A 107,675-nucleotide genomic window follows, 5' to 3' on the forward strand; every position below is an offset into this window, starting at 1 on the left:
CAGGGTCTGACGCAGACCCCTCTGTTCGGCGTGGCCCTGACCCTGGCTGCACACCAGCTGGCCATGCAGGTTTTCATCCGTGGCAAACGGCATCCCCTGCTCAATCCGGTCCTGATGGCCATGGCGCTGGTCATCGCAACCCTGGTGCTGACAGATACCCGTTTCGAAGACTATTTCCGTGGTGCCGGCTTCATCCAGTGGCTGCTGGGGCCTGCCACCGTCGCCATGGCGGTTCCGTTGTACCTGTGCCTGCCCACCTTGCGACGCATGGCGTGGCCGGTGCTGGCCGGGTTGATGGCCGGTGTGCTGACCGCCACCGTAACCGCCTGGGCGATTGCCGCATCGCTGGGAGCCGGTCCGCTGACCCTGCTCTCGCTCGGCCCCAAGACCGTCAGCACGCCAATCGCCATGGGCATCAGTGAAGCCGTTGGCGGCCTGCCGTCCCTTTCTGCCGCCATCGTGATCGTGACCGGCATCGTTGGTGCCATGCTGGGGCCGACGCTGTTGCGGCGGCTGGGTATTCAGGATCCTGGCCTGCAAGGTCTGGCGCTGGGCGTGGCAGCCCACGGCATCGGGGCTGCGCGGGCTTTCCAGATGTCACCCGAAACCGGCGCATTTGCCGGCCTCGGCATGGCTCTGGCCGGTTTGCCCACTGCCGTTTTCGTGCCGGTGTTCATGACGGCTGTCGGTCTGCATTGAACGCTGTGGCACTGCGGAATGTCATGCTGACGGTCAGGCCCTGGCCGGGGGGCGAGATAAACCGCAGGCTGCCACCACACAGTTCGACCATGCGGCGCACGATCGACAGGCCGATGCCGGAGCCGGAACTCTTCTGTCCGGCCGGGCGGAAAAAACGTTCCCCGAGTCTTGGCAAAACCTCCGGTGCAACGCCCGGCCCATTGTCGATGACCTGAAGGGTCGGGCCGTTCAGTTCGATGCGGATGACCACCTCGCTGCCACCGTAACGGCGGGCATTTTCGATCAGGTTGCCGACGGCCTGTTCCAGCCAGCTGGCCCGGGCCAGCACGGCAACAGGCTGCTGCTCGATGATTTCGATTCCCGGCCAGTTGTCGCGCAGTGTCCGGGCCATGACGGCCAGATCGACCGTTTCCAGCGCGGCATGCTCGGCGTGGTCAAGCCGGGCCAGCTCCAGCAGCTGTGCAACCAGCCGGGTGGCGTTCAGGCCGGCACGGCGTACATTGCCGAGTGCCCGGGTCCGTACGTCTTCGCGCGGGGTGCGCTCGGCCAGATCCAGTGCGGCCAGCATGCCGGCCAGAGGTGTCCGCAATTCATGGGCGGCATCACCGATAAACCGGCGCTCGCGCTCTATGCGGCCGGCGATTTCGGTCTGCCGCCGGTTGAGTGCGCGTTGCAGGGGCATGGCTTCGGTCGGTACCGGAGTGACGAATGCCGAGAGGTCATCGTTGTTGCGTCCCTCGACTTCACGGGCAAACGCCGACAGGGGGCGCAAGCCGCGCCAGACACCCCAGAGTGTCCAGGGCAGCAACAATCCCAGGGCGATCAGGAGCGGCATGACCAGTTTCTTGAGCACTTCGCGCGCCATGTCCAGCTGGATTGATTCGGGCATGGCCAGCACGATGGTCCGGTCGTGCTCGGTCAGTACATGCGCCAGCCACGGTTTGCCGCGATAACGGATGGTGTCGTCATCGCCGATCAGCGGCAGCGGATGGTCCGAGCTGGAGGCAAGCAACCGGCCTTTGTTGTCGTAAATGCTGAACACCGTTCCCAGCGTATGCTCGTCTTCGTACTTGCGCAGTTCCTGCAAGGTCCGGTCGTCAGCTTCGGTGTGGATCAGGATCAGGGCCGAGCGCTCCAGCTCGCCCTCCATCAGGTCTTTCATTTCGTGCTGGATGCGCAGGACCACCATGGTGACGACCACCAGCGCCACGATCATCACGCCCAGCGCCAGCCGCAGCGACAGCCGCAGCATCAGCGAGGATTTGACTGCCTGCCAGCGGCGGCCTTTCATGCTGCCAGCCTCCAGCCCAGCCCGCGTTCGTTCAGGATGCTGTCCTTGCCCAGCTTGTGGCGCAGTTTGGACAGGTGGACGGCAAGAGGATTACTGCTGTGTTCCGGCACGTCGTCGTAGACCAGTTGCAGCAGCCGGGATTTGGACAGCGGGATTTGCGGATGGGTCATCAGTGCGTGAAGCAGGCGCAGTTCGACTGCGGTCAGGTCCAGAGGCTCACCCTGCCGCCAGGCCTGGGTGACATCCACGGCCAGTTCCACGTCGCGCCAGCGCAGGCGGCGTTCGCCGGCTGGCTGGGCACGCCGCAAGAGGGCGCGCACGCGGGCGAGAAGCTCGTCGACGTCAAACGGCTTGACGACATAGTCGTCGGCGCCGAGGTTGAGCCCGCGGATGCGCTGCTCAAGTGCATCGCGGGCGGTCAGCACCAGTACCGGAACATCCTTGCCCTGCTCGCGCAGGCGCTCCAGCACGATTTCACCGTCCAGCCCCGGCAGGCCGAGGTCAAGCAGGACCATGTCCGGCAGGGAGGGCTGATTCAGCTTGTTCATGGCCTCGGCGCCGTCATTGATCCAGCGGCAGTGATAGCCGGCATCGGTCAGCAGCTCGCTGAGGGTTTCTCCCAGAATCGGGTCGTCTTCGACGACCCAGACAGACAGCGGGGATGGCATGCGAATTCACTCCGGCAACAGGGATCAATACCATGCCAGTAAACCCGGCCAGAGTGAAAACTGCCTGAATGCAACTCAAGCAACCTGCATATTGCAGCCAGATTGCATCATCTGTTGTCCGGCCAGCCCGATCACGGTGCCGACCAGCACGATGGCCGGGCTGGCCAGCTGTTCGCGACTGGCTGCTTGCGGGAGTTCATCCAGCGTGGTGAGCAGTTGCCGTTCGGCCGGTGTGCTGGCGGACTGCACGATGGCGGCAGGTGTGGAGGGGGACAGGCCGCCCGCCAGCAGTCCGGCACGGATCCGGTCCAGCCGTTTCATGCCCATGTAGATCGCCAGCGTCAGTCCGCTGCGGGCCAGTGCGCTCCAGTCCGGCTCGTCGCCATCGTGTCCGTGGGCCGTGACAAAGGCCACGCCCCGGCAATGGTCACGATGGGTCAGCGGCACCCCCAGTGACGTGGCGGCGGCCATGCCGCTGGTCAGCCCGTTGACGATGCCGGTTTCGATGCCTTGTTCATGCAGGTAGGCCTGCTCTTCTCCGCCGCGTCCGAACAGCATGACGTCGCCACCTTTCACCCGCGCCACCTGGAATCCCTGGCGGGCGTAGCGGGCCATCAGCCGGTTGATGAAGTGCTGTGGCGTCGAGCGGCAACCGCCACGTTTGCCGACATGCACGATCCGGGCATCAGCCCGTGCCAGTGTCAGTATGTCCTTGCCTGCCAGATCGTCCACTAGCCATACATCAGCGCTTTGCAGTATCCGGGCGGCCTTGAGTGTCAGCAGTTCCATGTCGCCCGGGCCGCAGCCAATCAGCCAGACTTTGCCTGTATGCATGTTTTTCTCCCTCGTCGTGCCTTCAGCTTGCGGCAAAGCCGGGCATGGTGGAAATGCCGGCTGTGCATATGCAAATGCATTCGGGTATCAGCAGGCAGACAAAAAAATGCTGGCCAGTCGATCATGGTGATCGTCTGCCAGCACCCAGAACCGTGCCGGAAAGCCGGATGCCCCTGTCCGTGCATCCGGTCGCCGGCAGTCAGTCCTGTGGAGACCTGCGCACGGGTTAAGCATCTTGCATGCCAGCTCTCCGGCTCCATTACAATGGTGCTTTTCCCTCCATGACTGCCTGCCACCATGACCCGCATTGTTTTTCTTGACCGTGCCAGCCTGCCCGTTCCGCTTCCGCTGCTGGATGTTCCGCATGAATGGACCGACTACGGCCAGACCGCTACCGGTGAGCGGCTGGAGCGGGCACGGGATGCAGACGTGCTGGTGGTTAACAAGGTGATGCTGGACGCTGCCCTGCTGGAGCAGTTGCCCCGGCTCCGGCTGGTGGCCGTGTCAGCCACCGGGGTCAACAATGTCGATCTGGCGGCCTGCCGGGCACGTGGCATTCCGGTCTGCAACGTGCGCAATTACGGTGCCGATACGGTGGCCGAACATGCCTTCATGCTGATGATGGTGTTGCGCCGGCAGCTGGCGGCTTACCAGCGGGCCGTGCGCGCGGGGGAATGGCAACGTTCGGAACGGTTTTGCCTGTTCGGAGCGCCGATCGGTGACCTGAAAGGTGCCAGGCTGGTGATTGCCGGTGCAGGAGACATCGGACAGGCGCTGGCTCACAAGGCCCGGGCGTTCGGCATGGATGTGCGTTTCATGGAGCGTCGTGAGGCAGGCTGCGTGCGGCCGGGCTACGTATCGTTTGACGAAGCGCTGGAAACGTCGGACGTTCTGTCTTTGCATCTGCCGCTCAATGACGCCACCCGCAACATGCTGGGGCGGGCGGAGTTGCTGCGGATGAAGCCGGGCGCCGTACTGGTCAATACGGCCCGTGGCGGGCTGGTTGACGAGGCTGCACTGGCAGAGGTGCTGAGTGCCGGGCATCTGGGCGGCGCCGGATTTGACGTGCTGACGCAAGAACCCCCGCGCGACGGTAATCCTCTGCTGGAGCTGGCACTCGACAATCTGCTGCTGACGCCACATGTGGCATGGGCCAGCGAGGGGGCGATGCAGACCATGGCGCGCATGCTGGTGGACAACATTGCCGCCTGGATGCAGGGGCAGCCGCAGAACGTGGTCAACTGAGCCGCCGCTGCAACCGGCATGCCGGAAGCGGGCGATGGTGCTTGTTCCGGATGAGGTCAGCCAGTCTGCCCGGCCAGCAGAAAAGGTATGGTTTTTTTGACCTTGCCGACCAGGCTCCTGATCATGTTGCCATGCGGGATATGTCATTGACGATCCTGCATTTCCGGATTCATCATAAGAACCGTTTTCAATTTGCCAGAGTCCGTCATCACGCCGCTTTTTCCCGTCCACTACCTGCCACGGACCGCCTGCTAGGGTATGCCCTTTGTGCTGACCTGCCTGGGGAGTTCTCCCCACCTTGCCTGGCTCGCCGCTCGATTGAACCGGCGGGCCGCAGGCATGGAGGGTTGCACACAGGTCTGCCTGTGTGACCGTGAAGGCTGGGAGCTGCTGCTCCGGCAGGGCCTTCCGTGCGGAAGCGTGGTGCTGGATGCCTCGACAGACTGGTTCATGACCCTGCCGGACCGGCATGAAAGCTGCCGGCAGGCGCAATGCCGGTATGCGGAAATTGCCGGTCCCTGGCATCCTTTTGGCGAGCAGGCCGGATTTGCCCTTGCATGGGGCGCTGCGACCGAGCACACGGGCACCATCCGGCCGTGTCTGGACCGGCTGGCGTTCTTTGCCGGTGCCGCCGTCCACGTCGGGCCGCCTGGGGCGGGCAGCTTTTGTCGGCATGTCCAGCAGGGTATCGAGCATGTCTGGCTCGTTCATGCTCAAGCGGCGTGTGATCCCGCTTCAGGACCGTTCATCCAGCGCTGGCGCGACAGTCTGTTGAACCAGCGCACGCATTTGCAGCCGTTGCTGGACATTGCCTGCCTGTGGCTGGATCAACCGTATGCCTGGCCGGACTGCCATGCCACCCGGCTTGCCCGCTGGCTGGCAGAAGGCCTGCCCTTGTTGACACAACTGGATGAGCAGCTGGCCGCACAGCTGGCTGGCCTGCCTGTCACTACATTGGTGCATGCCGCACCGCATCCGGCCAGATGACGGTGAGTGGCAGCCGTGGCAGCCGCCGGGACGGATCCTGGCGGTAAAAGAGCCGGAGCTGCCCGAATACTGCCGGCATGTGTTCCTGGATCCAGTGAGGGGCTTCAAAGAAGTATTCACTCAGCACGGCAAAAAACTCGGCCGGTGATTCGCTGGCATACGGATCCAGCCAACCGGCAGTTCCGTGCTCCACTTCGGTGCAAAAAGTGTCATAGGCCCGTCCGAATGCTTCGGCCCATGCCGCCTGCTTCATTCCGCTGTGCAAGGCCGGACAGCCGTTGGCCGCCCCGGTCTGCATGTCGAGCTTGTGGGCACACTCGTGAATGACCACGTTCCAGCCATCCAGCAGCGGTGACTGGGCGCTGTCCGGCCACGACAGCAGCAGTGGCCCGTCGCCCCGCGCCTGTCCGATCAGGACCTTTTCGTCTTCGTGTACCAGTCCGAACTCGTCCCCCCACGCTTCGCGGGTAATGAAGGCATCGGGATACACGATTACGCCTTTCCAGTCGTGGTAGCTGTCGATGTCCAGAGCCAGGATCGGCAAGGCTGCCTGGGCGGCGATGACCAGCGCCATGTCTGCGCTGACCTCAAGGTCATCCGGTGCCCCGAATTCCTTGTCCGCAAAAAACCAGGCTGCCCGTTGGTAAAGCGCTTGCCATTCAGGGCGGGTCAGACCGGCCAGTATCGGCATGGGCTCTACCAGCCGGGCCCAGTCATCCCGGGGCAGCGGCTCTCCTGCCACCAGTTTGTCGATCTTGCGTCTGCGCCAGAAATCGAACACGGCAATCCTCCTCTTGTCTCTGATTGTGGGCACCGGGGCCGGCAATCTTCAAGCAGCAAGATGAAAAAACCGCCTTGCAACAGGCGGTTTTTTCGCGGGGAGGCCGGTGGGTCAGAAGTGGAAGAACACCAGCGTCACCAGTACGAAAAGCGGCAGCAGGATCAGCCCGGACCACAGCATGTAGCCAAAGAAACTCGGCATTTTCACGCCCTGCCCTTCGGCAATGGCCTTGACCATGAAGTTGGGCGCATTACCGATGTAGGTGTTGGCTCCCATGAACACTGCACCGGCTGAAATGGCGAGGAGGGTGGAGGCCATTTCGCCCATCAGGTGTACCGGATCGCCGTGGGCGAGGTTGAAGAACACCAGATAGGTCGGCGCATTGTCGAGGAAGCTCGACAGGATGCCGGTCATCCAGAAGTACATGCCGTCGATGGGCTGGCCATCAGGAGTCGACACCAGCTGTACCAGCGGCGCCATGGCGCCACCGACACCGGCCCTCAGGATGGCGATGGCCGGAGCCATGGCGATGAAGATGCCGGCAAACAGCTTGGCCACTTCCAGGATCGGGAACCAGTTGAACTCGTTGAGTTCACGCAGTTTTTTGGGTGTGAACTGCAATGAGGCCAGTGCCACGCCGATCATGATCAGGTCGCGCACGATGTTTTGCAGCTGCCACTTGGCACCCAGTATTTCGAACTGGATTCCTGGTTTCCACAGGCCGGACATCAGCACGGCCGCCACTATCACGCCCAGCAGGATGAAGTTGAACGACCCGAAAATCCGAAACGGCGTGTCTGGCGTCGGATCGGCCGGCTCGATGTTTTCCTTGCGGTAGAAATAGCTGTCGATGAAGTAGAACAGCACCAGCAGCAGAACCGAGGCCATGATCACCGGTAGCACCATGTGCTCCAGGGTCCAGAAGAAATCCACACCTTTCAGGAAGCCCAGAAACAGCGGCGGGTCACCGATAGGGGTCAGACCACCACCGATGTTGGCTACGAGGAAAATGAAGAACACCACCACATGCACGTTGTGCTTGCGGTTGTCGTTGGCGCGCAGCAGCGGGCGGATCAGCAGCATGGCGGCACCGGTCGTGCCCATCAGGCTGGCGCATACCGTGCCGAGGGCCAGAATGCCGGTATTCAGTTTGGGCGACCCGTGCAGGTTGCCACTGATCAGGATGCCTCCCGAAACGGTGTAGAGCGAGAACAGCAGCACGATGAACGGAATGTATTCGTCCACCAGTGCATGCACCACTACACCGGCTGCGGTACCGGTACCGTAAATCAGTGCCGCAGGCACGAGGAAGCACGCAGCCCAGAAGGCGCTGATCTTGCCGAAATGGTGGTGCCAGAAATGGGGGGCCAGCAGCGGGAACAAGGCGATCGAAAGCAGAATGCCGGCAAAGGGCAAGGCCCAGGCAAGCGAAAGTTCGGCGCCGGGCAGGTCGGCGGCCTGAGCCAGCATCGGCATCAGGCCGAGCGGAAGTGCAGCCAACAGCGAGCGTCGGATCATCGGGACAGTCCTTTCGGAAGTAGGCAAACCGGCCGTTCTCCCGGTTTGATGACGAATGGCTCAGGCATTGCGCCACGGGGTTGACACGGCCGTGTTTTAGCTTTTGGTTATATTCTGGAGGTTCATCATTCTGTCACATCTTCCCGTCCGGTCAAGTCACGCGCCCTGCCCGACCGGCTTTGGGCAAGCCGGCAAGCTGCCAGACGGCAGGCAGATTGCAACAGATGAATTTCCTTGTTTGTGCTCAACAGCTTAGTTGTTTTTCCCCGCTTTCCCTACTTGCTCCTCTCCGGAAAACAGCCCGTATTTTTTTGTTCATGAATTGTCTTGAACAATAAATTGGCACTACAATTTGGGAAAACAAAGCTCGTTCAACACAACATCTTGTGCTCTTGCGTGCCGGACATCACTGTCCGGCCAGGGTCTCCAGGGAGAAACACCGTATGACGACGACCGTCACTGCCTCTTGTCTCTGCATACGCCGTACCGGCGACGTGGTTCCGTTCAACGCCGACAAAATCGCCCTTGCCATGCGCAAGGCCTTCATCGCCGTACAAGGAGAATCCGCCGGACAGTCGAGCCGTTTGCGTGATGAAGTCGCCCGGCTGACACAGGACGTCGTCAATGCCCTGACCGGCCGCCGCCCGGAAGGCAGCGCCATTGCCATCGAGGATATCCAGGACCAGGTCGAACTCGCACTGATGCGTTCGGGTGAGCACGAAGTTGCCCGCGCCTATGTGCTGTACCGCGAGGCGCGTGCAGCCGAGCGGCGTGCCCGTCACGCAGCGCTGGGCATCGACCAGCTGCCGGCCCTGCACGTTACCCGTCCGGACGGCAGCCGGGCTCCGCTGGACATCGAGCGTCTGGGGAGGCAGCTCGAAGCCGCTTGCCACGGGCTGGAGGCCGATACCCGGCCGGCAGCCTTGCTGGCAGATACCCTGAAGAACCTCTACGACGGCGTGACCGAAGCCGAAGTGGAACGGGCACTGATCCTGTCGGCCCGGCAATGGATCGAACGGGATCCGGCTTACGACAAGGTGACTGCCCGCCTGTTGCTCGATACCATCCGCCGCGAAGTGGCAGGCGGTGTGGCTGCCACTTATGCCGAAGTGTTCCAGCAGGGCATCCAGCGTGGCATGCAGGCAGATCTGCTGGACCCGCGACTGGCTGATTTTGACCTGCCGCGGCTGGCGGCTGCGCTGGATGGCGAGCGCGACCGGCAGTTTGGCTATCTGGGCCTGCAAACCCTGTACGACCGCTATTTCCTGCATGTCGATGGCCGGCGCATCGAAATGCCGCAGACCTTCTTCATGCGCGTCGCCATGGGGCTGGCCCTGAACGAGGCCGATCCGACCACCCAGGCCATGGAATTCTATGACCTGCTGTCCCGCTTTGATTTCATGAGCTCGACGCCGACGCTCTTCAACGCCGGCACCCGCCACAGCCAGCTGTCGAGCTGCTACCTGACCACCATCGCGGACAGCCTTGACGGCATTTTCGATGCCATCAAGGAAAACGCGCAGCTGTCCAAGTTTGCCGGAGGTCTGGGCAACGACTGGACGCCGGTGCGGGCACTGGGCAGCCACATCAAGGGCACCAACGGCCAGTCGCAGGGGGTGGTGCCTTTCCTGAAGGTGGCCAACGATACGGCCGTAGCGGTCAACCAGGGCGGCAAGCGCAAAGGGGCCGTGTGCGCCTATCTGGAAACCTGGCATCTCGACATCGAGGAGTTCCTGGAGCTGCGCAAGAATACCGGCGACGATCGCCGCCGCACCCACGACATGAACACGGCCAACTGGATTCCCGACCTCTTCATGCAGCGGGTGATGGAAAACGCCGAGTGGACCCTGTTCAGCCCGGCCGACGTACCGGACCTGCACGACCTGACCGGCCGCGCATTTGCCCGTCGCTATGCCGAATACGAAGCCATGGCCCGCGCCGGCACCCTGCGCAATGCCAAGACCCTCCGCGCGGTGGACCTGTGGCGCAAGATGCTGACCATGCTGTTTGAAACCGGGCATCCGTGGCTGACGTGGAAAGATGCCTGCAACCTGCGCTCGCCGCAGCAGCATGTCGGCCGCGTGCACAGCTCCAACCTGTGCACCGAAATCACGCTCAACACCAGCGATGACGAAATTGCCGTCTGCAACCTGGGCTCGGTCAACCTTGCCAATCACCTCAAGGAGGGTGCATTGGACCAGGAAAAGCTGGCCCGGACCGTGCGCGTGGCCATGCGCATGCTAGACAACGTGATTGACCTGAATTTCTATCCGGTGGAAAAGGCCCGCACGGCCAACCTGCGCCACCGGCCGGTGGGGCTGGGTGTCATGGGCTTCCAAGATTGCCTGCACCTGCTGCGCCTGCCTTACGGTTCGCAGGCGGCCGTCGGGTTTGCCGACGAATCCATGGAGCTGATCGCTTACCACGCCTATCTGGCTTCGACCGAACTGGCCGAGATGCGCGGATGCTATCCCAGCTTTGAGGGCAGCCTGTGGAGCCAGGGCATCCTGCCGCAGGATTCGGTCGAGCTGCTGGCCGCGGAGCGTCAAGGCTACCTTGAAGTTGACCGCTCAAGCCGGCTGGACTGGACGCCGGTACGCGAGCGCATCGCCCGCTTCGGCATGCGCAATTCCAACTGCCTTGCCATCGCCCCGACCGCGACCATTGCCAACATCATCGGTGTTTCGGCCTCGATCGAGCCGACTTACAAGAACCTGTTCGTCAAGTCCAACCTGTCCGGCGAGTTCACCGTGGTCAACGAATTCCTGGTGCAGGATCTCAAGCGGCTGGGGTTGTGGGATGCGGTGATGCTGGCCGACCTCAAGTATTTTGATGGTGACCTGGCGCCCATCGAGCGGATTCCGCAGGACATCAAAACGCTGTATGCCACGGCATTTGACGTTGACCCGGGCTGGCTGGTCGAGGCGGCCAGTCGCCGGCAGAAATGGATTGACCAGGCGCAGAGCCTCAACCTCTACATGGCCGGCGCTTCGGGCAAGAAGCTCGACACCCTTTACAAGCTCGCATGGGTACGTGGTCTGAAAACCACCTATTACCTGCGCACGCTGGCTGCCACCAGTGCCGAAAAATCCACCGGTCGCGGCGGGGAGCTGAATGCCGTGCCAATAGAAGGCGGCATGGTTGCCGAGCCGAAATTCTGCTCGATCGACAATCCGGACTGCGAAGCCTGCCAGTAGTGCAGAAAAACTGACCGGGATGGTCGCGCCGGGCGGGCCGGGCGAATAGGATGAAAGTCTGACTGATGATTTCGGGAGAGACCGATCATGCGACGCCTTGTCATCCTGTTCTCTGCCTTGCTCCTGCTGGCCGGATGTGCCACGCCAGCCAAAGAGCTGAAAGGATCCCTGACGCCTCCTGCGGGCATGGGCTACGCCATCGTGGCCCTGGCTGGCTGGGCATTCGATCCGGACAGCGCCACGCTCGAAGCCGACTACGCCGGCGAAAACGGCCAGCCCGGCGGAAGGATTTACGCCAGCCTGCTGACCGACAGCCTGTTCGGGCCGGAGGGCAGTTCACCGCGCAACGGCAAGCTGGCCCTGCTGACCCTGCCGCCCGGACAGTACCGTTTCGTGCAGGCGTTCGGGTACTACAAGCAGGACATGGGGTTCTGGAGTGGCCAGAAAATCACCCGCTTCCCCATGAATGCCCCCTTTGTCGTCCGGGCGGGCGAAGCTGTGTATCTGGGAGAAATCTGGCTTGATTTGTCATACCGGCCGGAACTCCAGATCCGCGACACGTTGCAGTACAACCTTGGCCAGATCCAGCGGGTCTGGCACGTGAATGACACTTCGGCACTCCGTGTCGAAATTTTGCACAACCAATAGCCCTGACCTGCACCTGATCATGGTGGATGTCCGGGCCGGAAAGGACGTCCACCATGCTGGATTTTGAAGATTCTCCCGTTGCTGTCTCCCCTGCCGGATCCGGGACTGGCGGCCGTGTCAACGCGGTCGACAAGCGCATCATCAACGGGGACACCGATGTCAACCAGCTGGTACCGTTCAAGTATCACTGGGCATGGGACAAATATCTCGCTACCTGCGCCAATCACTGGATGCCGCAGGAGGTCAACATGCAGCGGGACATCGAACTGTGGAAGCGTCCCAATGGACTGACGGATGACGAACGACGGATCGTTATCCGTAACCTGGGGTTTTTCACAACCGCCGACAGCCTGGCTGCCAACAACATTGTACTGGGCACCTATCGGCACATTACGGCACCGGAATGCCGCCAGTTCCTGCTGCGGCAGGCATTTGAAGAAGCCATCCATACGCATGCCTACCAGTACATTGTGGAATCACTTGGTCTGGATGAAGGTGAAGTATTCAATGCCTATCACGAAATTGCCTCGATCCGGGCCAAGGATGAATTCCTGATCCCGTTTATCGATACCCTGTGTGATCCTGCTTTCAAGACCGGTACACCTGAATCTGATCAGCTGTTGCTGAAAAGCCTGATCGTTTTTGCCTGCATCATGGAGGGGTTGTTTTTCTACGTGGGATTTGTGCAGATACTGGCATTGGGACGACAGAACAAGATGACTGGGGCGGCTGAACAATATCAGTACATCCTGCGTGATGAATCCATGCATTGCAATTTCGGCATTGACCTGATCAACAGTATCAAGCAGGAAAATCCGCATTTATGGACCGTGGAATTTCAGGAGGAACTGTACGGATTGTTCAGGAAAGCCATCGATCTTGAATATGCCTATGCTGAAGACACCATGCCACGAGGAGTGCTGGGGCTTAATGCGGCCATGTTCAAAGAATATCTTGATTTCATTGCCAATCGTCGGATGCAGCAGATCGGTCTTGAGCCACTGTTTACGCATGTCGATAATCCATTTCCATGGATGAGTGAAATGATTGACTTAAAGAAGGAAAAGAATTTTTTTGAAACAAGAGTGACGGAATATCAAAGCGGCGGAGCTCTTGACTGGGATTAAGTCCTAATCTCTTTGAGATGACAAACTCTATTGTTTGATAGATTTTTGTTAATTTTTCATGAGTAACACCTTGTCAAAGCAAGGTGTTTTATTTTTGATGAATTCGATAGTGACACTGCGAAAATGTAGTATCGGGCTGAATGCGTCGTATTTGATCCAATCATGGGTTGGGCTGGGCATCATTTCGATTTGAGATTCATGCTGCGACATGACGTCTCTTGTGATCCCGGTCTGTTTATTCAACGCAAAAGAGCCTAGTCATGCGACTAGGCTCTTGATTTCTGGTGCCGGTAATAGGCAACGACCCATTGGGTTGTATAGATGGTAAAAACACATAAATCGGTTTAAATTCAAAATGTTGCCATTTAATTTTCACGTTGGCATGTAGTTATTTTGTGAGATTTGGCGTAAATTTCGTATATCGATTACGCCAAAAATTACGCCAGATGGCCACTTTCAGGAAACGCGGAGACACATGGCGCGCAGAGGTATCAAAGCTGGGCGTCAGAAGGTCCGGAAGCTTTGATACAAAGTCAGAGGCAGTGGCTTGGGCCACGCAGGTTGAAGCAGATATTTTGAGTGGAAGGCTGCAAGCGGTTAAGCAGTCAAAGACCCTGACTGCTGCGATGACTCGCTACCGGGATGAGGTTTCCCCACTTAAAGGGGGAGCCAGATGGGAGCGTATCAGGCTGAACAAATTCATCAGCGAGCTGAGCTTTGTCGGTGACAAGGTAGACAAAATACAGTCCGACCAGATATCTGCTTGGCGCGACTCCAGGCTGAAAGAGGTTTCGCCAGGAACAGTAAACCGTGAGATGAATTTGCTGTCGGCAGTATTCGAAGAGTGCCGTCGTGAATGGAAGTGGTGCTCATCGAATCCAGTTCAAGGAGTACGCAGACCTCCTGAGCCGCCTCCGCGCGAGCAGAGAATCAGTGACAACATGGCGGATGCCTTGATCAGATCCATGGGGTATACCCGATGGGCTCTTCCGCAAAATAAAATCCAGCGGGTTGCAATGGCGTTTTTGTTTGCAATGGAAACAGGGATGCGGGCCGGTGAAATTGTTGGCCTGACTGCCGACAGGGTCTTTTTACCACGTCGGTATCTTCGGCTGGAAGAAACCAAAAATGGTGATGCCCGCAATGTCCCATTGTCGTCAACTGCTATCAGGATTCTGGAGATATTGTTGGGATTGCCCAGGGAGCGTGAAGAAGATCCTGTTTTCGGGGTCACGGGATCGCTCCTTGATGCCATGTTCAGGAAGTATCGTGACAAAGCCGCTGTGAACTATCCAGAGTTGGCTGGAATACGTTTTCACGATACCCGTCATGAAGCTGTGTCCAGACTGGCCAGAAAACTGGATGTACTTGATCTCGCCCGTATGATCGGGCACCGCGATATTCGCAGTCTGATGATCTACTACAACGAGCATGCATCAGAAATTGCAACACGCCTTGAATAGGCGTGTCTGCTTGCTACGATGTGGGCGCTCTCCTACGCCCAGTCTTCCTGCTTGCTGGAATTTGGCCGCGATTCTTTCTTGCCCAGTCAATTACCTCTTCCGCAAACCAGCGTTTTTGCCCCTCTCTGGCGCCAGTGGCCCGTATCGGAGTCGGAAATCCAGGCTGAACAACGACGAGCTGCCTGATTGTGACTGGAGACAGACTCAGCCATTCTGCGATTGAATCGACAGTCCATATTTCCGGAGCAGCCCCCTTTTCAAGCCGGCCAACCAGATCTTCTAGGCGCTGTAAAAGCGCGCTTTCATGGTTGATCGATTGTTCTGCATGAGCTGTTTGAGTCATGCCGCAATCCTTTCCTGTTCGCCTGCAACCGTCTTTGCCGTGCCGCCATCCACCCAGACCGCCTGCATCGTGTCAGGCAGGCTGGCCGGCGCCTGTTTCAGGGTGCCGCTGACAATCACCGTTTCGAGGGCAGCAATCCCGCCGTCGTAGGTCAGTTCGTCCAGCAGGGTGATCAGCTCGCTGCGTCCGCCAAGGTCCAGCACGTCGAACCGGTCAACCAGCAGGATGCGCAGCCCGGACAGCTCGGCGATGACGATGGCCAGCAGCACGTCCGCACGCCAGCGTTCTGATTCTGAAAGCAACGCATGGGCCCGGCCGCCGGCAGTGATTTCCATCCCGGCCCCCACCTGCACGACCGGCCAGCCGGCAATGTCGCTGCGGCTCTTCAGCAGCCGGTTGACCGGCTCCAGCGCCCGGGACAGCAGCTCGGCCTGGATGCCGCCGGGGGCCAGTGCATCGGCAATCAGCAACCAGCCCTGCACATCGGCATGGTGCCGGGCGGCATCGGCAGTCTTGCGGCCGGCTTCGGCTGCCGTGCGCTGGCTGTTGCGCAGGCTGGCCAGCTCATCAGCCAGTTGCCTGCGGCGACCGGTCAGCTCGGTCACCCGGGCCTGTTGGCAGTCCAGATCCTCGCTGGTGATCTCCTGGCCGGCACCTTCGTCCAGGGCTGCCAGCTGTGCTGCCGCTGCTTCGGCTGCGGCCAGGTCGCGCCGGTCGTTGGCAACGGCCCGGGCCATCAGGTCGTGTGACTGCCGGTATTCCGGCAGCCGGGCAGCTGCATCACCTGCATCACCTGCAGCGGATCCCGGCGGCCCGTATTCCCGCTCATAGGCATCCATTGCATTCAGTGCTTCCTGATAGGCCGGGCGATCAATCCCGAGCGGCTGCGCTTCGTCGATCAGGCCATTCAGTGCGCGGGCCAGGTCATGGATGGTTCCGTTGCGATGGGTGCCTGCCCCCGCTGTTGCACCGGCAATCCTGGCGGCCCAGTCGGCCAGCTCGGCTTCATCAGCAGCCAGCTTGACCCGGATCCGCTCGAGGCGGCCGGCGCGTTCTTCCAGCGTTGCGCGCTGGCCGATGCTGTCCTGACGGGCCTTGCGTTCTGCCTGCATGGCGCCCAGACGTTGCTGGGCCGCAGCAATTTCTCCATCGACGACATCCAGCTCCTGCTCGATGGCCAGCAGCCCGGTTTCTTCCACCAGCGGCACGGACGAAGGCGCCCACAATTCCGCCTTCTTCTCGCCGTAGGCTTCGCCCGTGACGGCACGCCAGGCACCCTTGGCTTCGGTCGCCCGGGTCCGGGCGGCTTTCTCGGCGGTGTCAAAGTCACTGCGCAAGAGAGGCAAGACTGCCATGACCCGGGCCGGATCCGCACCGCGGCTGATGAGTCGTTGCTGTACTTCCTCTGCCGAGGCCGAACATCCGGTCAGGGCAAAGAGCAGTTCCCGGCGGGCATCCTGCCCGGCCTGCGCAAACAGGGGCGCATCAAGGACATAGGGCAGCGCGGCACGGGCCTTGTCAGGATCCTCGACGATCTGGCCATGCCGGTTCACCTTGCCGTCCGGCAATGCCACGGTGGCAAAGCGCCCGTCGGCAAATTCGACCCGTACCATGCCGGCCTTGTGGCCATCGGTGACCAGCTGGCCGCAGTCTTTCTTTCTGGCCACCCGTACCGGGTCGCCGGACATGGCCATGCGGACGGCCTCGAGCAGGCTGGACTTCCCTGCCCCGTTCCGGCCGGCAATCAGGGTGACGGGGGTCGTCAGGGCCAGCCGGGCACTGTGCAGCCCCTGGAAATTCTGAACTTCGATCCGGGTGAGTTTCATGCCGACGCTCCTTTTCTATTCACAAGCTCCATAGCCTTCTCAACGACAGGAAGTGCAGGCACACCTCCGATCGTTACTTCGCACGAATCCGGTTGAAGGCCTTGATCCTCCGCCCACCTTGCAGCCATATCGATCGCTTCTTGCTCCGTCTGAAAAGAACTACCTTCCCATTTGCCATCTCGCAAAAGCGGTGCACCGTTCCAGCACGCGAAATAGTGTTGAGAACCATCTCTTCTCCTGAGCGGACCAAGCGCACTTGCACCGGAGGTTTGCAGTGCATCGATAAATTTCATGCTGCCTCCTGCACCAGCTGGATGACGGCAGCCCGGCTGTTGGCCGGCAGTTTTGAAACGGTCAGTGCGGCTTCCAGTTCACGGATGCGGGCGTTCGCGGCATCAAGCTGCTCCGCATCGAACCGGGCCGACTCGGCCTCGGCGGCAAGCGCGATGTTCTGGCGGCCCAGCTCCATGAGGTTTTCCTTGAGCTGGCGTACCTCATACAGGCTGCGTTCGTACAGGGTCCGGTTATGCTCGGCCGTTTCAGAGGTTCTGCAATTAAGCTTTTCCAGATAGCTGACCCGGCTTTCCAGATAGCTAACCCGGCCGCGCCGCTCGCTGTTCACACGCTGCAGGCGTTCGACGTAACCGCGGGATACCGGATCCTCGACGGCGATGATGATGATCAGTTTGTTCATGGGGTCATCCTTCAGCCGGGACCACGGTTTCGTGGCCCCGGGCATGCTGTTGTCAGGCGGCCTGCTGGTCGTCGTTGCTCACATCCAGGTCTGCAAGCGAGCCACCCTTGTCGAGCCACTCCTGCACCCATGCCGGTTTGCGGCCACGCCCCGACCAGGTCATGTCCTGATTCTGCGGATGGCGGAACCGGACAGTGATCTCGCGGCTTGCGGTGGCGGCTTCCCGCCCGGCCCGCTCCTCTTCCTGCTGTTCATGCCAGGCTTTCCAGCCCTTGACCCACTGGATGCACAGCTCGCCGGTCTGTACCGGGCAGGCGCTTTCCGGCTCGCCGGCCTCTGCCGCACGCCAGCCGTTTTCCCATGCCTGATCACGTTCGAGGTCTGTGACCGTGGCTTCGTCCGGAGCGGGCAAGGCGGGTGGCATCTGCCCGGTGGCCGGTTCGGCATCAATCACGTTGCCGCCCGCGGCCGGCCCATCCATGCCGCCGCCGTCGTTGTCGTGGTACTCGTGACCAAGGTCCATGGCACGCTGGTCCGGCTCTCCGGCCACTTCGTCCATGCCGGCCAGGTTCTCGCCAGCGTCAGCAACGACGATCAGGCATGCCTTGCCTTCACTGTCGAACAGGTCATGACGGCCGGCAGCAGCGCTGTTGATCTTGAACACGGCCTTGATACCGTCCTTGCGCACGACCTGATCCAGCTCGCCGACCACCGTGGTGCGGCCTTCGCTGGCCAGGATGTGTACGGCCATGCGCACGTTGGTATCCACACGCTTGCGGAGGCGGTCAATGATTTCGTTTTGCCGGTGCTGGTTCAGCTTTGGCCACACGTCGGGCATCAGGCGAACCTCCTGCACCAGTGCCTGCAACAGGTCTTTTCCGATGGTGTCGGCAGTCATCTGGCGAAAATCGAGAGGGGCATTCATGGTGTTGGTCCTTTCAGGTCAGACGGCTGCCCGCTCTGCGTCGGCGGCCATTTTGCGGAGCTGGTCCGCGGTGAAGGTGATGCTGCTGGCGCTCAGACGGCGGTCAAGGAACAGCGTGACGGTACCGTCGGCCTTGGCGTGAAAGCCGTGCAGGTTGACCGGCGAGAAGGCCCGTCGGCGCGGCGCCTTGATCTGGGCGGGTTTGGCCCGGGTTTGCCCGTTGGTCTTGGCCGTGAGTACCGTTGTGCCCATGGCGGCGTACACCGGTGGCCGGCCGGTACCGCGGCAGAGGCGTTCAACTTCTCCGGCATTGAGGTGCTGGGACAGCAGGTGCAGGGTATCGTCCGTGTCGATCTGCATCCGGGCGGCAATGTCGCTGGCCGTCAGTTCGCCGCTGGCGCGCAGCAGCGCAGGGATGTCGTGGTAGCTGGTCATGTTCTTCTCGGATCAGTGGGTTTCAGCGATGCGTTCAAGGTGGTGTCGCTGCAGCGGGCTCAGGTACATCCCCATGCCGTAGTGACTGAACCGGTCCGTCAGGTCATCGACGAACGTACGGTCCCAGTCAGCTTTGGCATTGGTATCTGCGTCGGTCAGCAATTGCCGGAACCTGGGCTCGGAAAACACCTGGTCGACCCGCTTGTTGGTCATGCACATTCCGGTTACTCCAGATCCAGTCCAGCGGCCGGCCGCCGGCGAGTGGTCCGCTTGTTCTCGATGGCCTGGTCGACAATCGCCCGGTCGGTTTCGCTGAGTCCGCGGGCAATGTCCTGGGCAACGGCCAGATCGCCATCCTTGAGGGCAGCCAGCGCGTCCTGCAGGCCCAGCTCATCAGGGCTGTGATCTGCCTCGTCCTTGCCAATCACCTCGCCTGTCCGGGGATCGACATCGACCGGTGCGGCCGAGGCCGGTGCCTCCTGTGCGGCTTGCTGCTCGATACTGGCCTCGGTGCGGTGCAGGTCATCCATGCTCACCGAGTAGGTGCCGGAGGCGTCCGGGGTGGCGTCGTAGATGTCGCCGGCTTCGTCGGCAGTCTGCAGGCCCATCGACAGTTCCGGGGCAAAAGCGCGGGTCCACCAGCCGCCGGCCCGGTACATCAGCATCTGCTGAGGGATCGACTGCCATTTGCTCCCGTTCTTGCCGTACCAGCCCTCTTTCTTGGCGATACCTATGGTCACGTCCGAGCCCACCAGCTTTTCGCCGGTAGCTTTCTCGATCGCCCAGGCACGGCAGCCCCATTCGTCGGTGTTGCGCTCGCCGAAGAACTCGAAACGTAGCGCGCTGAACCGGCCGCAGGTGTTGACGGTGGCAATCAGGAACTGCGCCGACCAAGTCGGGCGGCCATGCACGATGACGAGGTTCTGCATCACCATCAGCGGGTCGGCACCGACGCGCTGGGCCATGTTCAGGGCGATCACGCAGTTGGGCAGGTTGCCTTGGTATTCCTTGGGAACCAGCGTCGAGCTGGCCAGCAGCTTGGCAGCGCGCTGGGCAAGCTCGAAGCCTTGCAGGTTGGTAAGGCCGACGCTGACCTGTGGCATCTGCATTTCAGCCGGGGGTGGCTGCCGAAGCGCTTGGATACTGGCGACTTGATTCATTTCGATGGTTCTCCTGATTAGCCTTTGAACTTGCAGGTCGCGTGGGCCGGGCAATACCTGGCCGAGCAGAGGACGGATTTCGGATTGCCGTAGAAGGATCCGGAATGGATCAGCCGGCTGGCGTGCTGGAGCAGTCCGGGCCGCTCTTCATCACCGAGCAGCGCATCCCGGGCGCCGTGGATTTCCCCGGTGCCGACACGCTGGGCACTGGCCGTCTTGCCGGTCTGCAGGCCGATGATCTGGGCCGGCGCGGTCAGGGGCTGGCCGACGGCAAACTCGGCGATCAGCTCGTACACGCCCATCTGCGGCCCGTGGCCCTGGGTCACGGCGGCGCCATCACTGCCCACTGCCCTGCCCCCGGTCTTGAGGTCGGCAATGCCGAGCTGGCCATCCGGTAGCCGGCGGATACGGTCGGTGGTGCCGGTCAGCGCAATGCCCAGGTCCGTGATTTCCAGTCTCTCGCATGAGACTTCGACGCCCGTGTAGTCCTGGTGCGGGGCAATGTCGGCGCAGTACCGGGCATGCAGCGCCAGCCCGATCTTCTCGGCCGAGCGCGGATCGGTGTCGCCCCAGTCGACCTCCCCGTTGCCCTCGGTGTCATCCTTGCCGTGCAAGGCATCGACCAGGGCGCCGGCCGCTTCGTCGGCGGTCAGCGGATTGCCATCCAGCCGGGATTGGTCAAACAGGGCGGTACCGGCATGTACCGCGGTACCGAGCCGGGCGGCACCGGATGACGGCAGGCGCATACCGAGCAGGTGTTTGGCCGCCCATCGGGCCGGGCAATCGAACAGTTCAGCCAGCGAGCTGGCGCGGATCGTGATGATGGTGTTCATGACGGCTGCCCCTGGCGCCGGGACATAACGGCATTGGCGATGGCTTCACCCGTGCTGATCTCGTGCAGCTGTACGGGGGCACTCATGCCCAGCTGCTCTTTCAGGACCTGCCGGTACCGGCATGCTTCATCCAGCTCGTAGGACAGTTGCTCGAACAGGACACGGGAATCTCGGTCGATCTGCCGGCAGTAGGCCTCGGCTGCGTCGCGGATGGCCCGCTTTTCGCGCTCCGCGTCGGTTGCGACACGGAATTTCTGGACACCAAGGCGCACGACCCGGCGCTGGGCCAAGGCGTAACGCAGGCGGGTAATGGCGGTTTTCAGGCTCTTCATAGCGACCTCTCAACAGGGTTATCTGTCATCAATCTACAAATATGTTTGTTGAGTGTCAACAGATAATTTTGTTAGCCAACAGAGAGGTTGCCGATCACACCAAGCGATTCAGGAATCACGCATTGATGGCGTATGGCTTTTATGTTCAAGTAATGGAGATACGCTTTTGCAGATCTTGAAGAAGGGCTACGCATGACGGCTGCGTTCAAGGACCGAGTGCTCGCACACGTTGAGCACATTAAAAAGATGGGCAGCCTGTGCTCGACCGAGGAAACCACGAAGCAAGCATTGATCCTGCCGTTACTGGATATTCTCGGCTTCAGCGCCTTTGACCCGACTAAAGTCAAAGCTGAATATCAAGCTGACTTTCCTGGTGTAAAAGCAGGGGAGCGCGTCGACTATGCGCTGTTCTGCCATGGTGTACCGGTGATGTTTGTCGAGGCCAAGGTCCACGGAGAAAAGCTGGTCAACCATTGCCCGCAGTTGTCTCGCTATTTCAATGCCACGCCGGAGGTTGCCGTATCGGCCATTACAAATGGCAAGGAATGGCGCTTCTTCACGGATCTCGACAACAAGAACATCATGGATGCTGAGCCGTTCTTGACGATCGACCTGACGACTGTCACCGATGCTGATATTCAGCAGCTGCATCGCTTCCGACATGACCAGTTTCAGCCGGAGGCCTTGCGTACCTTGGCTGAGGAAAGTATTTACCTAGCGGCCTTTATCAAGGTAATCAGTGACAGCCTTCGCGATGTAGACACTGACTTTGTCCGCTATGTTGCAAATCGTTCAAGCATCCAGCGCCAACTCAACCAGCGCTTCTTGGAGACAATCACACCATTGGTTCGTCAAGCGGTTGAACGCTCGGTCAGTGCAATGGTGGTATCGGGGTTGTCGGCAAGTGCCAAACCGCAAGAATCGCCGGATGATGGACGTATCGAAGCTGAAAAGCCGATTGATCCTACTGCGCCTATTGTTGATCCAGATAACAGCCGTATCGTGACTACGCATACCGAGCGCCAAGTTTTCGCCAATGCCAAGCTTGTACTTGGTGATGATGCGGATCTACATGCCCGTGATACGGAGAGCTACTTCAGCGTCCTGTACCAAGGAAAAACCAACCGCTGGTTACTGCGCTATTTTGATAACAAACAGCGCCCAAGCATTCAGCTACCTTTCGCATTATCCGAGCAGTCGCGCAATGAAGTTTCCCGCGCAGGGTTGGAAATAGGCGCAGGTGAACAGATAATTATTGATCGCCCAGAAAATCTGCTTCGGTTGCCAGGTCTGCTATTTGACGCCTACAGTTATTGCTCAAATGACGAAAATTTCCGCAGAAAACAGTAGGAAGCAATCCTCGCCGCAAACCCACCATTTGGTGGGGTTTTTTATTGATTTTCCGCGTTAAAAAATGCAAAACCCGCCGAGTGGCGGGCTGTGATCGCTAAATGGCATACGTGATTGCTGGCGGTTACTCCGATACCCATTTTCCAACTACTACACCGCATAGACTCGCATTGCCATTGATAGGTAACAGTTTTGGACCTGGCCAGTCAGGATTGAGCGGCTTGAGAAATTTGTGTTCACCTTCAACAACAAGTTGTTTGAAGGTTGCCTCATTATCGTCTTCCAGACGGACTACCACGTTTCGCCCATGTTCGGCCGGTGCATCTGGGTCGACAAAGATGATGTCTCCATCCTGATACTTCGGCTCCATCGACACTCCGCGTACACGCAGTGCAAAGGCATGCGGTCCGACATGCCGCATACAGGGTAGCCAGTCTTCTGCGTCCCCCGGTGCCAGACTATCAATCACTTCGCTCCAGTTTCCAGCCTGAACCCAAGAAATCAACGGAACAAGACAACGAATGCCAGGGGCCGGTTCTATGTTGACAGGCATGGATGTGCATGCCTCACCAGGCTTATGTCGTGCCTGATCTGCAATAGGCTCCCCTATACCCGCTTCAAGCCACTCGGGAGAAACACCCAGTGCCAACGCAATTTTGGCGTTGTAGCGACTCCCTCCTGCTGCGTTCTTTGGATTGCGCAGGTACTGGATCGACTGCTGCTTGATACCCACCAGCCTGGCCAGTTCATTCTGACCAATAGCGGCGCGGTCCATCGCCCAAGCAAGGCGTTCTGCGTACGTTTCCATGAGAATGAGGTTACAAAAATCTTTGTTGTTGTGCTGACAAATTTGTTTGTTATAAACTACAGGCAAATCTGTTGAAAATAAGGACGCTACCATGTCAGCACCAGCACTCGACAAAGCCATTGAGCATGCGGGATCGCAGGCGCTTCTAGCAGCGAAAATCAGTTCGCCAGGGAAGCTCGTTAAGCAGCAGCACATTTCATATTGGAAAAAGTCCGAAAAGGTGCCGGCTGAGTACGTTTTGTCCATCGAACGTGAAACGGGGGTCTCCCGTCACGAACTACGGCCAGACCTCTACCCAAAAGAGCATCAATACTCGCCCCATGACTCAAGCCTAACTACCGAATGTGAAGTCGTCCCCATGAGAAAGGCAGGCTAGTCATGGGAGCCTACGCACACGTCACGGCTGCGGCCCAGATGCTGGCCAAGCGGTTCCACAACGGCATCGCCGGGCTGGCCACGGTCATGGGCAAGAACCCGACCACGCTTGCCAACAAGCTGAACCCGAATTACGACAGCAACCAACTGACGCTGGAAGAAGCCGCCGAGATCACCGACCGGACGCAGGATCCCGCCATTGCGGATGCTTTGGCGGCCCTGTGCAACCGGACGACCGTTGCCCTGCCCTCTGGCGACATCAGCATGAAGGATCTTGCCCGCGAATTTTGTCGCCTGACGGCCGAATGCGGGCACGTTGGCCACAAGATCGACGAGGCCGAGCACCCCGACAGCGAATGGGGCGAGCAGATCAGCCCGGGAGAGAGGAAACAGATCGCCATCGAGTTACGGCACCTGCTTTCTGCAACCGTCGGGATGCTGCGCCGGGTGGAGGGGTGATCATGGAAATCCGCGAGATTCGTCACTTTCACCTGTTCTGCGGTCTGGGCGGCGGGGTAAAAGGATTTCACTCGCAAGGGGCTTCAAAGCTCCTTCGTAGTAGCACATGCCTCACCATGAGCGGGGGACTGTGCCATGCGTGACTACGCAAAAATAGCGCCCACTTTCTGGACCGGTCGTACCGGTCGCTCGTTACGGGGCAATCCAGAAGCCCAGGTTGTCGCCATGTACCTGATGACGACACCCCACGCCAACATGATCGGCGTATTTCATTGCCCGCTGATCTACATCGCACATGAAACCGGACTACCCCTGGAAGGGGCTTCAAAGGGGCTTCAAAGCCTGATTGATGCAGGATTTTGCACCTATGAAGCCGATATGGAGCTGGTTTGGGTACACGAAATGGCCCGATTCCAGATCGGCGACTCACTAAAGCCTAACGACAACCGTGTAGCCGGTGTGCGCAACGAATATGAGCGCATCCCTGAAAGCCTTGTCCGGCAAGGGTTTTACAGACGATACCAGTCGGTTTACCACTTGCCTGAAGAGCATTTTGACGCAAGCCCCTTTGAAGCCCCTTCAAAGTCCCTTGGAAGCCAAGAGCAGGAACAGGAGCAGGAACAAGAACAGGAGCAGGAGGAAAGCAGCGGCAAAGGAACTCCACCAGTTCAGCGCGCAAACGGGGCTTCGCCGCCGCCTGCCAACCGGGCTGATCCAAACAAGGCCCGGGCCAACGAAATCACCGCGATGCTGCGCAAGCGGGGTGCTGCGCTGCAGGCCCAGGATCCGAGGGTGCTGGCATGGGCTGCCGAGGGAGTCAGCGATGCGCAGTTGCTGACTGCGCTGGATCTCGCCCAGCGCCGGCGGGCTGACCAGCAAAGCGCCCAGCCGGTCAACGCCGGATTTCTCGACACGCTGCTGCGTGAGCCTGCCCCACGGGTAGCAAGCGGAGGTAACGGGCGCAGATCTTTCGACCCGTCGGCATACATCAACCAGAGGATTCACGATGAACCCGAAGCCATCATCATCGACGGTGAATGCCAGCGTCTGGCTTACACCGCGCCCGGCCCTCGAAAACAAATCGATGATCACCCGCCTGTACAACCGCCTGGACGGCATGTACCCGAACCTCTGGCAGGCAAATTTCCCCAGCGAAGAGGCCACGGAGGCTTGGAAAGACACGTGGGTTGAGGCGTTCTGTGAAGAGGGAATCACTCCGCAGGAAATCGCCACGGCCCTGACCGTATGTCGCCGTCGGCACGAGAGGCCGCCCAGCCTGACGCAGTTCCTGAAAGCCTGTCGCCCGCAAGCCAACAGCGATCCCGAGCCGGCGTTCTACGACGCCGCCGACCAGATGGTCCGGCGCCATGCAGGCCAGCAGGAAACCTGGCCGAGCCCCCGGCATTTCTGGGCAGCCCAGCGCGTCGGGGGCGACATGCTGCATCTGGGCTGGCGTGAGCTGGCCGGACGCTGGCGTGCCGCTTGGGAACAGGCTGCAGCGGATGCGGACAGGCCGATCCCGGTTGCCGCACCACGGGAACAGTCCCTCCCCGCCCCGGGCAAGACTACCCGCTCCGAAGCCGAGGTATCGCGGATGCTCTCCGAAGCCCGGAAACAAGCCCGGAAGCAGTCGCAGGATGGCCAGCAGTATCCGGACGGTCTCGACCTGAGCTGGACCGAGCCAATCAACAAGGCGCCGGCCAGCTACCCGTGCATCTCGCTCCAGTACGCCCATGCGGTGCGCACCCGGTACGGCCTGTCCGTCAGCGACGCCCTGCTCTCACGGCTCGGCATGTCTCGTGGCAGCGCCAGCAACTAAAGGAAATGTTCATGAATCAGGAAATCCAGTTCGGTACCCAACGTCACGCCAAGCGAGGCATGCAAGCACTTGGCCGTCTGAAAACCGGCCAGATGAACAAGACCGAAGAGGCATATGCCAAGCATCTTGAGCAACGGCGCCATGCTGGTGAGGTGGCGTGGTTCAAGTTCGAAGGGCTGAAATTCAGGCTTGCCGACAATACGTTCTACACCCCTGACTTCGCGGTCATGCTGGCCAGCGGCGTGATGGAAGCACACGAGGTCAAAGGCTTCTGGCAGGACGATGCCCGCGCCAAGATCAAGATCGCCGCCGACATGTATCCGTTCCGTTTCATCGCGGTCAAAGTCCGGGCAAAAAAGGACGGTGGCGGGTGGCACGCGGAAATTTTCGAGTGAGGAAAATGGGAGGTGACCATGATTGAACCTGCAGCCGCCCTCGCCTACTGGGCCAAGTGGGCTGTCGATCCCGGCAACCGGAGCCAGTCGTGTGTGTCGATCGAGCACCGCTGCATGGATGATCCGGCCCGCTACGTGTTCGAAGAAGATGCAGAAAAGCGGTTCCGGTTCCGCTACGACCAGAGGACAGGCGAGCTGGTGGAAAAGCTGGTGACCACCATGCCGGCCGCAGAGCGCCAGGCACTGCAGGCCCGGCACGTTTACTTCCCTGCCCTGACGGATGAGGCCGTGGCCCGGCGCCTCGGCATGTCGGCCCGGGCCTTCGACACCGTGCTACTGGCCGCCACGCTCAGGTTCGGCCGGCTCTGGCGGGAAAGCCATCGGGTGGCAGCATGAAGCGACCACGTGGCAACGGGCTCTCGTCACGCATCTGCGACGTACTGGCCGATGCTCCGAGGCCGATGTTTTTGGGCGAGATTGAAGCTGCGCTGGAATTTCATCATCAGCCAGCAGAGATCATGTCCGTTTTGGTTAAGCTACGACGCTCTGGCAAAGTGGCCGCCAGTTTGCGCGAACGAGAGGGATCGGGTCGACGTATTGCTCGCGCGTACGGGCTGAAGGAAACATCCCTTGGGTTGTAGGGTGATTTCGGCATATATGCGAATGCTGGCCATAACCCCCAATAACCACGGGGATCAGGTATATTGACGCTGTGGTGGTCGAGTTGCGTCCACGATTCAGGCAAGGCCCGCACGCATGACGATGCGGGCCTTTTCGTTTACAGTCCATGCCATACCCAATGTCATTGGAGCGTATAAATGAAGCCTATCGTGTACGACATCGTGATCCGCCAAGAAGTAGAAGCTCGGGACGAAGCGGAAGCGCTCTCTACCCTCTTGAGTGATCTCCGATATGGTGACCGGTCATGTGCCAGCTTTGAGCCCGTGCGGGATGACAACCGCTATGGTCCCAAGGACCTCGAGTCTCGGAACAATGGAGGCCACCTTGTCCTCAATGCCGAGGGGAAACACACACTCCTTACGCTGATTCTGGACTATGCGGCGGCATACAAGGCCGGCAATGAAGCCACGACTGTTGAACTGTATTCTGAAATTACATCAACGCTCAACTACCTCAAAAATCGGGCACGCTTTGATGACGATGTCCGGAAAAAGCAATCCAGCGATTAGGCACAGCACATTCCAAGCACCAAGCCCCGCCATGAAGCGGGGCTTTTTTCATGGCTTCCACATGAGATTAGCGGCATGCTTATACGTTGGGGCGTTCATTGACTGATTGAAAATCTCGTACATCATCACAATCTTCATAATTCCACGACAAAAGGAGTCATGATATGAACGACGATAACTTTAAAGTTGGTGATGTTGTCCGGTTGAAGAGTGGCGGACCGCGCATGACCATCCAGAGACAGGATCGCGAGGGATGGCTATGCGTGTGGTTCACTTCTTACGAAGCTGATAAAGCCTCTTATCACTCTTTCCCGACTGAAGCCCTTGCTCTGGTCAAGGAATAGTGACTAAGAGCTGCTAACAAAACCGCATGACTCATCGGTAAGTTACTGATCTATCAAGTTCGCAACTATCCGAAACATAGGTTTTGTTAGCCGGCCTAAAGCATGAGCAATCCCCGCCGTTAATCGGCGGGTTTTTCATTTGGAGCAGCCAAACGCGTGGGATACCGCCATGGCCAAACTGACAAAACTGACACCTGAAAAAGAAGCACGGTTTCTGGAGGTGCTGGCCGATACTGCAAACGTCAGTGCCGCGGCCAAGGCGATCAGGATGGCCCGTCCCTACCTGTACGAGCTGAAGGCTAAAGACAAGCGCTTCGCCGCGGCTTGGGATAAGGCGGTGACGTATGGCACGGCCGCTCTGGAAGATGAGGCTGTACGCCGTGCCTGCGTCGGCACACTCAGGCCGGTGTTCTACAAGGGCGTGAAGGTCGGCTCGATCCGCGAGTACAGCGACACCCTGCTGATCTTCCTGCTGAAGGCACGGGATCCTGACAAGTACGCCGAGCGCGTGAAGAAAGAACTCACCGGCCCAGGGGGCGGGCCCGTGCAGCACACGGCCGTCTCGCTGGAGGAATACCGTGCTGCCCGAAACAAGATCCTCGACGACTACTGACGCGGCGAGACAGCTGGCCATCCAGGTTGAGGCACAAGAGGATCTCTACTTTTTTGCGCGCTACATGTTCAAGCGGCGCAAGGGATTCAAGTGGCTGCACAACTGGCACCATCGGGCCGTATGCGATGCCCTGATGCGGGTGTACCGCGGCGAGTGCAAGCGGCTGATCATCAATATCCCGCCACGCTATTCCAAAACCGAACTGGCAGTGGTGAACTTCATTGCCTGGGCGATGGGCAAGGCTCCCGACAGCGAGTTCATCCACGTCAGCTATGCTACGCCACTGGCACGGAACAACAGCGTCAATGCCCGATCGCTGATGCAGCACGAGGCTTACGGTGAAGTGTTCCCCGCGGTGACGCTCGACTCTGATGCCGGCGCACACTGGACTACAACCGCCGGTGGCGTGATGTATGCCACGGGCGCAGGCGGCACGATCACCGGTTTCGGTGCCGGAAAAATCCGCGAGGGCTTCGGCGGCGCGATCATCGTAGACGACCCGCACAAGCCTGACGAAGTGCGCTCGGACACGATCCGGCGCGGTGTGATCGATTGGTTCCAGAACACACTCGAATCACGCTGCAATAGCCCGGAGACACCGATCATCGTGATCATGCAACGTCTGCATGAGCAGGATCTGTCCGGATGGTTAATTGATGGTGGCAACGGAGAGGACTGGGAAGTTGTCAGCCTGTCCGCAATTACCGAATCAGGAGAGGCGCTGTGGCCTGAAAAGCATAGCCTTGATGATCTTGCGCGCCTGAGCCAGACCAACAGTTACGTATTCTCTGGTCAGTATCTCCAAAAGCCGACGCCCCCAGGTGGGGCAATCATCAAGGGTGAATGGTTCCCGAGGTACAGGGTCATTCCCCCGCTACGTTGGCGGGCTGCTTACGTGGACACGGCCCAGAAGGCTGGCCAGCACAACGACTACACCGTATTCACCCATGCCGGCATGGGCATCGACGGCAGGATCTACATCCTTGATGTCCGTCGACAGAAAGTGGATGCAGTCGGCCTGGAAAAGCTGGCCAGAGACCTCTACGCCAGCTGGCGGATTAGCAACACGGTGACACAGGTACCGTTCCGGTATTTCGCCATTGAGGACAAGTCGTCTGGCACAGGGCTGATCCAGCAGCTCAAAGAGCGTCACCGCATACCGGTCAAGCCGGTCAAACGCTTGGCAGGTCAGGACAAGTACTCGCGAGTAATGGACGTACAAGGTCACCTTGAAAGCGGATTCGTCTGCTTGCCCGAGGAGGCGCCATGGGTAGCCGATTTCATTGCCGAATGTGAGGCATTCACCGCTACTGATGCGCATGCCCACGACGACCAGGTCGATACCCTCGCCGACTGCGTCAGCGACATGCTGGCCGGCGGCGTTTCCATGCTGGACATCCTATGAGCAAACAAGCAAAAAACCGCCGGCCACAACATGGCCGAGGCAAAGGTATGGTCGCGACTGACGGTCTGCAGAGCATGGCTATGCGACTGGGCGGCCGACAGCGCGAGATGAGTTATGCCCGCGTCAACCTGCTGACGGACCAGCGCAACCAGCTGGATGCACTGTGGTTCGAAGACTGGTGCGCACGGAAGATCTGCGACAAGAAATCACGGGACATGACGCGCCGGTGGCGCACGGTCAAGTCAAACGATACTCCGGCCGCAGAGCTCGAGCGTTTCGAGCGGCTGGAGCGGCGTCTGAACGTGCGCGAGGTCATACGGCAGGCACACCAGTGGGCAAGCCTGTATGGCACTGGCGCCATCATCCTGGTGGGAGACGGCCAGGACCCGACGGTCGAGTTCGGCGAGGATGAAAGGCTGGTACGACTGGTTGCTCTTGACCGGCATTCGATCTCGGCCAGTACCGAGCGAGAGCAGAACGTGTTGTCTCCCGTTTTCGGGGAGCCGGTGACCTACACGATCAAAGGCATGCAGGAAATACACCGTAGCCGGGTCATTCTGGTTCGTGCTGTAGAGCGACCGCCTTCTGACGCAGAACGTCTGTGGGGCATCTCTGATCTGGAGGGCGTCATCGAGGCAGTCAAGCGGTTCGACATGCTGAGCCTGAATGTCGGTGACCTGGTAACCGAGTCCAAGGTGGATGTGTTCAAGATCCAGGGCTTCGCCAACAAGATCGCGGCTGGCTTCGAGAACGAAATCATCCAGTTGATCTCGTCAATCCAGGCGATCAAGTCGACCACCAACAGTGTCGTTGTCGATGGAGAAATCGAATACGAGCAGAAAGAACTGACCTTTACAGGCCTGAAGGACCTGCTGGTCGAGTTTCGCAATACCGTTGCCGGTGCGGCTGACATGCCCCTGACCGTGCTGTTCGGCCAGTCGGCGGCAGGGTTTGCCAGCGGTCAGGAGGACATCACGAACTACCACGAGTCAATCCATGGCCTGCAGGAGTCCCGCCTGCGTCATGTGTTCGACCGGCTGGATCCGATCCTGGCCCGCATGTTGTGGGGCAAGACCCCCGATGACTGGTGGTTCGAATTCCCGCCATTGACCGAGCTGACGGCAGAGCAGCGTGCCAACGTGCTGAATATCACCGCAACCGCCTGCGGCACCCTGCTTGACCGGGGCGTGCTGCGTGAAGACCAGATCCTGTCCGAGCTCAAGCAGTCCGAGCTTTTTGACAATGTCACAGAGCAGGACGTGACCGCAGCCAGGAGCCTTGCCGGTTCGCACGAGGAGGATCCATATGGATTTGCGCCAATTACTGGCATCGCAAGGCCGACAGACCCGACGAAACCGGCAGTTACGCCCGGCAACGCCCAGCAAGCGAACAGAGGTGTGGTACCGGCAGCAGCTGCTTGAACTTGTGGCGGTCATGCGCACGATCGTTGAAGAGGAAATCGGTGGAGTCCAGCTCCTGGTCCAGGACAAGGACGGTGACCCGCCGACCGGCCTGTTCGCCAGGGCTTTCAATTCGGCAATGGATCGCGCCATTGAGCGGATTGCCCGACTGGTTCCCAGATCCATGCTGGAGCGGATGGCTGCAGGCATGGTGCGGCGGGCCAACCAGCAGAACCACCGCCAGACCGCACAGGCCGTCAATGCCGCCATCGGCATCGACGTTGGTCAGATGATCGAGCGCTCACCATCCGTGGCTGCGCAGGTCGAAGCCGCCACGATCCATAACGTGAACCTGATCACCAGCATTCAGAGCCAGTATCTGGATCAGGTCCGCACCACAGTCATGCAGGCCGTGACCAGTGGCCAGCGACATGAATCGATCATTGCGTCGGTTCGCGAAACAGGCCGGGTTTCGGAAAGCCGGGCCCGGCTGATTGCCCGTGACCAGACCAACAAGCTGAACGGAGCGCTCACGAAAGCGCGCCAGACATCGCTTGGAGTGCGCCGCTATCGCTGGAGCGGTGCGAACGATGAGCGGGAGCGCGAAACGCACCGGGAGAACAACGGAAAAATTTTCAGCTGGGACGATCCGCCGCCCACTGGCCATCCCGGGGAGGACATCAACTGCAGGTGTGTCGCCATCCCGATTATCGAACTTGACTAGCCCGGCCCGTGCCGGGCTTTCTCATTCATGAAACTGACCGCATACGATTTTCAGCCCTCATCGACCTCAAAACGCCGACGGACTCCGCAGGGTTACCTGGTCGTGCCGGCCTTGTTCGCGCGCACCGGAATCCAGGAGTACGACGGATCCGAGGTCGGCGAGACACCGGGGCAGACATACCTGGTCGATCGCCCGGCTGAAGAGGTCTTTGCTCCGGAGTCGGTTGCCTCTTTCGAGGGCATGCCGATTGCCATTGGCCACCCGGATGACGGCATTACTGCCGATACATGGCGCCAACTGGCCGTTGGCATGGTGCGCGACGTCCACCGCGAAGGGGATTTCCTCGCAGGGGAAATCTGGATCTGTGATGCCGATGCGATTCGTCAGGTCGAGGTCTACGGCATCGAGGAACTCAGCGGAGGGTACTCATGCGAGCTGGTACCGGGCCATGGCGAGGTAGATTTCATCCAGACCCAAATCAGAGGCAACCACGTCGCGCTCGTTCCGAGAGGGCGCTGCGGTGGGCAATGCAGGCTCGGAGACCAAGACAACAGGAGCAACAAGACCATGAAGAAGACTCTTCTGGATTCCTTGCTGGTCGCACTCGGTATCGAAAAGCCGACCGAACAGCAAAAGGCAGCAGCCAAACTGGCACTCGCCACCCGTGACGAGGATCCGGAAACCCCGACAGACGAAGGGGATCCGAACAAGCCGGCTGATGAGGATACCCCGCAAAACCCGGTCCCTCCTGCCCCGCCTCAGAACAAGCCGGATGTACCGGCCGATGAATGTGATCCGGCCAAACCGACCGACGAAGATCCGGCCCAGCAGATCGCGGCCCTTCAGCAGGCTCTGGCTGCCGCGAACGCCAGGATTGCAGAGCTGACCCAGGCAGCCACTGATACAGCCGAGGCTCAGACCGTCGCTGCCGATGCGGCACGTGTGGTGCCCGGCATCCAGGTGACGGCGAAGGATAGCGCCCGCTCGATCCGAGAGAAGGTGATCCTGCACAAAGGTATCGAGAGCAAGGATGGACTGAAGCGCATGAGCGACTGCGAAGTCAAGGCGCTCTACCAACTGGCCAAGTACCAGGACGGTACCGGGCTTGGCCGTGCCTTGCTGGGAGACAACGAGAAAGCACCGGCAGGTGTCGATTACAACCAGCTCTACGGGAGCAAGCAATGACCTACAAGTCGCAAAACCTGACTGCCTTTGCTGGCCAGATCAGTAAGGCAGGCGAGTCACTGGCTCGTGCAACTGGCGAACAGAACGTTGGCACCACCCCTGTGGCGGCCGGGCGCTTTGTGGCCCTGGCTGCCGGTGGCATCAAGGAGCTGGCTGCAGTTACTGATGTTGTGGCCGGTGTGGTCGTGCGATCACCAGTCCAGTCCGAATACCAGCCTGACGAATACCTGAGCGTGGGCAGGGTTGGTCACGGGGACGGCATCTGGGTTGTGCTGGAAGGCTCGGCCGAGCGTGGGGACAAGGTTTTCATCCGCGCTGTTGCCGAAGACAGCAAGCCAGCTGGATCCGTTCTGGCAGCCGAGGTCAGTGAAAAAACCGTTCCCTCGGACTTCCATATCCTCAATGTTACCGCCGGCCTGGCCGAAATCGGCCGCCTGTAAAGGACACCCCATGCAATTCACCCTCAAAGACGGTCTCAACATCCTGATCCCGGCACTGGCACAGTTCCGCGAGCAGATGGTGACCGAGAAATACCCGGAGATCGTGTTCCCGCAGTTCGTGACGATCGACAGTTCTGGCGGTCGCGGCCTGATGGAAAAAATGCACTTCAGTGTCGAATCGGCCAGTGATCTGGACGATGGCCTTGTCGGTGACAAGACCACTTCGATCGATACCGTCGAGGTCGACTTCACACCGGGATCGGCAGCGGTCGTGTCGTGGGCTAAGGGTGTCACCTACACCCTGCGCGAACTGGAGATCTGTGCGCGCCTGAAGATCGACGTGAATACCGAAAAAATGCGGGTCTTGCGCCAGAACGCTGACCAGACCCTGCAAAAGGTGGCCTTCCTCGGCCACGCCCGTGACACGCGAATCAAGGGCCTGCTGAATTCCGACAAGGTCGAAGCTGTTGGCATCAAGGGCGGCAAACCTTTCGCGGAAGGCGCCGCAGACGAAAACGCAGCGGCACTGATCGACATGTTCACCCGTGTGCTGACCAGTACCGACCTGATTGCAGCGCCGGATACGCTGGCCATCCCGATGCTCGACTACGTGACCCTTGGCAGCCAGCCGCGTGGTGAAGGACGCGATACCACGGTACTGAAGTACGTGACCGATGCGTTGGCCGGCATTGCCGGTAAACCGGTCAACCTGAAGCCGATCCCCCTGAAGCTGGCGGACAAGGCCGGTAACGGTGGCAAAAAGCGTGCACTTGCCTACATCAACGATGCACAGCACGTCGTGATGGACATTCCCTCTCCTCCGGAAGTGCTGGATGTCCAGCCGAAGGGCCTGCTTGCCTGGCAGACCGGCATCCGCATGGATTTCGGCGGTGTCACGTTCCTCGAGCCGCAGAGCGCCAAGTACATCGACTACTGACCGGGGACCACCATGGCAGAGCCAACCGTTGACGATCTGGTCGCCAGATACCCTGAATTCAGCAAGGCCGACCCTAACCAGGTCGGCCTTCTGATTTCCGAGGCAGCGCTTGAAGTGGATGCCGGCACCTGGGGCAAATTCCACGGTGCCGGCATCATGGCCCTGGCGGCGCACCTGCTGGCCTTGGCCAGGCAGACCTCCAAGGGTGCCGCAGCCGCATCCGGGCAAGTGACCGGCAAGAAGGCGGGCGACATCCAGTTGAACTACGCGGCCGCGCCGGTCGCTGGCATGGCTGATGCCCTGCTGGCAACGACCGTCTACGGCCAGCGCTACCTGCAGCTGCGCAGTCTTGTGGCCTTCGGGATCCGGGTGGTAACGCCATGACGATGCCTGATCTCGGCAGCCTGCTGCGGCTGCAGCAGATCATTGCCGAAGCTACTGCGAAGTCTGTCGTGGTTGGCGTGCCAGCGAACAAGAATGGCAGAGAAGAAGGCGTACTGGGCAATGCAGACGTCGCGATCATCCATGAGATGGGTGTACCAGAACGCGGCATCCCGGAACGGTCATTCCTGCGCAAAACGATGCTCGAGAAGCACCAGAACCATCAGGAACTGGCAGCCAAGGTCATGCGCAAGGTCCTAGCCGGAGACATGGTGGTCGAGCATGCACTCGAGCTGATCGGCATCGCTGCCGCGGGCGATGTGCAGGAAACCATCGAACGCGGAGATTTTGCTCCACTGTCGCCAGCCACGATCCACCGAAAGGGCAGCAGCAAGGCGCTGATCGACAAAGGTGAGCTACGCCAGTCCATCACCAGCGAGGTTCGTGATGCTTGATGTGTCTGAAATCTTCGATGACCCGGATCTGGCACAGGAGGTCGACTTCGAGACCCGCGGCGGCTCATTCGATGCCAGCGGTCAGTGGGTCGACGAATACACCCCGGTCACGATGATGGCTGTCGTCCATGCCACCAAGCCTGATGACCTGACATTGCTGCCCGAAGGCGAGCGGCATTTGCCGGCCAGGAAGGTCATGACCACCCGCCCGCTCACCGTGGGCGATTTCCTGCTGTATCAGGGCGCGCGATGGCGCGTGTCTGCCTCTTCCGACTGGTCTGAATATGGGTTCCACAACGCTATCGCAACTCGACACAACGGGCTTGCGGCACCTGCTCAGGAGGCTTTTGTCGTTACCTGACGGCTCCGTTCGAGCAGCCGACCAGGCAGCCCCTGCAGACCGGCACGGTCCGTTCATGACTGTTCGTGTCGTGACCACCGTCGAGATCGGACAGGCCCGGCGGACGTTCGACGGCGAGCGCGAGATCGAAACGGTCTCGCAGACCTGCCTGAGCACGGTCAGCGTCCAGGCATTCGGTACGAACGCCTATGCGCTGATGCAAAAGCTGCGCGCCCTGCTGGAGTCGAGTGCTGGCATGTCAGGCCTCAAGGCACTGCACTGCACGGTGCTGTCCATGACCCCTGTCCGCAACCTGACCGGAATCATCGGTATCGGCATCGAGGAACGCGCCAACGTCGATCTGACCATCAACCACGACCACATCGTCGAAATCGATCTGCGCCGTATAGACGAGGCGCCAGTCATCACATATCCGGAGCAATGACCCATGTCTCTCCCTCTCAACCTGATCGTGAACGTCCAGCTGAATACCCAGCCGGTATCGTCAGCGCGTCGGGATTTTGGCACTCTGGCCCTGTTCACTCCCGAGCAGGGCAATGTATTCAGTGACGCAGCCACACTGTATGTAGATTGTGCCAGCCAAGGCGATGTCGAGACAGCCTTTGGCACCAATTCGGAAACAGCCCGTGCCAGTCGACCGTTCTTTGCCCAGACTCCACGGCCGAAATCCATGATGGTGGCCCGCTGGGTACGAGCTGAACGCATCATCCCGGCGGTGAAGTCGGCACTGTCCGGATCGCCGCTGAGCAATACACTGGCTGAACTGAAGGCTGTCACGGATGGTCGGTTGTCGCTGGCCATCGGCGCCAGCCGGTTCGATGTGACCGGTCTCGACCTCTCTTCCGTGGTTGACCTGCAGGGCGTGGCCTCTGTCATCGATGCGAAGATCACGGCAAAGAACGTATCGTGCCGGTATGACGCCGTAGGCAACCGGTTCATCGTCGAAGCCGATGTGGCCGGTGCTGACGATGCAACCCGGATCAGTTACGCAACCGACAGCACCGGTGCCGGTACCTACCTCGGTGGCATGTTGAAGCTGGAGGCCGGCCAGGCCGACATTACCGCCGGCGCGAATGCGGTGACGCTCCCGGCCGAGACCCTGCCGGAGGCGTTTGCCCGCCTGCAGGACAAGAATCCGTCATGGTATGCAGCCGTGCCTGCTGCACAGCTTGGCGACGACGAAATCGAAGCTGCATCGGGATGGATTCAGGCTGCCGACAAGAAGATTTTCGGCTACACGACCACCAAGGCCAGCCACATCGAATTTTCCCAGGGCAATGTTTTCAAGACGCTCTACGACCGGCAGGCATACCGCACCGTTGCCCTGTACGACCGGGATGATTACTACGCCGCCATGTCATGGCTGGCCCGTGCCCTGTCGGTCAATTTTGCAGCCAACAATTCCACGCTGACGATGAAGTTCAAGGATTTGCCGGGCATCACGCCCGATAACCTGACACTGACCGAAGCGAAAAAATGCACCAGGCTGGGTATCAACTTTTACACCTACTACGACGACACGGCGATGGTTGCCGAAGGAACGGTCATTGGTGGCAGGTTCTTCGATGAGATCCACATCCTCGACTGGTTCGTCGATGCCGTGCAGAAGGAAGTCTTTGCCGTTCTGAAACGGTCACCAACCAAGATCCCGCTGACGGATGCCGGTACTGCCAGGTTGATCGCTGCCGTCAAGAAAGTCGCACGCGAAGGTGTCAAAAACGGTGCATTCGCGCCCGGCATCTGGAACGGCGATCCGTTCGGCACGCTGGAGAGCGGCGACCGTCTTGATGACGGGTTCTATGTCTGGGCCGATACCGTCGACAACCTGTCGACATCTGACAGGGAAAGCCGCAAGGCGCCTCCCCTGCAAGTCGCCATCAAGCTTGCCGGCGCCATCCATGGTGTCGACATCATCGTCAACTTCGACCGCTAATGAGGTCCATACATGACTGCAAAGTTTGACCCGAAGCAGGTATCTGTCCTGCTCAACGGCTACGAGATCAGCGACTGGGCGGATGGTTCCGACGTGATCTCGTACAAGGCCGTCACGGATGCCGGAAGCTACACGATCGGGGCCAATGGTACCGGGGTATTCATCGCCAATCCGGACGAGTCCCACGTGCTGGTGCTGAAGCTCAAACAGCACTCACCAGAAAACAAGTGGCTGAATGACCAGTTCCGCCAACAGCGCAAACAGATCAAGTCGTTCACCCCGTTCACGCTTGAGATCCGCGACCTCCTGAACGAGGACGTGGCGACGGGTGTAAACGGCTTTTTCACCACACCAACCGACTTCACCCGTGGCGCAGGCCACAACCCGCATGCCTGGACGATCGTGTTCGAGTCCGGCGACATCAAACAGGAAAAGGGATGGGCTAACTGATGGATAACGAAAAGCGGATCACTCTGGACGGCATCACCTACATCATGACGCCGGCCAACGCCAATCTGGCATGGGACGTACTCAAACGTGCCGGTCGTTTGCTGAACGGGGTTGAAGTATCGAAGGATGATGCCAAGGGCGGTGCCGGCAAAGCCATCGGAGCAATCCTGAGCAACCTCGGGGATCCGGCCGTAACCGAAATCGAAAACCTGGTGTTCGGCCATACCAACGTGGTACCCGCCGATGGCAAGCCGTTCCGCCTGCAGGACAAGCGTGCCGAACATTTCAACCAGTACCGCGGCCACATGATGCCGCTGCTGATGCAGGGAGCCAGCTACCAGTTCGGCGATTTTTTTACCGGAGGCATGGCCGCACTGGGTCAGCTGTTCCCGAACATGACACAGCTGGTCTTGCCGCCGACGCCGTAGTCGACTGGTTCCTGTTCGCCCCCGTAATGCGCCGCCTGTGCACCCTGCACGAGCTGCGCACCGTCTACACCTTGTCTGACCTGCTCGATTTCCACGATGCGATTGCCGAGTGGGATGAGGCACAGCGCAAGGCGCAAGAAAGGCCTCCGGCATGATCCTTGACGAATTCCTGTGGAAGCTGGGATTTCTGGCTGATACGTCCGGGGCCCAAGTGGCAACCGCAGCGCTTGCAAACGTGTCCAGTGCCGCTGACGATGCCGCCGGGGCCGTTAATCAGGCTGCATCAGGCGTCAACAAGGGTACTGGCTCCATCGTTTCATCCCTCGGCATGTGGATGGCCGCATTGTCCGGTGTCGGAGCCGGAATCGCGCTCTTGTCAGGCGGGCTGTCGTCGTTCATTGAGGATGCCGTCAGCCAGCTTGAAGACCTGGATGAAACGGCCGGCAAATCTGCCCGCAGTGCTGTCGATGAAGCCAAGGAGCGCCTTGTTGAGGCTGGCGAGCAAATCACCAGCATGTTTCTGGACATCCGCCGCCAGGCCATCCTGACAGTCCTGCCCTACCTTGATGCAATCGTCAGCAAAATCCGCGAGTGGTACGCCGCCAACCGGGCCTTGATCGAAGGTACCCTGACAAAGCTGAAAGATGTGATCGGGCGGATCGGAAGTGCCATCGGCAACACGGTCAGCTTCATCGCCAAGGTTATCGACCACACGACGGGCTGGAAAGCTGCGCTGGCCTTGCTCGCCGCCGGATTCATTTACCTGAAGCGGCAGATGATCATGTCCGCAGCTGCACAGGGCCTGGCCTTGCTGATGAACCCGCTGACACTGGTCGCAGCAGCTATTGCAGCCCTGATCCTCTTGGCTGATGACCTTATGGTTTACATGGAGGGTGGTGAAAGTCTGCTGGGTGATTTCTGGAAACCATTTGTCGGGGCCATTCCCGGTATCAAGGCATGGTTCCAGGATGTCAAACTGCTCTTCCAGAGGCTGTGGGATCTTGTTGTCGAGGGCATGATCCAGTTCGGGAACTGGATGTCTGACTGGTGGAGCCGAAACGGCGAGGCTGTTACTTCATTCGTTGTTGGTGCCTTGATTGTATTCGGAGCCTTTTTGTCATTTCTGTGGCAAGGAGTCCGCGGAATATTCGCTCTGCTAACGGGCAACTGGGAGATGCTGGAAGACATAGGGGCCAAGACGGCTTATGCACTTTCGGCAATTTTTGAACAGCTGTTTACGCTCGTTTCTGCTATCGCAATGGCAGCATGGGATGTAATCAAATCAGGTGCTGCTGCTCTCGTCCTCATATTCCTGCAAATCGCAGGACCAGTTGTCGAGAGTTTTTCCAGCGCTTTCAAATTGGTCATCTCCATGTGGGATAAAACAGTCGGAGCTATTACCGCTGGCGTCCGGAAGGTAATTGGCTTCTTCACTTCCATCGGCCAGTCGCTGGGATTACTCGATGGCAAGACCATTGAGGTCGCACAGAAAGTAGCTGTGACCGCCTCCGCGACACCTGGTGCAGTAATTGGTGCCCAGAACGCGGCACGGCCGCAGTCGACCAACCCGGCCGCCTCCCTGCGCACATCCCAGACCGGTACCGAACAAAGCAGCAACATCAACCAGGATGTGAAGATGAACATCTACACATCAGACCCGGAGAGAGCCGGCAAAGCGGCCGCCGACGAGATGCGACGCCAGCAGCAGTTGGCAACGCGCAATGCAGGCGGCGCGGTCAAATACTGATGAGAGGTGGCTATATGGCCAGAGTGATCAATCGCAGGATCGGAACGGTGGAGCTGGATGCCGTGGTGTCCGAGGGCCACCAGTCCGACCTGCGGGTCACCGAAAATCCTATCGAGTCCGGTGCCCAGATCGCTGACCATGCAGTGCTGGAGCCAAAGTCCGTGACCATTACCGGGGTGATGGTCGATCACGATCACCAGATGCCGCAGCAAACAGGCAACATGCTGCCATCCATTCGCGGCCTGGATTTCATGGACAAAATCCAGCCGCTGGTGACTCTGCCATTCCGGACGCCACAAACACTTTCCCGCATGCAGCGCGAACTGAATTCGTTCTCGGCCACTGCCCAGACTGCGGTATCAAAGGCCATGGCAACTACCCGGGCGCTTGCACCGTGGCTACCGGATTTCGCAGCACTCGGCACACTTGATTCGTCATCGGGTGCGACAACAGATCGGGTCCGGCAGGTATACGACGCGCTGACCGACATCCAGAAATCTGGAGAGACGATTGAAATCGAAACCGGCCTGCGCCTGTACGAAAACATGTTGGTGACGTCTGTTTCTGTATCTCAGACCAAGGATGGATCCGCTGAATTCAATATTTCAGCCAGAGAGGTGCTCATCGTTGAAACGGAAAGCACTTCTGGCGTGGATGTTCCATCCAGCGGAGAGAAGAAATCCGGCCGGTCGGCAGCCCAGTCAGCCAAGAAGGCCCAGAAGGGAAAGGTTTCAACAAAGGATTTGAGTGGAAATCGATCCTTGATCAAGGCACTGGATAGTTGGGCTAAAGAGAGGTAACAACCGCAATGGTCGTGTAAGATATTGTTTCTACATATCAACAACAAGCAGGATGCTAACAATGTCATATGTCGACAGTAGCTTGATGCCCGGCGAGCAAGTGGTATATCGCGCCAAGGTTTCCTAGCTTTCACAGATTGCTCTCATCATTTCAGGAATAATCCTGCTGTTTTTCTTCTTTGTCGGGATTATTCCCCTTGCGATTGCAGTTATTCGAGTTTTAACGACTGAGCTGGCAATCACAAACAAGCGTGTTATCGCAAAATTTGGCTTTATCAGCAGAAAAACGGTCGAGTTGAAGCTGGAAAAAGTTGAGAGCGTCCAAATCGATCAAGGCATTTTTGGTCGGATGCTCAATTTTGGAACACTGGTAATCGGAGGCGCGGGCAACCCTGCTGCTCCAGTACCAAGTATCGACAATCCTCTTGCTTTCCGTCGAGAGCTTCATCAACTGATGGAAAGCCCTAAATAGTCAGTTCAGCAAGATAAAAACCCGCCGCCCGGCGGGTTTTTTCATGGACCCAGCCATGCGACAGCTCCCCGTAGACTCCAGCCCGCTGCAGGGCATGACCGTTGAAGTTGCCGGCCGGTCACTGCAACTGACCATCCGCTACAACAGCATCGGCGATCACTGGGCAATCGACATCTATGACGAGGCAGACATGCGCTGGGTCGCTCAAGGCCAGGCACTGGCTACCGGTGTCCCCATCCTGTGGCGAGTACAGGTGCCCTACTTCTTCCTGCTCGTCGATGAAAGTGGCATCGGACTGGATCCGAGTGGCGGCGCCGACCTTGGTAGCCGCTGCCTGCTGTACATCGGCGAAAAATCGGAGATTGAGCCATGAGGCAATTCGGGCGCCAGCTGCGGCTGGAGATCGGCAATGCCACATCCGGTATGGCAATCACGTCCCTGCGCGTGGCATTCGAATTCCAGAAAACCATCGACGCCAAACCAAACCCGGGCCGGATTCGGGTGTGGAACCTGAACCGGGACCACATGCACCAGATTCTGTCCGGCCAGTACGATCGAGCCCGACTGTCCGTCGGTTATACCGAGCTGCGGACGATATTTGCAGGTGACATCATCAAGCCTCGGGTCAAGCGTGAAGGTCTGGATTTCATTGTTGACCTCGAGGTCGGCGACGGCGACATCGATTATCAGACTGCCCGGGTATCGACCACGATGCGGGCCGGGGCGACAGACCGGCAGATAGTCGGCGATCTGGCCAGGACCATGGCCCGGTCCAGCACCGGTGCGATCGATGTGCCTGTTGGTCGCGCATTGCCGCGGGGAAAAGTATTGGTCGGCAATACCCGGGACGTACTGTCGCGGGTGGCCACCCATAACGGTGCGGACTGGTCGATACAGGACGGCGAGCTGATCATGCTTCCGGCCGACAAGGTACTGCCCGGCGAGTCAGTCGTGCTGTCTCAGGAAACCGGAATGATCGGGGCGCCAGAAGCCACAGACAACGGCCTGGAGCTTTCATGCCTGTTGAATCCCGAATTGCGCATTGGCGGGCTGGTAACCGTCAGGTCAATCCTCGACTGGTTCAACGGGGACTACAAGATCGTCAACCTGCGGTCGAGCGGCGACATCCTTGGCGGAGACTGGATCACGAAGCTGATCGTGGTCGGTGGAAAATTCAAGAAGATCGAGAAGGAAAAGGAAAGCACGAAATGAGCAGCGGTGCATACGACTGGAGCAATCCGTCTGCCGAGGGGGCTGCCAATGCGGCAACCGAAGCGGCCATTCGGAACGTGCACACGGCCATGCCAGGCCGGGTAGTCTCGTTTGATCCAGACGGGCCGACAGCTACTGTTCAGGCCATGATCGACCAGGTACTGTCCGATGGCTCTGCTGCCCCCTTGCCACCGCTTGTCGATGTACCGGTGCAGTTCCCGCGAGCCGGCGGATTTGTCATCACGTTCCCGGTCAAGCCCGGAGACGAGGGACAGATCATTTTCAACGAGCGGTGTATCGATGGCTGGCATCAATCCGGCAGATCAGGCCCGCCGATGGACTACCGGCTGCATGACTATTCCGATGCGACTTTCATCCCCGGAATCAACTCCAGACCGAACGCCATCCCGAATTTCGAGATGGACGGTGTCAGTATTCGAACCATAGATGGGGCGGCGTTCATCAAGATCGATGAGGGTGGGCAGATCACCATGGACGGTACTGACCTGACAGTACGGTGCCCGGTGTTTTTCGAGAAACTGTTTACCTATATGGCTGGCATGAGCGGTACCGGTGGCGGTGCTGGAACCAAGGTGACTGGTTTGTTCGAACAATCCGGAGGGGCGTTGTCGTCGAATGGCGTGGTGCTCGATAGCCACGTCCATTCCGGCGTGCAGTCAGGAGGCAGTGACACAGGAGGCCCGAAATGAGGGTGCGCCGCATCGATGCTGCCGGCGACTGGACCTTTGGCCAAGGCCGGGCCAGCTATGCCGGCACGTCTGAATCCGTTGCTCAACGGGTCAAGACCCGCTTGCAGTCGTTCATGATGGACTGGTTTCTGGATCTTGATCATGGCCTGCCGTGGCTAGGAGACATTGAACGCCCGGCCGACCTGACACGCATTGAGCGTGACATCAAGTTGCACATCCTGCGGACACCGGGAGTGGCCGAGATTCGTGCATTCGAGATGGCACAAGATACGACCTCCAGACGGCTGCGGATCATGACCACGCTACGAGACATCCATGGTAGAGAGTCGACGGTAAACGCCGAACGCTGACCACAACCCCGTTATTTGCCCCGCCATCTGGCGGGGTTTTTTGTTGGAGCATGCCATGGGGCAACTGACGAGCCATGGGTACATGGCCGACCGGCTGGACACAATCATAGCCAGTCTGGATGCCGGATTCCGCGGTATCTACGGCAACGACATCAATACGGATCCGGACAGTCCGGATGGGCAAATGATCGGACTGATAGCCCAGATCAGAGCTGACCTCGAGGAGCTGGGCGAAACCATCTATCGTGCACTTGACCCGGATACGGCCTCCGGTGCCTGGCTTGAACAGCGTGCAGCCTATGCCGCCCTGACACGGCGTGGAGCGCGTTACAGCTACCTGCGCAGCGTGATCCTGACCGGAACGGCGCATGCCATCATCCCGGCTGGCGCCATTGTTTCGGATGGCAACAAGGTGCGCTGGCAGCTGGTCTCCGACGTGACGCTGGGTACTGATGGATCGGTACGAGCCGATTTTCGCAGCGAACTGCTGGGTGCGTTTTCCGTGCCTGCAGATACGCCCCTGACTGTCGAAACCATTACCCTCGGCTGGTCAGGCGCCACTACGTCAGCCTCCGCCGAGGTCGGTGCCGAAGAAGAAACGGATTCTGACCTGCGCGCGCGTTTTTTCCGTACGCGTGCCCGGGCGGCCCAGAACAGCGTGGAAGGAATCGAGTCCACGATCAGTGAGCTGGCTGATGTCCGCCAGGTGATCGTCCTGGAGAACACCGGCAACGATACGGATGCCAATGGTGTACCGGGCCACTCGCTGAACGTGATTGTCGACGGCGGTGATGATGCAGGAATTGCTGCAGCAATCTTCAAACGAAAAACCGGCGGCACCGGACTCATGGGAAATGTTTCCGTTGTCGTGAAGGATGCTCGCGGTCGCAACAGGCTGGTGCGGTTTGATCGGCCAGCCGTTATCGAGTGCTCGGCATACATCGAGATAACCAGGAGGGCAGACTTTACCGCCATTGATGTCGAAGCCATCAAGGCAGCACTGGCATCCGAGTCGTTCGGGATCGGTGAAGATGTATTGCTAACCCGCCTGTACAGCCCGATCAACACCGTCCCGGGGTTCTGGGTCTCGGACCTGCGTATCGGCCGCCGCGGCGGCCAACTGGTCAGGGAGAATATCCAGATTGGCGTGCGCGAACTGGCCAGGTTTGCAGTCACCGATATTCAGGTTGTGCCCAAATGAGCTACGACAAACTGCTGATCTGGCAGTACCAAGGCAAGCCCAGGGCCGCCGCAACAGCACGTCTGATCAATGACCAGTTCGCCAGTACCTGGGCGGGCCTGGCCGCCCTGCCCGATGCCTTGGACATCAATGTGGCCACCGGCGTGAATCTGGACCTGTGCGGCAAGCACGTCGGTCAGTCTCGCGTCCTGCAGGGATTGGCTCCACGTGGACTGTTTGGCTTCAGGGGTGCCTCAGGGGCCAAAGGCTTCAACAAATCGGGCATGGGTGGCGGCAAATGGTATCGCAGCGGAGATCCGACGACTGAGTCCGTCACTCTCGGTGACGACGGCTACCGGTTCCTGATCCGGTGCCGCATAGCCAGAAATTATCAGGTCGGAACCATCGACGATATTTCTGATGCCCTCGAATTCATCTTCGGGAGCGAATCAGCCGTTTTCGATCAGTACGACATGAGCCTGTCTGTACTGGTCAGGTCAGACAACATCAGCGATTTCAAACGATACGCGGTCAAGGAGCTGGACATTCTGCCGCGGCCGAATGGTGTCGGTATCAATTTCTATTTTGCAGTGCCGGTTCAGGCATTCGGTTTCCGTGGTGCGCCTGGGGCACGTGGTTTTAACAAAGGACGATTTGCGAGGTTGCTATGACCATTTATCAACGTCCGGATGAAAAGGTGTTCGCCCAGAATGCCTTGCCCGGCGAGCTTCAGGAATTTCCAGACATTCTCCGTGGATGGGGGGTTACATTTGAGCAAACCGATGGCTTTCCTCCAATGGAGTGGTTCAATGCTCTGGCCAAACGACAGGATGAAGCTATCCGGTACATGATCCAGCAGGGCATATCCGAGTGGTCGGCTAGTGAGCAATATCCAACCGGAGCATACGTAAAACACGGCGCCCGGACATGGCGCTCAAAAACAGCCAATACAAACAAGCAGCCCGATACGAATCCTGAAGACTGGGTTGAATGGGGATTTGATCGTGCAGCATTAGACGGAAAACTCGGCAAATCCGAAACAGCCGCTGACTCGGCAAAGCTCGGCGGGCAGCCACCCGAGCATTACGCCAAAGCATCAGACCTTGCCAAAGCCGGCGGCGACCCGCTGCTGTGGCCGCGCACATCACCTTCCCGCACTCACATTCAAGCCGGCTATGCGCCGCTGGACGGGCAGGAGCTGAGCCGGGCACTGTATCCGGATGCCTGGGCCGCGATCCAGGCCGGAGCCGTGCCTGTCGTGACCGAAGCCGACTGGCAGACCGACCCGCTCAAGCGCGGGGCATTCACGCACGGCGATGGTGTCTCGACTTTCCGCATGCCGGACTGGAACGGCAAGTCGGCAGGATCGAAGGGGGCCCTGTTTGTTCGGGGTGACGGGGCGTTGTCTACTGGAACGCTGGGGCTGATTCAGGGCGATGCGATCAAGAGTCACGCAATTACAATCAGGGGGCCGGGATTTCCTGGCTCAACATCAGCTCCGCCGACGGTAGCTGTTAATAACAATAAAGCTACCGGCTTCCATGCTTCAGAGAACACTACGGGCCTGGTTGATATTATCAACGCCAATGATGGTATGCCGTATGCACGTTATGTTGGCGACAGTGAAACCCGCCCGCTCAACGTCTCTTCGGTCTGGGTCTGTCGTCTTTTCGGTGCCGTGACAAATCCCGGTTCGGCCGATGCCAGCCAGCTTGCGACCGAAGTTGCCCGGCTGTGGGCGCAGCTTGCCAGCAAGCTGGATGTCTCTGCCGCATTCGGTCATGGCCAGGAATGGCGTGATGTATCGTCAGAACGCAGATGCGGGGTGACGTATACAAACACGACCGGGCGAGCCATCCTGGTGCGCATCACGGCGCATGCAGCCATCCAGCCTTTCGTGGATGGCAAGGCCATTGGTGGTGTTGGATATGGGTCGGTCACGATCGTGGACACAATCCCTGTGCCCGCTGGCAAGACCTATTCAAACAATGGTTCGTCATTTCTTACCTGGCAGGAGTGGAGATAACGCCATGCATTATTTCAAGTCAAAAGACGGCAGATACTTCGCCATCAGCGATCTGTCAGAAAAGCCGTTCCTGCCGGCGGGCCTCGTGCCGGTTTCCGAGCAGGATGTCATCGATGCCTGCAGGCCCGACAGCGAAGCCCTGCGCGAGCAACGCCGGGCCGAAATCAACCGTTGGCGGGATGAACAGGAAAACGGCGACATCGAGCATGCCGGCCACCGTTGGGATACCGATGAAGCCTCGCTTCAGCGCATCAATGCGGTGATGCTGGCCGGTGCCAACCCGCTGGGGATCTGGACCTCGGCTGACAACGTGGACGTGCCGATGACCCTGGAGGACATGCAAGGCCTGTTTGCTGCCATCGTGACCCGTGGCAGTGCCATCCACGCCCGCCAGCGCGAGATGAAGCAGGCCATCGAGGGCATGAGCCGTGACGAGCTGGAAGCCTTCCAGCCCGGCTGGCCACCAGAGCTCAGTACCACCGCATGACAGGCCGCTTTAAGCGGCCTTCTTCTTTTCTGCCCGCCTCGTGCGGGCTTTTTCTTTGGGCAAATACATGAAGCAAGAAGCATATGAGGCAACGGCCGCTGCCGTGGCCAGCAAAGCGACTTACGGTGGTGCAGGCGGATCGTTTGCCGGATTCATGCTCAGTAACGAGTTTGTCGCCTTGGTTGGCTTGCTGATAGCGATGGCCGGCTTTTTGGTCAACTGGTACTACCGGGCGGCACAGGACCGGCGTGACCGGATCGAGCACGAAGCACGGCTGCGCCGTGAGGTGGACGCATGCGCACACGACAAATAGCCGCGGCCCTGACGCTGTCAGCCTCGGCGCTGGTCGGGATTGCCCTGCACGAGGGCTACCGTGACACGGCATACATCCCGGTACCGGGTGATGTACCGACCATCGGCTTTGGCACGACCGAAGGCGTGAAGATGGGCGACCGCATCACGCCGGCCAAGGCACTGGCCCGGGCACTGACCGACCTGCAGAAGTTTGAGGGGGCGCTGAAACAATGTGTTCGCGTCCCACTGCACCAGTACGAGTACGACGCCTTTGTCTCGCTGGCTTACAACATCGGCTCGGGGGCGTTTTGCAGCTCAACTCTGGTGCGGAAGCTGAATGCCGGCGATTACGCCGGGGCATGTGCCGAGATTGATCGGTGGATCTATGCGGGAGGGAAACGCCTGCCCGGACTGGTCAAGCGTCGGGCAGAGGAACGGGCCCGGTGTGAAGGGAAAACAGAATGACGACATTACAACGCTGGCTTACCACAGCCCTGCTCTGCCTGGTGCTGCTGGCTGGTGCGTGGTGGCACGGCTGCCGCACTGGTGCTGCGGAAGTACAGGCCGAACGGGATGCCGATCAGGCCCGCATGACGGCACAGCTGCTGGCTCAAGAACAGGCTGCGCGTGCTGCCGAACAGCAACATGCCCAGGCCCTTGCCACCATTGATGCCCAATACCAGGAGAACGAACGCCATGCCCGACTCGAAAACAACCGCCTGCGCACTCAGCTGCGTGCTGGCACTGTGCGCCTGTCAGTCCCCGTCGTTGCCGGTAGCTGCAACCTGCCCGCAGATGACTCCGCCGCCGGCAGCCGTAATACAGCCCCGCGAGCCGAACTTTCGTCAGAGGCTGCTGACGATCTTGTCGCCCTCGCAGACGACGCCGATGCCGTCGTCAGGCAGTTGACGGCGTGTCAGGCGGTAATTGGGGAATATCTGGAATAGCTACTTGGTAGCCGGAGCTCGATCCACTGCCCACTGTTTTTACTGTATTTAATGTCGTCATAGCCCGACACAGTATCACTGGCCTAGCTGCTCAGTGGTGTATAGGAGCTTGCGAGCCGTACATAGTTTTAGCATGCAGTAAAGCCGTATGATCATATATGGAATTAATCTTTTATTTAATTGGGAAGTTTTTAACAGAATTTAAATTCAAATTAAATATTAATTGCATTTGATTTGAGGTTAAATATTTATAATGCCATATCAATATGATGATATATATAAATTGTAGTCTCTATTAATGAATACGGTATGACATTTTTAAAGGAGAATCACGCACACATCATAGAGAGCGTCGCATTGATATGATGTACTTTAATCATCATTAAACAGCACCTCCACGAAATGGCAGGAAACATGAAAATCTCTTCAAAATTAGTGCTGTTGTGCTCGGCAAGCATCATATCCATGTTGCTGACTCTGGCAATAGTCAATCAAACAAGCTCAAAATCACAAAAAAATATTGAGTCAATGTCTATCAATGCCATACCGTCTGTCGAATCAATGGGGAAAATACGTGATCATTTTGCCAGTGCTCGTGCAGGTTCAATTCGACTGGGCATGATGGACTCAATAAATGAGATCGAATCACTAGAGAAAGACTTTGATAAAGATGTTAACCTGCTATTCAAAGAATTGGATTTTTACGAAAAGCAACTGATATATTCAGATGAAGAAAAGAAGCAAACGGAAAAGCTAAGAGTGAATGTTGATGCATTTATTTCTGAGTCAACAATGCTTTTTGCTGAGGCTAAAAAAGGAAATTTGGAGGCAGTGCATGATTTAAGAAAACATTCATCAGGGAAAGCCGCGAATGCCATTGACGCAATCAATAGCAACATTGAAAGTAATCTGAAGATATTGCACGCTGGAAAAGATGAAATCAGTGAGAATGTCTCTACTAGCAGAACTCTTACCAATATTGCTCTGACTATCTCTATTATTCTGCAGATAGCTTTATCCATATGGATATTCAAATCAATCACGAAGTCTATATCTGTCATGAGGAATGATCTGCTTGAGCTTTCTCGCAATCACGACTTCACTCGTCGATTCATAAACAATAATAACGACGAAGTTTCGAATGCATGTGACGCAATGAACTCATTAATGGATTCGGTACAAAAGAGTATTCATGGGATATCTGGCTGCAGCATCATTGTCAATGAGGTAGCAAAAAACATCCTTGATGCTTCTGGTCAAATGGCAACAGCCGCAATGAATGCGGCAGAATCAACATCAAGTGTGTCAGCTGCAGTTGAGCAGTTGACAGTCAGTATTTCGCATGTATCCAGTAGATCTCTTGATGCAAGCAAGGAAAGTGAACTAACTGGTAACGAAGCGGTTGGTGGAGGAAAAGTCATTAATGAAGCTATCGATAATTTCCGTAACACCACAGAAACCGTAGAACGCGCAGCAAGCAAGATAGAAGAACTTAAAGTACAGACCGTATCCATTGGTAGCGTAGTAAACATCATTAAAGAAATTGCAGACCAGACAAACCTGTTGGCATTGAATGCAGCGATTGAAGCAGCAAGAGCCGGAGAATCTGGAAGAGGCTTTGCTGTTGTTGCTGATGAAGTACGTCAACTGGCAGAAAGAACTGCTGCTTCGACAAATGAAATTACATCTACAGTAACAAACATGCAGAATGGAGGTGAAGAGGCCGCATCTTTGATGTCACATGCTGTTAATCAATTGGCGGTAAGCATGGATCATGCTGAGAAAGCGACTGATGCCATGCAAAAAATAATCGACCATGCAAACAATACGGTCACTCAGATATCTGAAATTTCCATAGCCATGCAAGAGCAAACCAATGCAAGCACCATGATTGCACAGCAAATTGAAAGCATTGCTCAAATGGCTGAGGAAGGACATGCAGGCGCGAATCAAATCGCATTTTCAGCAAAAGAGCTGAATAATGCCACAGATAATGTCAATGAGCTTATTGGAAAATTCAAGGTGTAATTTCCGATAGTTTCACAATTGCAATACTGTTTAAATTTTTGGGCATGACCATCATGGTTATGCCCATTTTATTTTTGTTTTCCGAACCAACCCAAACTCGGCAATGGCCGTCGTCCCTATCCCTCATCCAGCATGCTGCGCATCTATTGCCTGCAGCCGTGGTATCCCCATTTCACTGTGTGATCCGCACGCACCGCGCGCAGGAGGTGGATACTTTTACGGAAAACTGACGAAACAATCCCATGTGTTTACACATATCGGGTTATTCCTTCGGTTTGATGTCTCACCCACACCCTCAGAACTAACAGCCGAATACCAGTCCGCCTTGCATGTCTTGCCGTGTCCCGCACAGGGCGTCATGCTCGCGTAGGCAGTATAGAGAACGCGCCAAACAGTTTTAAGCACTTCAAACCAAGCTGCTCCGATGGTAGCAGCTCCACGTCTTCCAGATGGCTCGGCCGAGCAGCACGTGCTTCATTCTCTGCCCTGAAACAGGCTGGATCGCGAGCATACTGCTTGTATACGCATGTTATGCCGGTCTGCGCCTGGATGAGATTGGCGTCTTTTCCGTTGACGATTAGGGTACCGACAGTGCGTCCGTATCGGTCGATAGTGTCTTCGTTGAGAGTGACTGTTTTTCCGTAAACCAGATCGGATAGTGACTGCTTTGACCGTTGCCCAAATGGCTGATCCTTTTCAGGTGCATCGATCTGGGCCAGCCGGACGTTGATCTGCCGATGACCATCAGCAAGGCACGTCACTGTGTCGTCATCTGCGACAACAACAACCTTGTACTGGATCTCTAAAGCAGACGCTCAGTACATAGAGTAAGTAGAGAAGCAAGCAGCGTGGCAGATGATTTCATGCAGAAATCATGCTGGCTACAAGTCATTCCAGCAAGTATTTCTCGTGCACATGACACAAATAAAACAAGGACTTTCATTGCGGAATCCCCTGCAGAAATGATTCCGAAATGATTATGTCAGAATGGATGGCGTGACAGGATGATCAATGGCCATGCAAAATAAAAACCCCGAGCTGTAGCCCGGGGTTTTATCACTAGTGCTTCAGTGTGTTCAGCATGTGCGATTACGCCATATTTACGCCAAACACTATGTAACTAGTTGATTTTAAATCATGTTCTGGTGCCGGTAATAGGAGTCGAACCTACGACCTTCGCATTACGAATGCGCTGCTCTACCAACTGAGCTATACCGGCATTCTGTCAGTTCCATTTAAACTACAAAGCAGAACCAACCGAGTTGCAAACTATAGCGGTTATGTCTTTGTGAGTCAATGCATCCGGACATGGATTCCAGGCATTCTTTGTCCGGATGATGGCCCTTACGCTTTCTGCTCCGGGGTCGCTGACAGTATTGCTTTCAGCAGCTCCCAGAACTGCTGCACGGTGGCGACATCGACGCGCTCATCCGGAGAGTGCGCCCCCCGGATGGTCGGGCCAAACGACAGCATGTCCATGCCAGGATATCTGCTTCCCAGCAAACCGCACTCCAGTCCGGCATGAATCACCTTGACGGCAGCTTCCTGCCCGAATTTGCGGCGATATACCTCCAGTCCGAGCTGCAACAGTGGCGAGGCCGGGTCCGGGGTCCAGCCCGGATAACGGCCGGAAGTTTCAACCTGGCAGCCGGCCAGCCGGCCGATGGCGGCAATCTGGGCTACCAGAGCATCCATGCCGGAATCACGCAGCGAGCGCACCAGCATCAATACGGACAGCTGTTGGCCGGATACCGTCACCACGCCTACGTTATCCGAGGTTTCCACCACACCGCTCACCTGCCGGCTCTGCCGGTTCACCCCGTTGGGAAGAGCATTCAGGATATCGATGACCTGCCGGGTCGATACATCATCCAGTGCATCCTCGCTGGTCGTATGCGTGAATACCAGAGCAATGCCGGTTTCAGCTCCCGCCAGCTCGTCATTCAGTTGCGCTTGCCAGAACTCCAGCCGGTCCAGCACCGCCGGCATGCTTTCCGGAGAGCAGGCGATGCCGGCAAACGCCTCACGCGGCAGGGCATTGCGGAGTGTTCCGCCAGTCATTGATACCAGCCGCAGCGCGGTTACCGACAGCAGATCATCCAGAATGCGCGCCATCAGCTTGTTGGCATTGCCACGCTCCAGATGAATGTCGACGCCCGAGTGTCCTCCTTTGAGGCCGGTCAGGCTGATCGTGCCGCTTGTCCAGCCGGCAGGCAGCATTTCCCGGGCCAACTGCCGGGTCAGGCGCACATCCACGCCGCCAGCGCAGCCGACGTAAAACTCGCCCCAGTCTTCGGTGTCCAGATTCAGCAGCAGACGTCCGGTCAGAATGTCAGCCGACAAACCGTGCGCACCGGTCATGCCAGCTTCTTCATCAATGGTAAACAGTGCCTCGATGGCCGGATGCGCTATGTCATCACTTTCCAGAATGGCCAGCGCTGCAGCCACACCCAGGCCGTTGTCGGCACCCAGCGTGGTTCCGTCAGCCTTGATCCAGCCGTCCTCTTCTGCCTCGATGACCCGGATCGGGTCCCGCTCGAAATCATGGCCCGTGCCGGCATTCTGCTGGGCGACCATGTCCAGGTGTCCTTGCAGGACTACGGTTTCCCGGTTTTCCATGCCCGGCGTAGCCGGTTTGACAATCACCAGATTGCCGACCGTATCGGTGCGCGTTTCCAGTCCGCGGGATTCTGCCCATTCAATCAGGTGTGTCCGCAATGCGGCTTCATGCCCGGAGGGGCGCGGAATATCGCACAGGGTCTGGAAATGCGCCCAAAGTGAGCGCGGTTGCAGGGAGGCAAGGGCCGACATGAACAACTCCTTCGGCGCCAGCCCGCATTGGGCTGGCAGTGACAACAATCAGCGACGCGGCATCCGTGCCAGCCAGGCAGCAAACACGGTGATGCCGATCAAAAACACCAGTGACCAGGCCGGCAACGAAAGGCCAAGCAAGGTCCAGCTTACTTCCGCACATTCACCGCTGCCCTTGAATACCTTGGCCAGCATGTCGGTGAACGGCATGGTTTCCAGCATGTAATCCAGTCCCGGGCCGCATGCCGGTACCTGGTCGGCCGGCAGGTTCTGCAAGCGCACCTGCCAGGCCGCCACTCCGGCGCCGGAAAGCGAAGCCAGACCGGTCAGGCCGGCCATCAGTCCCCTGCCCCCAGCCGAACGCGGTGACAACAGTGCTCCCAGCAGGGCCAGCAGCCCTGTCATGATCACGGCAACACGCTGGAACACGCACAGCGGACACGGCTCCAGATCCATGTAGTACTGGGCAAACAGTGCAAAACCCATGGCGCCGGCGCAGGCCAGTGCAATCAGGAGAAAACCGGTTCGCAGTGAAGGCTGAAACAATGAATGCACCATGAGTCTGTCAAAGAATGAGGTTGGTAAATTAACACATGCTGATGTTTGAGGCAGCCATCATCTGCTCAGTACAGGACGGTCTGAGGATCAAGGCTGCGCCACAAATACCAGGTCGCTACGGTACGCCACGGCGCGAAACGCTCGCCCATGACACGCAATTGGGTCAGGGATGCTTTTTGGTCTTCCAGCGCATAATGCCGGGCCATCGCCCGTTGCAGGCCGATGTCGTCCACAGGCCAGACGTCCGGGCGCAACTGGTTGAATATCAGATACATTTCGGCCGTCCAGCGGCCAATGCCGCGCACGGCCACCAGTTCGGCAATCAGCGCCTCATCGTCCAGTCCGGCATGGGCTGCCGGATTGACCCGGCCATCAGTAAAACACTCGGCCAGATCCCGGGCATACAGCACCTTGCGGGCGGACAGCCCGGCCGACCTCAGTACATCTTCCGGCAAGGCCAGCACCCGTTCCGGAGATGGCTGGCCGGACAAGACCGCGCTCAGGCGTTTCCAGACGGCATCGGCTGCCCGCACCGAAATCTGCTGCCCGACGATGGCCCGCAGCAGGGTTTCAAAAGGCTCTCCCCGCGAGACCAGCTCGGCATCCGGCCAGCTGGCAATCAGGCGCGCCATGACCGGATCGGCGGCAGCCAGCCCGGCACAGGCATCATCCCACCACGCGGGGCGTGCCATCAGGACTGACCGGCAATGGTCATGCGCTCGACCAGCACGGAGCCGGTCCGCTTGCCGCCCCGGACCTGCTGGTCTGTGCCCACAGCGATCATGCCGCGATACAGGTCCTTGAGATTGGCTGCGATCGTGATTTCCTCGACCGGATAGGCAATTTCGCCGTTTTCGATCCAGAAACCGGCCGCACCCCGCGAATAGTCGCCGGTGACGGTATTCACGCCGTGTCCCAGCAGTTCGGTCACCAGGAGCCCGCGCCCGACCATGCGGACCAGCTCGTCAAAGGACTGTCCGGTGCTGGCCAGTGTCAGGTTGTGGCTGCCGCCGGCATTGCCGGTACTGGCCAGTCCCAGTTTGCGGGCGCTGTAGCTCGACAGGAAATACCCCGTGAGCACGCCCTGCTCCACCACGGTACGTGCCCGGGTGGCCACGCCCTCGTTGTCAAACGCGCCCGAAGCCATGCCGCGGAGAATGAACGGATCCTCTTCCAGCGTGATGACCGGGTTGAAAACCTGCGTGCCGGCAGTGTCGACCAGGAAGCTGGCCTTGCGATACAGCGCACCGCCGCTGGCAGCCGAGACGAAATGGTCAATCAGACCGGCAGCCATCATGGGATCAAACAGCACCGGAAACACACCGGTCGGTGCCTGTCGGCCGCCCAGTCGGCGCACGGTCCGTTCACCGGCCATGCGGCCGACTTCCGCAGCCGACAGCAGGTCTTCCGGATGCCGGGCGCTGCTGTACCAGTAATCACGCTGCATGGATTCGCCATCGCTGGCCACGACCGCCGCAGACAATGAATGCCGGGTCGAGGCATAGCCCTGGCAGAATCCCTGGCTGTTGGCGTAGACGAACTGCGACAGGTGGCTGGAAACGCTGCCACCTTCGGAATTGTTGATGCGGGAATCGACCGCACGGGCAGCAGCTTCTGTCTCGCGGGCCAGCTCGATGGCATCGTCCACCGACAGTGCCCACGGGTGGCACAGGTCCAGATCGGGGAAAGACGTGGCCTGCAAGGCCGGATCAGCCAGACCGGCGTCCGGGTCACTGGCCGTATGCCCGGCAATCGCCAGCGCAGCGGCGACGGTGTCGCGCAGGGCATCGTCGCTCAGGTCCGAACTGGCGGCGTGGCCTTTTTTCTGGCCGAGATACACCGTCACGCCCATACCCTTGTCACGGTTGTACTCCAGCGTCTCCACTTCGCCCAGCCTTACGCTGACGTTCTGGCCGACGCCCTCACTGATTTCGGTTTCAGCATGCGTGGCCCCCAGGGCGCGGGCATGTTCAAGTACGCGCCGGGAGAGGTCTGCAAGTTGTGACTGGGAATAAGACAGGCGGGAATCGGTTGGTCGCATGGCGAATCAGGCAGGAGGAGCGCGATGTTGCGCGGATGCCGGAAGTCTAGCACGCCGGCACCCGCCACCATGTCCTCAGCCCACGTGCCGTGCGATCAGGCGCCCGAGCGGGACCAGTTTGCCGTGGAAGAAATGAGTGGTGCCGGGAAACACCACCACAGGTAGCGACTGTGGCCGGGCCCAGTCCAGTACGGTCGAGAGGGCGATCACTTCGTCCTCTTCGCCGTGGATGACCAGTGTATCGGCCGGGACTTCGGCCGGCATGGGGACGGGATAACGGCCAACGGCCGGTCCCATCAGGATCAGGCCATCCGCTTCGGTCTGCTGGCGGGCGTGCGCTGCCACAAATCCGCCGAATGAAAAGCCGGCCAGGATCAGCGGCACGCCGGGAAACTGTGCCTGGGCAAAGCCCGCCACGGCCAGCACGTCGTCCACTTCGCCGTGACCGTAGTCATGCTCGCCATCGCTTTTGCCGACGCCGCGCAGATTGGGGCAGTACGCCACGTAGCCGCGGCTGGCCAGCGCCTTGGCGCAGGTCTGCACCACCTTGTTGCCGTGGGTGCCGCCCTGGGTCGGGTTGGGATGGCAGACCACTGCCACGCCGCGCGGTGGGCCGTCAGGCGAAACCACCAGCGTATCCAGTCCGCCGACCGGGCCGGGAACGGTAATGGAGGGAGGAGACAGCAGCATGGCGGTCAGCCCTGTTCCGGCAGGCGCAGCCGTTCGACCGGGCGGCCATGCACGAGATGTTCATTGATGATTTCGTCGATATCGTCGCGGTCGACGTAGGTGTACCAGGTTTCGTCCGGATACACGACCAGTACCGGACCGTAATCACAGCGGTCGAGGCAGCCGGCTTTTTGCACGCGCACGCCACCGGCGCCTTTCAGGCCCAGTTCGCGGATCCGGTCCTTGGCATAGTCCAGCAGCTCCGAGGCACCCCGGTTGTTGCAGCAGTCCTTGCCGCCCTCACGCTGGTTGGTACAGAAAAATACGTGGTGTTGAAAGTAGCCCATTGCCTGGTTTCCTTGTCTATTCGGCCGCTGCCCAGCCCTGCCCCGGTGCAGCGTTTTCAAAGCGCGAGAACTGGCCCATGAAGGTCAGGCGCACAATGCCGGTCGGCCCGTTACGGTGCTTGCCGATAATGACTTCGGCCAGTCCCTTGTCCGGGGAATCCGGGTTGTAGTACTCGTCGCGGTACATGAAGATGATCAAGTCGGCATCCTGTTCGATGGCGCCGGATTCGCGCAGGTCGGACATCATCGGGCGCTTGTTGGGGCGCTGTTCGACCGAGCGGTTGAGCTGCGACAGGGCGATGACCGGAACGCTGAGTTCCCGCGCCAGGCTTTTGAGCGAGCGCGAGATTTCCGAGATTTCTGCCGTACGGTTCTGCTGGGTGGCATGCGCCGAGCCGCTCATCAGCTGCAAATAGTCGATAACGACCAGACCGAGCTTGCCGCCGTACTGGCGGGCCAGCCGGCGGGTGCGTGCACGCAGTTCCAGCGCGGTCAGGCCCGGCGTTTCATCAATGTGGATCTTGGTTTCGGCCAGCACCCCGACAGCCTTGCCGAACCGGTCCCAGTCGTCGTCGTTGAAGCGGCCGGTCCGCAGCTTGTGCTGGTCCAGGCGGCCGACCGAACCCAGCATACGGGTGGCCAGCTGGGCTGCCGGCATTTCCATGGAAAACACGGCAACCGGCAGGCCGGTATGGATGGCGACGTTTTCGGCCAGGTTCATCGAAAATGCCGTTTTGCCCATCGACGGGCGGCCGGCGACGATGATCAGGTCGCCCGGTTGCAGGCCGGAGGTCTTTTCGTCCAGATCGATAAAGCCGGTGGGTACGCCGGTGACTTCATCCGGATTGTCGCGGCTGTAGAGAAGATCGATCTTGTCCGTCACTTCGGCGAGGATTTCCGGCATGGCCAGAAAGCCCTGTTCGGATTTGGCCGTGCTTTCGGCGATCTTGAACACCTTGCCTTCGGCTTCGTCCAGCAGCTGGGCCGCATCGCGGCCCATGGGATGAAAGGCCGATTCGACGATTTCGGTGCCGACCGTCACCAGTTGCCGCATGACCGAACGTTCGCGCACGATTTCGCCATAGCGGCGGATGTTGGCGGCACTGGGAGTGTTCTGCGCCAGGGTGGCGAGGTAGGCCAGCCCGCCGACTTCGGAGAGTTCGTTGGTGCTTTCCAGCCGTTCGGATACGGTAATCACGTCGGCCGGGCGGCCACCGTCGATCAGCTTGGCAATGGCCCGCCAGATCAGGCGGTGGTCGTAGCGATAGAAATCCCCTTCGCCAATCAGGTCGGCGATCTTTTCCCATGCGTGATTGTCGAGCAGCAAGCCGCCAAGCACCGACTGTTCTGCCTCGGCAGAATGCGGTGGTACCCGCAGCCCGGTCAGGGGCTCGGCATCGGATGGTGCGGGGAGATCATCGTATTCGGACATGGCAGACTTCACTGGCAGCTGGGGCGTGGCGCCCGCTTCGGGGGATGGATTCTAGAACCTCTTGCCGGTCTGGTCACGGGGTTGCCGCTTGAGCCGGCAACTCGTCCCCATGGGCGGTCTGTCTTTTGCTACAATGCGCGCCCTGCCCGTCCTGAAGCATTCTCAACGCATCATGTGATGCGGAAATGCTCCCGTATTTTGCCGGCGTGGTGGAATTGGTATACACAGCAGACTTAAAATCTGCCGCCAACAGGCTTACCGGTTCGAGTCCGGTCGCCGGCACCATCAAACAGTTCGTAGCAGTTCGCATTAGCCTGTCAAGCCCCGTAAAACCTGGTGTTTACGGGGCTTTTGCTTCCGTAACGGTTCGGAATGGTTCGCACAAAGCCGGGAGGATTTGATGGTATCTCCCGGTCCTGTTTCACAGAGACCACCAACCAGTCATCACGCGGCAGGGCTGACGGTACTTCCCGGTCTGGTTACGCAAATACCACCGGAGCCTCTGGAGGCTCAGCGTTGCCGGACTGATGCGGGGGTTCCCTCTTCCCGCTGCTGCCAGACCCGCCGGAAATCCCGTGCCGATGCAAAACCTGCGGTTTCCGACGCTTCGGCAACCGTGGCGCCCCGGGCCAGACAGGCGCGGGCGATTCCGATCTGCAGGCTGTGCCGGTATTCCACCAGGCTGGTCCCGGCATGGATGCGAAAGAGCCGTGCCAGATGCCGCGCACTGACATGCACGCGGTCAGCCAGCTGCTCCAGCGTCCAGCGCTGCGCCGGATTGTCGGCAATCAGGTCTTGTGCCTTGTGCAAGGCCGGGTGCAGGTGATTGCGGTGAGCCATCCATGGAGACTGCTGGGCCATGCTGCCGTCGCGCCGGACATAGACCACCATGCGACGTGCCACCCGGGCCGCCACCACACTGCCGGCCAGCGACTCGATCAGCCACAGGGCCAGATCAATGCCGGCAGTAATGCCCGCCGAGGTGGCCACCCGGCCGTCTTCGACAAAAATGCGGTTTTCTTCGACCCGGGCCAATGGCGCCAGTCGGGCCAGCCGGTCGGTCAGCCGGTGATGGGTGGTGCAGCGATGGCCGTCCAGCAACCCGGCCCTGGCAGCCAGCAATGCGCCAGAACAAATGCAGGTGATCCGGGTATCCGCCCGTGTGACTTGCCGCAGCCAGTCGATTACCTGCAAGGCGGCGGGCGTTGAATAGTCACGATCCTCGTCCATCGTGCCCACCAGTACCAGCATGGCCTGTTCCGGAATCCGCACGGGCAGAGGATCAAGCCGGCTGACCAGTCCCAGTGAGTTGATACAGTCTGCGACCGGCCCGACCGTGTGCAGGGACAAGGCTGCGCCCTCATCAATGGCAATGCGCATGGCCTCGGCCATGCCGGCATGATCCAGCACCAGATAGTTCGGCGTCAGGACAAAGAAAATTCCGGTCATGCTTTTTGCCCGCGCCAGAACAGCCGGCGGATGACCGGACTGCCTGTGGCCAGCCCGGCTACCAGCAAGACACCGCCCAGTACCTGCAAACCGTCCAGTGTTTCTCCCAGAAACAGGCTGGCAGACAGTACGCCAAAAAACGGTACCAGCAGGCTGTACGGTGCGACCACATTCGCCGAGTGCCGGGACAGCAGGCGGCTCCACTGGCTGTAGCCGAACAGGGTGGCCACCAGCGCCAGATAGCCCACTGCGGCAGCACTTTTGAGCGTCAGCACGGCACTCCAGTCCGTCGTGGGTTGCTCGAACAAGGCCCACATCAGCAAGAACGGCACGATGGGTACCAGACTGGAATACACCACCAGTGCCAGCATGTCCGGCGAGCCCCCACGCCGCACGATCCGGCGCACGACCAGGTTGGAGACGGCCCAGCACAGTGCTGCGGCCACGGTCAGGGCGAAACCGGTGGCCGGCAGACTGTTGCCGCTGCTCAGCCCGATCAGGAACAGTCCGGCACTGCCCGTCGCCAGCCCGGCCAGCTGCGCACGGCCAAACCGCTCGCCCAGCCAGGCAAAACCCAGCAACAGGGTAAAAAAGGCCTGGCTCTGCAACACGATGGACGCCAGAGACGCCGGCATGCCGGCCTTGATGGCAGAAAACAGGAAGGCGAACTGGCCGAATCCGACAGTCAGGCCGTAGACCGCCAGATCCCGCCAGACGATCTGCGGGCGATGGACCAGCCACAGGCCGACGGCCGCTGCCACGGCAAACCGCAGTGCACCGAGCAGAAACGGTGGCACACCGGCCACCCTCCATTTGATCACGACAAAGTTGAAGCCCCATACCGCCACAATGACCAGGGCCACCAGACGGTCAGCCAGCGGCATGGCCGGCCTCCTGGGGGGGGGGGAGGGTGGCAGCCAGTGCAGCCAGACTGCTTTCGACCGAGTGCAAGGTGACAAACCGTTCGGCCAGTACCAGCTCGGTTCTTTCGCGCAGGTCAGCCGCCGAGTAATGGCGCCCGGAATGAGGATGGGTCATGGCAAAGGTCAGCATGGCTTCACTGACAAAATCCACTTGGTAGCCAAGGTCGGCAGCCACCCGGGCCGTTGTTTCGCAACATTGCTCCGTGCGGATGCCCGCCAGCACCAGCTGCTGGATGCCGCGCGCCTCCAGCCACGGGCGCAGGCCGCTTTCAGTCAGGGCATTGTGGACGTGTTTGGTAAAGGTTGCATCGGCATCAGCAGGCACCCAGTCCATCAGCCGCACCAGGCCGGAATCCGCCGCAAACGGCCCGGTCTTGCCTTCATGCAGGATATGCACGACCGGCACACCCAGTTGCCGGCAACCAGCAATCAGCGCCAGCAGGTGTTCGCGGAATGCCGGCAAGTTCTGCTCACTCCAGAACGGACGAAACCGGAAGGACTGCTGTACGTCAATCACGATCAGGGCGGCAGACATGGCAGGAACCTCATGTGTGGATGGATGCAGCCATTATGACGCAAGGCTGATCCTGCCAGCAGGACGGTCCAGGACAGGATGGGGGACAGATCAGGACAAGTTGGCTTTCAGGAGGTCTGCGACATCACTTGCTGCCGGAAAAATCACCGCACCTGTTGGCGCAGGGCCGCGAGGCCAGCAAGGACCGGGATGACGGGCTTGCCGTAATGATGAACCGCAAGACCATGATTCCGTGAATTTTTACTGATACCGATTCATGAACCAGCAAATAAAAACCGGCCACTTTTACATGGCCGGCCTGCTTTTTTGTTGGCAATCAGACTTTGAACTTGTCGAAATTGCGCTTTATCTGGTCGCAAGCCTGATAGCTGGCAGAAAGCTTTACATTGATCTCCTGGATGGAGAAGTCATTCTGCTCGATTTGCCGGTTTATTTCTTCTGTGCTTTGGGCAATCAGCAATCCTGCATCCTTTTGCTCGTTGGTAGACAAGGAAACCTCGGTCATCTTTCTGACCAGCTCATTCATGGTTGAATGAATGAAATCAATGTTTTCCTTGATCTTTCCGGTTCTGTCACGACCATCATCAACCGCCACAATGGTTTTTTCCATGTCACGAGAAGCCTTTGTCGTACCCTCCCTGACCGACTGGATGGTTTCGTTGATTTCCACCGTGGCATTGACGGTTCTTTCCGCCAGTTTTCTGACCTCGTCTGCAACAACGGCAAAGCCACGACCATGCTCACCAGCCCGGGCAGCTTCGATCGAGGCATTCAAGGCCAGCAGATTGGTCTGGTCAGCAATTTCGCCAATAATGCCGGTAATCTTGGAAATGTCGCTGGACTGGCTTTCCAGTTTGTTGACTATTTCCCCCAGGTCCTGAATGACACTGGAAATGTTGTCGATGCTTGACTGCAACATGTTGACATCGTTGAGGGAACGGTCAAGGCAACTGCTGGTTTCGTGAACCTTGTCATCGGTCTCATGCGCCCCATCGGAGATGGAGGAAATGCTGACGGATATCTGCTCCAGCGTCGCAGCATTGGAGGCCGAGGCGTCTTTTATCTGTGTGGAGCCAAGAGATAGTTCGCCGGTTTTTTGAGTTACAACCTGAATGTCCGAGGCCAGTCGGTCAGATTGTTCCTTGAGGTCCTTGACCAGATTCTGGAGTCCGTCAATGAAGTGGTTGAAATAACCTGCCACTTCGGCAATTTCATCCTTTCCATTCAGGACCAGACGATGGGTAAGGTCTGCATCGCCAGAAGCAATGTTTTTCATGGCGTCTCTAAGCATGGAGACACCCACCATGGTTTTTTTCAATACCAGAGTGGTAACCAGTACTGCTATTGCTCCGATGATAAGGACAATGATGGCAATATTGCGTGTTTCTTCATAAAGCGGAGCCAGGATGACATCTTTTGGAGTAAACACACCGACAACCCAATCGGTTCCGGCAATGGGCTCCATGAATATATAACCTGTTTCTCCAGAATCCCGCTGGATTTCCACCAGGTCTTGTTCTTTGGAAATCTGGTCAATTCTTTCTGGTGTCAGGACTGATGATGATTCAGTAATGTTTTTCAGTTTTTTGTTCGGGTGGGCAATAACATCGCCGTTTTTGCGCAGGACGTAGACAATGCCGCCTCCGCGAATGGTGGATTTGCTCAGTCGCTCCAGCATGGTATCTAGGTTGACGTCTGCACCCAGCACAAAGCGCCCTCCTGACAGCTTCAGGCCTTTTGACAGAGTGATGCCTGTTTTTCCTGTACTGGCAATGACATACGGTTCACTGATGTTTACTTCATCATTTTTAAGAGCATTTGCATACCATGGCCGGGAGTTGAAATCAAAATCTGCCGGAGCGACCCATCCGTCTGAAAAGAGGTGTTGCTTGTCAGGGTAGACCAGAAATGCGGCCAAAAAACCGCCAGCCCGAGCCTGGGTTTTCAGCAACTCAAGCGTGGAGCCTGAATCTGCCGGAAGGGATTGAATGGCAGTCAACTGGCTTGATTTTTCAGCCAGAAACAGTTCGATCAGATCCCGTTTTTCCTGGACGGTTGCCTGAAATTCTGATCTGAGGGATTCCAGGATCAGTTTTTTTGTTTCAAGAATGCTAAAGCTGGCAAGCGATACGGACAAAACGATGATGATCGTTATGTTCAACGCCGTTATTTTTGACTTTAGCGAAGAAAAGTTCAGGCTGGATTTCATGGCAGGATTACCGGGAGTGGGGAAGATAAATCGTAACCAACCCGGCTGATAAATCCGCAATCAAGACAGCATGTGAAATGATGCAGATCAAATGACAATGGGTTTTATTGTAAAGAAATTGATCAGGAAAAATCGAATATTCCTGTCGCAAAACTTAACCTGGTCTACTGGTTTTCATACGGCAGCCTGTGTGCCGACAATGACCACCCTGTCTGCCGGCAAGCGGTAAAACACGGCTTGCCCCTGCCCTTGTCTTGCCAGCCAATGGAAAAGTGCTCTTCTCCAGATCGGTACGCCCGCCAGTTTTTCCATTTCTGCCACTCGTCCCAGAAAGAAACTGGCGTCGCCGGCCTCCAGCAAAATTCGCATGTCCTTGTCTTGCATCAGGCTTGCAGGAACGTCCGGCTCTTCCCGGAAGCCGTAGCGCAGGCGGACTCGCCAGAACCGCCCGGCAAGTTGTTCGATGCGGATGTGTTCGTCAGCCGCTACGAAGGGGATGGGCTGGCTTTCCACATGCAGGATGACCAGTGTCTGGTGCAGGCAGTGATAGTGCTTGAGGTTCTGCTGCAATACGGCAGGCAAGGTATCGTAATGACCACTCAGGTAAATGGCGGTGCCCGGCACACGGATCACGTCTGGAGGATCGGCAACAAAGCGTTGCAACGGCAGCGCAGCCGTGCGGCGCTGGTTGGCAATCGAATCCATTCCGCGTTTCCAGCTGGTCATCAGTGCATACAGCAGTGCTGCAACCAGAAGCGGCAACCAGCCGCCGCTGAAAAACTTGCCCAGGTTGGAGCCGAGGAACAGCAACTCGTATGACCACAGCGCCAGCAGTGCCAGCAGCAGCCATGTACGCCGGGCCCCCTGGAACAGCAACAGGACCAGCAGCATCGACATGAGCGTGGTCAGGTTCATGGCACCTGATACGGCAATCCCGTAGGCCGAGGCCAGTGAGCCTGAAGACCGGAATCCCAGAACCAGTGCCATGACGGCAACCATCAGTAACCAGTTGATGCCTGGCAGGTAGATCTGCCCCCGCTCGGTTGCTGACGTGTATTTGAGGACAAACGGCGGCAAATATCCCAGACGGCTTGCCTGGGTCGTCATGGAGAACACGCCGGCGATTGTTGCTTGCGAAGCAATGACAGTTGCCAGTGCCGCCAGAATGACCAATGGCAATTGCAGCATGGCCGGGGCCAGTTCAAAAAACGGGTGGTTGACCGCAGCAGGGGTTCTCAGGACGAATGCGCCCTGGCCGAAATAATTCAGCATCAATGCTGGCCAGACCATGCTGAACCACGCCAGCCGGATGGGACGGCGGCCGAAATGACCCATGTCGGCGTACAGGGCTTCTCCCCCGGTCATGGCAAGAAATACGGCGGACAGCAACACGAAAGCCGATCCGGGTGAATCCAGGGCAAATGCCAGCGCAAACGTGGGGCTCAAGGCCAGCAGGACTACGGGGGTCTGGGCGATGCTCCAGACACCCAGCAAGGCCAGTACCGCAAACCAGACCAGCATGACCGGTCCGAACAGGCGGCCGACCCGGCCTGTGCCAAAGCGCTGGATGGAAAACAGCCCGACCAGGATCAGCAGGGTCAATGGCAGGATGAACGGTGACATGGCCGGGGCCGCCACACTCAGCCCTTCGATGGCAGACAGTACCGAAATGGCGGGTGTGATCATCGCATCGCCGAAAAACAGCGTGGCGCCCAGGATTCCGAGGCCCAGTCCCAGCGCGGCCAGATGGCGGTGCCGGCCTGCCAGTTGCTGGACGCGCGCGGCCAAGGCCAGTGCTCCGCCCTCGCCATTGTTGTCGAAGCGCAGTACCAGCAACATGTACTTGAGCGAGATGATGATCAGCACGGACCAGAACAGCATCGACAGGGCAGCCAGCACGTGCAACTGGTCTGGCACAAAGCCGTTATGCCCGGCAAATGCAGCCTTGAAGGCGTACAGCGGACTGGTGCCGATATCGCCGTACACCACGCCCATCGCAGCCAGGGCCAGTGCCCATGGCCGTTGTGGCTTGCTCTCCTCGTTCATGTGGCTTCCGTAACTTCTTTTGAATGGAGTGCGTCCGTACTGTCCAGGCGTGATGATTGGCTGCCTGCAAAATCTTTTCTGTTCAAGAAGATGATGCCGGTCATGCCAATGGTGTTCGTATTCGTGCCATTTTGGACATGAAGTGCGTCAGGTCTGCCAAGGAGTATAGGCACTCAGAAACAAACTGATTAAGAAGCCTTGTTTATAGTCAACAAACAGAACCCATATCGTTTGTCTGACGGAGGATGGGTCATCACGGTCGTAGCACACCGTTTCAGCAGGGGGAAGGAGTTGAGAGCGATGCCCTGGTTTTGACGGTGCTTGCTGCCTGACAAGGCATGACTTAACACCCGGTTCTTGGCTCGGAGAGTCATTCTTCTCTTCTGCCGGTCGTACCAGAGGTCTTTACGCAGCAACCCGCATTTCCGGGGAGGGCTGGTCCGGTATTGCCGGATTACAGCTCGAACCAAAAAAGCTCCGGCTGCGTGCCAGCACCTTATTGCGTTCGTTATCGACCATGATCATGTGGTAACTGTCGGTGAGCGGCATGAACTCCACCGAGCCACCCAGCCGGTTCATCAGGTAATGCGCCGAGCGAGGACTGGTAATGTCATCTTCATCTGCATGCACGATCAGTGTCGGACAGCAGATTTCAGCCAGTCTTTGCCTGAGATGCCGACGCAAGCGGTCTACTTCGCGAATACAGGCCAGCGGTACATATGCGTAATGGAACCCATCTCCGCGCTCGAAACGCTGCTGGATGATCTTGCGCAAACGAGGGTTCTTGATGCCGAACGGCTCGTTTTCCGGTACGCGCATGCGCCTGGCCAGCCCGGGAATGCGGTAGACGATATGCCGCGCCCAGGTCAGTCGCGGCAGGCTCCAGCCATCCAGAAACATGGGAGGAGCATAGAGGGCCAGGCGGCCATCGTGCTTCTCCAGCCGGGCGACTTCGAGTGCCACCAATCCTCCCAGACACACGCCGGCCAGATGTACTGCGCCATGCCTGGCCTTGAGTTCGCGGTAGCTGAGGCGGATGGCTTCAACCCAGTCCTGCCAGTGAGTCCTGAGCAAATCAGCGGGCAAGCTGCCATGCCCTGGCAGGAGTGGAGAGTGGGTGACAAAACCGGCATTTTCCAGCGTTTTGCCTAGCGCTCCCAAGTCGTACGTCGTCCCGCCCAGTCCATGAACCAGTAAAACAGCCGGCTGCGAAAAAGCCATTATGCATACTCAAGACCAACAACAATGCGATCAGTATGGTTGATCCGGTTTTGTTTACAAGTGACATTTTTTCCGGAGAAAAGACGTGTGCCCGGTGTATTCGATATGTCGCTGAAAAGGCAAGCCATATAGTGTTTCGCCTTCAACAAGTACGCTTCAACATGCAGTCGATTGCCTATAGTGGTGGCACTGTGGTGCCCGGCAAAAGCACGGCAAACCTGTCCATGTTCCTGCCTGTCCAAATCCTTGTACGGCTTTCAAGGCAAAGCGCTCACTGCCATGACTTCTGAGGTTTCTTCTTCTGTCCCTTTGCCACGATTCTGGCGCGGCATTGCCGGAGCCATTGTGGCGACACTGGTGCTGGAACTGCTTTTGCGATTTGCAGCCCCGCTGGTGATCGGGCATGTCGTCCGCCCTGCCCTGCTGGTAAACCGTCTGCTGGGCCTGCCGCCGGCCAGTCTGGCAGGTACCGTGGTGCATCTGGCTCTGGCGCTGGTCGTGCTGCCCCTGGGATTTGTCTGGATCATCGAGCGGCTGGTTCCCGGTTCGCTTCATGCCCGGGCGCTGGTGTATGCCTTGTTGCTGGGAACGCTGATCGGCATGGTGTTGCTGCCATTGGCCGGAGTCCCGGATTTTTTCGGAAGCCAGCGCGGGGGGGTTTTTGTTTACCTGGTGCAGATCCTGTATTGCGGTCTCTTTGCCGGCCTGCTGGGAGAACGGCGATAAATCCTGTTGCGGTCTGAATTCCGACTAAATTACTCGGAATTGGCATGCCCGTTGAGATTCGATAAACTTGCGCCTTGCCGGGCTGCTGAAATATCGAGGCAATGCGAGTCTTGCAGTCCTTATGCAATCACCATACGAGAGGAATCCTTACATGGAACACAAACTGCCCGAACTGCCGTACGCCCTTGATGCACTGGTTCCGTTCATGTCGCGTGAAACGCTGGAATACCACTACGGCAAGCATCACCAGACCTATATCACCAACCTCAACAACCTGATCAAGGGCACCGAATTCGAAAACGCCCCGCTTGAAACCATCGTCAAGCAGTCCAGCGGCGGTGTGTTCAACAACGCAGCCCAGACCTGGAACCACACCTTCTTCTGGTTCGGGTTTGCACCGAATGCCAGTGGCGAAGCGCGTTTGCCGTCGGGCGCCCTGGCCAGTGCCATCGATGCCAAGTGGGGCAGCCTTGAAGAGTTCAAGAAAGCCTTCAACGCCGTTGCTGCCGGCACTTTCGGCTCTGGCTGGGCCTGGCTGGTAAAGAAGGCCGACGGCTCGCTGGATCTGGTTTCCACCAGCAATGCAGCTACGCCGCTGACAACCGATGCAACGCCGTTGCTGACCTGTGACGTGTGGGAACACGCCTATTACATCGACTATCGCAACAGCCGCCCGAACTATCTGGAAAACTTCTGGAAGCTTGTCGACTGGAACGTGGTTGCCGAGCGTTTTGCTGCCTGATCCAGACCGGACCAAAAATCAACAAGGAGGCTTTGGCCTCCTTTTTTCTTGTTGATTTTGTGGGAATAATGCAATTAAACAGCTTCAAGATTGTCTCATGACGATTGGCTTGATTATCGTCAAGCCAATCGCCATCAATCGAAATGACAATGCCTTTACGGATTCTTGACTATTGCTAAGGAGCACGTAGATGGAACTCTGGAAAGAATTGCTCAGTTCGGAAGTCGGCATCATGAGCCTGATCGTGATCGCAATTGCATTTATCGTCCCGATCTACTGTGTCCGTTACTTCATGCGCAAATCACATGAAGATCCGTGTCAGACCGCCAAACACTGAAACACTGGCGTAAGCATGAAAAAACCCGCAGCCTGAGCTGCGGGTTTTGCTTTTCAGCGGTTTGTCATTGCTTGACCAGATCAAGCGGAACCGGCAGGGATTTGTCCACCGGTTGACCGTCGATGATCTTTTTGGCGGCATCCACTGCCGTCTTGCCGATCAGTTTCGGCTTTTGTGCCACTGTGGCGCTCATCTTGCCGGCCTTGACCGCATTGACCGCATCATCCGTCGCATCAAAGCCCACCACCGTCACGTCCTTCATGCCGGCCGCTTCCAGAGCCTGAACAGCACCCAGCGCCATTTCGTCATTGTGGGCAAACACACCCTTGACGTTCTTGTTGGCTTGCAGGATGTTTTCCATCACCGACAGTCCCTTGGCACGGTCGAAGTCCGCCGGCTGGCGACCCACAACCTTCACGTCCTTGGCCTGGTCGATCACGTCATGGAAGCCCTGGCCACGCTCGCGTGCTGCACTGGCCCCCGGAATGCCTTCCAGCTCCACCACATCACCCTGGTTGCCAATCTTTTCCAGCAGGTATTCCGCAGCCATCTTGCCGCCCGCGACGTTATCGCTGGCCACATGGCTGGCTACCTCGCCACCGTTGACCGAGCGGTCAAGCGTCACCACCGGGATTCCGGCTGTGTTGGCCGCCTTCACTGCACCCACCACGGCATCAGAATCGGTCGGGTTGACCAGGATGACTTTCACCTTTTTCTGGATCAGGTCTTCGATGCTGGCAATCTGCTTGGCCGGATCGTCCTGGGCATCCACCGTAATCAGGGTCAGCCCCTGCTTCTGGGCTTCTTCCTCTGCACCCTTCTTGAGCGTGACAAAGAACGGGTTGGACTGCGTGGAAACGGCCAGACCAATGGCCGGCTTGCCGCCATCCGTTCCGGCGTCCGGTGCCTGGGCGGTTTCCGGACCCTGCTTGGAGCAGGCCGCCACCGCGAATACCAACGCGCCGGCCATCAGGGATTTCATCAGTTTGCTCATTGCTTCTTCCTAGGCATGTGCAGGAGTAAAACCACCGGCAGGAGCGGGATCAAGCCTGCCGGCAGGTGAAAAAAACGCGCGCTTACTTGTGGCGGCGGTCCAGCAGGACTGCCAGCAGGATGACTGCGCCCTTGATGACCTGCTGGTAGAACGACGACACACCCAGCAGGTTCAGGCCGTTGTTGAGCACCCCGATCAGCAAGGCGCCGATCAGCGTGCCGACAATCCAGCCGCGGCCGCCGGCGAGCGAAGTTCCGCCGAGTACGACGGCAGCGATGGCATCCAGCTCGTAGCCTGAACCGGCATTGGGCTGGGCCGAATTCAGGCGGGAGGTCAGGATCACCCCGGCCATGGCCGACAGGGCACCCGACAGGGCATAGACTGCGGGCTTGATCTGGCTGACGCGCACGCCGGAGATCAGGCTGGCTTCTTCATTGCCGCCAATGGCGTACACATGGCGCCCGAACGTGGTCTTGCGCAGCACGAACCACAGCACGGCAAACGCCACCAGCATCCATATCACCGGCACCGGGACCAGCGAGGCCACGTATCCCCCGCCGAGCATGGAGAAAAAGTCACTGTGCAAGCCGGTGACCGGACGGCCATCGGTCACGACCAGTGCCAGTCCGCGGAAAATGGTCATGGTCGCCAGCGTGGCAATGAACGGAGCGACCCGCCCCTGGTAGATCACCACGCCGTTGATCAGCCCCATCACGCCACCGACACCGATGCCCAGCAGGGTGGCCAGCACCGGATCCATGCCGGCGGTGATCCAGCCGGCAATCAGCACGCTGGAAAGCGCCAGGATGGAGCCGACCGACAGGTCAATGCCCCCGGTCAGGATCACGAAGGTCATGCCAAAGGCGATCAGGGCGTTGATCGAAACCTGGCGCATGACGTTCAGGATGTTGTTGAGCGTCAGGAAGTCCGGAGACAGGAAAGTCAGCACAATGCTGATCAGGACCAGCGCAATCAGCGGCGCCAGTTTTTGCAATACGTTCTTGTTGTGTTCGGTGAGCACTTAGCATCCTCCGGTGGCGGCGTGCATGATGGATTCCTGGGTTGCGGTGGCTGCATCCACTTCAGCCGCAATCCGGCCCTCATGCATGACGAGGATGCGGTCGGACATCGACAGCACCTCCGGCAGTTCCGAGGAAATCATGATGACGGCCACGCCGTCACAGGCGAGTTGGTTGATGATGTGATAGATCTCGGCCTTGCCGCCGATGTCGACGCCGCGGGTCGGCTCGTCCAGGATCAGCACGCGCGGCTTGATGGCCAGCCATTTGGCCAGCACCACTTTTTGCTGGTTGCCGCCGGACAGCGACTTGACTTCAAGGTCGCAGTCGCGGGTACGGATTTTCAGGCGGCCGATCATACCGTCGACAAACCCGCGCTCGCGGCCGGAAACGATCACGCCGGCACGCGAAAAGCCCTGCAAATGGGTCAGGGTCATGTTTTCCCGTACCGACAGCCCCAGCACCAGACCTTCATGCTTGCGGTCTTCGGTGACGAAGCCAATGCCGGCGCTGATGGCGTCGGCAGGTTTGCTGATGGTCAGCGGCTTGCCGTTCAGGAACACCCGGCCACTGGCTTTTTTCTCGAGTCCGAACAGGGTCTTGACGATTTCCGTCCGTCCCGAGCCCATCAGGCCGGCAATGCCCAGCACTTCTCCGGCTCGCACGCTGAAGCCGATGTCCTTGATGACGGCACGGCTGTCGGCCAGGTTTTCCACCCGCAGGCGTTCCTCGCCCGGCCGGGTCGTCCGCTTGGGAAAGCGCTCGCCGATTTCACGACCGACCATCATCTGGACCACTTCGTCCAGATCGGTTTCGGCAATCCGGGAAGTCCCGACGAAGTTGCCGTCACGCAGCACGGAAATCTGGTCGCACAGGGCAAAGATTTCTTCCATGCGGTGCGAGACATACACGATGCCGACTCCGGCGGCCCGCAGTTCGCGTATCAGCCGGAACAGGGCTTCGATTTCACGCTCGGTGAGGGCGGCTGTCGGCTCGTCCATGATCAGCACCCGGGCATCCAGTGACAGTGCGCGGGCGATTTCCACCATTTGCTGCTGCCCGATCGACAGGCTGCCGGCTTCACAGTCCGGGTCGATGTCCAGCACGTTCAGGCGTGCGAGGTATTCCCGGGTCCACCGGCGCATTTCGCGGTGGCGCAGGATGCCGGTGCGGCCGATGGTCAGCTCGCGCCCGAGGAACATGTTGTCAGCCACACTCAGTTCGGGAATCAGGTTGAGTTCCTGGTGAATGATGGCAATGCCCAGCATTTCTGCATGTTTGGGGCCGCGGATGTCGACACTCCGGCCCTGCACCCGGATCTCTCCGGCATCTGACGGATAAATGCCGGTCAGGACTTTCATCAGGGTGGATTTGCCGGCACCGTTCTCTCCCATCAGGGCGTGGATTTCTCCGGCCTTGAGGCAGAACGACACGTCGCGCAGGACCGATACCGGTCCGAACGACTTGCAGATCCCCTGCATTTCAACAAGCGTGTCCACTCAGGCTCCTCAGAAGATCACGCCGGAGTACAGGATCACGTTTGCATACGGTGATGCTTCGCCGGTCCGGACGACGGCCCGGGCACCGCGGCTGAGCTGTTTGAATTCGGCGTGCGGCACATGCCCGATGGGCTTGCCGTCCAGCATGGATGTGGCGGCATGCTCGATCACCGGGTTGTGCTGGCTGATTTCATTGGCAAAAACCGCCCGCTCGACCTGCATGTCGGCCAGTACCAGCTCCAGTGTGTCCAGAAACGCAGGCAGGCCCGGCTTGAGTGCCAGGTCGATGCGCTCGACACCAGGCGGAATGGGCAGGCCGCAGTCAGCGATCACGATGTAATCGGTATGGCCCAGTTCGGCGATCACCCGCGACAGCGGGGCATTGAGGATTCCGTTTTTTTTCATCATTCAGGCCTGTCGGGCAAGAAAATCGTCCAGCTCGGACAAGGTGGGCATGCCGCCCTGCGCGCCCAGGCGGGTCACGGACAGGGCCGCGGCAGCGCAGGCACGGCGGATGGCTTCTGCCAGCCCCAGATGCCAGAACGTAGCCAGTGCCGCATTGAAGGTATCGCCGGCACCGGTGGTATCCACGACTTCCACGGCAAAGCTCGGCTGGTGATGGAGGGTGCCGCTGCTGCACGAATAAAAAGCACCGTGCGCGCCACGGGTCATGGCCACGCGTCCGGGCAGGAAGTCGAGGAGTTCGGTGTAGTCCGCGCCCTTGCAGCCCAGTGCGGTGGCCAGCTCGAATTCGTTGGGCGTAATCAGGGTCACGAGGTCCAGCAGTTCACCCGGCAGTTTCTGGGCCGGAGCCGGATTGAGGATGAACGGCTTGCCGTGTTTCCTGGCCATGCGCGCGGCCGCCAGCACTGTCGGCATGGGAACCTCGAGCTGCGAGAGCACGACGTCGGCATCACGGATGACCCGTTCGGCTGCTTGGACATGCGCTTCCGACAGGCGATGATTGGCCCCCGGAATGACGACGATGGCATTGTCGCCGCCGGCAACGGTAATGGCTGCAACACCGGTTTCCACTTCTTCGATGACATCCACCCAGGCGGTATCGACGCCTTCGTTCAGCAGCCTGGCTGACAGCTCGCGCCCGAAGGCATCGTTGCCGACACAGCCCAGCATGACGACCGAACTCCCCAGACGGGAGGCCGCTACAGCCTGATTGGCTCCCTTGCCACCGGCAAAGGTCATGAAACCTTCACCCGTCAGGGTTTCGCCGATTTCGGGATAGCGGGAAGTCAGCACCACCAGATCCATGTTGATGCTGCCGACCACAACGATTTTAGGCATGTAGCCCCCACAAAAACCAAGCGGGCGACAAGTGACCTGCCTGCGCCCGCATCGTGACATTCCGAATTTGTTGATAGATCAGTACGCCAGAAAATACGAACGCCGGCTACGCCGGCGCTGTCACTCTGGATGACTGAGCTTGCGTCCTGCAGTGCACAGAACAGGAAACGGTCGGATTTTCGTTACGACACGTCGCAGACTCAAGTGCAAACGTCGCATTTACGAAAGTAGTGTCGCATAAAAATAAGAAAATTAACATATATGAAACCACCATCCCGGTGAGCGATGGCCTCGGGTGGTATAGTCCAGCGCAAGACAGCCGTATACCGGTAATACGTAACAGCCGGCTGTCGGTCACGATTGTTTTCAGGAGAAACTCATGATCCTCAGCATGACCGGATTCGCCGCAGCCATCTGCGACATTCCCGGCGGCCAGCTCACGCTGGAACTTCGCGCCGTCAACCACCGTTTTCTGGACTTGCAGCTGCGCCTGCCGGAAGAGCTTCGCATCCTTGATCCACAACTGCGTGAACAGATTGCGGCCCGCATCGGTCGTGGCAAGGTCGAATGCCGGATCAGCATCAACCAGACCGGTTCTGCTGTCCCCAGCCTTGAGCTCAATGCCGAACTGCTGGAGCGCCTGCTGGCCGTGGTCGGCACACTGAAGGCCCGGGTTCCCGGTACCAAGGACCTGTCGACGGGGGAGCTTTTGCGCTGGCCCGGCATGCTGGTCGGTGACGGCATCAGCCCGGAAGCCATGCAGCAGCGCGTGCTGGATGCCCTGCCGGCCCTGCTGGCCGATTTCAATGCCACCCGTGCCCGTGAAGGCGAAAAACTGGCGCAGGTATTGCTGGACCGCTTGCAGCAGATCGAAGCCATCGTTGCCCGCGTCCGGCCGCACATGCCGGAAGTGCTGGCCGCGTGGCGCGAAAAGCTCGGCAGCCGTCTGCGCGAGGCGCTGGGCAGTGTTGACGAGGACCGGATCAAGCAGGAATTTGCCCTGTTTGCCCAGAAAGTCGATATCGATGAAGAGCTGGAGCGCTTGTCCACTCACGTCAGCGAAGTACGCCGGGTGGTCGAACGCGGGGGCATCGTTGGCAAGCGGCTTGATTTCCTGATGCAGGAGCTGAACCGGGAAGCCAATACCCTGGGGTCGAAATCGGTATCTCCGGCCACGACACAGGCTTCGGTTGAGCTGAAGGTGCTGATCGAACAGATGCGGGAACAGATCCAGAATCTGGAATAACGCTTTGCCGGCATCCGGACAGCAAGGCCCCTCTCCTGCGAGGGGCCTTTTGGTTCGTGTGTTCGTCCGGATTCACTCAGGGGCGACAGCCATGAACCGGATCAAATGAAGGATTCTTCCTGATCAGCCTGAACCTGCATGTCTTCAGTCATTCGGTGCCAGACACCATGGGTTGCCCGTCGGGAAAAGCGGACATGGACCGAAGACCCATTGCCAAATTCACGGGGCAAATCATGTCCGGACGGACACTCCAGAGCACAGTCTCCACAAACAGACGGTTATCGACGGCACTTGTCTGTGGGCTTGCCGGGCAGCAAGTGTTCAATGCACATTCATCACGTATCGCCAAGCAGGTCTCATGTCATTTGCAGGCTGTAAAAAGCGCAAACGAAACCACAAAGCCAATACTGTTGGCACCCTCTGGTGACTGAAGGTCATTCCTTGCTGTAATACTCGCCCAGACCGGCCAGGTTGATTGCAAAGCGCGCAATGCCATAGCAGGTCCATGCAATCCATTTTTCCCACCAGCGTGCCCGGACCACCATCTGGGGCAGGATGCGCAGGCTGTCCTCCCGGAGCCGCTTGAGGATGCTCGACTGCAATTCGCGGGCAAACGGGTAGTGGTCCACCACCACATTGGCCTCGCGAGCCAGGCCAAGGCTGAAAGGGTCGATGTTGCTGGAGCCTACCGTAGCCCAGCGGGTGTCGACTACGGCAACTTTGGCGTGCATGTGTCCGGCCCGGTATTCGTGGATTTCGATGCCGGCCCGCAAGAACTGTCCGTACAGGCTGCGGGTGGCCCACTGCATGACCGGGTGATCCGGTCGTCCTTGCAGCAACAGGCGTACCCGGACACCGCGCTCAACGGCCTGGATCATGGCGCGCCGCAGCCTGATGCCGGGCAGGAAATAGGCATTGGCGATCAGGATTTCATGGCGTGCCAGATGGCACTGACGCAGGTATTCGTTTTCGATGGACAGGCGATGGCGCAGGTTGTCGCGTACCACCAGTCTGGCCGCCATGACGCCGACAGGCCTGGGGTTGCTGCGCGGCCCGGCCAATACCGGCCAGCCGTCGCCGTGCAAGGCAGCCAGTTGTCGCCACAGCTTGCGCATCGTAAGGCTGACCGCATCCACCAGCGGCCCTTCTACCCGGACCGCGTAATCGTAACGCGGAGCATAGCCGGGCAAGGCATTGTCACAATCGTCGTGCAGGTTGATCCCGCCGGCGTAAGCCTGGCGTCCGTCGATGACCGCCAGCTTGCGGTGCAGGCGCCGCAAACGGTTGCGGCGCGGAATGATCCAGTGCCGGGCCAGCCGGAAGAAGCGGAAATCCACTCCGGCTGCCCGCAGGCGCTCGATCCAGTCGGCAGGAAAGTCGCGCGAGCCAAAGCCGTCGACCAGTATCCGCACGCTGACGCCTCGTTCTGCGGCGGCAATCAGGGCCAGAACGATGGGCTCGGTAGAAACGTCGATGCGGAAAATGTAGGTTTCCAGCAGGATTTCCTGGCGGGCGGTCTGGATGTCGGCCAGGAGTGCGGGGAAGAATTCGGCGCCCGTCGTCAGCAAGGTTACGCGGTTGCCGGCGACAAAATGTCTCATGCGTGTTCGGGGATCAGTTCAGCCGACAGCGGCAGGTGGTCAGACAGCGTGGCCCACGGGGCGCCGCGCAATACTTCGGCGCCGACAATCTGCAGGCCGCGCACGTAGATGCGGTCAAGCGTCAGGATCGGCAGACGGGCCGGGAAGCTCTTGCCATGCCGGCCATGAACGGCCTCATGCACTTCCTGCAATCCCAGTTCGTCGGCAAATTCGTGATTGGCCCGTCGCCGCCAGTCGTTGAAGTCTCCGGCGAGGATCAGGCCGTTGCCCCGGGGGACTGCCCGCTCGATATAACGTGACAGTTGCTCCATCTGCTTGCGCCGGTCATGTCCGAACAGGTTGAGGTGAATGCACAGGGCCGTGACTTCGCACGGCCAGCCGGGCAACTTGATGTCGCAGTGCAGGACTCCCCGGCTTTCCAGCCGGTTGACCGACAGGTCGAGATTGCACCACTGGCGGATCGGAAAGCGGGTGAGAATGGCGTTGCCGTGATGGCCGTAACCATAGCCGGCATTGAGTCCGTATACGGCATGGCGGTCCAGCCGGCCGGCAATGTAGTCATGCTGGGGAATATCCAGATAACCGGCCTTGTGGCGTGCGCGCAGGCTATGCCGCCCCTGAACTTCCTGCAAAAAAAGCAGGTCGGCATCCAGCCCTTCCAGTTCATTGGCAATGCCGACCAAGTTTACCTTGCGGTTAAGCGGACTCATGCCTTTGTGGATGTTGAGCGAGGTCACTCGCAGCGGCTTGATCACGGCTTCGGCCCCGGTACTTGACCGGATCATTATGGGGGTGATCTGCCTCCTGTCCAAGCCGGCAGCCCGCACTGGGCTTGCGCTGGCTCAAATCAGGCGTGGGTGGCCTCGCGGGCAGCCTGCCGGCTGCTGTGCTTTTCTTCCACCATGCGGTCAAGCAATGCCAGGACAGATTCGCTGGCCTGTTCGAGTTTCTGCATTCTGGCAACGATCTCGGCCTCGGCCGTATCCGTCTGCCCCACGCCACCGGAAGCCAGATCCAGCGCTTGTGCGGCGTACTGGTGGACCTGCTCGTGCACCGGTGCCAGTTCGCGATAGGTCGGCTGCTTGCCGAAGCTCTCCTGGCCTGGCCCGCGATACCACTGACCCAGTTCACAACCGGTGTCGCACTGCCATTCGACGCTGCTGGAAAGCTGATGGTCGCCCAGGGCATGGTAGGCAGACTGCTTGAAGACGATGTGGTCGACCTTGATCAGTGAAGTCATGGCCTTGTCGCGCACCCGGTCGACACAGGCAATCACTTCGTCCGAAGTGGAGCGGAGCGTTTCAAAATCGTTGCGGAACGTGTCGACCGAACGGCGGACTTCACTGGCTGCCAGGCCGCTGTCGGCAGATTTGTCCACCATTTCGCCGATGCGGCTTGAAAGTGTGCCCAGCACCTGCTGGACCTGGTCGGCCGTGGTCTTGCTGCGTTCAGCCAGTTTGCGCACCTCGTCAGCCACCACGGCAAAACCGCGACCGGCTTCACCGGCCCGGGCCGCCTCGATGGCAGCATTGAGTGCCAGCAGGTTGGTCTGGTCGGCAATCGAGGCGATGTCGTGCAGGGCGGTTTCGATGCCGGTCCAGGCTGAATGCAGGGATTCGGCTGCGCCGTTGACCGAGTCGACGCTGCTGACGATCCTGTCAAGCTGGGTACCGATCTGTGCAGCATTGGCAAGGCTCTGGTGGGCGCTGGCGGCATTGGTTTCGGCAATGCCGGAGACCTGCTCCATGTCGTCGCTGATGTGACGCAGGTCCTGCTGGTTTGACAACAGGTTGCTGCGCAGGTGTTCGGTGTTCAGGCGGTGTAGGTTGGCGCTCAGGCGGTTGTGGCGTACGAAGGCATCGTTTTCACCCATGGCCTTGATGGCCGTGTTCACTGCGCCCATCGAGCGCGCCAGAATGCCGGGCATGCCGACTGCGATGGGACGACGGCTGAAATCGTTGTTGCTGACCCGCTGGAAGCAGGTGTTGATTTCCTTGAAGTAGGTTTCGACAAGGTCAAGAAAATCGTTCAGCTCCCATGCCACCCGCCCTACTTCGCCCAGGTTGGCGGTCTTGGTGGCGCGATGATGGAGTTCTCCGGCACAGGCGCGACCCAGAAGTTCGGTCAGGACGTTGAGAACCTTGAATGCGCGCTGCGAATGCTGCCAGACATACCAGGATGCGAATGCTGACAGGACCAGCAGGGCCAGCATGATCCAGCCCGCCAGGTCGGGGAGCGCAAACTGGAGTCCGGCCATCAGGACAAACAGCAGGTTGAAACCGATCAGTACGAATTTCAGCTGGGTATTCAGGAACGGGGGACGGCGTTGGGAAGTCATGACAACCTACGACAAGGCAAGGGTGGAGGCCGGCTGGCGGCGGTTCAGTTCAATGACGAACTGTTCGTAGCTTTCTGCGCCCTGACGGGACAGTTCGTCTTGAAGCCACTGGCAGCTGCTGTCCGGTGCTTCTGCTTTGCCGTGCCGGGCTTCGACTTCACGCATGCCGGCGTACAGGCGGCTGATCGTTTCCACAGCGGCACGGGGAGCGCTACGCCTTACCGAAAAATAACCTTTCAGCTTGCCATCAGCCCCCATGTCAGGCGTCACATTGGCAAATACCCAGTAGAATCCGCCATCCACCGTATAATTTTTGACGAATCCAAAAAATTCGCGCTGGCTGGCCAGGGTTTTCCACATCAGCCGGAATACTCCGCGAGGCATATCCGGGTGGCGAATAATATTGTGCGGCTTGCCCAATACGGATATTTCGTCAAATCCGGTAATTCGCATGAATGTGCGGTTTGCGTACGTGATTTGTCCACGTCCATCTGTCTTGGTGATGATCAGGTCATCAGCAGGCAGGATAACTTCCTTTTCTGAAGCAGCAGACATATTTCGGCATGCCATATAGAAATAATTGCGAATGTTACTTTAAGACTCGTGCATAGGGCAAAGCATGGACGCTTGCCAAAGCTCTTCAACTGGAGCCGGTTTTTTCCGGATTCGATTCAGCAAACAGCAGCATGGTTTTTCACCCTATGGGCATTGTTGACATGCCGATTGAACTCCGTGCTGATTTTTAAGGAGATTTCATGAACAGATCACATTTCCTGGCCTTGTGCGCCACGGCTTCCCTGGCTGCCTGTGCTTCTGCGCCTTCTTCGGTTGAAGCGCTTCAGGGCAAGTGGGTTGAAAACCGCCCGGCCGGAAATCTTGAGCCAATCGTCCTGCAATTGCAGGACGGGCAGATTTCTGCTTCGGCAGGCTGCAACCAGCTGTTCGGTCCGGCCCGGATCGAAAATGGCCATCTGGTTGTCGAACGTCTGGCCAGTACCATGATGATGTGCGAGCCGCAGCTCATGCAGCGGGAAGACTCCCTCAAGCAGTTGCTGCAATCGCGCCCGGCCATCACGCTGAAGGAAGGAGAATTGCGGCTGAATGAGCAGAGCTTTAGTTCCCGCCCTGTCGTGACGGGAGGCAAGATCATTTTTGTCTACGTTGCAGCCGAACGTCGTGCTTGTTCGGGTGTGGGCAAGATGGATTGCCTGCAGGTGCGTACCGACAAAAACCGTCCCTGGGAGCTGCACTACGGTGAAATCGAGGGGTTCAAGCCAGAACCCGGCATTGCCTATCGCCTGCGCATCCGTGAAGTGCCGGTGGCTCAGCCGGCTGCGGATGCGCCGGACCGCCGCTGGATACTGGACCAGATCATCGAAAGCGAAGTCGTCAATCCGTAACCACGGCATCATGCTGCAAGCCGGATGACGAAGGGCTAGGATTAAAGGCTGTTTCAACCTGATACATGGAGAGAAACATGTTCAAGCTGTCTTCCCTGATGCTGGCTGCAGCGACTTCGCTGCTCGTCACGGCTTGTGCAACCCCGGGTGGCCAAGTGGCTTCGCCTCTGCCTCAAGGCAAATGGAGCGGGCCGGACGGACTGACCCTGATGATCCTGGACGGCCAGCTGTATGCGACCACGCCCTGCGTCAAATTCGGCGGGCCGGTCGGCATGCAGGATGGCCGGCTGGTTACGGGTTCCCTGATGCGCACCGAACTGGGCTGCCAGACGCATGAAGCCGCAGCGGAAAATGCCCTGGTCGGTTTTTTTGAATCCAGCCCGGCCATTCTTCGTTCGGGGCAGAATGCCATGACCCTGTCCAGCGGAACGGCCAGCATGTCTTTTACCCGGGCTCCGATGTAGCTTCTGCCGGTGCAGGGCAGACTCTGCCCTGCACTCTGCTAAGCAGGCTCTAAGCCGGTTTGCGCACAGTCCTCCCTTTTGTGCTGCAACGCAGGTTGCCGCGCGCCTTTCCCCTCTGCATAATCGAGCACATGAAATTTCTTTCCGATCTCCTGCCCGTTCTCCTGTTTTTCGCGGCCTATTCCCTTACCGGCAATATCTATCTTGCCACGGGTGTCGCCATCGTCAGCACGGCAGCACAGGTAGGCATCAGCTGGTTCAAGCACCGCAAGGTCGAGCCCATGCAATGGGTGTCGCTGGCCCTGATCCTGGTGCTCGGTGGACTGACACTTGTGCTGCATGACAAGCGTTTCATCATGTGGAAGCCGACCGTTCTGTACTGGCTGCTGGGTGCCGGCTTCCTGATCAGCGATCTGGCCTTTCGCAAAAATCCGATCAAGGCGATGATGGGCAAGCAGATTGAACTGCCTGAGCGCCTGTGGGCAAAGCTGACTTTTGCGTGGTCCGGCTTTTTTGCATTCATGGGAGCGCTGAACCTGTTTGTCGCATTCAATTTCAGCGAGGCAGTCTGGGTCAACTTCAAGCTCTTTGGCGGCATGGGATTGATGCTGGTCTTTGTGCTGGCCCAGGGCATGGTGCTGTCCCGCTATATCCAGGAAAAAAACTAGATGCTTTATGTCATTTCCGGCGAGGACCAGCCGGATTCGCTCACCAGCCGACTGGCAGCCCGCCCGGAACATCTGGCCCGGCTTTCCGCCCTTCAGGATGCCGGCCGCTTGCTGGTGGCCGGTCCCTGCCCGGCGATTGACAGCCTGGACCCCGGACCAGCCGGTTTTTCCGGCAGCATCATCATTGCCGAGTTCGACAGTCTGGCCGACGCACAGGCATGGGCAGCTGCCGATCCCTATGTGGCAGCTGGTGTATACGCCCGGGTTGACGTTCGTCCGTTCCGCAAAGTATTTCCGGCATGAGCTTTGACCAACTTATCATTGAACGCTTGGCGCCGCTCGCAGCCAGCGAACTGATGCTCAACGACCATTCCGCCCTTCATGCCGACCATGCCGGCAATACCGGCGGAGGTCATTACGAACTGACCATTGTCAGTCCGCATTTCGAGGGATTGCGCCTGATCGAGCGACACCGCCTGGTCAACGCCCTTGTTGCGGACCTCATACCCCAACAGATTCACGCGCTGTCGCTGAAGGCCGTTGCGCCTTCCGAGCGTTAATGCCGTATTTACCGGAGAATTGATCCATGCGTATCCGTCATACCGTAACCGCCCTGACTTTTGCCCTCGCCACTGCCGGTATTGCCCAGGCTGCACCGGTGGCCGTGGTAAACGGCACCGCCATCCAGCAAAACGAACTTGACAGCGCTGTCAGCGCCATCGTGCGCTCGGGCGGTGGCCGCATCAAGGACACACCGGAACTGCGCAACGAAGTCAAGCAACAGCTGATCAACCGTCAGGTCATCCTGCAGGAAAGCGCCCGTCGTGGTCTCGACAAGACTTCGCAGTTCAAGGAACGCATGGATGCCGTGCGTGACGATCTGTTGCAGCAGGCCCTGATAGACGATCTGGCCAAGCAGAACCCGGTCAGCGATGCCCAGGTGCGCGCCGAATACGACAAGCTCAAGTCGGCCCTGTCGGGACAGAAGGAAGTGCAGGCCCGCCAGATCATCGTCGGCTCCGAAGCCGAAGCCAATGCCGTGATTGCCCAGCTCAAGAAGGGCGGTAATTTCGAGGCGATCGCCAAACAGAAATCCAAAGACCCGGCTGCCAAGCAAAACGGTGGCGACATGGGCTGGGGCAACCTGGGCGTGATGGCCAAGCCGCTGGCCGATACGCTCAAGCCGCTGGGCAAGGGCCAGTACACCCAGCAGCCGTTCAAGTCCGATCTGGGCTGGCACATTTTCAAGGTGGAAAACGTGCGTGATGCCAAGGTGCCGCAGTTTGATGAAGTGAAGCCGCAGCTGTCGCGCCAGATGCAGGGTGCGGCTGTTGAAAAGGCGCTCAACGACCTGCGCGGCAAAGCCAAGATCCAGTAACCAGCCATCAGTTGCAGCGCCGCCCGATCCAAGCGGCGCTTTTCTTCCGCCAACTATTACCCATACAACATGCGCAAATTTCTTACGCTAAGCCTTCTGGCTGCCTCACTGGCCGCACCGGCATTCGCAGCCCAGGGCCTCCAGATCAATGGCACCTTCATTCCCCAGGCCCGCATTGACAGCGCTGTCAAGCAAATGACGGCCCAGGGCCAGCCAGACAGCCCGCAATTGCGCCAGGCTGCCCGCGACCGTGTGGTCCTGACCGAACTTCTGCGCCAGGAGGCCATGAAAAAGGGCCTTGACAAGTCGCCGGACTACCGTAACGAGCTGGAAAACCTCCAGTCGGCCCTGCTCGCCAACCTGCACGTACGCGACTTCATGAAGTCCCACCCGGTCAGCGAGGCCGACGTGCGTGCCGAATACGATCGCATGAAGGTGCAAATGGCACGCAAGGAATACCGTGCCCGTCACATTCTCGTGCCGTCGCAGGAAGAAGCCGCCAAGGTACTGGAGCAGCTCAAGAAAGGTGCCCGCTTTGAAGACCTGGCCCGCCAGTATTCGATCGATACCGGCAGCAAGGCCAATGGTGGTGATCTTGGTTTCGTCGATCCGGCGCAGCTGGTCCCCGAGTTTTCGGGTGCCATGACCAAGCTGGCCAAGGGCCAGATTACCCAGACTCCGGTCAAGAGCCAGTTTGGCTGGCACATCATCCAGCTGACGGACACCAAGGAAGCTGACTTTCCGGCACTGGATGCAGTACGTGCCCAGCTTGAGCAGCAAATCCAGGGTCAGCGTTTTGACGCCTACATCGCTAGGCTCAAGGCTCAGGCCAAAGTCCAGTAAACTGTTGATTTGCTTAAAAGACCACGGTAATTGCCGTGGTCTTTTTACCGTTCAGAGAAACAGTTTGCGCCCAAGGCAAAAACCCCGTATAGTCCGCTCCCTTCACTCAGCAAGCGCCTGATTCCCTGTGCCCATGGCACTTCAGGCTGCATCGAAATCCGGCCCCGCCTCCCTTCCTGTTGAAACGGCACCACGGTCAGTCTTCGATGTTTCGTGGTTACCGTGTGCCCAGCCATCGCTGGATGCTTCCGTGCATCCCGCCTGGCAGAGATTGCGCATGTCCGCCTCCGGCTGAGTCCCGCAGTCAATTCAACAAGGACATTCATGCAAACCAACGCTTTTGCCGCCCTCGGCCTCGACGCCCGTCTCGTTCACGCCCTCGAGCAGCACAACATCACCACGCCGACGCCCGTTCAGGCCGAAGCCCTGCCGCTCCTGCTTTCCGGCCGTGACCTGATGGCCTCGGCCCAGACCGGGACCGGCAAAACCGCAGCATTCCTGCTGCCGGCCCTGTCGCGCCTCTTGGTCGAACCGGTGGCCCGCAGCCGTGGCCCACGCATTCTGGTGCTGGCCCCGACCCGCGAACTGGTGCAGCAGGTTGCCAAGGCCGCCCAGGAATTCTCGACCAAGATTCCGCGCGTCAACGTGGCCAGCGTCATTGGTGGTACCTCGTTCCGCACCCAGAACCAGATGCTGACCCGCCCGATCGAAGTCATGGTCGCCACTCCGGGCCGTCTGATGGACCAGATGCGCTCGGGCCGCATCGACTTCTCGCGCCTCGAAATGCTGGTGCTCGACGAAGCTGACCGCATGCTGGACATGGGCTTCTCCGAAGACGTGATGGAAATCGCCAGCCAGCTGCCCAAGGCCCGTCAGACCGCCTTCTTTACCGCTACCATGACCCGTCGCGTGCTGGACTTCGCAGACGAGCTCCTGACCGAACCGGCCAAGATCGAGATCGCTGCCCAGACCGCCAAGCACGAGAACATCGAGCAGCAGGCCATCTTCGTTGACGACATCGACCACAAGCGCCGTCTGGTGCGTCACATCCTGTCGCAACCGGACGTCAAGCAGGCCATCGTGTTTGTTGCCACCAAGCGTGACTGCGACACCCTGGCTGACGAGCTGATCGTGGACGGCATTCGTGCCGACGCCCTGCATGGTGACATGCAGCAGCGCGACCGTACCCGTACGCTGACCCGCCTGCGCAGTGGCCAGACCGAAGTGCTGGTAGCTACCGACGTGGCCGCCCGCGGCATCGACGTGGCCGGCATCAGCCACGTCATCAACTTCGACCTGCCGCGCTTTGCCGAAGATTACGTGCACCGTGTCGGCCGTACCGGCCGGGCCGGCGCGACCGGTACCGCCGTTTCACTGGTGGGCCGTCAGGATGCCTTCCCGCTCAAGAAAATCGAGCGCTTTACCGGTCAGAAGCTGATCGTGACCGAAATCGAAGGCATGATTGCCCGCTTCAAGCCGCAAGAGCGTCGCGAAGGTGGTGGTGGCCGTGGCGGTTTTGGCGGCAAGCCGCGTCATGGCAACGGCCAGGGTCGCAGCTATGGTGATCGTTCCAGCGCTCCGCGTGGCGGCTTTGGTGGTCATCAGCAGCGCCGTGAAGGTGGTGATGACCGCCGCCAGTTTGCTCCGCGCCAGGATGGTGATGCGCATCGCAGCGGCACTGCCCGTGACGGCCGCCGTTTTGATGACCGCAGCAGTGCTCCGCGCGGCGACTTTGCCCCGCGTGGTGATCGTGGCCACAGCTGGGGCCAGCAGCGTGACGACCGTCGTCCGCATGGTGGTGGCCAGAGCCGTGAAGGTGGCTTCCGTAATGGTGACCGCCCGCGTCAGGGTGGCAACCGTAACCACGGCGGCCGCTACGGCGACTGATCCGTTCCGCGTCTGATCATGCAAAAACCGCCCGGTTGATACCGGGCGGTTTTGTTTGTGTCTGAGCCGGCCATGCCTGGCACAACGCATGGGGCATTGCACACGGGCGCCATGTACCTGATAGCGACAGGGCCGCCGATCCGGGTGGCGTTGTTTACTCCTTGAGACCCGGCCAGTCACGCATGTCCCGTGCCTGCCAGTGCGGGAAATGCCGCCGGACCAGTTCGTTGAATTCAATCTCGAATGCCTGCCAGCGGCGGGCTGCATCCTTTTCAGATTGAATCCCTGCTGACGGTTCCGCGCTGCGGATCATGCCGGCTCCCAGTGTGGCATTGCTGATGCGGTCCACCAGGATCAGGCTGCCGGTCGCCCGGCATTGCCGGTAGGCATCGACAGCCATCGGAGCGTCGATCTCCAGTGTGACTTCGGCAATTTCGTTCAGGGCCAGTGAACTGGCCGCCTCCCTTTCCATCGTGTTGACATTGACTCGATGGTGGACTGCCGTCACCCGTCCCGGCAGCCATTTGCCGGCCAGCTTGACCCAGTATGCCCGTCCTGTCTGCAACGGTGCATCGTGCATCCAGACCAGTTCGACCGTCAGGCGGTCTGCCACCAAGGGCAGAGGCTCACCGTGCCTGACGATCATGTCGCCACGGGAAATGTCGATTTCGTCTTCAAGCGTCAGGGTGACAGCCTGCCCGGTCGCAGCCACCGGCAGTTCCCCGTCAGTCGTCACGATGGCCCGGACCCGGCTTTGCCGGCCGGAGGGCAGTACGGTGACCTGATCGCCCGGACGGATGATTCCGGCGGCGATGGTGCCGCAAAATCCGCGAAAATCCAGATTGGGGCGGTTGACGTATTGCACCGGCAGGCGGAATGCCTGCAAGGCCTGATCCGCATCAAGACGGATACTGTCCAGCAGTTGCATCAGTGACGGACCGTCATACCACGGCATGCGCTCGCTGGGACTGACCACGTTGTCTCCGCGCAGGGCCGAGAGAGGCACGAAACGGATATCGTGGATGTCCAGTGCCTTGGCGAAGGCCAGGTAGTCTTGCCGGATGCGCTCGAAAACGGCCTGGTCAAATTCCAGCAGATCCATCTTGTTGACGGCCACGATGACATGGCGGATGCCCAGCAGGCTGGCGATGAAGCTGTGCCGGCGGGTCTGGGTCTGCACGCCGTAACGGGCGTCGATCAGGATGATGGCCAGATCGGCAGTCGAGGCACCGGTGGCCATGTTGCGCGTGTACTGTTCGTGCCCCGGGCAGTCGGCAATGATGAACTTGCGTGTGTCGGTGCTGAAATAGCGGTACGCCACGTCAATGGTGATACCCTGTTCCCGCTCGGCCTGAAGGCCGTCGACCAGCAAGGCCAGATCAACTGCTTCGTCAGTGGTGTTGTGCTTCTGGCTGTCGCGCTCGATGGCTGCCAGCTGGTCTTCAAAGATCAGCCTGGAGTCATGCAGCAGGCGTCCGATCAGCGTGGATTTGCCATCGTCGACACTGCCGCAGGTGATGAAGCGTAGCAAATCCTTGGTTTCGTGCCGGGCCAGATAGGTGTGGATGTCTTTGGCAATCAGGTCGGACTGGTGTGTCATCAGAAGTACCCCTCGATTTTTTTCTTTTCCATCGAGCCCGACTGGTCATGGTCGATGGCCCGTCCCTGGCGTTCGCTGGTGCGGGTCAGCAGCATCTCGCGGATGATGTCGGGCAAGGTGGTGGCGCTGGACTCGACGGCACCGGTCAGCGGATAGCAGCCCAGCGTGCGGAAGCGGACCGGACGCAAAGCCGGAGTTTCGCCGGCACGCAGGGGGAAGCGCTCGTCGTCCACCATGATCAGCATGCCGTCGCGCTCCACTACCGGGCGCTGAGCGGAAAAGTACAGCGGGACAATGTCGATGTTTTCCAGCCAGATGTACTGCCAGATGTCGAGCTCGGTCCAGTTGGACAGAGGGAATACCCGGATGGACTCACCCTTGTTGTGACGACCGTTATAGAGGTTCCACAATTCAGGCCTCTGGTTTTTCGGATCCCAGCGTTGCTGCGGATCACGGAATGAATACACCCGTTCCTTGGCGCGGGATTTTTCTTCGTCACGACGGGCACCACCGAATGCTGCATCAAACCCGTATTGCCGCAGTGCCTGTTTCAATGCGTCGGTTTTCATGATGTCGGTGTAGCGGGCGCTGCCATGGGTGAAGGGCGTGATCTCTCCATGCGCGCCTTCGGGGTTGGTATGCACCAGCAGGCGCAAGCCCTTCTCTGCGGCCATGCGGTCGCGGAAGGTGATCATGTCGCGGAATTTCCACGTGGTATCGACGTGCAACAACGGAAAAGGCAGCTTGCCCGGATAAAACGCCTTGAGGGCCAGGTGCAGCATGACTGCCGAATCCTTGCCGATCGAGTACAGCATGACCGGATTGTCAAACTCGGCCGCCACTTCGCGGATGATGTGGATGGATTCGGCTTCCAGCCGCTTGAGGTGTGTGAGCGTTGCGGGCTCGGTGGCATGGGTCATGCGCGCTCCCTGTCGTACGTGTGGATGTCCATGCAATTCAATCTACACGCTGCAACGCAGGAGTCATAAACCGGTTGGTGCTTTCAATATGACTGGTTTTCCAGGCCGGTTTCAGGCATGGACTGCCTCGGCCAGCAAATTGAGCATGGCCGCTGTCGCTCCCCATATCTGGTGCCCCTGCCAGTCCAGCGACAGATAGGTGCCCTGTCGCCCTGCCCTGTTCCACCGGTGGCGTTCATACCGGGTCGGGTCCAGCGCCAGGGTCAGCGGCAACTCGAAGATCTCCGCCACTTCTCCAGGTTGCGGCGTACCGGAAAACGGCGGTTCGACTATCCCGACCACCGGCGTAATGGCGTAGCCGGTCAAGGTGTAATAGCAAGGCAGTTGGCCGGCCACCAGCACCCGCCCGGGTGGCAGGGCGATTTCTTCAGATGCCTCACGCAAGGCGCACGCCACGGCCCCCGGATCGGCGGGATCTAGCTTGCCTCCGGGAAAGCTGACCTGACCGGCATGGTCGCGCAAACCTTCGGTGCGACGGGTCAGCAAGACCGCAGGCACTTCTGCGTGCCAGAGCAGTGCTGCCAGCACCGCAGCGGGGCGTTGCTGCCCGGTGGCCAGCCCGAACACATCGCCGCAGCTGGTCCGGGAGAACTCGGCCAGCCGGCTGGCCAGCCATTCTGCTGCAACTTCAGCTTTGCGAGGGAAAGGCAGCATTACTCCGGATTCCTCAGATTGAGTTGACGGTGGGCAAACGCAAGGCGCGGCGGTGGGCCACCAGGCGGATCAGCAATCCCAGGGCAAACAGGCCCTGTACCAGCCATGCATCGTGCCATCCCAGTTCGGCCAGACCCCAGAGGCCGGCTCCGACCAGGAGCGACACGATGCCATAAAAATCCGTGCTCAGAATGAAGGGTACGTCATTGACCAGCACGTCGCGCACGATGCCGCCACCGATGGCCGTGACAAAACCCAGTGTCACGACGCCGAACAGGGTCATGCCCATGTCGATGCCGATTTGCGCTCCGGCTAGGCTGAAGGCGACCAGTCCGATGGAGTCGGAAATGATGAACAGCCGGTTGATCAGGCGGCTTTCCTTGCGGTGCAGGCCAAAAAGCCAGGCAACAGTCAGCGTTCCCAAGGCTACAAGCGGAGCGGTATTGTCAAAAAACACCCTGGGCGGATCTCCGATCAGGGCGTCCCGGACCATGCCGCCACCAACTGCTGTCAGCAAGGACAGAATGACCAGCCCAAGCAGGTCCAGCTGTTTGCGGGCACCGACCAGATAGCCGGAAAAGGCAAAGGCCATTGTGCCAACCAAGGAAAAACTGTCCATGTCCACCACCTGCCCGAAACCTTGCTGCATCCGGTATGCCTCAAGATACGTTGGCAATCAGTATTGAATGCCGGAATTATCAAGCAGAACGCCATGCAAAAGCATGGCGTTGATGGCAAAAACCTGATGTAAACCGCAGTAATCAGCGACGCATCGAGTCGAAGAACTGCTGGTTGGACTTGGTGCTCTTGATCTTGTCGAGCAGGAAATCCATCGCTTCGAGGTCGTCCATCGGATACAGCAGCTTGCGCAGCACCCACATGCGTTGCAGCTGTTCTTGCGGGATCAGCAGTTCTTCACGACGCGTGCCGGAGCGGTTAATGTTGATGGCCGGGAAAATCCGTTTTTCGGCCATGCGGCGGTCCAGATGGATTTCCGAGTTGCCGGTACCCTTGAATTCTTCGTAGATCACATCGTCCATGCGGCTGCCGGTGTCGATGAGGGCCGAGGCAATGATGGTCAGGCTGCCACCTTCTTCGATATTGCGGGCAGCACCGAAGAAACGCTTGGGGCGTTGCAGGGCATTGGCATCAACACCACCGGTCAGCACCTTGCCGGATGACGGCACTACGGTGTTGTAGGCACGGGCCAGACGGGTGATGGAGTCCAGCAGGATCACCACGTCCTTTTTGTGCTCGACAAGGCGCTTGGCTTTTTCGATCACCATTTCGGCGACCTGTACGTGGCGGGTGGCAGGCTCGTCAAACGTCGATGCCACTACTTCCCCCCGCACGGTGCGGGTCATTTCGGTCACTTCTTCCGGACGCTCGTCAATCAGCAGGACGATCAGCACGACATCCGGATGGTTGGCCGTGATGGCATGGGCAATGTTCTGCAGCATGACCGTCTTGCCGGACTTGGGCGGTGCGACCAGCAAGCCACGCTGTCCTTTGCCGATCGGCGCGATCATGTCGATGATGCGACCGGTGATGTTTTCCTCTGCGCGAATGTCCCGCTCCAGTGTCAGCCGTTCGGTCGGATGCAGCGGAGTCAGGTTTTCGAACAGGATCTTGTTCTTGGATTTTTCCGGCAACTCGCTATTGATGCGGTCAACCTTGACCAGGGCGAAATAGCGCTCCCCTTCTTTCGGGGTGCGGATTTCGCCTTCAATGCTGTCGCCTGTGTGGAGGTTGAAGCGCCGGATCTGGCTGGGGCTGACATAGATGTCGTCAGGACCGGCCAGATAGCTGGTGTCGGGGCTGCGCAGGAAGCCAAAACCGTCCGGCAGGACTTCCAGTGTGCCATCGCCAAAAATGCTTTCGCCTTTTTTGGCCTGCCCCTTGAGCAGGGCGAAAATGAGATCCTGCTTGCGCAGACGGTTGGCACCTTCAATGTCGTTTTCAGCGGCCATTTCGACCAGTTTGGAAACGTGCAGGTGTTTGAGATCGGAAAGATGCATAGATGGATAGTGTGCGCGTCAGGCGCCAAGGAACTCGTCGAGGGAGATGTGACAAGAATCCGGGCGGCGAGAAAGCCGCCCGAGAAGAAAACTTGCCGGAAGCTTAGTCAGCTCAGATGTTGCTGTCAATGAAAGCAGCCAGCTGGCTCTTGGCCAGAGCGCCGACCTTGGTGGCGACGACGTTGCCGTCCTTGAAAATCATCAGGGTCGGAATGCCGCGAATGCCGAATTTCGGCGGGGTGGCTTCGTTCTGGTCGATGTTGAGCTTGGCCACTTTCAGCTTGCCATCGTATTCGCGGGCAACTTCGTCAAGGATCGGGGCAATCATCTTGCAAGGACCACACCACTCAGCCCAATAGTCGACCAGCACCGGGCCCTGGGCCTTGAGTACTTCTTCTTCAAACGACGCATCGGTGACATGGACGATCAATTCGCTGCTCATTCGTATTCTCCGTGTTGGGCATGAAACATGCGACTCGCGCAATATTTGATAGTAACAAGCGTACCGGAGCGCAGCAACAAATCCGCGCCCCGGCTTTCCCGTTGTCATTAACGGCGCTGTTGCATCAACTCCAGCATCCTGTGCCGGGCAGCCTCACGCTGATGTACTGAGCGCAATTCCTGCGCCAGGGCCCGGTACAGCGATATGCTCATCAGCACCATGATCACGGCAAACGGCAGGGCGGCCACGATGGCGGCACTCTGGAGCCCTTTCAGGCCTCCGCTCATCAGCAGGACCACGGCAATGGCAGCCTGCATCACTCCCCAGAACAGGCGTACGCGGATTGTCGGACGCAGGCTGCCGTTGCTCGACATCATGCCCAGCACGAAAGTCGCCGAATCTGCCGATGTGACAAAAAAGCTGACAATCAGAAGCAAGGCCAGGCCTGCCAGCAATGCCCCGCCCGGCAGCAGCTCCAGCAGCTTGAACAATGCATCGGCCACGTCAGCCTGTACGGCAGCCACGATGGGAAACTGGCCGAATATTTCGGCGTGTAGCGCTGTACCGCCAAAGACGGCAAACCAGGCAAAGCTCATCAGTGACGGCACCAGCATCACTCCGATGATGAATTCGCGGATCGTGCGCCCCCGGGAAATGCGGGCAATGAACATCCCGACAAACGGAGCCCAAGTCACCCACCATGCCCAGTAAAACAGCGTCCAGTCTGCCACCCATGTACCTTCACGGAACGGCGTCAATCGCAGGCTCATGTTGACCAGATTGTGAAGGTAACTGCCCAGTGTGGCCGTCAGGGTATCGACTAGGAACAGCGTCGGTCCCATCAGCAAAACCGCCAGCATCAGCAATCCGGCCAGCAGCACGTTGAAATTGGACAGCCACTTGATGCCACGCTCGATGCCGGTCATTGACGAGAGCAGGTACAGGACCGTCGCTACGGCAATGATGCTGACCTGCAAGGCAAAGGTGTTGTCGATACCGAACACATGCTTGAAGCCCCCTCCGATTTGCAGCGCTCCAAAACCCAGTGACGTTGCCACCCCGAATACGGTCGCCAGAATCGCCAGGATGTCGATGATTTTTCCGATCGGGCCGCGCGTTCGGGCTTCGCCCAGCAACGGTTCAAACACTGCACTGATCAGTCCGGGACGCTGCCGGTTGAATTTGAAATACGCCAGCGCCAGCGCCACGACGCCATACACCGCCCACGGGTGAATGCCCCAGTGGAAAAAGGTGTAGCGCATGGCCGCATTGGCGGCATCTGGCGTCAGTGCCGTAACGCCAGGAGGCGGCGAGGCATAGTGCATGACTGGCTCGGCAACACCCCAGAACACCAGTCCGATACCCATGCCGGCAGAAAACAGCATCGAAAACCAGGTGGAGCGGGAAAATTCCGGTTCATCATCTTCCTGCCCCAGCTTGATGTGGCCGTAATCGCTGAATGCCAGAAACAGACCGAACAACACCAGGCCAAACACGGTCAGCAGGAAAAACCAGCCAAATTTGGCAATCACGAATGACAGCAGTGCGCCCGACACTTCGGCAAAGCCGCTGGGCAGCAGGGCTCCCAGGGCAACGATGAATAGTGTTGCCAAGCAGGATAATCGTAAGACCATGTAAATCTCCTTCTCTCGAGTACAGCCGGTGGCCTGCCCTGTCATCAGACAGAGCCACGGGTGCAACAGGCAGAACGGAAGAACGGCTCATGCAAGCCGCGCGAACAGGTTGCCGGCGGCTTAAGCTGCCCGGACAACCCTGGCATTCCCGCATGTGGAATGCCAGGCCCCTCTCGGGGCAGGCGGATCAGGACCGCCGATTGATAGCGCAACGCGCTGGATGACACCCCGGGCAAACAACCATCGACCGGGTATTGATTGAAGAAAGCTATGTATTTATCGTAGCAACATCCGTAACGGATTGTAAACAAAACCCTCTTCCCGGTTACGGAAAGGGGGCTGCAAATTGCGGAACAAAATGAAGATCAACGACCGACCTTGATCTCCGTCCAGAGCTTGGCCACCATGCGCCGTTCCTTGGGGTTCAGTTCACGCAGGATCACCCATTTTTGCACTTGCTCCGGAGAAGGATTCAGGACTGAATTTCCCTTCAGGTCGGCCCGGATGAAGGGCTGTGCTGCGGCCACCGGATTGGTGGCGCCGTTCAGGTTGGTCAGTTCGGCCGCATTCTTGCCATCCAGCATGAAGTTGATGAACTGGTGCGCAAGATCCGGCCGTTTGGCAGATCGCAGGATTGCCATGGTATCGACCCCCAGCTCGTTGCCTTCCTTTTGCGCCGAATAGCCGACTGTGAACTTGCGTTTGGCAGCCTTGGCATCCTCCGCTGCCTGGAAAAATTCGGTCGAATAGCCCAGCGACGCCCAGATATTGCCGACGGCCAGTTCTTTCAGATAGCTCGCATTGGAAAAAGTGGCCCAGTAAGGCTTGGCTTTCCTGATGACTTCGGCTGCTTTCCGGTAGTCCTCGGGCCGGCTCGTGTTCGGGTCCAGTCCCAGGTACATCAGGGCCGCAGCGAACACTTCGCGCGAACTGTCGAGCACTGTAACCTTGCCCTTGATCCTGGCCAGCACGGCAGGATCAAAAATCACGGCCCAGCTGGACGGATCAATGCCACGTTTTCTCAGCTCGGTTTCGTTGTAACCCACCGAGGTCAGGCTCAGTACGGTCGGGACGGTATAACGGTTGCCCGGATCATAGGACTGGTTCAAATAGGCCGGGTTGACGTTCTTGAGGTTGGCCAGCTTGCTGTGATCAAGCGGCTTCAGCAGCTTTTGGCGGGCCATGGACTGCACTACAAAGCTTGACGGAAACACCATGTCGTAGCCACGTGCGCCACTGGCCAGCTTGGCCAGCATCTCCTCGTTGTCACCATAGAAGTCCTGCACAACCTTGCAGTCGCACTGTTTTTCAAACGCACGGATGGTTTCATTCGACAGTGAACCGCTCCAGTTATACAGGTGCAGAACGTCGTTAGGACCCGCAAATACGGTTGCGGACATCAGCGTCAGGACCCAGGCCAGTTTGTTCAATTCATACTCCTCCGGAGCTCGGCACACACATGCCATCAATGACGCGCACAGAATGCGTGCGCAAAAACGCCCGCAGGCGGCAAGCCTGCGGGCGGACAAAAACCGGAAATTACGGGAAGTCGTCGCCGAGATCAGTCAGCGCGGTCAGAAACAGATGGCTGTCAGCGTCCTTGAGCAACCGTGAATCAGACAGCATTTGCCGGAAGCGACGGGCTCCCGGTACTCCGTTGACCAGTCCCAGCACATGCCGGGCAATGTCACGTACCTTCCCGCCGGCAGCCAGATGCGCATCCACATACGGGATCAGCCGCTCAATGACTTCGGTACGGGTGGGAACAGGGTGTTCATCACCATAGAACCGGACATCCACACCAGCCAGCAGGTAAGGATTATGGTAAGCCTCGCGGCCGATCATGACGCCATCAACATGGCCAAGCTGTTCGGCTGCTTCATCCAGTGTGCGGATGCCGCCGTTGACCAGGATTTCCAGGTCAGGGAATTCTGTCTTGAGGCGCCAGGCATAGTCGTACTTGAGCGGAGGGATTTCCCGGTTTTCCTTGGGTGAAAGCCCTTTCAGGATGGCATTGCGTGCATGGACGATAAAGGTCGAACATCCGGCAGCAGCTACCTCTCCGACAAAGTCGGAAACAAAACCGAAGGCCTCGACATCATCAACGCCAATACGGTGCTTGACCGTGACAGGCAGCGCTGTCACATCGCGCATCGCCCGGACACAATCGGCTACAAGACCGGGTTCTTTCATCAGGCAGGCACCAAAAGCACCTTTTTGTACCCGCTCGCTCGGACAGCCCACGTTCAGATTGACCTCGTCATAGCCCCAGTATTCCGCAAGCCTGGCGCACTGGGCCAGCTCTGCCGGCTCCGATCCACCCAGTTGCAACGCAATCGGGTGCTCCGCCTCGTGGAACGTCAAATGACGAGGCACATCCCCATGGATCAACGCCCCGGTCGTTACCATTTCGGTGTACAGCCATGTGTGCCGGGACAGCAACCTGGCGAAGTAACGGTAGTGCCTGTCTGTCCAGTCGAGCATCGGTGCTACGCAAACGCGCCTACCCCTGCAATTCTGCTGGGTTCCTTTATCCATGAGGGTTTGAGCGTTTGTCATTGATGCCTGTTTATCCTTCGTTTGATCGTATTTTACGGCGTTTTCATGGTGTCAGTGCAGAAAACGGTGCAGAATGCGGGCTGTTCTGCACCGCTTTTTCTGACTTTTCTGCACCGGCCTATGGCAACCATATCTAAGTACCGGAAAAAGAACGGAGAATTGTCGTATCAGGCGACAGTCCGGGTCAAGCAAGCTGGCCGGGTGGTTTTCTCCGCGACGCGCTCATTCCCGAAAGAGTCCTTGGCTCGTGACTGGGCCAGACGCACGGAAGTCGAGGCCGCATCCCCGGACTTCATCACCAGGCATGCGCTCGGGAAAATGACCTTTGGCGACCTGCTGGTACGGTACCGGGATGAGCTCTCCGGATCAGACAAGATCGGCCGCTCGAAACGGTACGTGCTTGATCTGCTGCTCAGGTCCTCGATTTCAGAGCGCCCCATATCCGAGCTGTCCGCCCAGGACCTGGTCGAGCACTGCAAGATCCGGCGTGATGCAGGAACAGGCCCGGTAACCGTCTTCCAGGACGTCTCCGCCATGCGGACCGTACTCGACTACGCAAAGCGTATCTGGTCCCTGCCGGTCTCGACCCAGCCTGTCGATGATGCCCTGCCCGTCTTGCGCGCCCAGACACTTGTCAGCAAGAGCCGTCAACGTGACCGGCGGCCTGCTGATGAGGAACTCGAGCAGATTTATGCCGGGCTGGCTGCCCGGCAGTCGCGTTCAAACGCCCAGATACCGCACGTCGACATCATCAAGTTCGCCATTGCCAGCTGCATGCGGCTGGGGGAAATCGGGCGTATCCGTTGGGATGACATCGATGAAAAGCGGCGCTGTGTCTTGATCCGCGAGCGCAAAGACCCGTCAAACAAGTACACAAACGACCAGTGGATACCCCTGCTGGGCGAGGCGTGGGACATCGTGCAGCGGCAGCCGCGTACGGACGAACTGATTTTTCCGTACAAAATGGAATCGGTCAGTGCGGCTTTTGAGCGCACATGCGCCGCACTGGGGATTGTTGACCTGCGCTTTCACGACCTGCGCCACCACGGTGTTTCGCGCCTGTTCGAGCAGGGACTGAAAATCCAGGAGGTGGCCATGGTTTCCGGCAACAAGAGCTGGAACAACCTGCGGCGCTATACCCAGCTTCGCCCTGAGTCCCTGCATGACAAGATTGCCGCGCCGGCCCCTGCGCCCCGTTCTTCCGCGCTGACCGTTTCGGTATCTGGCGGGGTCTATATGGGCGGCTGGTCGAACGCTGTCGATGTGCTTCGGGCATTCGAGCTGGAGCCGGAAGACCTGGCCGAGTCGTGCATCCTGCTGGCCGGAGACTTCGGTCAGGAAGGTGCGGTCGTCGCGTTTACCGACGTCGGAGAACTGTGGTGGGTGTATTGCACCGGCAGCGATCGCGTGTGGCTGCCGGAAAGAATTGTCGCCAACCGGCTGCGGCACGGGCTGGCGACTGGTCGGGTCGGGGCGAGGCCAGACGGCAGCAACCTGTCCGGCGATGTCGGCCCAGATTTGCTTGAGGCGGTGTTTTGGCATCGCGCCGAAGTCCGGGCTTGATAGCGCCTCGGAAAACGTCAGGCCGGCGCTGGTCATGGCGGTCAGGTCACGGCCAAAGGTGTCGAGGTTGCGGCGGCGCAGGGTGACGATGCCGGCGATGCGATGGCGGTTTTCGGAAAACATGGCGGACTCGCTGAATCGACGGCCATCGCGCTCGACAGGCCTGAAGAATTCGTTTTCCCACACGACGACCGGCGCATTGCTGCTCTGTAGCAGCGCCTGGAATCCGGCGATGGTGTCGTCCATGGCCTGCCCGCCCACCAGCACGGTATGCAGCACCACCTGTTTTCCGCTGTCGGTCAGCACGTCCAGCGCCCCGGTTTCGGCGAGGTATCCGGTTACGGGCACAAAACTGGTGGCGCCGTTGTCGACGACGACCGGGCCGGCGTGGGTCAGCATCCATTCGATCATCTGGTCGAACTGGCGGCTGTCTATCTGGCGGTCGGCGTTGAGAATTTCGAGGGTGCGCACCGGCAGGGCGCGGTAGCGGGCAAGCGTCTGGTTGACGGGGTCGGTGTCGATGCCGAGCAGGTTGGCGTCCATGCCCTGGAGGGTTTGGGCGATCAGCGAGGCAATAAAGCTCTTGCCGACGCCGCCCTTCCCCTGCAAGACGATGTGTGTCTGGTTCTGATTCACGGTTGGGTTCTCCTTACCAATTGGGTTTGCTGTCGCGGATGGCTTGCCAGTCGAACGTGTCGCTGGCTGGCTGGATTTTTGGTTCCGTTTGCCGGGCCGGTGCTGCCTGCCCCGGCCTTTGGGTTTGGATTTGATGGCACTGCTCCTTGTCGGGTGGCTTGCCTTTTCTGGCGGCGGCCCTGGCCCGGCTCAGCACGGTGCGGAACACGTCGCTCGACATCTCGAAGCCGTCTGCCGCGAGGGCGGCGAGGATGGTTTTGTGTGGCACGCCGCGATTTATGGCGGCCTCGATGTCTGGCAACAGCTCCCGCACGCGCTCGCTGGCGGTCTTGGGGCGGCTGGGTGCGGCCAGCTGGGTGATCGGGTTGGTTTGCATACGGTTTGCGATGTGTTTGCAGACGGTTTGCAACTTGTTTGCAAGCTGTTTGCAAACAGTCTGCAAACGGCTAATTCAGCGGTTTGACGATCAGGAACACCGGCTTGCGGTTCTTGAAAACCGGAGCCTTGATCGTCCAGCCCTGGGCGCGGAGTTCTCGGATTGCCTCGTCGGTGAGGCGCGTTGCTTCGAATGCCATGCTGCTTCTCCTCTGGTTACTGCTTCGCGTTTTGCGGGTCACTGGAAAGCCGCCTGATTCAAGCGGCTGGCCGGTGCCGGCCCTTGCGGGCCGTACGGGTCAGGCGTTGGCGGTTTCGTCGGCCAGCAGGCCGGCGGCTTCGGTGGCGACGTAGCCGACGAAACACGCGGCAGCCGTCAGGGGGGAATCGAGCAGGATGAGGGCCGATACCAGCGCCATCTCGGTAGCGAGCTGGTAGGCCGAAAATCCGGCTGGCCGTTCTGTTTGCAGTGCGTGGCGGGCAAGGATGCTGGTGGCGATGCTTGCCGCTGCGTTGATCCATGCCCAGGCGATGACGGCAGCCAGTGCCCAGGCGTGCCCGGCCACGGCGGCGATGACAACTGCGGCAACGGCGACATCGCCGGAGATGTTGATCGCCCAGTATTTGCGAGAGTCCATGTTTTGCTCCGGTTGCTTGTGTGAGCAAAATATACGAAACGTGAACATTAAAAGCAATACGTTTCGTAAACTTTAGTGCAACAATGAATCCAAAACGTCGCCAATAACCACCAGCCTGAACTTGATGAATATGCCGGATTTCATCAGGCGGGCTTGATGGCGGCATCCGTTCTGCACCCTCAGGATTTGTGCAATGAATACCTTTGCGACACGACTCGTTCAGGCCAAGCAGGCTCGGCGTATCAGCTACGCTGCGCTCGCTGCTGCCGTTGGCGCGCCTGATCAGACGGTCTTTGCGTGGAAGAAAGGGGCGATGCCATCGCGCACGCACATGGCACGATTGGCCGTGGCGCTTGGCGTGCCAGCCGGATGGCTGGAAACAGGAGAGATGGACCGCATCTCAGTCGGGTCGGCTGAAGCGGTCATGGTGGCTCAGGCTTTTGAGGCCCTACCGGTCAGAAGGCGAAAGCTTCTCTTGGCGATGTTTGAGGACTGGGGCGCTTTGATCCCTGGGGGCTGTGATGTTGACTGACGTGTGCGGCGCTGCCCTCCTGAGCAGTTCACACCTGACAAGCAGCAATGTCATTGCCAGATCATGGCGATTTTCACAAACAGAAAGCAGCTTCGTGACGCGCTGCAATGACTTTTTGCGCGGCGCAATACCTTTGGCTGACACCAAACTTCTCCCATTTTTCATTAAAAGGAATTGGTCAGCCTATATGCCCTTATTCATCTGCTGCCATCAGGGAATATCCCTGGATCGATGTTGGGCATGAAAATAAAAAAACCGTTGATCTCTTTGTAATCAACGGTTTTCGCTCGTCTAGTCAATTTTGGTATTTAGCGTTCGCTCAAGTACCGACATCGCAAACTTGAGATCCTCCTCGGTCATGTCGGCTATTTTCCTGGCGATCCTTACCACCTTGTCTCGGTCAAGGTAGCCAAAAACCATGAATGCAGGATCAAGAGCCAGCTCATCGGCAATGAGCTGTAGCTGTGACAGCGTCGGCTCTCGCCTGCCATTCATGTAATGGCTCATTGCCGCCGTTGACACCCCGCAGCGCTTGGCCAGCTCTCGCTGGGTCAAGTCAAGCTCACGCATGCGTCGTCTGGCGCGGTCCTGCCATGTCTGTTTGATTTCGTCCATGCCCTGAATTGTGGGACGCAAAACGTTTGCGATAAACGTCCTGGATTTTTCTTCTGTACCCATTTCATCCTCAATCCTGCCGTTGAAAAGTTAACGAAACGTAAACATAATGGCGGCATGGAAAAGATCACATTCAGCCAGTGGGTGATCCGATCGGGGAAAACTCAACGGGAAATTGCAAGGGAGGTTGGCATCAGTACAGCCGCCTGCTCGAAGGCGTATCGCGGCCTTCAGTCTGGTCGCAAGGTCGCCAGACGGCTCGCCAGCTACACCGGGTTGCCCGTGACGGTCTTCATGATTCCAGACGATTTCTCCAGCCCGCGCGATTAAAGCCCTGCTCGCGCGGCTTTTGGCGAGGTTCTCCCCGCTCCTTTTCTTTCGCAACGGTAGCCCAGCTACCGGCAAAAAAATATGTAACCGTGGTGGGGATACGCACATGACTCCTGCTGATGCAGCCTGGCGCACCATTCATGACTACCCCGGCGGGGCCGAGGCACTGGCCACGCGCGTTGGCGTTGGTGCAAAAGTCCTGTCGAACAAGGTCAACCCGAACTGCTCGCACCGGCTGAGCCTGGACGAGGCCGACCGCATCATGGGGGCGACGGGCGACCTGCGTATCCTGCACGCGCTGGCGGCCCGTCATGGCGGCATGTTCATCGAATCGCCGGACGGCGAAGCCAGCGATGCCGCCCTGCTGGAGCTGGTCGCAAAAATATGGGCCGGGCACGGCGATGTCGGTACCGAGGTATCGGCCGCGCTGGAAGACTGCCGGATCGATGCGGCAGAAGTCGAGCGTATCCGTCAGGCGGTCTACCGTACCCAGGCCGCTATGGCAACGATGCTGCTGCGGCTTGAAAGCATGGCGGAATGACCATGGGCGACATCACCAGCCGCCACGACTGGCGTGCGCTGCGCCGGCGCATCCGGCATCTGCCGATCGCCAAAGACCCCGCCGCTGAGCGCCGGTCCGTGCTGGCCGAGCTGAGCCGCATTCTTCACGACACCCGGAGCCCCGAAATGGGATGCCTTGCCTGCAAAAACTCGCGCCGCGTACCTGCACCAGGCAAGACCGGCGTCTTTGACCTGGTGTGCAACATCCAGCGCCGCGAATCCGGTGCCGGCTGCCCGGAATTCGACCCCCGTGGCGGCCTGCCGCCTGACCCGCGCGGACTGGAGTACGACGAGCCTGCCCGGCTGATGCACGAAGCCCGCTACGTCTGCCGGCTGCGGCTGACCAGAAGCCACCACGGCTATCTGGACGGCGTGGCTGCAAAACGTGGCGACGCGGCCCGCAAAGAGCTGGAAACCGCTGTACGCCAACAGTGGAAAGACCGCGCAGGCTGGATGCGCCCGGCCGAGCTGGAGAGGGCGCGAAATGCCTGACAGCTACCGCGACCCCACGTTCGAGATTGTCGCCGGGCGCGAAGCCGCCGAGCAGCGGCGCCGGGCCAGACAGGCAGAGATCGAGCAGAAAAAGGCCCGGCAGCCGAATACCGAGCGCTGGATCAAGCGGCTGCGAATCCGGGAACTGACCCGGCGTGCAATGAGCAGATAGCGAGGCAAGACATGGAAATTTCTTTCGGCAGCAGAAACCACTTCATCAACTGGTTCGGCACCGCCCTGTTCCGCAGTACCGGGGAGCAATGCAGCCGGTCGCAGGTGGAAACGAAGCTCAAGAATCTCGAAAAATCCGGCGCAATCACCACCCGCCGCACCGATGACGGCCGTCTGCTGCTGCGCGTCAACGACTCGAAAGCCCTTTGCTGATGCTGTCCGCTTATTCTGGTTCCTGCTCCGACTTTTGCTCTGCTGTTGTGGATGCTTTCTTACCGGTCAGGAAAGCATGGGCAACACCAACCAGCGTGGCACCTGCCAGTACGGTTGCAACCCATTCGCGTCCGTTTACCGCCAGATACGCAGCCAGGAAAGCCATTACCAAGACGGACAGAAACGCCATCCATTGCCCGCGCTTGTCCCGCGATATGCGGCCTTCAAGCTCTGCCATTTCAGCATTGCGAATGTGTTTTCCGTTACTGGAAAACTCTTCAAAAATCAGCTTCGTGGCTCCCGGATACAGCGACTCGTATTGTTCGAGTGTGCGAGGCGCAGGCAGCGGGCCGGCGTGGAACTCTCTGCGAATCTCATGCGCCGGTCGTCTGTATTTTGACGGAGAATCCCGCTCGACATGGCCTGTCAATGGCTGCTCTTCGTGGGCGGAAATGACTTCCGCCCCTTTCGGGGCGGAGGGTTCAGCGTGTGTGCTGTTTGATTTTTCTGGCGACATCTGGATGTTTTGTCTCAAAACTCTTGACGGCCATCCGCATCTGCCGGGTTGTCATCTGGCTGGCTTTGGCCAGAAGTTCAGCCGTGCTGTGCGACGTGGCTGTGGTGTAGTTTGTTTGCGGCGAAAAGACGAATGTACGGGATATCCTCGCAATACGGCTCAACATGCTGTCAATCGTCTTGGTTGTCATGTCACGTTCTCCACTTTTGATGCTTTCCACCTGGTGTGCGAACAAGACCTGAACGCAGGCAATTTCATTGAAAAACAACGACTTGTCGTTTTTTTGGTGGTTTCAGAATCTAGTATACTGAACTATAAGCAATATTTATTGCAATACTCGGCATGTCAGTCCTGTCTGCTGATACATGGTGTTTTTGTCTTTTCGGCGTCCGCAGCCGATATCTTCCGCTTGCGGTCGATCCGCAGGTTCTGTTCTGCGTTTACCCTTCCCCACCTTGACCCCCGCCGCGCATGTGTCGTAGAGTCCAATGCAGTCGCGTTCAATAGCGCGATACGGGTTTGGACGCCCGTGTATGTTGGCGGATACGCCGCGCTTCGCGGTTTTTTTGTGTCCGTGCATGGCTGCACCCTCAATGGGGCGGGCCGTGCGGGAGGTGCGCGAGCACCTGCCGGTGCCAACTACCGGTCGTCCAACCCGCACGGTTCCGCCCCACCCGTTTGGACGCGGGTGGCGGAAAACACAATCCGCTTAGTTGGAGTTCAGCCATGACCATCAATGCCCAAGGTGCGTCCGCGCCTGCCGTTTTCTCGTTCGATACCCATGCTGTTCGTGCCATCAACCGTGATGGTGAGGTCTGGTTTGTTGCAACTGACGTTGCTACGGCTCTGGAGTATTCCCATACCCCGCACATGCTTCGTCACCTTGATGATGACGAAAAGGGTGTCCACATTGTGGACACCCTTGGCGGACCCCAAGATGTTGCGACTATCAGCGAATCCGGCCTCTACTCGGCCATCCTCAAGAGCCGCAAACCGGAAGCCAAACGCTTCAAGAAATGGGTGACGGCCGAAGTCCTGCCCGCCATCCGCAAGACCGGCAGCTATGCCGCTCCCGCCCCCTCTCCCGCCCCGAAAAGCATCAGTGCGGATCTGAAAGCCCGGTTTGACCTGACCCGCAAGCGCTTTATCGCCCAGTACGACATGAATGGCATGCTGTCGCTGAAGGAAATCCCCGAGGGCTGGGAGCTGATAGACATGGCTGAGGCCCGGCGTATCCGCGATGCGGCGCTGGATGTGTGCGAGAGCATGTTCAATATGAACCGGGTACTGCCCAAGACTCTGTACAAGCAAAACGGGGGCGTGTGATGAAAAAGCGCCCTGCTTATGGCAATGCGGTGTTCGACCGCAGGATGCGCCGCGATGTGCTTTGGCTGCTGGTGATCGGAGTCGGGAGCTGGAAGGCAGGCGATGGCCTGTTTTCTCGCCCGGACATGGCGCGGGTGGTGGTGCTGGATGACTTTGACCTGTCGGTGGCCAACTGGGATTTTGTTGCGGGTCTGGACGTGCTGCTGGCGGCGGATTCCGAGATGGATGGCCGGATTGAGCAGGTAGCAGCGGCGCTGATGTCGGCGCGGATCAATTCGCTGTGGCTGCATGATGGCGGCGGCGAGATTGACCGGGTGATGAGTGTGTCGTCCGGTAGCGAGCTGATCGTCGAGGGGCAGCCGATCGAGGTGGGCTGTTTTGCCGAGCGCCTGGCGGCTGTCCGCGAGGTGATGGCTTTGCTTGGTGAGGGTATCTGGGCGGGTGTTGAGTCTCCGCAGCGCCGGGCCTTGCTGGAGCGCTTGAGTGCGGAGGTGGGCCATGACTGATATGGCGACTGATCCGCAACTGGCGGTATTCCTGCACAAAGCCGTTGATCGTTCCGCTACTCCGGGCTATTCTCCGACCGTCGCGTTCAATAGCGCGATGCGGGTTTGGAAGCCCGGTTGTACAGGCGGACACCGCCGCGAGAGCGGTATTTTTGTGTCCGTTGCATGGTCGCGCCCTCTATGGGGCGAGCCGTGCGGGAGGGCGCAAGCCCTGCCGGTCCTGTACCCGGTCTTCCAACCCGCACGGTTCCGCCCCACCCGTTTGGAAGCGGGGAAGCGGAAAACACAGCCGCTGTACAGGAGCAAGATCATGCATAACACCGCCCAAGGTGCGTCCGCGCCTGCCGTTTTCTCGTTTGAAGCTCACTCCGTCCGCACCATCAACCGTGATGGCGAAGCTTGGTTCGTCCTCAACGACGTCACCGAGGCGCTCGAATTCAGCCGTGGCCGCGACGCGGCACGCATGCTGGACGACGACGAGAGGGGGGGGCGCACATTGTGCGCGTCAGGTCTGAAAACGGCGTCTCGCAAGACCGCGAGGTCACCATCGTCAACGAGTCCGGCCTGTACTCCCTGATCCTCAAGAGCCGCAAGCCGGAAGCCAAACGCTTCAAGAAATGGGTGACGGCCGAAGTCCTGCCCGCCATCCGCAAGACCGGCAGCTATGCCGCCCCTGCCCCCTCCCCCGCCCCGAAAAGCATCAGCGCGGATCTGAAAGCCCGGTTTGACCTGACCCGCAAGCGCTTTATCGCCCAGTACGACATGAACGGCCTGCTGTCGCTGAAGGAAATCCCCGAAGGCTGGGAGCTGATCGACATGGCCGAGGCCCGGCGTATCCGCGATGCGGCGCTGGATGTGTGCGAAGGCATGTTCAAGCTGAACAAGGTGCTGCCAAAAGCCCTGTACAAGCAAACGGGGGCGGGTCATGAATGACATGACGATTGATCCGCAACTGGCGGCTTTTGATGCGGTGATCGAGGAAAACCTGATCGGCAAGGCGCTGGAGTCTGACCCGATTGATGTGGTGAAGGCGGTAAACCGCTTTGTGCTGATCCACGGGACGACGCAGGTTTTCGATACGCAGCAGGGCATGACGATCAAGAAACCGGCGTTTGAGCTGCTGGTGGGCAAGGATGTGGCCGGCGAGTGGGCGAAGTCGCCACAGCGCCGGGTGGCGACGGCCGAGGATGTGAAAAAGGCGAAGGCGCAGCTGGATGAGCGCAAGTGGCAGGCTGACGCTGGCTATACCTCGGCGCTGGAACGCTATGTGCTGATAGAGGGCACTGAGAGCATCTGGGACAGCGAGCTGGATGAGGTGGTGCCGGCCGGGGCGGTGCGTCTGCACCTGGGGGAGATGTTCAAGCTGTGGCAGAACAGCCCTGCCCGCCGCAGTGTGCTGAAAAACAGGCTGGTGTTCGACCCGACGCAGCAGGTGTGCCCGGAGAGCTACATCAATATGTTCAAGGGGCTGCCGATGACGCCTGATTTTCCGGAAGGTTTGCCGGAGGCGACGGTGCCGCTGGATCTGGCGGAGGCGTTTCCGAAGTGCCGGCAGATCATCAATCTGACGCTGTCGCTGTGCAATGACGATCCGATGGACTGGATGTGGCTGATGTGCTGGCTGGCCCTGCCTTTGCAGCGTGTCGGGGCAAAGATGCATACGTTTGTGCTGATGCACTCGGATGTGCAGGGCTCGGGCAAGAGCATGTTCTTTGAGGGGGTGATGAAGCCGATTTACGGCCTCTATGCGACGACGGTAGGTCAGGATCAGCTGGACGGGAATTTTTCGGGTTGGCGCTCGCGCAAGCTGTTTTTGCTGGGCGAGGAGATCGTGAACAACCGGGAGAAGTATTCGCAGTCCGGCAAGATCAAGCACATCGTGACGGGCAAGACTCAGGTGCTGGAAAAGAAGTTTGTCGATGCCTGGGAGGAACAGAACTTTGCCAACCTGGTGATGCTGTCGAACCTCTATATGCCGACGCATGTGGAGAAGCATGACCGGCGCACGGCGGTGATCTGGCCGGAACAGGTGCTGTCCGAGGCGATGCAGGATGCGGTGGATGCTGAGCTGCACAACGGCGGGGTTGAGGCGTTTTATGCGTTCTTGCTGTCGATACCGCTGGCGATACCGAGCCAGGCGACGGGAGAGCTGGTTCCGTTCCGCGAGAACACGAAGCCGCTGGACACGGAGGCGCGCAGGCGCTTGATCCGCATGGGGCTGAGTGCGTGGGAGGCTTTCTTTATCGGCTGGGAGTCTGGCGAGCTTGGCGTGCCTTACGGGCCGGTGTTGGTGTGGCAGTTATACGGGCTTTATCACCAGTGGTGCGTCCGTGACGGTGGCAAGACCTCGCCTATGGCGAAGCGGATTTTCAGTGAGATGGTGTCTGCCAAGATGCGACGACGGCCGGAGCATTGGTGTCGTGGCACGGCCAGAGGGCAGTCTACGGCCTTTACGCCAAAGGATCAGGGGCCGCCTGCGGGGGTGTCCCGGCAGGAGTGGGTCGGGCAGTCAATCAAGGCTTTTGAGATCGCTGCGCGCGAGGCTGGGTGGGATGTGGAGTCATGGGAGGCATACCGCGACCAGCCTGTGCGCAGGGATGGGGAGGTCTGAGCGTGAAAACCGGGTTTGTGATGCTCGTGCTTCACTTGTGTGAAGCGTTTGTGATGGGTGGAAAGCCAGTATCCATGCGGGTTTGTGAAGCATGTTATGCAGCCTCGCGCACCCGCGCATGTGTGTGTGAATGTTTGGCCTTCCCCGCTCTACCCCATCGTGTTGATGGCTCTCGCATGCAAATGGTGCAAATTGCTTAACGAGCATAACAAATCGTTTTTTTTCAGTAATTTAGAGCTTCACAGGTGTTTAACATCTGTTTAACAGGTTTGTTTTTAACGTAACAGGATGGAAAAAACATGAATCAGGCTAATGAAGTGGCACAAAAAAACTGGTTTGAAGATAAATGCCAGCAGGTCAGCCCATGTGTGCTTGTGGCTTTTGGAATTGAGGTGTCAAGCCGCTATGGGAAGTCGTGTGAGTTGGTTAAAATGCTCTGGTTCGCCAGCGAATTGGCAATCAATGGCTTGGAACAATTGGTCGAAAAGGTTGAGTTTGATTCCAAGACTGGTTCGGTTTTTATTACCCTTTCGACTTATGGATGCATGGATTCAGCCTTGACGGAACGCCATGCAGAAAAAATGACCATGACAATGGAGCTGCGAGAAATTGCGGCTCAACATTTTTCGGTGGTTGTTTTTTCTGATGGTCATGAGCAGGTAGCTGGGTAATTGGTACAAAAAAACGGCGGGCAATGATCTGCCGGAGGAGTGTTGCAGGGCATATCGCTTTGGATGAGGTGATATGCGAAACAGTCGGATTTACCCGCTGCTGTTGCGGTCTTGGGAAGTGGTGCAGACGGGCGGGGTTCGGGCGACCGGGTTTGAGCCGCGCCGGCCGGGGGGTGCGGGCCGGGCTGATGCGGCGGTGGACTACGATACGGCGATGCGGCTGATCCGCCCTTTCATGGCTCTGCCGCCGTCGTGGCGGGAGCCGGTGAGGTGTCTGGCCCTTGGTGGCGTGCATGACATCCATCGCTGGGCAAAACGGCTGGAGCAACTGGTGGAAAGCCGGATTGTCCATCCTCGCCCTGACTGGGTGCTGTTCGGGGTGGAGTACGGGGTGTGGTGGTGGCTTGAACGCGAGGCCCGGCTGCCGGTACCGAAGGGTGCGCGGCGCAACTGCCGGGAGTTTGGCGATCTGGTGGGCATCAGCCATGAGTCTGCCCGGCAGTGGTGGCACGCAAATGTGGCCGGGGTGCTGGATGGCTGGTGTGCGGCGGCAGAGGGTGAACTGGAGCCGCTGTGCAACAAGCTGTTCCCCATCGGGATTGCGCTTGACATGCCTGCGTAATTTGACAAAAATG

General features: G+C 59.0%; 127 protein-coding genes and 2 tRNA genes (1 of these 129 cut by a window edge). 74 read left to right on the top strand and 55 right to left on the bottom strand.

The genetic code is table 11. The features are described from left to right. Positions 1-699, top strand: partial view of an LrgB family protein gene (locus G542_RS0103815; protein WP_027823411.1) — the 3' portion only. The gene continues 18 nt to the left of window position 1, outside the view; 699 of the gene's 717 nt are visible here — the last part of the coding sequence; the start codon falls outside the window, past its left edge; it ends in the stop codon at positions 697-699. On the opposite strand, the gene G542_RS0103820 is transcribed toward G542_RS0103815, so the two are convergent. The 3 genes from G542_RS0103820 to cobA all read right to left on the bottom strand — a co-directional run bounded on the left by G542_RS0103820 (position 674) and on the right by cobA (position 3,492). Then, the gene (locus tag G542_RS0103820) at positions 674-1,990 is read right to left on the bottom strand and encodes an ATP-binding protein (RefSeq protein WP_027823412.1); all 1,317 of its coding nucleotides are present in this window, start codon (positions 1,988-1,990) and stop codon (positions 674-676) included. The two genes, G542_RS0103815 and G542_RS0103820, sit on opposite strands and share 26 nt — an antisense overlap. Next, on the bottom strand, positions 1,987-2,658 hold the full coding sequence (locus G542_RS0103825; RefSeq protein WP_012697282.1) for a response regulator transcription factor: 672 nt from the start codon (positions 2,656-2,658) through the stop codon (positions 1,987-1,989). Before G542_RS0103825 ends, G542_RS0103820 begins: the two co-directional genes overlap by 4 nt. A gap of 75 nt (positions 2,659-2,733) precedes the next feature. Next, positions 2,734-3,492 carry a uroporphyrinogen-III C-methyltransferase gene (cobA, locus tag G542_RS0103830; RefSeq protein ID WP_012697281.1) on the bottom strand — a complete coding sequence of 253 codons (759 nt, stop codon included), beginning with the start codon at positions 3,490-3,492 and terminating at the stop codon, positions 2,734-2,736. Positions 3,493-3,789: 297 nt separating this feature from the next. Between cobA and G542_RS0103835 the strand changes: the two genes are divergently transcribed. Then, the gene (locus tag G542_RS0103835; protein ID WP_027823414.1) at positions 3,790-4,737 is read left to right on the top strand and encodes a D-2-hydroxyacid dehydrogenase; all 948 of its coding nucleotides are present in this window, start codon (positions 3,790-3,792) and stop codon (positions 4,735-4,737) included. 339 nt (positions 4,738-5,076) lie between these two features. Further along, the gene (locus G542_RS0103840) at positions 5,077-5,724 is read left to right on the top strand and encodes a hypothetical protein (protein WP_027823415.1); all 648 of its coding nucleotides are present in this window, start codon (positions 5,077-5,079) and stop codon (positions 5,722-5,724) included. Here G542_RS0103840 and G542_RS15795 read toward each other — a convergent pair. Next, positions 5,687-6,505, bottom strand: coding sequence for a M90 family metallopeptidase (locus G542_RS15795; protein ID WP_162142327.1), 819 nt, complete (start codon positions 6,503-6,505; stop codon positions 5,687-5,689). The genes G542_RS0103840 and G542_RS15795 overlap by 38 nt on opposite strands. Before the next feature lie 111 nt (positions 6,506-6,616). Then, entirely contained in the window at positions 6,617-8,023 is a 1,407-nt protein-coding gene (locus tag G542_RS0103850; protein WP_027823416.1) for a sodium:proton antiporter, read from the bottom strand. Positions 8,024-8,409: 386 nt separating this feature from the next. On the opposite strand from G542_RS0103850, the gene G542_RS0103855 reads away from it, so the two are divergent. The 4 genes from G542_RS0103855 (at position 8,410) to G542_RS0103875 (ending at position 14,458) form a co-directional block, all read left to right on the top strand. Next, on the top strand, positions 8,410-11,220 hold the full coding sequence (locus G542_RS0103855; protein WP_280513435.1) for a ribonucleoside-diphosphate reductase subunit alpha: 2,811 nt from the start codon (positions 8,410-8,412) through the stop codon (positions 11,218-11,220). Positions 11,221-11,307: 87 nt separating this feature from the next. Further along, entirely contained in the window at positions 11,308-11,868 is a 561-nt protein-coding gene (locus G542_RS0103860; RefSeq protein WP_027823418.1) for a hypothetical protein, read from the top strand. A 53-nt stretch (positions 11,869-11,921) separates the two neighbouring features. Next, a complete protein-coding gene (locus tag G542_RS0103865; protein ID WP_012697271.1) occupies positions 11,922-12,995 on the top strand; it encodes a ribonucleotide-diphosphate reductase subunit beta in 1,074 nt (357 codons plus the stop codon). Between the two features lie 626 nt (positions 12,996-13,621). Next, a complete protein-coding gene (locus G542_RS0103875) occupies positions 13,622-14,458 on the top strand; it encodes a tyrosine-type recombinase/integrase (protein WP_244878672.1) in 837 nt (278 codons plus the stop codon). Positions 14,459-14,797: 339 nt separating this feature from the next. Here G542_RS0103875 and G542_RS0103880 read toward each other — a convergent pair whose 3' ends face one another. The 9 genes from G542_RS0103880 to G542_RS0103915 all read right to left on the bottom strand — a co-directional run bounded on the left by G542_RS0103880 (position 14,798) and on the right by G542_RS0103915 (position 21,006). Beyond that, positions 14,798-16,627, bottom strand: a complete 1,830-nt coding sequence (locus G542_RS0103880; protein WP_027823420.1) for an AAA family ATPase — start codon at positions 16,625-16,627, stop codon at positions 14,798-14,800. After that, positions 16,624-16,920, bottom strand: a complete 297-nt coding sequence (locus G542_RS18385; RefSeq protein WP_155826594.1) for a hypothetical protein — start codon at positions 16,918-16,920, stop codon at positions 16,624-16,626. Before G542_RS18385 ends, G542_RS0103880 begins: the two co-directional genes overlap by 4 nt. Continuing rightward, positions 16,917-17,321, bottom strand: coding sequence for a hypothetical protein (locus G542_RS0103885; RefSeq protein WP_027823421.1), 405 nt, complete (start codon positions 17,319-17,321; stop codon positions 16,917-16,919). The genes G542_RS18385 and G542_RS0103885 overlap by 4 nt, the downstream gene beginning before the upstream one ends. A 52-nt stretch (positions 17,322-17,373) precedes the next feature. Next, positions 17,374-18,246, bottom strand: a complete 873-nt coding sequence (locus tag G542_RS0103890; protein ID WP_027823422.1) for an H-NS histone family protein — start codon at positions 18,244-18,246, stop codon at positions 17,374-17,376. Positions 18,247-18,264: 18 nt separating this feature from the next. Continuing rightward, positions 18,265-18,681: a hypothetical protein gene (locus tag G542_RS0103895; protein ID WP_027823423.1), complete on the bottom strand. Its 417-nt coding sequence runs from the start codon at positions 18,679-18,681 to the stop codon at positions 18,265-18,267. 12 nt (positions 18,682-18,693) lie between these two features. Then, complete coding sequence (locus G542_RS0103900; protein WP_034985033.1) at positions 18,694-18,894, bottom strand: hypothetical protein; 201 nt, start codon at positions 18,892-18,894, stop codon at positions 18,694-18,696. 11 nt (positions 18,895-18,905) lie between these two features. Next, entirely contained in the window at positions 18,906-19,784 is an 879-nt protein-coding gene (locus tag G542_RS0103905) for a hypothetical protein (protein WP_244878673.1), read from the bottom strand. A gap of 74 nt (positions 19,785-19,858) precedes the next feature. Then, the gene (locus G542_RS0103910) at positions 19,859-20,674 is read right to left on the bottom strand and encodes a RecB family exonuclease (RefSeq protein WP_027823426.1); all 816 of its coding nucleotides are present in this window, start codon (positions 20,672-20,674) and stop codon (positions 19,859-19,861) included. Continuing rightward, positions 20,671-21,006: a hypothetical protein gene (locus G542_RS0103915; protein WP_027823427.1), complete on the bottom strand. Its 336-nt coding sequence runs from the start codon at positions 21,004-21,006 to the stop codon at positions 20,671-20,673. Before G542_RS0103915 ends, G542_RS0103910 begins: the two co-directional genes overlap by 4 nt. A gap of 192 nt (positions 21,007-21,198) precedes the next feature. Between G542_RS0103915 and G542_RS0103920 the strand changes: the two genes are divergently transcribed. Next, complete coding sequence (locus tag G542_RS0103920) at positions 21,199-22,356, top strand: type I restriction endonuclease (RefSeq protein ID WP_027823428.1); 1,158 nt, start codon at positions 21,199-21,201, stop codon at positions 22,354-22,356. 124 nt (positions 22,357-22,480) lie between these two features. On the opposite strand, the gene G542_RS17820 is transcribed toward G542_RS0103920, so the two are convergent. Continuing rightward, positions 22,481-23,410, bottom strand: a complete 930-nt coding sequence (locus tag G542_RS17820) for a LexA family protein (protein WP_244878674.1) — start codon at positions 23,408-23,410, stop codon at positions 22,481-22,483. Between G542_RS17820 and G542_RS17825 the strand changes: the two genes are divergently transcribed. From G542_RS17825 to G542_RS0104095, 36 genes are all read left to right on the top strand, one after another. Then, positions 23,322-23,540, top strand: coding sequence for a transcriptional regulator (locus tag G542_RS17825; RefSeq protein ID WP_244878678.1), 219 nt, complete (start codon positions 23,322-23,324; stop codon positions 23,538-23,540). The two genes, G542_RS17820 and G542_RS17825, sit on opposite strands and share 89 nt — an antisense overlap. Before the next feature lie 2 nt (positions 23,541-23,542). Next, entirely contained in the window at positions 23,543-23,998 is a 456-nt protein-coding gene (locus G542_RS17345; RefSeq protein ID WP_051189887.1) for a phage regulatory CII family protein, read from the top strand. Positions 23,999-24,133: 135 nt separating this feature from the next. Further along, a complete protein-coding gene (locus G542_RS18390) occupies positions 24,134-25,189 on the top strand; it encodes a DNA-binding protein (RefSeq protein ID WP_155826595.1) in 1,056 nt (351 codons plus the stop codon). Further along, positions 25,116-25,817 carry a replication protein P gene (locus G542_RS17355; RefSeq protein WP_211218777.1) on the top strand — a complete coding sequence of 234 codons (702 nt, stop codon included), beginning with the start codon at positions 25,116-25,118 and terminating at the stop codon, positions 25,815-25,817. The genes G542_RS18390 and G542_RS17355 overlap by 74 nt, the downstream gene beginning before the upstream one ends. Positions 25,818-25,828: 11 nt before the next feature. Beyond that, entirely contained in the window at positions 25,829-26,212 is a 384-nt protein-coding gene (locus G542_RS0103945) for a hypothetical protein (protein WP_051189906.1), read from the top strand. 18 nt (positions 26,213-26,230) lie between these two features. Further along, positions 26,231-26,608: a hypothetical protein gene (locus tag G542_RS0103950; RefSeq protein ID WP_027823432.1), complete on the top strand. Its 378-nt coding sequence runs from the start codon at positions 26,231-26,233 to the stop codon at positions 26,606-26,608. A 422-nt stretch (positions 26,609-27,030) separates the two neighbouring features. Further along, positions 27,031-27,402 carry a hypothetical protein gene (locus tag G542_RS0103955; RefSeq protein ID WP_027823433.1) on the top strand — a complete coding sequence of 124 codons (372 nt, stop codon included), beginning with the start codon at positions 27,031-27,033 and terminating at the stop codon, positions 27,400-27,402. A gap of 164 nt (positions 27,403-27,566) precedes the next feature. Continuing rightward, on the top strand, positions 27,567-27,746 hold the full coding sequence (locus G542_RS17830) for a YodC family protein (protein WP_081666725.1): 180 nt from the start codon (positions 27,567-27,569) through the stop codon (positions 27,744-27,746). A 169-nt stretch (positions 27,747-27,915) separates the two neighbouring features. After that, a complete protein-coding gene (locus tag G542_RS15815; RefSeq protein ID WP_051189890.1) occupies positions 27,916-28,359 on the top strand; it encodes a hypothetical protein in 444 nt (147 codons plus the stop codon). Beyond that, entirely contained in the window at positions 28,325-29,764 is a 1,440-nt protein-coding gene (gene terL, locus G542_RS0103970; RefSeq protein ID WP_211218778.1) for a phage terminase large subunit, read from the top strand. Before G542_RS15815 ends, terL begins: the two co-directional genes overlap by 35 nt. Continuing rightward, the gene (locus G542_RS17835; protein ID WP_155826597.1) at positions 29,761-31,185 is read left to right on the top strand and encodes an anti-CBASS protein Acb1 family protein; all 1,425 of its coding nucleotides are present in this window, start codon (positions 29,761-29,763) and stop codon (positions 31,183-31,185) included. Before terL ends, G542_RS17835 begins: the two co-directional genes overlap by 4 nt. A gap of 13 nt (positions 31,186-31,198) precedes the next feature. Further along, positions 31,199-31,888, top strand: a complete 690-nt coding sequence (locus tag G542_RS0103980; RefSeq protein WP_162142328.1) for a phage head morphogenesis protein — start codon at positions 31,199-31,201, stop codon at positions 31,886-31,888. 27 nt (positions 31,889-31,915) lie between these two features. After that, positions 31,916-33,073, top strand: a complete 1,158-nt coding sequence (locus G542_RS0103985; RefSeq protein WP_027823436.1) for a DUF2213 domain-containing protein — start codon at positions 31,916-31,918, stop codon at positions 33,071-33,073. Continuing rightward, positions 33,070-33,513, top strand: coding sequence for a structural cement protein Gp24 (locus G542_RS0103990; RefSeq protein ID WP_027823437.1), 444 nt, complete (start codon positions 33,070-33,072; stop codon positions 33,511-33,513). Before G542_RS0103985 ends, G542_RS0103990 begins: the two co-directional genes overlap by 4 nt. Positions 33,514-33,523: 10 nt before the next feature. Then, complete coding sequence (locus tag G542_RS0103995) at positions 33,524-34,450, top strand: major capsid family protein (RefSeq protein WP_051189891.1); 927 nt, start codon at positions 33,524-33,526, stop codon at positions 34,448-34,450. A 12-nt stretch (positions 34,451-34,462) separates the two neighbouring features. Continuing rightward, positions 34,463-34,834, top strand: coding sequence for a DUF4054 domain-containing protein (locus G542_RS0104000; RefSeq protein ID WP_027823439.1), 372 nt, complete (start codon positions 34,463-34,465; stop codon positions 34,832-34,834). After that, positions 34,831-35,286 carry a hypothetical protein gene (locus G542_RS15825; protein WP_155826598.1) on the top strand — a complete coding sequence of 152 codons (456 nt, stop codon included), beginning with the start codon at positions 34,831-34,833 and terminating at the stop codon, positions 35,284-35,286. The genes G542_RS0104000 and G542_RS15825 overlap by 4 nt, the downstream gene beginning before the upstream one ends. Then, entirely contained in the window at positions 35,279-35,647 is a 369-nt protein-coding gene (locus G542_RS15830) for a hypothetical protein (RefSeq protein ID WP_034984971.1), read from the top strand. Before G542_RS15825 ends, G542_RS15830 begins: the two co-directional genes overlap by 8 nt. Further along, positions 35,571-36,071, top strand: coding sequence for a phage neck terminator protein (locus tag G542_RS15835; RefSeq protein ID WP_444542962.1), 501 nt, complete (start codon positions 35,571-35,573; stop codon positions 36,069-36,071). The genes G542_RS15830 and G542_RS15835 overlap by 77 nt, the downstream gene beginning before the upstream one ends. A gap of 3 nt (positions 36,072-36,074) precedes the next feature. Next, positions 36,075-37,580 (top strand): DUF3383 domain-containing protein, encoded by a 1,506-nt coding sequence (locus tag G542_RS0104015; protein WP_027823440.1) that lies wholly within the window; start codon positions 36,075-36,077, stop codon positions 37,578-37,580. A gap of 12 nt (positions 37,581-37,592) precedes the next feature. Continuing rightward, on the top strand, positions 37,593-38,030 hold the full coding sequence (locus G542_RS0104020) for a tail tube family protein (RefSeq protein WP_027823441.1): 438 nt from the start codon (positions 37,593-37,595) through the stop codon (positions 38,028-38,030). After that, the gene (locus tag G542_RS0104025) at positions 38,030-38,458 is read left to right on the top strand and encodes a phage tail assembly chaperone (protein ID WP_027823442.1); all 429 of its coding nucleotides are present in this window, start codon (positions 38,030-38,032) and stop codon (positions 38,456-38,458) included. The genes G542_RS0104020 and G542_RS0104025 overlap by 1 nt, the downstream gene beginning before the upstream one ends. A 26-nt stretch (positions 38,459-38,484) precedes the next feature. Further along, on the top strand, positions 38,485-38,613 hold the full coding sequence (locus G542_RS19425; protein WP_275662931.1) for a hypothetical protein: 129 nt from the start codon (positions 38,485-38,487) through the stop codon (positions 38,611-38,613). Continuing rightward, the gene (locus G542_RS0104035; RefSeq protein WP_027823443.1) at positions 38,610-40,205 is read left to right on the top strand and encodes a hypothetical protein; all 1,596 of its coding nucleotides are present in this window, start codon (positions 38,610-38,612) and stop codon (positions 40,203-40,205) included. The genes G542_RS19425 and G542_RS0104035 overlap by 4 nt, the downstream gene beginning before the upstream one ends. 14 nt (positions 40,206-40,219) lie before the next feature. Further along, positions 40,220-41,005: a phage baseplate protein gene (locus G542_RS0104040; RefSeq protein WP_027823444.1), complete on the top strand. Its 786-nt coding sequence runs from the start codon at positions 40,220-40,222 to the stop codon at positions 41,003-41,005. A 160-nt stretch (positions 41,006-41,165) separates the two neighbouring features. Continuing rightward, positions 41,166-41,477: a PH domain-containing protein gene (locus G542_RS19605; RefSeq protein WP_505712065.1), complete on the top strand. Its 312-nt coding sequence runs from the start codon at positions 41,166-41,168 to the stop codon at positions 41,475-41,477. 55 nt (positions 41,478-41,532) lie between these two features. Then, positions 41,533-41,850, top strand: coding sequence for a phage baseplate plug family protein (locus G542_RS0104050; RefSeq protein ID WP_027823445.1), 318 nt, complete (start codon positions 41,533-41,535; stop codon positions 41,848-41,850). Continuing rightward, positions 41,847-42,689: a phage protein gene (locus G542_RS0104055; RefSeq protein WP_027823446.1), complete on the top strand. Its 843-nt coding sequence runs from the start codon at positions 41,847-41,849 to the stop codon at positions 42,687-42,689. The genes G542_RS0104050 and G542_RS0104055 overlap by 4 nt, the downstream gene beginning before the upstream one ends. Next, positions 42,686-43,399, top strand: coding sequence for a Gp138 family membrane-puncturing spike protein (locus G542_RS19550; RefSeq protein WP_027823447.1), 714 nt, complete (start codon positions 42,686-42,688; stop codon positions 43,397-43,399). Before G542_RS0104055 ends, G542_RS19550 begins: the two co-directional genes overlap by 4 nt. Beyond that, the gene (locus G542_RS0104065; protein WP_027823448.1) at positions 43,396-43,749 is read left to right on the top strand and encodes a contractile injection system sheath initiator; all 354 of its coding nucleotides are present in this window, start codon (positions 43,396-43,398) and stop codon (positions 43,747-43,749) included. Before G542_RS19550 ends, G542_RS0104065 begins: the two co-directional genes overlap by 4 nt. Positions 43,750-43,804: 55 nt before the next feature. Continuing rightward, positions 43,805-44,950: a baseplate J/gp47 family protein gene (locus G542_RS0104070; RefSeq protein WP_027823449.1), complete on the top strand. Its 1,146-nt coding sequence runs from the start codon at positions 43,805-43,807 to the stop codon at positions 44,948-44,950. Then, the gene (locus tag G542_RS15845; protein ID WP_034984973.1) at positions 44,947-45,600 is read left to right on the top strand and encodes a baseplate wedge 1 family protein; all 654 of its coding nucleotides are present in this window, start codon (positions 44,947-44,949) and stop codon (positions 45,598-45,600) included. The genes G542_RS0104070 and G542_RS15845 overlap by 4 nt, the downstream gene beginning before the upstream one ends. Then, positions 45,597-46,955, top strand: coding sequence for a phage tail protein (locus G542_RS17365; RefSeq protein WP_051189896.1), 1,359 nt, complete (start codon positions 45,597-45,599; stop codon positions 46,953-46,955). The genes G542_RS15845 and G542_RS17365 overlap by 4 nt, the downstream gene beginning before the upstream one ends. 4 nt (positions 46,956-46,959) lie before the next feature. Then, the gene (locus G542_RS15855; protein WP_051189897.1) at positions 46,960-47,442 is read left to right on the top strand and encodes a DUF4376 domain-containing protein; all 483 of its coding nucleotides are present in this window, start codon (positions 46,960-46,962) and stop codon (positions 47,440-47,442) included. A 67-nt stretch (positions 47,443-47,509) separates the two neighbouring features. Then, positions 47,510-47,755 (top strand): holin, encoded by a 246-nt coding sequence (locus tag G542_RS0104090; RefSeq protein ID WP_027823450.1) that lies wholly within the window; start codon positions 47,510-47,512, stop codon positions 47,753-47,755. After that, entirely contained in the window at positions 47,737-48,201 is a 465-nt protein-coding gene (locus G542_RS0104095; RefSeq protein WP_027823451.1) for a lysozyme, read from the top strand. Before G542_RS0104090 ends, G542_RS0104095 begins: the two co-directional genes overlap by 19 nt. 5 nt (positions 48,202-48,206) lie before the next feature. Here the strand turns inward: G542_RS0104095 and G542_RS19160 are convergent, their stop codons facing one another. Then, positions 48,207-48,434, bottom strand: coding sequence for a hypothetical protein (locus tag G542_RS19160; RefSeq protein WP_244878681.1), 228 nt, complete (start codon positions 48,432-48,434; stop codon positions 48,207-48,209). On the opposite strand from G542_RS19160, the gene G542_RS15860 reads away from it, so the two are divergent. Both G542_RS15860 and G542_RS17845 read left to right on the top strand, forming a co-directional pair. Next, on the top strand, positions 48,327-48,683 hold the full coding sequence (locus G542_RS15860; RefSeq protein ID WP_244878679.1) for a lysis system i-spanin subunit Rz: 357 nt from the start codon (positions 48,327-48,329) through the stop codon (positions 48,681-48,683). The two genes, G542_RS19160 and G542_RS15860, sit on opposite strands and share 108 nt — an antisense overlap. A gap of 414 nt (positions 48,684-49,097) precedes the next feature. After that, a complete protein-coding gene (locus G542_RS17845; protein ID WP_162142329.1) occupies positions 49,098-50,711 on the top strand; it encodes a methyl-accepting chemotaxis protein in 1,614 nt (537 codons plus the stop codon). A 356-nt stretch (positions 50,712-51,067) separates the two neighbouring features. On the opposite strand, the gene G542_RS17850 is transcribed toward G542_RS17845, so the two are convergent. From G542_RS17850 to dnaB, 9 genes are all read right to left on the bottom strand, one after another. After that, positions 51,068-51,472 (bottom strand): thermonuclease family protein, encoded by a 405-nt coding sequence (locus G542_RS17850; protein ID WP_162142330.1) that lies wholly within the window; start codon positions 51,470-51,472, stop codon positions 51,068-51,070. 382 nt (positions 51,473-51,854) lie between these two features. Then, positions 51,855-51,930 (bottom strand) — tRNA-Thr (locus tag G542_RS0104125). A gap of 125 nt (positions 51,931-52,055) precedes the next feature. Then, the gene (locus G542_RS0104130; protein WP_027823453.1) at positions 52,056-53,522 is read right to left on the bottom strand and encodes an aminoacyl-histidine dipeptidase; all 1,467 of its coding nucleotides are present in this window, start codon (positions 53,520-53,522) and stop codon (positions 52,056-52,058) included. A gap of 48 nt (positions 53,523-53,570) precedes the next feature. Further along, entirely contained in the window at positions 53,571-54,077 is a 507-nt protein-coding gene (locus G542_RS0104135) for a disulfide bond formation protein B (RefSeq protein WP_373276932.1), read from the bottom strand. A gap of 68 nt (positions 54,078-54,145) precedes the next feature. Further along, complete coding sequence (locus tag G542_RS0104140; RefSeq protein WP_027823455.1) at positions 54,146-54,772, bottom strand: DNA-3-methyladenine glycosylase family protein; 627 nt, start codon at positions 54,770-54,772, stop codon at positions 54,146-54,148. Further along, positions 54,772-56,121, bottom strand: coding sequence for a metalloprotease PmbA (pmbA, locus tag G542_RS0104145; RefSeq protein ID WP_034984975.1), 1,350 nt, complete (start codon positions 56,119-56,121; stop codon positions 54,772-54,774). Before pmbA ends, G542_RS0104140 begins: the two co-directional genes overlap by 1 nt. A 75-nt stretch (positions 56,122-56,196) precedes the next feature. Next, positions 56,197-56,811, bottom strand: a complete 615-nt coding sequence (locus G542_RS0104150) for an alpha/beta hydrolase (RefSeq protein WP_027823457.1) — start codon at positions 56,809-56,811, stop codon at positions 56,197-56,199. 5 nt (positions 56,812-56,816) lie between these two features. Further along, positions 56,817-57,137: a (2Fe-2S) ferredoxin domain-containing protein gene (locus tag G542_RS0104155; protein ID WP_012697210.1), complete on the bottom strand. Its 321-nt coding sequence runs from the start codon at positions 57,135-57,137 to the stop codon at positions 56,817-56,819. A 16-nt stretch (positions 57,138-57,153) separates the two neighbouring features. Further along, complete coding sequence (gene dnaB / locus G542_RS0104160; RefSeq protein ID WP_012697209.1) at positions 57,154-58,569, bottom strand: replicative DNA helicase; 1,416 nt, start codon at positions 58,567-58,569, stop codon at positions 57,154-57,156. Between the two features lie 200 nt (positions 58,570-58,769). On the opposite strand from dnaB, the gene G542_RS0104165 reads away from it, so the two are divergent. Continuing rightward, positions 58,770-58,854, top strand: a tRNA-Leu gene (locus tag G542_RS0104165). Between the two features lie 225 nt (positions 58,855-59,079). Here G542_RS0104165 and G542_RS0104170 read toward each other — a convergent pair. The 6 genes from G542_RS0104170 to G542_RS0104200 all read right to left on the bottom strand — a co-directional run bounded on the left by G542_RS0104170 (position 59,080) and on the right by G542_RS0104200 (position 66,952). Continuing rightward, positions 59,080-60,018 carry a GlxA family transcriptional regulator gene (locus G542_RS0104170; protein WP_027823458.1) on the bottom strand — a complete coding sequence of 313 codons (939 nt, stop codon included), beginning with the start codon at positions 60,016-60,018 and terminating at the stop codon, positions 59,080-59,082. Continuing rightward, entirely contained in the window at positions 60,015-60,902 is an 888-nt protein-coding gene (locus G542_RS0104175) for an EamA family transporter (protein ID WP_027823459.1), read from the bottom strand. Before G542_RS0104175 ends, G542_RS0104170 begins: the two co-directional genes overlap by 4 nt. Beyond that, complete coding sequence (locus tag G542_RS0104180) at positions 60,889-61,476, bottom strand: isochorismatase family protein (protein WP_027823460.1); 588 nt, start codon at positions 61,474-61,476, stop codon at positions 60,889-60,891. Before G542_RS0104180 ends, G542_RS0104175 begins: the two co-directional genes overlap by 14 nt. Positions 61,477-61,792: 316 nt before the next feature. After that, positions 61,793-63,685, bottom strand: a complete 1,893-nt coding sequence (locus G542_RS0104190) for a methyl-accepting chemotaxis protein (protein WP_027823461.1) — start codon at positions 63,683-63,685, stop codon at positions 61,793-61,795. 174 nt (positions 63,686-63,859) lie between these two features. Next, entirely contained in the window at positions 63,860-65,731 is a 1,872-nt protein-coding gene (locus tag G542_RS0104195; RefSeq protein WP_012697191.1) for a potassium transporter Kup, read from the bottom strand. Positions 65,732-66,136: 405 nt separating this feature from the next. Then, a complete protein-coding gene (locus G542_RS0104200) occupies positions 66,137-66,952 on the bottom strand; it encodes an alpha/beta hydrolase (protein ID WP_027823462.1) in 816 nt (271 codons plus the stop codon). Positions 66,953-67,231: 279 nt separating this feature from the next. On the opposite strand from G542_RS0104200, the gene G542_RS0104205 reads away from it, so the two are divergent. The 3 genes from G542_RS0104205 to G542_RS17855 all read left to right on the top strand — a co-directional run bounded on the left by G542_RS0104205 (position 67,232) and on the right by G542_RS17855 (position 68,757). Then, entirely contained in the window at positions 67,232-67,678 is a 447-nt protein-coding gene (locus tag G542_RS0104205; RefSeq protein ID WP_012697188.1) for a hypothetical protein, read from the top strand. A 151-nt stretch (positions 67,679-67,829) separates the two neighbouring features. Beyond that, positions 67,830-68,420, top strand: a complete 591-nt coding sequence (locus tag G542_RS0104210) for a superoxide dismutase (RefSeq protein ID WP_012697187.1) — start codon at positions 67,830-67,832, stop codon at positions 68,418-68,420. Positions 68,421-68,610: 190 nt separating this feature from the next. After that, positions 68,611-68,757, top strand: a complete 147-nt coding sequence (locus tag G542_RS17855; RefSeq protein WP_012697186.1) for a DUF3149 domain-containing protein — start codon at positions 68,611-68,613, stop codon at positions 68,755-68,757. A gap of 64 nt (positions 68,758-68,821) precedes the next feature. On the opposite strand, the gene rbsB is transcribed toward G542_RS17855, so the two are convergent. From rbsB to rbsK, 5 genes are all read right to left on the bottom strand, one after another. After that, entirely contained in the window at positions 68,822-69,751 is a 930-nt protein-coding gene (gene rbsB, locus G542_RS0104220) for a ribose ABC transporter substrate-binding protein RbsB (protein WP_027823464.1), read from the bottom strand. Between the two features lie 82 nt (positions 69,752-69,833). Next, on the bottom strand, positions 69,834-70,772 hold the full coding sequence (locus G542_RS0104225; RefSeq protein WP_012697184.1) for an ABC transporter permease: 939 nt from the start codon (positions 70,770-70,772) through the stop codon (positions 69,834-69,836). After that, positions 70,773-72,251: a sugar ABC transporter ATP-binding protein gene (locus G542_RS0104230; RefSeq protein ID WP_034984978.1), complete on the bottom strand. Its 1,479-nt coding sequence runs from the start codon at positions 72,249-72,251 to the stop codon at positions 70,773-70,775. It lies immediately after the preceding gene. A 27-nt stretch (positions 72,252-72,278) separates the two neighbouring features. Further along, positions 72,279-72,677, bottom strand: a complete 399-nt coding sequence (gene rbsD / locus G542_RS0104235; protein ID WP_269472223.1) for a D-ribose pyranase — start codon at positions 72,675-72,677, stop codon at positions 72,279-72,281. Continuing rightward, positions 72,678-73,571, bottom strand: a complete 894-nt coding sequence (gene rbsK, locus G542_RS0104240; RefSeq protein WP_012697181.1) for a ribokinase — start codon at positions 73,569-73,571, stop codon at positions 72,678-72,680. A 379-nt stretch (positions 73,572-73,950) separates the two neighbouring features. Here rbsK and G542_RS0104245 point away from each other — a divergent pair, with 379 nt between their 5' ends. After that, positions 73,951-74,817, top strand: a complete 867-nt coding sequence (locus G542_RS0104245; protein WP_012697180.1) for a YicC/YloC family endoribonuclease — start codon at positions 73,951-73,953, stop codon at positions 74,815-74,817. Positions 74,818-75,251: 434 nt separating this feature from the next. On the opposite strand, the gene clsB is transcribed toward G542_RS0104245, so the two are convergent. The 4 genes from clsB to G542_RS0104265 form a co-directional block, all read right to left on the bottom strand. After that, positions 75,252-76,418, bottom strand: coding sequence for a cardiolipin synthase ClsB (clsB, locus tag G542_RS0104250; RefSeq protein WP_012697179.1), 1,167 nt, complete (start codon positions 76,416-76,418; stop codon positions 75,252-75,254). Then, positions 76,415-77,203: an endonuclease/exonuclease/phosphatase family protein gene (locus G542_RS0104255; RefSeq protein WP_227459933.1), complete on the bottom strand. Its 789-nt coding sequence runs from the start codon at positions 77,201-77,203 to the stop codon at positions 76,415-76,417. The genes clsB and G542_RS0104255 overlap by 4 nt, the downstream gene beginning before the upstream one ends. A 62-nt stretch (positions 77,204-77,265) precedes the next feature. Further along, a complete protein-coding gene (locus tag G542_RS19435; protein ID WP_012697177.1) occupies positions 77,266-78,756 on the bottom strand; it encodes a methyl-accepting chemotaxis protein in 1,491 nt (496 codons plus the stop codon). Positions 78,757-78,762: 6 nt separating this feature from the next. Next, positions 78,763-79,311, bottom strand: a complete 549-nt coding sequence (locus G542_RS0104265; protein ID WP_012697176.1) for a PAS domain-containing protein — start codon at positions 79,309-79,311, stop codon at positions 78,763-78,765. A 200-nt stretch (positions 79,312-79,511) separates the two neighbouring features. Here G542_RS0104265 and G542_RS15870 point away from each other — a divergent pair, with 200 nt between their 5' ends. The 8 genes from G542_RS15870 (at position 79,512) to G542_RS15875 (ending at position 85,396) form a co-directional block, all read left to right on the top strand. Then, positions 79,512-80,156, top strand: coding sequence for an META and DUF4377 domain-containing protein (locus G542_RS15870; protein ID WP_012697174.1), 645 nt, complete (start codon positions 79,512-79,514; stop codon positions 80,154-80,156). 77 nt (positions 80,157-80,233) lie between these two features. Beyond that, entirely contained in the window at positions 80,234-80,620 is a 387-nt protein-coding gene (locus tag G542_RS0104275) for an META domain-containing protein (RefSeq protein ID WP_012697173.1), read from the top strand. Between the two features lie 131 nt (positions 80,621-80,751). Then, positions 80,752-81,288 (top strand): septation protein A, encoded by a 537-nt coding sequence (locus tag G542_RS0104280; protein ID WP_012697172.1) that lies wholly within the window; start codon positions 80,752-80,754, stop codon positions 81,286-81,288. Then, positions 81,289-81,591 (top strand): YciI family protein, encoded by a 303-nt coding sequence (locus G542_RS0104285; RefSeq protein ID WP_012697171.1) that lies wholly within the window; start codon positions 81,289-81,291, stop codon positions 81,589-81,591. Further along, the gene (locus tag G542_RS0104290; protein ID WP_012697170.1) at positions 81,588-81,848 is read left to right on the top strand and encodes a BolA family protein; all 261 of its coding nucleotides are present in this window, start codon (positions 81,588-81,590) and stop codon (positions 81,846-81,848) included. Before G542_RS0104285 ends, G542_RS0104290 begins: the two co-directional genes overlap by 4 nt. Positions 81,849-81,874: 26 nt before the next feature. Further along, the gene (locus tag G542_RS0104295) at positions 81,875-82,666 is read left to right on the top strand and encodes a peptidylprolyl isomerase (RefSeq protein WP_012697169.1); all 792 of its coding nucleotides are present in this window, start codon (positions 81,875-81,877) and stop codon (positions 82,664-82,666) included. A 69-nt stretch (positions 82,667-82,735) separates the two neighbouring features. After that, the gene (locus G542_RS0104300; protein WP_027823468.1) at positions 82,736-83,509 is read left to right on the top strand and encodes a peptidylprolyl isomerase; all 774 of its coding nucleotides are present in this window, start codon (positions 82,736-82,738) and stop codon (positions 83,507-83,509) included. A 324-nt stretch (positions 83,510-83,833) separates the two neighbouring features. After that, the gene (locus tag G542_RS15875; RefSeq protein WP_012697167.1) at positions 83,834-85,396 is read left to right on the top strand and encodes a DEAD/DEAH box helicase; all 1,563 of its coding nucleotides are present in this window, start codon (positions 83,834-83,836) and stop codon (positions 85,394-85,396) included. Positions 85,397-85,550: 154 nt separating this feature from the next. Here G542_RS15875 and cysN read toward each other — a convergent pair whose 3' ends face one another. From cysN to dusA, 9 genes are all read right to left on the bottom strand, one after another. Then, positions 85,551-86,996 carry a sulfate adenylyltransferase subunit CysN gene (gene cysN / locus G542_RS0104310; RefSeq protein ID WP_027823469.1) on the bottom strand — a complete coding sequence of 482 codons (1,446 nt, stop codon included), beginning with the start codon at positions 86,994-86,996 and terminating at the stop codon, positions 85,551-85,553. Continuing rightward, on the bottom strand, positions 86,996-87,916 hold the full coding sequence (gene cysD, locus G542_RS0104315) for a sulfate adenylyltransferase subunit CysD (protein WP_027823470.1): 921 nt from the start codon (positions 87,914-87,916) through the stop codon (positions 86,996-86,998). Before cysD ends, cysN begins: the two co-directional genes overlap by 1 nt. Before the next feature lie 111 nt (positions 87,917-88,027). Continuing rightward, entirely contained in the window at positions 88,028-88,630 is a 603-nt protein-coding gene (locus G542_RS0104320) for a CoA pyrophosphatase (RefSeq protein ID WP_027823471.1), read from the bottom strand. A 13-nt stretch (positions 88,631-88,643) separates the two neighbouring features. Next, positions 88,644-89,279: a trimeric intracellular cation channel family protein gene (locus G542_RS0104325; protein ID WP_081433609.1), complete on the bottom strand. Its 636-nt coding sequence runs from the start codon at positions 89,277-89,279 to the stop codon at positions 88,644-88,646. A 112-nt stretch (positions 89,280-89,391) separates the two neighbouring features. Beyond that, positions 89,392-90,648 carry a transcription termination factor Rho gene (gene rho / locus G542_RS0104330; protein ID WP_012697162.1) on the bottom strand — a complete coding sequence of 419 codons (1,257 nt, stop codon included), beginning with the start codon at positions 90,646-90,648 and terminating at the stop codon, positions 89,392-89,394. 112 nt (positions 90,649-90,760) lie between these two features. Continuing rightward, positions 90,761-91,090 (bottom strand): thioredoxin TrxA, encoded by a 330-nt coding sequence (gene trxA / locus G542_RS0104335; protein WP_012697161.1) that lies wholly within the window; start codon positions 91,088-91,090, stop codon positions 90,761-90,763. Between the two features lie 107 nt (positions 91,091-91,197). Then, positions 91,198-92,769 (bottom strand): glycine betaine uptake BCCT transporter, encoded by a 1,572-nt coding sequence (locus tag G542_RS0104340; protein ID WP_308417717.1) that lies wholly within the window; start codon positions 92,767-92,769, stop codon positions 91,198-91,200. 320 nt (positions 92,770-93,089) lie between these two features. Then, a complete protein-coding gene (locus G542_RS0104345) occupies positions 93,090-94,154 on the bottom strand; it encodes an ABC transporter substrate-binding protein (RefSeq protein ID WP_027823474.1) in 1,065 nt (354 codons plus the stop codon). A gap of 109 nt (positions 94,155-94,263) precedes the next feature. Beyond that, the gene (gene dusA, locus G542_RS0104350; RefSeq protein ID WP_081666732.1) at positions 94,264-95,283 is read right to left on the bottom strand and encodes a tRNA dihydrouridine(20/20a) synthase DusA; all 1,020 of its coding nucleotides are present in this window, start codon (positions 95,281-95,283) and stop codon (positions 94,264-94,266) included. Between the two features lie 534 nt (positions 95,284-95,817). On the opposite strand from dusA, the gene G542_RS0104355 reads away from it, so the two are divergent. Together G542_RS0104355 and G542_RS18400 are read left to right on the top strand one after the other, a co-directional pair. Then, entirely contained in the window at positions 95,818-96,846 is a 1,029-nt protein-coding gene (locus tag G542_RS0104355; protein WP_244878680.1) for a site-specific integrase, read from the top strand. A 121-nt stretch (positions 96,847-96,967) separates the two neighbouring features. Next, positions 96,968-97,333 (top strand): hypothetical protein, encoded by a 366-nt coding sequence (locus G542_RS18400; RefSeq protein ID WP_155826600.1) that lies wholly within the window; start codon positions 96,968-96,970, stop codon positions 97,331-97,333. A gap of 162 nt (positions 97,334-97,495) precedes the next feature. Here the strand turns inward: G542_RS18400 and G542_RS0104360 are convergent, their stop codons facing one another. From G542_RS0104360 to G542_RS0104370, 3 genes are all read right to left on the bottom strand, one after another. Continuing rightward, positions 97,496-97,858 (bottom strand): hypothetical protein, encoded by a 363-nt coding sequence (locus G542_RS0104360; protein ID WP_155826601.1) that lies wholly within the window; start codon positions 97,856-97,858, stop codon positions 97,496-97,498. A gap of 70 nt (positions 97,859-97,928) precedes the next feature. Continuing rightward, complete coding sequence (locus G542_RS19440) at positions 97,929-98,057, bottom strand: hypothetical protein (RefSeq protein ID WP_012697148.1); 129 nt, start codon at positions 98,055-98,057, stop codon at positions 97,929-97,931. Between the two features lie 99 nt (positions 98,058-98,156). Further along, entirely contained in the window at positions 98,157-98,495 is a 339-nt protein-coding gene (locus tag G542_RS0104370) for a hypothetical protein (protein ID WP_027823478.1), read from the bottom strand. Between the two features lie 193 nt (positions 98,496-98,688). Here G542_RS0104370 and G542_RS0104375 point away from each other — a divergent pair, with 193 nt between their 5' ends. Then, positions 98,689-99,027 carry a helix-turn-helix domain-containing protein gene (locus G542_RS0104375; protein ID WP_027823479.1) on the top strand — a complete coding sequence of 113 codons (339 nt, stop codon included), beginning with the start codon at positions 98,689-98,691 and terminating at the stop codon, positions 99,025-99,027. 291 nt (positions 99,028-99,318) lie between these two features. Here the strand turns inward: G542_RS0104375 and G542_RS15880 are convergent, their stop codons facing one another. Then, positions 99,319-99,705 (bottom strand): helix-turn-helix domain-containing protein, encoded by a 387-nt coding sequence (locus G542_RS15880; RefSeq protein WP_034984984.1) that lies wholly within the window; start codon positions 99,703-99,705, stop codon positions 99,319-99,321. Between the two features lie 54 nt (positions 99,706-99,759). On the opposite strand from G542_RS15880, the gene G542_RS15885 reads away from it, so the two are divergent. The 5 genes from G542_RS15885 (at position 99,760) to G542_RS0104405 (ending at position 101,409) form a co-directional block, all read left to right on the top strand. Continuing rightward, positions 99,760-99,972: a helix-turn-helix domain-containing protein gene (locus G542_RS15885; RefSeq protein ID WP_034984986.1), complete on the top strand. Its 213-nt coding sequence runs from the start codon at positions 99,760-99,762 to the stop codon at positions 99,970-99,972. 106 nt (positions 99,973-100,078) lie between these two features. After that, positions 100,079-100,513, top strand: a complete 435-nt coding sequence (locus G542_RS0104390; RefSeq protein ID WP_027823480.1) for a phage regulatory CII family protein — start codon at positions 100,079-100,081, stop codon at positions 100,511-100,513. A gap of 2 nt (positions 100,514-100,515) precedes the next feature. Then, positions 100,516-101,025 (top strand): DUF7696 family protein, encoded by a 510-nt coding sequence (locus G542_RS0104395; RefSeq protein ID WP_155826602.1) that lies wholly within the window; start codon positions 100,516-100,518, stop codon positions 101,023-101,025. After that, positions 101,018-101,197 (top strand): hypothetical protein, encoded by a 180-nt coding sequence (locus tag G542_RS0104400; protein WP_027823482.1) that lies wholly within the window; start codon positions 101,018-101,020, stop codon positions 101,195-101,197. Before G542_RS0104395 ends, G542_RS0104400 begins: the two co-directional genes overlap by 8 nt. 11 nt (positions 101,198-101,208) lie before the next feature. Continuing rightward, a complete protein-coding gene (locus G542_RS0104405; RefSeq protein ID WP_027823483.1) occupies positions 101,209-101,409 on the top strand; it encodes a hypothetical protein in 201 nt (66 codons plus the stop codon). 10 nt (positions 101,410-101,419) lie between these two features. On the opposite strand, the gene G542_RS17860 is transcribed toward G542_RS0104405, so the two are convergent. Both G542_RS17860 and G542_RS18405 read right to left on the bottom strand, forming a co-directional pair. Beyond that, on the bottom strand, positions 101,420-101,926 hold the full coding sequence (locus tag G542_RS17860; protein WP_081666733.1) for a DUF2335 domain-containing protein: 507 nt from the start codon (positions 101,924-101,926) through the stop codon (positions 101,420-101,422). Then, positions 101,892-102,116, bottom strand: a complete 225-nt coding sequence (locus G542_RS18405) for a hypothetical protein (protein ID WP_155826603.1) — start codon at positions 102,114-102,116, stop codon at positions 101,892-101,894. Before G542_RS18405 ends, G542_RS17860 begins: the two co-directional genes overlap by 35 nt. Positions 102,117-102,652: 536 nt before the next feature. Here G542_RS18405 and G542_RS17370 point away from each other — a divergent pair. From G542_RS17370 to G542_RS0104445, 7 genes are all read left to right on the top strand, one after another. Next, positions 102,653-103,252: a BRO-N domain-containing protein gene (locus tag G542_RS17370; RefSeq protein WP_051189900.1), complete on the top strand. Its 600-nt coding sequence runs from the start codon at positions 102,653-102,655 to the stop codon at positions 103,250-103,252. Next, positions 103,252-103,758 carry a hypothetical protein gene (locus G542_RS0104425; RefSeq protein WP_027823485.1) on the top strand — a complete coding sequence of 169 codons (507 nt, stop codon included), beginning with the start codon at positions 103,252-103,254 and terminating at the stop codon, positions 103,756-103,758. Before G542_RS17370 ends, G542_RS0104425 begins: the two co-directional genes overlap by 1 nt. A gap of 310 nt (positions 103,759-104,068) precedes the next feature. Then, the gene (locus G542_RS19610; RefSeq protein ID WP_373279776.1) at positions 104,069-104,335 is read left to right on the top strand and encodes a BRO-N domain-containing protein; all 267 of its coding nucleotides are present in this window, start codon (positions 104,069-104,071) and stop codon (positions 104,333-104,335) included. Continuing rightward, positions 104,257-104,691 carry a BRO-N domain-containing protein gene (locus G542_RS17375; RefSeq protein ID WP_027823486.1) on the top strand — a complete coding sequence of 145 codons (435 nt, stop codon included), beginning with the start codon at positions 104,257-104,259 and terminating at the stop codon, positions 104,689-104,691. The genes G542_RS19610 and G542_RS17375 overlap by 79 nt, the downstream gene beginning before the upstream one ends. Further along, a complete protein-coding gene (locus G542_RS15905; protein WP_155826604.1) occupies positions 104,684-106,369 on the top strand; it encodes a primase-helicase family protein in 1,686 nt (561 codons plus the stop codon). The genes G542_RS17375 and G542_RS15905 overlap by 8 nt, the downstream gene beginning before the upstream one ends. 299 nt (positions 106,370-106,668) lie before the next feature. Next, the gene (locus G542_RS0104440) at positions 106,669-107,040 is read left to right on the top strand and encodes a hypothetical protein (protein WP_027823487.1); all 372 of its coding nucleotides are present in this window, start codon (positions 106,669-106,671) and stop codon (positions 107,038-107,040) included. A gap of 196 nt (positions 107,041-107,236) precedes the next feature. Further along, positions 107,237-107,662 carry a hypothetical protein gene (locus tag G542_RS0104445; protein ID WP_155826605.1) on the top strand — a complete coding sequence of 142 codons (426 nt, stop codon included), beginning with the start codon at positions 107,237-107,239 and terminating at the stop codon, positions 107,660-107,662. The last annotated feature ends 13 nt before the right edge of the window (positions 107,663-107,675 follow it).

Origin of the sequence: Laribacter hongkongensis DSM 14985 (assembly GCF_000423285.1) — a bacterium.
GTDB classification, from domain to species: domain Bacteria; phylum Pseudomonadota; class Gammaproteobacteria; order Burkholderiales; family Aquaspirillaceae; genus Laribacter; species Laribacter hongkongensis.

What these genes read in the sequence shown, in the direction of transcription:
- G542_RS0104155 (WP_012697210.1), bottom strand. Translation starts at nt 57,137, where the DNA reads ATGGGCTACTTTCAACACCACGTATTTTTCTGTACCAACCAGCGTGAG.
- G542_RS15845 (WP_034984973.1), top strand. Translation starts at nt 44,947, where the DNA reads ATGAGCTACGACAAACTGCTGATCTGGCAGTACCAAGGCAAGCCCAGG.
- G542_RS0103890 (WP_027823422.1), bottom strand. Translation starts at nt 18,246, where the DNA reads ATGAATGCCCCTCTCGATTTTCGCCAGATGACTGCCGACACCATCGGA.
- G542_RS17345 (WP_051189887.1), top strand. Translation starts at nt 23,543, where the DNA reads ATGGGAGCCTACGCACACGTCACGGCTGCGGCCCAGATGCTGGCCAAG.
- G542_RS15905 (WP_155826604.1), top strand. Translation starts at nt 104,684, where the DNA reads ATGAATGACATGACGATTGATCCGCAACTGGCGGCTTTTGATGCGGTG.
- G542_RS15860 (WP_244878679.1), top strand. Translation starts at nt 48,327, where the DNA reads ATGACGGCACAGCTGCTGGCTCAAGAACAGGCTGCGCGTGCTGCCGAA.
- rho (WP_012697162.1), bottom strand. Translation starts at nt 90,648, where the DNA reads ATGCATCTTTCCGATCTCAAACACCTGCACGTTTCCAAACTGGTCGAA.
- G542_RS0103885 (WP_027823421.1), bottom strand. Translation starts at nt 17,321, where the DNA reads ATGAACAAACTGATCATCATCATCGCCGTCGAGGATCCGGTATCCCGC.
- cysD (WP_027823470.1), bottom strand. Translation starts at nt 87,916, where the DNA reads ATGACCCATGCCACCGAGCCCGCAACGCTCACACACCTCAAGCGGCTG.
- G542_RS0104195 (WP_012697191.1), bottom strand. Translation starts at nt 65,731, where the DNA reads ATGAACGAGGAGAGCAAGCCACAACGGCCATGGGCACTGGCCCTGGCT.
- G542_RS0103950 (WP_027823432.1), top strand. Translation starts at nt 26,231, where the DNA reads ATGATTGAACCTGCAGCCGCCCTCGCCTACTGGGCCAAGTGGGCTGTC.
- G542_RS0104205 (WP_012697188.1), top strand. Translation starts at nt 67,232, where the DNA reads ATGACTTCTGAGGTTTCTTCTTCTGTCCCTTTGCCACGATTCTGGCGC.
- G542_RS0104040 (WP_027823444.1), top strand. Translation starts at nt 40,220, where the DNA reads ATGGCCAGAGTGATCAATCGCAGGATCGGAACGGTGGAGCTGGATGCC.
- trxA (WP_012697161.1), bottom strand. Translation starts at nt 91,090, where the DNA reads ATGAGCAGCGAATTGATCGTCCATGTCACCGATGCGTCGTTTGAAGAA.
- G542_RS0104130 (WP_027823453.1), bottom strand. Translation starts at nt 53,522, where the DNA reads ATGTCGGCCCTTGCCTCCCTGCAACCGCGCTCACTTTGGGCGCATTTC.
- G542_RS0103880 (WP_027823420.1), bottom strand. Translation starts at nt 16,627, where the DNA reads ATGAAACTCACCCGGATCGAAGTTCAGAATTTCCAGGGGCTGCACAGT.
- G542_RS0104180 (WP_027823460.1), bottom strand. Translation starts at nt 61,476, where the DNA reads ATGTCTGCCGCCCTGATCGTGATTGACGTACAGCAGTCCTTCCGGTTT.
- G542_RS0104050 (WP_027823445.1), top strand. Translation starts at nt 41,533, where the DNA reads ATGCGACAGCTCCCCGTAGACTCCAGCCCGCTGCAGGGCATGACCGTT.
- G542_RS0104340 (WP_308417717.1), bottom strand. Translation starts at nt 92,769, where the DNA reads ATGACAGGGCAGGCCACCGGCTGTACTCGAGAGAAGGAGATTTACATG.
- dusA (WP_081666732.1), bottom strand. Translation starts at nt 95,283, where the DNA reads ATGACAAACGCTCAAACCCTCATGGATAAAGGAACCCAGCAGAATTGC.
- G542_RS0104070 (WP_027823449.1), top strand. Translation starts at nt 43,805, where the DNA reads ATGGGGCAACTGACGAGCCATGGGTACATGGCCGACCGGCTGGACACA.
- G542_RS18405 (WP_155826603.1), bottom strand. Translation starts at nt 102,116, where the DNA reads ATGACAACCAAGACGATTGACAGCATGTTGAGCCGTATTGCGAGGATA.
- G542_RS0104425 (WP_027823485.1), top strand. Translation starts at nt 103,252, where the DNA reads ATGAAAAAGCGCCCTGCTTATGGCAATGCGGTGTTCGACCGCAGGATG.
- G542_RS0103920 (WP_027823428.1), top strand. Translation starts at nt 21,199, where the DNA reads ATGACGGCTGCGTTCAAGGACCGAGTGCTCGCACACGTTGAGCACATT.
- G542_RS17860 (WP_081666733.1), bottom strand. Translation starts at nt 101,926, where the DNA reads ATGTCGCCAGAAAAATCAAACAGCACACACGCTGAACCCTCCGCCCCG.
- G542_RS0104015 (WP_027823440.1), top strand. Translation starts at nt 36,075, where the DNA reads ATGTCTCTCCCTCTCAACCTGATCGTGAACGTCCAGCTGAATACCCAG.
- G542_RS0103850 (WP_027823416.1), bottom strand. Translation starts at nt 8,023, where the DNA reads ATGATCCGACGCTCGCTGTTGGCTGCACTTCCGCTCGGCCTGATGCCG.
- G542_RS0104170 (WP_027823458.1), bottom strand. Translation starts at nt 60,018, where the DNA reads ATGACCGGAATTTTCTTTGTCCTGACGCCGAACTATCTGGTGCTGGAT.
- G542_RS0103910 (WP_027823426.1), bottom strand. Translation starts at nt 20,674, where the DNA reads ATGAACACCATCATCACGATCCGCGCCAGCTCGCTGGCTGAACTGTTC.
- G542_RS0104375 (WP_027823479.1), top strand. Translation starts at nt 98,689, where the DNA reads ATGAATACCTTTGCGACACGACTCGTTCAGGCCAAGCAGGCTCGGCGT.
- G542_RS0103905 (WP_244878673.1), bottom strand. Translation starts at nt 19,784, where the DNA reads ATGCCACAGGTCAGCGTCGGCCTTACCAACCTGCAAGGCTTCGAGCTT.
- G542_RS0104140 (WP_027823455.1), bottom strand. Translation starts at nt 54,772, where the DNA reads ATGGCACGCCCCGCGTGGTGGGATGATGCCTGTGCCGGGCTGGCTGCC.
- G542_RS0104095 (WP_027823451.1), top strand. Translation starts at nt 47,737, where the DNA reads ATGCGCACACGACAAATAGCCGCGGCCCTGACGCTGTCAGCCTCGGCG.
- G542_RS0104440 (WP_027823487.1), top strand. Translation starts at nt 106,669, where the DNA reads ATGAATCAGGCTAATGAAGTGGCACAAAAAAACTGGTTTGAAGATAAA.
- rbsB (WP_027823464.1), bottom strand. Translation starts at nt 69,751, where the DNA reads ATGAGCAAACTGATGAAATCCCTGATGGCCGGCGCGTTGGTATTCGCG.
- G542_RS15885 (WP_034984986.1), top strand. Translation starts at nt 99,760, where the DNA reads ATGGAAAAGATCACATTCAGCCAGTGGGTGATCCGATCGGGGAAAACT.
- pmbA (WP_034984975.1), bottom strand. Translation starts at nt 56,121, where the DNA reads ATGCGACCAACCGATTCCCGCCTGTCTTATTCCCAGTCACAACTTGCA.
- G542_RS0104360 (WP_155826601.1), bottom strand. Translation starts at nt 97,858, where the DNA reads ATGCAAACCAACCCGATCACCCAGCTGGCCGCACCCAGCCGCCCCAAG.
- G542_RS0104355 (WP_244878680.1), top strand. Translation starts at nt 95,818, where the DNA reads ATGCGGACCGTACTCGACTACGCAAAGCGTATCTGGTCCCTGCCGGTC.
- G542_RS19435 (WP_012697177.1), bottom strand. Translation starts at nt 78,756, where the DNA reads ATGACTTCCCAACGCCGTCCCCCGTTCCTGAATACCCAGCTGAAATTC.
- G542_RS0104285 (WP_012697171.1), top strand. Translation starts at nt 81,289, where the DNA reads ATGCTTTATGTCATTTCCGGCGAGGACCAGCCGGATTCGCTCACCAGC.
- G542_RS0104390 (WP_027823480.1), top strand. Translation starts at nt 100,079, where the DNA reads ATGACTCCTGCTGATGCAGCCTGGCGCACCATTCATGACTACCCCGGC.
- G542_RS15855 (WP_051189897.1), top strand. Translation starts at nt 46,960, where the DNA reads ATGCATTATTTCAAGTCAAAAGACGGCAGATACTTCGCCATCAGCGAT.
- G542_RS0103875 (WP_244878672.1), top strand. Translation starts at nt 13,622, where the DNA reads ATGACTCGCTACCGGGATGAGGTTTCCCCACTTAAAGGGGGAGCCAGA.
- G542_RS0103915 (WP_027823427.1), bottom strand. Translation starts at nt 21,006, where the DNA reads ATGAAGAGCCTGAAAACCGCCATTACCCGCCTGCGTTACGCCTTGGCC.
- G542_RS19440 (WP_012697148.1), bottom strand. Translation starts at nt 98,057, where the DNA reads ATGGCATTCGAAGCAACGCGCCTCACCGACGAGGCAATCCGAGAACTC.
- G542_RS17820 (WP_244878674.1), bottom strand. Translation starts at nt 23,410, where the DNA reads ATGGACAAAACGTACTCAGCCGGCACCTTTTCGGACTTTTTCCAATAT.
- G542_RS0103860 (WP_027823418.1), top strand. Translation starts at nt 11,308, where the DNA reads ATGCGACGCCTTGTCATCCTGTTCTCTGCCTTGCTCCTGCTGGCCGGA.
- G542_RS0103990 (WP_027823437.1), top strand. Translation starts at nt 33,070, where the DNA reads ATGACCTACAAGTCGCAAAACCTGACTGCCTTTGCTGGCCAGATCAGT.
- G542_RS0104150 (WP_027823457.1), bottom strand. Translation starts at nt 56,811, where the DNA reads ATGCTGCTGTCTCCTCCCTCCATTACCGTTCCCGGCCCGGTCGGCGGA.
- G542_RS17365 (WP_051189896.1), top strand. Translation starts at nt 45,597, where the DNA reads ATGACCATTTATCAACGTCCGGATGAAAAGGTGTTCGCCCAGAATGCC.
- G542_RS17355 (WP_211218777.1), top strand. Translation starts at nt 25,116, where the DNA reads ATGTACCCGAACCTCTGGCAGGCAAATTTCCCCAGCGAAGAGGCCACG.
- G542_RS0104320 (WP_027823471.1), bottom strand. Translation starts at nt 88,630, where the DNA reads ATGCTGCCTTTCCCTCGCAAAGCTGAAGTTGCAGCAGAATGGCTGGCC.
- G542_RS19425 (WP_275662931.1), top strand. Translation starts at nt 38,485, where the DNA reads ATGCGCCGCCTGTGCACCCTGCACGAGCTGCGCACCGTCTACACCTTG.
- G542_RS15815 (WP_051189890.1), top strand. Translation starts at nt 27,916, where the DNA reads ATGGCCAAACTGACAAAACTGACACCTGAAAAAGAAGCACGGTTTCTG.
- G542_RS0104210 (WP_012697187.1), top strand. Translation starts at nt 67,830, where the DNA reads ATGGAACACAAACTGCCCGAACTGCCGTACGCCCTTGATGCACTGGTT.
- G542_RS0103865 (WP_012697271.1), top strand. Translation starts at nt 11,922, where the DNA reads ATGCTGGATTTTGAAGATTCTCCCGTTGCTGTCTCCCCTGCCGGATCC.
- G542_RS0103895 (WP_027823423.1), bottom strand. Translation starts at nt 18,681, where the DNA reads ATGACCAGCTACCACGACATCCCTGCGCTGCTGCGCGCCAGCGGCGAA.
- G542_RS0104395 (WP_155826602.1), top strand. Translation starts at nt 100,516, where the DNA reads ATGGGCGACATCACCAGCCGCCACGACTGGCGTGCGCTGCGCCGGCGC.
- G542_RS0104280 (WP_012697172.1), top strand. Translation starts at nt 80,752, where the DNA reads ATGAAATTTCTTTCCGATCTCCTGCCCGTTCTCCTGTTTTTCGCGGCC.
- G542_RS19550 (WP_027823447.1), top strand. Translation starts at nt 42,686, where the DNA reads ATGAGCAGCGGTGCATACGACTGGAGCAATCCGTCTGCCGAGGGGGCT.
- G542_RS0104245 (WP_012697180.1), top strand. Translation starts at nt 73,951, where the DNA reads ATGATCCTCAGCATGACCGGATTCGCCGCAGCCATCTGCGACATTCCC.
- G542_RS18385 (WP_155826594.1), bottom strand. Translation starts at nt 16,920, where the DNA reads ATGAAATTTATCGATGCACTGCAAACCTCCGGTGCAAGTGCGCTTGGT.
- G542_RS15870 (WP_012697174.1), top strand. Translation starts at nt 79,512, where the DNA reads ATGAACAGATCACATTTCCTGGCCTTGTGCGCCACGGCTTCCCTGGCT.
- G542_RS0103835 (WP_027823414.1), top strand. Translation starts at nt 3,790, where the DNA reads ATGACCCGCATTGTTTTTCTTGACCGTGCCAGCCTGCCCGTTCCGCTT.
- G542_RS15875 (WP_012697167.1), top strand. Translation starts at nt 83,834, where the DNA reads ATGCAAACCAACGCTTTTGCCGCCCTCGGCCTCGACGCCCGTCTCGTT.
- G542_RS0104255 (WP_227459933.1), bottom strand. Translation starts at nt 77,203, where the DNA reads ATGATCCGGTCAAGTACCGGGGCCGAAGCCGTGATCAAGCCGCTGCGA.
- G542_RS0104370 (WP_027823478.1), bottom strand. Translation starts at nt 98,495, where the DNA reads ATGGACTCTCGCAAATACTGGGCGATCAACATCTCCGGCGATGTCGCC.
- G542_RS0103985 (WP_027823436.1), top strand. Translation starts at nt 31,916, where the DNA reads ATGAAACTGACCGCATACGATTTTCAGCCCTCATCGACCTCAAAACGC.
- G542_RS19610 (WP_373279776.1), top strand. Translation starts at nt 104,069, where the DNA reads ATGCATAACACCGCCCAAGGTGCGTCCGCGCCTGCCGTTTTCTCGTTT.
- G542_RS17370 (WP_051189900.1), top strand. Translation starts at nt 102,653, where the DNA reads ATGACCATCAATGCCCAAGGTGCGTCCGCGCCTGCCGTTTTCTCGTTC.
- G542_RS0104055 (WP_027823446.1), top strand. Translation starts at nt 41,847, where the DNA reads ATGAGGCAATTCGGGCGCCAGCTGCGGCTGGAGATCGGCAATGCCACA.
- G542_RS0104405 (WP_027823483.1), top strand. Translation starts at nt 101,209, where the DNA reads ATGGAAATTTCTTTCGGCAGCAGAAACCACTTCATCAACTGGTTCGGC.
- G542_RS0103945 (WP_051189906.1), top strand. Translation starts at nt 25,829, where the DNA reads ATGAATCAGGAAATCCAGTTCGGTACCCAACGTCACGCCAAGCGAGGC.
- G542_RS0103955 (WP_027823433.1), top strand. Translation starts at nt 27,031, where the DNA reads ATGAAGCCTATCGTGTACGACATCGTGATCCGCCAAGAAGTAGAAGCT.
- G542_RS18390 (WP_155826595.1), top strand. Translation starts at nt 24,134, where the DNA reads ATGCGTGACTACGCAAAAATAGCGCCCACTTTCTGGACCGGTCGTACC.
- G542_RS0104300 (WP_027823468.1), top strand. Translation starts at nt 82,736, where the DNA reads ATGCGCAAATTTCTTACGCTAAGCCTTCTGGCTGCCTCACTGGCCGCA.
- G542_RS0104265 (WP_012697176.1), bottom strand. Translation starts at nt 79,311, where the DNA reads ATGTCTGCTGCTTCAGAAAAGGAAGTTATCCTGCCTGCTGATGACCTG.
- rbsK (WP_012697181.1), bottom strand. Translation starts at nt 73,571, where the DNA reads ATGCCTAAAATCGTTGTGGTCGGCAGCATCAACATGGATCTGGTGGTG.
- G542_RS0104200 (WP_027823462.1), bottom strand. Translation starts at nt 66,952, where the DNA reads ATGGCTTTTTCGCAGCCGGCTGTTTTACTGGTTCATGGACTGGGCGGG.
- G542_RS0103840 (WP_027823415.1), top strand. Translation starts at nt 5,077, where the DNA reads ATGGAGGGTTGCACACAGGTCTGCCTGTGTGACCGTGAAGGCTGGGAG.
- G542_RS0104325 (WP_081433609.1), bottom strand. Translation starts at nt 89,279, where the DNA reads ATGCAGCAAGGTTTCGGGCAGGTGGTGGACATGGACAGTTTTTCCTTG.
- G542_RS0104020 (WP_027823441.1), top strand. Translation starts at nt 37,593, where the DNA reads ATGACTGCAAAGTTTGACCCGAAGCAGGTATCTGTCCTGCTCAACGGC.
- G542_RS0104295 (WP_012697169.1), top strand. Translation starts at nt 81,875, where the DNA reads ATGCGTATCCGTCATACCGTAACCGCCCTGACTTTTGCCCTCGCCACT.
- G542_RS15880 (WP_034984984.1), bottom strand. Translation starts at nt 99,705, where the DNA reads ATGGGTACAGAAGAAAAATCCAGGACGTTTATCGCAAACGTTTTGCGT.
- clsB (WP_012697179.1), bottom strand. Translation starts at nt 76,418, where the DNA reads ATGAGACATTTTGTCGCCGGCAACCGCGTAACCTTGCTGACGACGGGC.
- G542_RS15825 (WP_155826598.1), top strand. Translation starts at nt 34,831, where the DNA reads ATGACGATGCCTGATCTCGGCAGCCTGCTGCGGCTGCAGCAGATCATT.
- G542_RS18400 (WP_155826600.1), top strand. Translation starts at nt 96,968, where the DNA reads ATGGCGGACTCGCTGAATCGACGGCCATCGCGCTCGACAGGCCTGAAG.
- G542_RS15830 (WP_034984971.1), top strand. Translation starts at nt 35,279, where the DNA reads ATGCTTGATGTGTCTGAAATCTTCGATGACCCGGATCTGGCACAGGAG.
- G542_RS19160 (WP_244878681.1), bottom strand. Translation starts at nt 48,434, where the DNA reads ATGGCGTTCGTTCTCCTGGTATTGGGCATCAATGGTGGCAAGGGCCTG.
- G542_RS0104190 (WP_027823461.1), bottom strand. Translation starts at nt 63,685, where the DNA reads ATGAAATCCAGCCTGAACTTTTCTTCGCTAAAGTCAAAAATAACGGCG.
- G542_RS17830 (WP_081666725.1), top strand. Translation starts at nt 27,567, where the DNA reads ATGAACGACGATAACTTTAAAGTTGGTGATGTTGTCCGGTTGAAGAGT.
- G542_RS0104065 (WP_027823448.1), top strand. Translation starts at nt 43,396, where the DNA reads ATGAGGGTGCGCCGCATCGATGCTGCCGGCGACTGGACCTTTGGCCAA.
- G542_RS0104290 (WP_012697170.1), top strand. Translation starts at nt 81,588, where the DNA reads ATGAGCTTTGACCAACTTATCATTGAACGCTTGGCGCCGCTCGCAGCC.
- G542_RS17855 (WP_012697186.1), top strand. Translation starts at nt 68,611, where the DNA reads ATGGAACTCTGGAAAGAATTGCTCAGTTCGGAAGTCGGCATCATGAGC.
- G542_RS0103820 (WP_027823412.1), bottom strand. Translation starts at nt 1,990, where the DNA reads ATGAAAGGCCGCCGCTGGCAGGCAGTCAAATCCTCGCTGATGCTGCGG.
- dnaB (WP_012697209.1), bottom strand. Translation starts at nt 58,569, where the DNA reads ATGTCCGAATACGATGATCTCCCCGCACCATCCGATGCCGAGCCCCTG.
- cobA (WP_012697281.1), bottom strand. Translation starts at nt 3,492, where the DNA reads ATGCATACAGGCAAAGTCTGGCTGATTGGCTGCGGCCCGGGCGACATG.
- G542_RS0103900 (WP_034985033.1), bottom strand. Translation starts at nt 18,894, where the DNA reads ATGACCAACAAGCGGGTCGACCAGGTGTTTTCCGAGCCCAGGTTCCGG.
- rbsD (WP_269472223.1), bottom strand. Translation starts at nt 72,677, where the DNA reads ATGATGAAAAAAAACGGAATCCTCAATGCCCCGCTGTCGCGGGTGATC.
- G542_RS0104025 (WP_027823442.1), top strand. Translation starts at nt 38,030, where the DNA reads ATGGATAACGAAAAGCGGATCACTCTGGACGGCATCACCTACATCATG.
- G542_RS15835 (WP_444542962.1), top strand. Translation starts at nt 35,571, where the DNA reads ATGGGTTCCACAACGCTATCGCAACTCGACACAACGGGCTTGCGGCAC.
- G542_RS0104400 (WP_027823482.1), top strand. Translation starts at nt 101,018, where the DNA reads ATGCCTGACAGCTACCGCGACCCCACGTTCGAGATTGTCGCCGGGCGC.
- G542_RS0104090 (WP_027823450.1), top strand. Translation starts at nt 47,510, where the DNA reads ATGAAGCAAGAAGCATATGAGGCAACGGCCGCTGCCGTGGCCAGCAAA.
- G542_RS0104035 (WP_027823443.1), top strand. Translation starts at nt 38,610, where the DNA reads ATGATCCTTGACGAATTCCTGTGGAAGCTGGGATTTCTGGCTGATACG.
- G542_RS0104275 (WP_012697173.1), top strand. Translation starts at nt 80,234, where the DNA reads ATGTTCAAGCTGTCTTCCCTGATGCTGGCTGCAGCGACTTCGCTGCTC.
- G542_RS17835 (WP_155826597.1), top strand. Translation starts at nt 29,761, where the DNA reads ATGAGCAAACAAGCAAAAAACCGCCGGCCACAACATGGCCGAGGCAAA.
- G542_RS0104000 (WP_027823439.1), top strand. Translation starts at nt 34,463, where the DNA reads ATGGCAGAGCCAACCGTTGACGATCTGGTCGCCAGATACCCTGAATTC.
- G542_RS17845 (WP_162142329.1), top strand. Translation starts at nt 49,098, where the DNA reads ATGAAAATCTCTTCAAAATTAGTGCTGTTGTGCTCGGCAAGCATCATA.
- G542_RS0104175 (WP_027823459.1), bottom strand. Translation starts at nt 60,902, where the DNA reads ATGCCGCTGGCTGACCGTCTGGTGGCCCTGGTCATTGTGGCGGTATGG.
- G542_RS0103980 (WP_162142328.1), top strand. Translation starts at nt 31,199, where the DNA reads ATGCGCACGATCGTTGAAGAGGAAATCGGTGGAGTCCAGCTCCTGGTC.
- G542_RS0104230 (WP_034984978.1), bottom strand. Translation starts at nt 72,251, where the DNA reads ATGCAGGGGATCTGCAAGTCGTTCGGACCGGTATCGGTCCTGCGCGAC.
- cysN (WP_027823469.1), bottom strand. Translation starts at nt 86,996, where the DNA reads ATGACACACCAGTCCGACCTGATTGCCAAAGACATCCACACCTATCTG.
- G542_RS0103825 (WP_012697282.1), bottom strand. Translation starts at nt 2,658, where the DNA reads ATGCCATCCCCGCTGTCTGTCTGGGTCGTCGAAGACGACCCGATTCTG.
- G542_RS0103995 (WP_051189891.1), top strand. Translation starts at nt 33,524, where the DNA reads ATGCAATTCACCCTCAAAGACGGTCTCAACATCCTGATCCCGGCACTG.